Origin of the sequence: Lysinibacillus parviboronicapiens (assembly GCF_003049575.1) — a bacterium.
GTDB classification, from domain to species: Bacteria; Bacillota; Bacilli; order Bacillales_A; family Planococcaceae; genus Lysinibacillus; species Lysinibacillus parviboronicapiens.
The window spans coordinates 1-99,428 of the sequence record NZ_PYWI01000018.1 but is presented as its reverse complement, the minus strand read 5'-3'; the positions used below and the strand labels follow the sequence as shown (position 1 = coordinate 99,428).

At 35.2% G+C, this 99,428-nt stretch carries 102 protein-coding genes, 5 pseudogenes and 1 riboswitch; of the genes and pseudogenes, 25 read left to right on the top strand and 82 right to left on the bottom strand.

The genetic code is table 11. From position 1 onward, the window contains the following. Together C9J35_RS25170 and C9J35_RS15610 are read right to left on the bottom strand one after the other, a co-directional pair. On the bottom strand, window positions 1-336 hold a 336-nt coding region (locus tag C9J35_RS25170; protein WP_153062964.1), incomplete at its 3' end, for a hypothetical protein. Window positions 337-353: 17 nt separating this feature from the next. Beyond that, entirely contained in the window at window positions 354-1,568 is a 1,215-nt protein-coding gene (locus C9J35_RS15610; RefSeq protein WP_107925221.1) for an MFS transporter, read from the bottom strand. Between the two features lie 413 nt (window positions 1,569-1,981). Here C9J35_RS15610 and C9J35_RS15605 point away from each other — a divergent pair, with 413 nt between their 5' ends. Continuing rightward, window positions 1,982-2,332, top strand: coding sequence for a transposase (locus C9J35_RS15605; protein ID WP_167395988.1), 351 nt, complete (start codon window positions 1,982-1,984; stop codon window positions 2,330-2,332). Window positions 2,333-2,576: 244 nt separating this feature from the next. On the opposite strand, the gene C9J35_RS15600 is transcribed toward C9J35_RS15605, so the two are convergent. The 11 genes from C9J35_RS15600 to C9J35_RS25090 all read right to left on the bottom strand — a co-directional run bounded on the left by C9J35_RS15600 (window position 2,577) and on the right by C9J35_RS25090 (window position 10,252). After that, window positions 2,577-3,398: a multinuclear nonheme iron-dependent oxidase gene (locus C9J35_RS15600; protein WP_107925219.1), complete on the bottom strand. Its 822-nt coding sequence runs from the start codon at window positions 3,396-3,398 to the stop codon at window positions 2,577-2,579. A gap of 14 nt (window positions 3,399-3,412) precedes the next feature. After that, window positions 3,413-5,179, bottom strand: coding sequence for an asparagine synthase (glutamine-hydrolyzing) (asnB, locus tag C9J35_RS15595; RefSeq protein WP_107925218.1), 1,767 nt, complete (start codon window positions 5,177-5,179; stop codon window positions 3,413-3,415). After that, window positions 5,158-6,324 (bottom strand): arginase family protein, encoded by a 1,167-nt coding sequence (locus tag C9J35_RS15590; RefSeq protein ID WP_107925217.1) that lies wholly within the window; start codon window positions 6,322-6,324, stop codon window positions 5,158-5,160. The genes asnB and C9J35_RS15590 overlap by 22 nt, the downstream gene beginning before the upstream one ends. Before the next feature lie 63 nt (window positions 6,325-6,387). Next, entirely contained in the window at window positions 6,388-6,528 is a 141-nt protein-coding gene (locus tag C9J35_RS23710; protein WP_167395987.1) for a hypothetical protein, read from the bottom strand. 40 nt (window positions 6,529-6,568) lie between these two features. Then, complete coding sequence (locus C9J35_RS23705) at window positions 6,569-6,709, bottom strand: hypothetical protein (protein WP_167395987.1); 141 nt, start codon at window positions 6,707-6,709, stop codon at window positions 6,569-6,571. A 40-nt stretch (window positions 6,710-6,749) separates the two neighbouring features. Further along, window positions 6,750-6,890 carry a hypothetical protein gene (locus tag C9J35_RS23700; RefSeq protein ID WP_167395986.1) on the bottom strand — a complete coding sequence of 47 codons (141 nt, stop codon included), beginning with the start codon at window positions 6,888-6,890 and terminating at the stop codon, window positions 6,750-6,752. A 178-nt stretch (window positions 6,891-7,068) separates the two neighbouring features. Then, complete coding sequence (locus C9J35_RS15585) at window positions 7,069-7,857, bottom strand: hypothetical protein (RefSeq protein WP_107925216.1); 789 nt, start codon at window positions 7,855-7,857, stop codon at window positions 7,069-7,071. Then, window positions 7,811-8,611, bottom strand: a complete 801-nt coding sequence (locus tag C9J35_RS15580; RefSeq protein WP_054767725.1) for a hypothetical protein — start codon at window positions 8,609-8,611, stop codon at window positions 7,811-7,813. Before C9J35_RS15580 ends, C9J35_RS15585 begins: the two co-directional genes overlap by 47 nt. An 803-nt stretch (window positions 8,612-9,414) precedes the next feature. Then, window positions 9,415-9,561, bottom strand: a complete 147-nt coding sequence (locus C9J35_RS23695; RefSeq protein WP_167395985.1) for a hypothetical protein — start codon at window positions 9,559-9,561, stop codon at window positions 9,415-9,417. 96 nt (window positions 9,562-9,657) lie between these two features. Next, on the bottom strand, window positions 9,658-9,813 hold the full coding sequence (locus tag C9J35_RS23690) for a hypothetical protein (protein ID WP_167395984.1): 156 nt from the start codon (window positions 9,811-9,813) through the stop codon (window positions 9,658-9,660). A gap of 289 nt (window positions 9,814-10,102) precedes the next feature. Continuing rightward, window positions 10,103-10,252: a DNA topoisomerase III family protein gene (locus C9J35_RS25090; RefSeq protein ID WP_201262079.1), complete on the bottom strand. Its 150-nt coding sequence runs from the start codon at window positions 10,250-10,252 to the stop codon at window positions 10,103-10,105. Between the two features lie 550 nt (window positions 10,253-10,802). On the opposite strand from C9J35_RS25090, the gene C9J35_RS15565 reads away from it, so the two are divergent. Continuing rightward, a complete protein-coding gene (locus C9J35_RS15565) occupies window positions 10,803-12,407 on the top strand; it encodes an ABC-F family ATP-binding cassette domain-containing protein (protein WP_107925215.1) in 1,605 nt (534 codons plus the stop codon). A 197-nt stretch (window positions 12,408-12,604) separates the two neighbouring features. On the opposite strand, the gene C9J35_RS15560 is transcribed toward C9J35_RS15565, so the two are convergent. After that, a complete protein-coding gene (locus tag C9J35_RS15560) occupies window positions 12,605-13,078 on the bottom strand; it encodes a DinB family protein (protein ID WP_054767723.1) in 474 nt (157 codons plus the stop codon). A gap of 234 nt (window positions 13,079-13,312) precedes the next feature. Here C9J35_RS15560 and C9J35_RS15555 point away from each other — a divergent pair, with 234 nt between their 5' ends. From C9J35_RS15555 to C9J35_RS15540, 4 genes are all read left to right on the top strand, one after another. Beyond that, entirely contained in the window at window positions 13,313-14,308 is a 996-nt protein-coding gene (locus C9J35_RS15555; protein WP_107925214.1) for a S66 family peptidase, read from the top strand. Between the two features lie 61 nt (window positions 14,309-14,369). Then, window positions 14,370-15,026 carry a hypothetical protein gene (locus C9J35_RS15550; protein ID WP_107925213.1) on the top strand — a complete coding sequence of 219 codons (657 nt, stop codon included), beginning with the start codon at window positions 14,370-14,372 and terminating at the stop codon, window positions 15,024-15,026. Between the two features lie 59 nt (window positions 15,027-15,085). Further along, the gene (locus tag C9J35_RS15545; protein ID WP_054767721.1) at window positions 15,086-15,901 is read left to right on the top strand and encodes a S1C family serine protease; all 816 of its coding nucleotides are present in this window, start codon (window positions 15,086-15,088) and stop codon (window positions 15,899-15,901) included. A 129-nt stretch (window positions 15,902-16,030) separates the two neighbouring features. Continuing rightward, window positions 16,031-16,564, top strand: a complete 534-nt coding sequence (locus tag C9J35_RS15540) for a hypothetical protein (protein ID WP_107925212.1) — start codon at window positions 16,031-16,033, stop codon at window positions 16,562-16,564. Window positions 16,565-16,682: 118 nt separating this feature from the next. Here the strand turns inward: C9J35_RS15540 and C9J35_RS15535 are convergent, their stop codons facing one another. From C9J35_RS15535 to C9J35_RS15525, 3 genes are all read right to left on the bottom strand, one after another. Next, on the bottom strand, window positions 16,683-17,174 hold the full coding sequence (locus C9J35_RS15535) for a YkvA family protein (RefSeq protein ID WP_107925211.1): 492 nt from the start codon (window positions 17,172-17,174) through the stop codon (window positions 16,683-16,685). A 142-nt stretch (window positions 17,175-17,316) separates the two neighbouring features. Continuing rightward, window positions 17,317-17,517, bottom strand: a complete 201-nt coding sequence (locus C9J35_RS15530) for a cold-shock protein (RefSeq protein WP_004230088.1) — start codon at window positions 17,515-17,517, stop codon at window positions 17,317-17,319. A 200-nt stretch (window positions 17,518-17,717) separates the two neighbouring features. After that, complete coding sequence (locus C9J35_RS15525; RefSeq protein WP_235616330.1) at window positions 17,718-18,047, bottom strand: DUF1033 family protein; 330 nt, start codon at window positions 18,045-18,047, stop codon at window positions 17,718-17,720. Between the two features lie 107 nt (window positions 18,048-18,154). Between C9J35_RS15525 and C9J35_RS15520 the strand changes: the two genes are divergently transcribed. Then, the gene (locus C9J35_RS15520) at window positions 18,155-19,882 is read left to right on the top strand and encodes a globin-coupled sensor protein (protein WP_107925210.1); all 1,728 of its coding nucleotides are present in this window, start codon (window positions 18,155-18,157) and stop codon (window positions 19,880-19,882) included. A gap of 46 nt (window positions 19,883-19,928) precedes the next feature. Next, window positions 19,929-20,210, top strand: coding sequence for an acylphosphatase (locus C9J35_RS15515; protein WP_054767719.1), 282 nt, complete (start codon window positions 19,929-19,931; stop codon window positions 20,208-20,210). A 175-nt stretch (window positions 20,211-20,385) separates the two neighbouring features. On the opposite strand, the pseudogene C9J35_RS15510 reads toward C9J35_RS15515, so the two are convergent. The 5 genes and pseudogenes from C9J35_RS15510 to C9J35_RS15495 all read right to left on the bottom strand — a co-directional run bounded on the left by C9J35_RS15510 (window position 20,386) and on the right by C9J35_RS15495 (window position 23,261). Further along, window positions 20,386-20,794, bottom strand: a pseudogene (locus tag C9J35_RS15510) (VOC family protein). Window positions 20,795-20,910: 116 nt separating this feature from the next. Continuing rightward, window positions 20,911-21,300, bottom strand: a complete 390-nt coding sequence (locus C9J35_RS15505; protein ID WP_054767718.1) for a VOC family protein — start codon at window positions 21,298-21,300, stop codon at window positions 20,911-20,913. A gap of 191 nt (window positions 21,301-21,491) precedes the next feature. Continuing rightward, a complete protein-coding gene (locus tag C9J35_RS15500) occupies window positions 21,492-22,112 on the bottom strand; it encodes a flavin reductase family protein (protein WP_107925209.1) in 621 nt (206 codons plus the stop codon). Between the two features lie 237 nt (window positions 22,113-22,349). Next, window positions 22,350-22,505: a hypothetical protein gene (locus C9J35_RS23685; RefSeq protein WP_167395981.1), complete on the bottom strand. Its 156-nt coding sequence runs from the start codon at window positions 22,503-22,505 to the stop codon at window positions 22,350-22,352. Between the two features lie 339 nt (window positions 22,506-22,844). Continuing rightward, window positions 22,845-23,261 (bottom strand): VOC family protein, encoded by a 417-nt coding sequence (locus C9J35_RS15495; RefSeq protein ID WP_107925208.1) that lies wholly within the window; start codon window positions 23,259-23,261, stop codon window positions 22,845-22,847. Between the two features lie 302 nt (window positions 23,262-23,563). Between C9J35_RS15495 and C9J35_RS15490 the strand changes: the two genes are divergently transcribed. Further along, window positions 23,564-24,214 carry a 5-bromo-4-chloroindolyl phosphate hydrolysis family protein gene (locus C9J35_RS15490; protein WP_107925207.1) on the top strand — a complete coding sequence of 217 codons (651 nt, stop codon included), beginning with the start codon at window positions 23,564-23,566 and terminating at the stop codon, window positions 24,212-24,214. Continuing rightward, complete coding sequence (locus C9J35_RS15485; protein WP_107925206.1) at window positions 24,211-25,266, top strand: toxic anion resistance protein; 1,056 nt, start codon at window positions 24,211-24,213, stop codon at window positions 25,264-25,266. The genes C9J35_RS15490 and C9J35_RS15485 overlap by 4 nt, the downstream gene beginning before the upstream one ends. Before the next feature lie 72 nt (window positions 25,267-25,338). On the opposite strand, the gene C9J35_RS15480 is transcribed toward C9J35_RS15485, so the two are convergent. From C9J35_RS15480 to C9J35_RS15440, 9 genes are all read right to left on the bottom strand, one after another. Next, window positions 25,339-25,536: a DUF6501 family protein gene (locus tag C9J35_RS15480; RefSeq protein ID WP_054767717.1), complete on the bottom strand. Its 198-nt coding sequence runs from the start codon at window positions 25,534-25,536 to the stop codon at window positions 25,339-25,341. Between the two features lie 514 nt (window positions 25,537-26,050). Continuing rightward, window positions 26,051-26,782: an amino acid ABC transporter ATP-binding protein gene (locus C9J35_RS15475; protein ID WP_054767716.1), complete on the bottom strand. Its 732-nt coding sequence runs from the start codon at window positions 26,780-26,782 to the stop codon at window positions 26,051-26,053. A gap of 12 nt (window positions 26,783-26,794) precedes the next feature. Further along, a complete protein-coding gene (locus C9J35_RS15470) occupies window positions 26,795-27,520 on the bottom strand; it encodes an amino acid ABC transporter permease (RefSeq protein ID WP_107925205.1) in 726 nt (241 codons plus the stop codon). 203 nt (window positions 27,521-27,723) lie between these two features. After that, on the bottom strand, window positions 27,724-28,575 hold the full coding sequence (locus tag C9J35_RS15465; RefSeq protein ID WP_107925204.1) for a transporter substrate-binding domain-containing protein: 852 nt from the start codon (window positions 28,573-28,575) through the stop codon (window positions 27,724-27,726). Window positions 28,576-28,694: 119 nt separating this feature from the next. After that, window positions 28,695-28,880: riboswitch (Lysine riboswitch) on the bottom strand. Between the two features lie 229 nt (window positions 28,881-29,109). Further along, window positions 29,110-30,345 (bottom strand): 2-oxoglutarate dehydrogenase complex dihydrolipoyllysine-residue succinyltransferase, encoded by a 1,236-nt coding sequence (gene odhB, locus C9J35_RS15460; protein WP_107925203.1) that lies wholly within the window; start codon window positions 30,343-30,345, stop codon window positions 29,110-29,112. Window positions 30,346-30,441: 96 nt separating this feature from the next. Beyond that, window positions 30,442-33,264: a 2-oxoglutarate dehydrogenase E1 component gene (locus tag C9J35_RS15455; RefSeq protein ID WP_107925202.1), complete on the bottom strand. Its 2,823-nt coding sequence runs from the start codon at window positions 33,262-33,264 to the stop codon at window positions 30,442-30,444. 232 nt (window positions 33,265-33,496) lie between these two features. Then, window positions 33,497-34,882: a sensor histidine kinase gene (locus C9J35_RS15450; protein ID WP_107925201.1), complete on the bottom strand. Its 1,386-nt coding sequence runs from the start codon at window positions 34,880-34,882 to the stop codon at window positions 33,497-33,499. Then, a complete protein-coding gene (locus C9J35_RS15445) occupies window positions 34,879-35,553 on the bottom strand; it encodes a response regulator transcription factor (protein ID WP_107925200.1) in 675 nt (224 codons plus the stop codon). The genes C9J35_RS15450 and C9J35_RS15445 overlap by 4 nt, the downstream gene beginning before the upstream one ends. A 122-nt stretch (window positions 35,554-35,675) precedes the next feature. Beyond that, window positions 35,676-37,700 (bottom strand): diguanylate cyclase domain-containing protein, encoded by a 2,025-nt coding sequence (locus C9J35_RS15440; protein ID WP_107925199.1) that lies wholly within the window; start codon window positions 37,698-37,700, stop codon window positions 35,676-35,678. A gap of 537 nt (window positions 37,701-38,237) precedes the next feature. On the opposite strand from C9J35_RS15440, the gene C9J35_RS15435 reads away from it, so the two are divergent. Then, a complete protein-coding gene (locus C9J35_RS15435; RefSeq protein WP_054767715.1) occupies window positions 38,238-38,786 on the top strand; it encodes a GNAT family N-acetyltransferase in 549 nt (182 codons plus the stop codon). Window positions 38,787-38,856: 70 nt separating this feature from the next. Here C9J35_RS15435 and murG read toward each other — a convergent pair whose 3' ends face one another. Then, a complete protein-coding gene (gene murG, locus C9J35_RS15430; RefSeq protein ID WP_107925198.1) occupies window positions 38,857-39,933 on the bottom strand; it encodes an undecaprenyldiphospho-muramoylpentapeptide beta-N-acetylglucosaminyltransferase in 1,077 nt (358 codons plus the stop codon). 438 nt (window positions 39,934-40,371) lie between these two features. Between murG and C9J35_RS15425 the strand changes: the two genes are divergently transcribed. From C9J35_RS15425 to C9J35_RS24880, 3 genes are read left to right on the top strand one after another with little or no spacing between them, the layout of a single operon-like run. Then, window positions 40,372-40,791 (top strand): MATE family efflux transporter, encoded by a 420-nt coding sequence (locus tag C9J35_RS15425; protein ID WP_235616329.1) that lies wholly within the window; start codon window positions 40,372-40,374, stop codon window positions 40,789-40,791. A 20-nt stretch (window positions 40,792-40,811) separates the two neighbouring features. Next, window positions 40,812-41,714 (top strand): PH domain-containing protein, encoded by a 903-nt coding sequence (locus C9J35_RS24260; RefSeq protein WP_153062963.1) that lies wholly within the window; start codon window positions 40,812-40,814, stop codon window positions 41,712-41,714. Then, window positions 41,692-41,745: a hypothetical protein gene (locus C9J35_RS24880; protein WP_369122293.1), complete on the top strand. Its 54-nt coding sequence runs from the start codon at window positions 41,692-41,694 to the stop codon at window positions 41,743-41,745. Before C9J35_RS24260 ends, C9J35_RS24880 begins: the two co-directional genes overlap by 23 nt. A gap of 550 nt (window positions 41,746-42,295) precedes the next feature. Here C9J35_RS24880 and C9J35_RS15410 read toward each other — a convergent pair. After that, entirely contained in the window at window positions 42,296-43,156 is an 861-nt protein-coding gene (locus C9J35_RS15410; protein WP_107925195.1) for a malate synthase, read from the bottom strand. A gap of 1,010 nt (window positions 43,157-44,166) precedes the next feature. Further along, window positions 44,167-44,811, bottom strand: coding sequence for a hypothetical protein (locus C9J35_RS15400; protein WP_107925194.1), 645 nt, complete (start codon window positions 44,809-44,811; stop codon window positions 44,167-44,169). Window positions 44,812-45,045: 234 nt separating this feature from the next. Between C9J35_RS15400 and C9J35_RS15395 the strand changes: the two are divergent. After that, window positions 45,046-45,540, top strand: a pseudogene (locus C9J35_RS15395) (MATE family efflux transporter); the annotation flags it as partial. 31 nt (window positions 45,541-45,571) lie between these two features. Here the strand turns inward: C9J35_RS15395 and C9J35_RS15390 are convergent. The 13 genes and pseudogenes from C9J35_RS15390 to C9J35_RS15330 all read right to left on the bottom strand — a co-directional run bounded on the left by C9J35_RS15390 (window position 45,572) and on the right by C9J35_RS15330 (window position 57,794). Beyond that, window positions 45,572-46,651, bottom strand: coding sequence for a Ger(x)C family spore germination protein (locus C9J35_RS15390; protein WP_107925193.1), 1,080 nt, complete (start codon window positions 46,649-46,651; stop codon window positions 45,572-45,574). After that, window positions 46,630-47,670 (bottom strand): GerAB/ArcD/ProY family transporter, encoded by a 1,041-nt coding sequence (locus tag C9J35_RS15385; RefSeq protein ID WP_107925192.1) that lies wholly within the window; start codon window positions 47,668-47,670, stop codon window positions 46,630-46,632. The genes C9J35_RS15390 and C9J35_RS15385 overlap by 22 nt, the downstream gene beginning before the upstream one ends. Further along, a complete protein-coding gene (locus C9J35_RS15380; protein WP_107925191.1) occupies window positions 47,667-49,100 on the bottom strand; it encodes a spore germination protein in 1,434 nt (477 codons plus the stop codon). Before C9J35_RS15380 ends, C9J35_RS15385 begins: the two co-directional genes overlap by 4 nt. A gap of 204 nt (window positions 49,101-49,304) precedes the next feature. Continuing rightward, the gene (locus C9J35_RS15375) at window positions 49,305-49,982 is read right to left on the bottom strand and encodes a CAP domain-containing protein (RefSeq protein ID WP_107925190.1); all 678 of its coding nucleotides are present in this window, start codon (window positions 49,980-49,982) and stop codon (window positions 49,305-49,307) included. Window positions 49,983-50,186: 204 nt separating this feature from the next. Then, window positions 50,187-50,402 carry a hypothetical protein gene (locus tag C9J35_RS15370; RefSeq protein WP_054767709.1) on the bottom strand — a complete coding sequence of 72 codons (216 nt, stop codon included), beginning with the start codon at window positions 50,400-50,402 and terminating at the stop codon, window positions 50,187-50,189. Between the two features lie 86 nt (window positions 50,403-50,488). Continuing rightward, window positions 50,489-50,737, bottom strand: a complete 249-nt coding sequence (locus tag C9J35_RS15365; protein ID WP_107925189.1) for a hypothetical protein — start codon at window positions 50,735-50,737, stop codon at window positions 50,489-50,491. Between the two features lie 203 nt (window positions 50,738-50,940). Beyond that, window positions 50,941-51,846, bottom strand: a complete 906-nt coding sequence (locus C9J35_RS15360; RefSeq protein ID WP_107925188.1) for a CobW family GTP-binding protein — start codon at window positions 51,844-51,846, stop codon at window positions 50,941-50,943. 90 nt (window positions 51,847-51,936) lie between these two features. Further along, a complete protein-coding gene (locus C9J35_RS15355) occupies window positions 51,937-53,430 on the bottom strand; it encodes a lmo1851 family serine protease (protein ID WP_054767708.1) in 1,494 nt (497 codons plus the stop codon). A gap of 378 nt (window positions 53,431-53,808) precedes the next feature. Further along, a complete protein-coding gene (locus tag C9J35_RS15350; RefSeq protein ID WP_107925187.1) occupies window positions 53,809-54,549 on the bottom strand; it encodes a peptidoglycan recognition protein family protein in 741 nt (246 codons plus the stop codon). A 377-nt stretch (window positions 54,550-54,926) separates the two neighbouring features. Further along, on the bottom strand, window positions 54,927-55,304 hold the full coding sequence (locus C9J35_RS15345; protein WP_054767705.1) for a VOC family protein: 378 nt from the start codon (window positions 55,302-55,304) through the stop codon (window positions 54,927-54,929). 108 nt (window positions 55,305-55,412) lie between these two features. Then, the gene (locus C9J35_RS15340) at window positions 55,413-56,174 is read right to left on the bottom strand and encodes a GNAT family N-acetyltransferase (RefSeq protein ID WP_107925186.1); all 762 of its coding nucleotides are present in this window, start codon (window positions 56,172-56,174) and stop codon (window positions 55,413-55,415) included. Between the two features lie 219 nt (window positions 56,175-56,393). Beyond that, complete coding sequence (gene fabZ, locus C9J35_RS15335) at window positions 56,394-56,819, bottom strand: 3-hydroxyacyl-ACP dehydratase FabZ (RefSeq protein ID WP_107925185.1); 426 nt, start codon at window positions 56,817-56,819, stop codon at window positions 56,394-56,396. A 415-nt stretch (window positions 56,820-57,234) separates the two neighbouring features. After that, window positions 57,235-57,794 (bottom strand): annotated as a pseudogene (locus C9J35_RS15330) (isochorismatase family protein). A gap of 225 nt (window positions 57,795-58,019) precedes the next feature. On the opposite strand from C9J35_RS15330, the gene C9J35_RS15325 reads away from it, so the two are divergent. Continuing rightward, window positions 58,020-58,781, top strand: coding sequence for an N-acetyltransferase (locus C9J35_RS15325; RefSeq protein WP_107925184.1), 762 nt, complete (start codon window positions 58,020-58,022; stop codon window positions 58,779-58,781). Window positions 58,782-58,921: 140 nt separating this feature from the next. Here the strand turns inward: C9J35_RS15325 and C9J35_RS15320 are convergent, their stop codons facing one another. From C9J35_RS15320 to C9J35_RS15290, 7 genes are all read right to left on the bottom strand, one after another. Then, complete coding sequence (locus C9J35_RS15320) at window positions 58,922-59,683, bottom strand: glycosyltransferase (protein WP_107925183.1); 762 nt, start codon at window positions 59,681-59,683, stop codon at window positions 58,922-58,924. A 249-nt stretch (window positions 59,684-59,932) separates the two neighbouring features. Next, window positions 59,933-60,439: a DinB family protein gene (locus C9J35_RS15315; protein ID WP_107925182.1), complete on the bottom strand. Its 507-nt coding sequence runs from the start codon at window positions 60,437-60,439 to the stop codon at window positions 59,933-59,935. Window positions 60,440-60,652: 213 nt separating this feature from the next. Then, complete coding sequence (locus tag C9J35_RS15310; RefSeq protein WP_107925181.1) at window positions 60,653-60,943, bottom strand: hypothetical protein; 291 nt, start codon at window positions 60,941-60,943, stop codon at window positions 60,653-60,655. A 131-nt stretch (window positions 60,944-61,074) separates the two neighbouring features. Then, window positions 61,075-61,626 carry a GNAT family N-acetyltransferase gene (locus tag C9J35_RS15305; RefSeq protein WP_054767703.1) on the bottom strand — a complete coding sequence of 184 codons (552 nt, stop codon included), beginning with the start codon at window positions 61,624-61,626 and terminating at the stop codon, window positions 61,075-61,077. A gap of 425 nt (window positions 61,627-62,051) precedes the next feature. Then, window positions 62,052-62,897, bottom strand: coding sequence for an MBL fold metallo-hydrolase (locus tag C9J35_RS15300; protein ID WP_107925180.1), 846 nt, complete (start codon window positions 62,895-62,897; stop codon window positions 62,052-62,054). A gap of 212 nt (window positions 62,898-63,109) precedes the next feature. After that, complete coding sequence (locus C9J35_RS15295) at window positions 63,110-63,856, bottom strand: amidohydrolase family protein (RefSeq protein ID WP_107925179.1); 747 nt, start codon at window positions 63,854-63,856, stop codon at window positions 63,110-63,112. Window positions 63,857-64,099: 243 nt separating this feature from the next. Beyond that, a complete protein-coding gene (locus C9J35_RS15290) occupies window positions 64,100-64,414 on the bottom strand; it encodes a hypothetical protein (protein ID WP_054767702.1) in 315 nt (104 codons plus the stop codon). A gap of 340 nt (window positions 64,415-64,754) precedes the next feature. Between C9J35_RS15290 and C9J35_RS15285 the strand changes: the two genes are divergently transcribed. Then, window positions 64,755-65,417, top strand: coding sequence for a Yip1 family protein (locus C9J35_RS15285; protein ID WP_107925178.1), 663 nt, complete (start codon window positions 64,755-64,757; stop codon window positions 65,415-65,417). 291 nt (window positions 65,418-65,708) lie between these two features. On the opposite strand, the gene C9J35_RS15280 is transcribed toward C9J35_RS15285, so the two are convergent. The 7 genes from C9J35_RS15280 to C9J35_RS15245 all read right to left on the bottom strand — a co-directional run bounded on the left by C9J35_RS15280 (window position 65,709) and on the right by C9J35_RS15245 (window position 72,799). Continuing rightward, on the bottom strand, window positions 65,709-67,964 hold the full coding sequence (locus C9J35_RS15280) for a poly(ethylene terephthalate) hydrolase family protein (protein ID WP_107925177.1): 2,256 nt from the start codon (window positions 67,962-67,964) through the stop codon (window positions 65,709-65,711). A gap of 390 nt (window positions 67,965-68,354) precedes the next feature. After that, the gene (locus C9J35_RS15275; RefSeq protein ID WP_054767701.1) at window positions 68,355-68,795 is read right to left on the bottom strand and encodes a GNAT family N-acetyltransferase; all 441 of its coding nucleotides are present in this window, start codon (window positions 68,793-68,795) and stop codon (window positions 68,355-68,357) included. 423 nt (window positions 68,796-69,218) lie between these two features. Beyond that, the gene (locus C9J35_RS23415; RefSeq protein WP_153062962.1) at window positions 69,219-69,413 is read right to left on the bottom strand and encodes a spore coat protein; all 195 of its coding nucleotides are present in this window, start codon (window positions 69,411-69,413) and stop codon (window positions 69,219-69,221) included. A gap of 302 nt (window positions 69,414-69,715) precedes the next feature. Further along, window positions 69,716-69,958 (bottom strand): hypothetical protein, encoded by a 243-nt coding sequence (locus C9J35_RS15265; RefSeq protein WP_054767699.1) that lies wholly within the window; start codon window positions 69,956-69,958, stop codon window positions 69,716-69,718. A 430-nt stretch (window positions 69,959-70,388) separates the two neighbouring features. Continuing rightward, window positions 70,389-71,240 carry a CPBP family glutamic-type intramembrane protease gene (locus C9J35_RS15255; protein WP_107925175.1) on the bottom strand — a complete coding sequence of 284 codons (852 nt, stop codon included), beginning with the start codon at window positions 71,238-71,240 and terminating at the stop codon, window positions 70,389-70,391. Between the two features lie 654 nt (window positions 71,241-71,894). Then, the gene (locus tag C9J35_RS15250; protein ID WP_054767698.1) at window positions 71,895-72,314 is read right to left on the bottom strand and encodes a hypothetical protein; all 420 of its coding nucleotides are present in this window, start codon (window positions 72,312-72,314) and stop codon (window positions 71,895-71,897) included. 365 nt (window positions 72,315-72,679) lie between these two features. Beyond that, the gene (locus tag C9J35_RS15245; protein ID WP_107925174.1) at window positions 72,680-72,799 is read right to left on the bottom strand and encodes a YjcZ family sporulation protein; all 120 of its coding nucleotides are present in this window, start codon (window positions 72,797-72,799) and stop codon (window positions 72,680-72,682) included. Between the two features lie 455 nt (window positions 72,800-73,254). On the opposite strand from C9J35_RS15245, the gene C9J35_RS15240 reads away from it, so the two are divergent. After that, window positions 73,255-74,127: a DMT family transporter gene (locus C9J35_RS15240; protein WP_107925173.1), complete on the top strand. Its 873-nt coding sequence runs from the start codon at window positions 73,255-73,257 to the stop codon at window positions 74,125-74,127. A gap of 248 nt (window positions 74,128-74,375) precedes the next feature. On the opposite strand, the gene C9J35_RS15235 is transcribed toward C9J35_RS15240, so the two are convergent. Both C9J35_RS15235 and C9J35_RS15230 read right to left on the bottom strand, forming a co-directional pair. Continuing rightward, window positions 74,376-74,759, bottom strand: coding sequence for a VOC family protein (locus tag C9J35_RS15235; RefSeq protein WP_107925224.1), 384 nt, complete (start codon window positions 74,757-74,759; stop codon window positions 74,376-74,378). Window positions 74,760-74,855: 96 nt separating this feature from the next. Next, window positions 74,856-75,134: an ArsR/SmtB family transcription factor gene (locus C9J35_RS15230; protein WP_054767697.1), complete on the bottom strand. Its 279-nt coding sequence runs from the start codon at window positions 75,132-75,134 to the stop codon at window positions 74,856-74,858. Window positions 75,135-75,636: 502 nt separating this feature from the next. Here C9J35_RS15230 and C9J35_RS23680 point away from each other — a divergent pair. Beyond that, window positions 75,637-75,786 (top strand): hypothetical protein, encoded by a 150-nt coding sequence (locus C9J35_RS23680; protein WP_167395983.1) that lies wholly within the window; start codon window positions 75,637-75,639, stop codon window positions 75,784-75,786. Window positions 75,787-76,358: 572 nt separating this feature from the next. Here C9J35_RS23680 and C9J35_RS15225 read toward each other — a convergent pair. Then, window positions 76,359-76,896 (bottom strand): annotated as a pseudogene (locus C9J35_RS15225) (GNAT family N-acetyltransferase). A 193-nt stretch (window positions 76,897-77,089) separates the two neighbouring features. Between C9J35_RS15225 and C9J35_RS15220 the strand changes: the two are divergent. Continuing rightward, window positions 77,090-77,392: a hypothetical protein gene (locus C9J35_RS15220; protein WP_054767696.1), complete on the top strand. Its 303-nt coding sequence runs from the start codon at window positions 77,090-77,092 to the stop codon at window positions 77,390-77,392. A 286-nt stretch (window positions 77,393-77,678) separates the two neighbouring features. Here C9J35_RS15220 and C9J35_RS15215 read toward each other — a convergent pair whose 3' ends face one another. The 5 genes from C9J35_RS15215 to C9J35_RS15190 all read right to left on the bottom strand — a co-directional run bounded on the left by C9J35_RS15215 (window position 77,679) and on the right by C9J35_RS15190 (window position 81,478). Next, a complete protein-coding gene (locus tag C9J35_RS15215) occupies window positions 77,679-78,335 on the bottom strand; it encodes a GAP family protein (RefSeq protein WP_107925172.1) in 657 nt (218 codons plus the stop codon). Continuing rightward, a complete protein-coding gene (locus C9J35_RS15210; protein ID WP_107925171.1) occupies window positions 78,332-79,102 on the bottom strand; it encodes a MerR family transcriptional regulator in 771 nt (256 codons plus the stop codon). Before C9J35_RS15210 ends, C9J35_RS15215 begins: the two co-directional genes overlap by 4 nt. Before the next feature lie 63 nt (window positions 79,103-79,165). Further along, window positions 79,166-79,309, bottom strand: a complete 144-nt coding sequence (locus C9J35_RS23675) for a hypothetical protein (protein ID WP_054767695.1) — start codon at window positions 79,307-79,309, stop codon at window positions 79,166-79,168. A gap of 674 nt (window positions 79,310-79,983) precedes the next feature. After that, on the bottom strand, window positions 79,984-80,286 hold the full coding sequence (locus C9J35_RS15200) for a YfzA family protein (protein WP_107925170.1): 303 nt from the start codon (window positions 80,284-80,286) through the stop codon (window positions 79,984-79,986). 412 nt (window positions 80,287-80,698) lie between these two features. Then, window positions 80,699-81,478 (bottom strand): hypothetical protein, encoded by a 780-nt coding sequence (locus tag C9J35_RS15190; RefSeq protein ID WP_107925168.1) that lies wholly within the window; start codon window positions 81,476-81,478, stop codon window positions 80,699-80,701. Between the two features lie 643 nt (window positions 81,479-82,121). Here C9J35_RS15190 and C9J35_RS15185 point away from each other — a divergent pair. Next, window positions 82,122-82,334 carry a DUF3923 family protein gene (locus C9J35_RS15185; RefSeq protein ID WP_054767692.1) on the top strand — a complete coding sequence of 71 codons (213 nt, stop codon included), beginning with the start codon at window positions 82,122-82,124 and terminating at the stop codon, window positions 82,332-82,334. A 197-nt stretch (window positions 82,335-82,531) separates the two neighbouring features. On the opposite strand, the gene C9J35_RS15180 is transcribed toward C9J35_RS15185, so the two are convergent. Continuing rightward, window positions 82,532-83,038, bottom strand: a complete 507-nt coding sequence (locus C9J35_RS15180; RefSeq protein ID WP_107925167.1) for a GNAT family N-acetyltransferase — start codon at window positions 83,036-83,038, stop codon at window positions 82,532-82,534. Between the two features lie 502 nt (window positions 83,039-83,540). On the opposite strand from C9J35_RS15180, the gene C9J35_RS15175 reads away from it, so the two are divergent. After that, window positions 83,541-84,581 (top strand): beta-propeller fold lactonase family protein, encoded by a 1,041-nt coding sequence (locus C9J35_RS15175; RefSeq protein ID WP_107925166.1) that lies wholly within the window; start codon window positions 83,541-83,543, stop codon window positions 84,579-84,581. A 212-nt stretch (window positions 84,582-84,793) separates the two neighbouring features. Here C9J35_RS15175 and C9J35_RS15170 read toward each other — a convergent pair whose 3' ends face one another. Next, window positions 84,794-84,979 carry a hypothetical protein gene (locus tag C9J35_RS15170; RefSeq protein WP_107925165.1) on the bottom strand — a complete coding sequence of 62 codons (186 nt, stop codon included), beginning with the start codon at window positions 84,977-84,979 and terminating at the stop codon, window positions 84,794-84,796. A 1,271-nt stretch (window positions 84,980-86,250) separates the two neighbouring features. On the opposite strand from C9J35_RS15170, the gene C9J35_RS15160 reads away from it, so the two are divergent. Then, window positions 86,251-86,496, top strand: coding sequence for a hypothetical protein (locus tag C9J35_RS15160; protein WP_107925164.1), 246 nt, complete (start codon window positions 86,251-86,253; stop codon window positions 86,494-86,496). A gap of 147 nt (window positions 86,497-86,643) precedes the next feature. Here the strand turns inward: C9J35_RS15160 and C9J35_RS15155 are convergent, their stop codons facing one another. The 4 genes and pseudogenes from C9J35_RS15155 to C9J35_RS15140 all read right to left on the bottom strand — a co-directional run bounded on the left by C9J35_RS15155 (window position 86,644) and on the right by C9J35_RS15140 (window position 89,625). Further along, window positions 86,644-87,258, bottom strand: a complete 615-nt coding sequence (locus C9J35_RS15155) for a DUF998 domain-containing protein (protein WP_107925163.1) — start codon at window positions 87,256-87,258, stop codon at window positions 86,644-86,646. 476 nt (window positions 87,259-87,734) lie between these two features. Continuing rightward, window positions 87,735-88,396 (bottom strand): annotated as a pseudogene (locus tag C9J35_RS15150) (LD-carboxypeptidase); the annotation flags it as partial. Window positions 88,397-88,469: 73 nt separating this feature from the next. Then, on the bottom strand, window positions 88,470-88,805 hold the full coding sequence (locus tag C9J35_RS15145) for a hypothetical protein (protein ID WP_054770029.1): 336 nt from the start codon (window positions 88,803-88,805) through the stop codon (window positions 88,470-88,472). A gap of 259 nt (window positions 88,806-89,064) precedes the next feature. Further along, complete coding sequence (locus tag C9J35_RS15140) at window positions 89,065-89,625, bottom strand: putative glycolipid-binding domain-containing protein (RefSeq protein WP_107925162.1); 561 nt, start codon at window positions 89,623-89,625, stop codon at window positions 89,065-89,067. Between the two features lie 471 nt (window positions 89,626-90,096). On the opposite strand from C9J35_RS15140, the gene C9J35_RS15135 reads away from it, so the two are divergent. Then, on the top strand, window positions 90,097-91,248 hold the full coding sequence (locus C9J35_RS15135) for a GerAB/ArcD/ProY family transporter (protein WP_107925161.1): 1,152 nt from the start codon (window positions 90,097-90,099) through the stop codon (window positions 91,246-91,248). 206 nt (window positions 91,249-91,454) lie between these two features. Here the strand turns inward: C9J35_RS15135 and C9J35_RS15130 are convergent, their stop codons facing one another. From C9J35_RS15130 to C9J35_RS23670, 5 genes are all read right to left on the bottom strand, one after another. Then, window positions 91,455-92,288 carry a CPBP family intramembrane glutamic endopeptidase gene (locus C9J35_RS15130; RefSeq protein WP_107925160.1) on the bottom strand — a complete coding sequence of 278 codons (834 nt, stop codon included), beginning with the start codon at window positions 92,286-92,288 and terminating at the stop codon, window positions 91,455-91,457. A gap of 420 nt (window positions 92,289-92,708) precedes the next feature. Further along, complete coding sequence (locus C9J35_RS15125) at window positions 92,709-94,784, bottom strand: peptidase G2 autoproteolytic cleavage domain-containing protein (protein ID WP_201262077.1); 2,076 nt, start codon at window positions 94,782-94,784, stop codon at window positions 92,709-92,711. 1,060 nt (window positions 94,785-95,844) lie between these two features. Then, window positions 95,845-96,645, bottom strand: coding sequence for a CsxC family protein (locus tag C9J35_RS15120; RefSeq protein WP_201262076.1), 801 nt, complete (start codon window positions 96,643-96,645; stop codon window positions 95,845-95,847). A 447-nt stretch (window positions 96,646-97,092) separates the two neighbouring features. Beyond that, complete coding sequence (locus C9J35_RS15115; protein WP_107925159.1) at window positions 97,093-97,515, bottom strand: hypothetical protein; 423 nt, start codon at window positions 97,513-97,515, stop codon at window positions 97,093-97,095. Between the two features lie 9 nt (window positions 97,516-97,524). Beyond that, window positions 97,525-97,698 (bottom strand): hypothetical protein, encoded by a 174-nt coding sequence (locus C9J35_RS23670; RefSeq protein ID WP_167395982.1) that lies wholly within the window; start codon window positions 97,696-97,698, stop codon window positions 97,525-97,527. A 407-nt stretch (window positions 97,699-98,105) separates the two neighbouring features. Here C9J35_RS23670 and C9J35_RS15110 point away from each other — a divergent pair, with 407 nt between their 5' ends. After that, window positions 98,106-98,222, top strand: a complete 117-nt coding sequence (locus tag C9J35_RS15110; RefSeq protein WP_107925158.1) for a YjcZ family sporulation protein — start codon at window positions 98,106-98,108, stop codon at window positions 98,220-98,222. 238 nt (window positions 98,223-98,460) lie between these two features. Here C9J35_RS15110 and C9J35_RS24575 read toward each other — a convergent pair whose 3' ends face one another. Both C9J35_RS24575 and C9J35_RS23665 read right to left on the bottom strand, forming a co-directional pair. After that, window positions 98,461-98,595, bottom strand: a complete 135-nt coding sequence (locus C9J35_RS24575; RefSeq protein WP_268807932.1) for a hypothetical protein — start codon at window positions 98,593-98,595, stop codon at window positions 98,461-98,463. 318 nt (window positions 98,596-98,913) lie between these two features. Beyond that, on the bottom strand, window positions 98,914-99,063 hold the full coding sequence (locus tag C9J35_RS23665; protein WP_107925157.1) for a hypothetical protein: 150 nt from the start codon (window positions 99,061-99,063) through the stop codon (window positions 98,914-98,916). Window positions 99,064-99,428 lie beyond the last annotated feature (365 nt).

Here is a 99,428-nt window from a genome sequence, read left to right as displayed (position 1 = left end):
GTCGGCAGCGTCAGATGTGTATAAGAGACAGCTATTTAATTCTAAAATAAATTTATTGTAGTAATGAGGTAAGTTTATTAAGTATTGAGATTCTAAAATTTTTTTGTCTATTTTTAAATTCAATACTTTAATTATATTTATCACTTTATTATCAATTAAGGTCTCTTTTGTTGAACCTTTATTTCTCTGTTCCTCTAGATATATATAATTAAACTGCCTATTAATACTTTCTCTTAATTTAGAATACTCTAGTATGGTTTTCTCTAATTTGTCAGAGTTATTTATTTCAACATTTATTAAAGGTAAGTATTGATTTACAATTTCTTTTATATCCAAAGGTTCACACCCTTTCATTATATATATGAATTAGATTTGGAATTTTTGTTATATTGTTGAAAAACAGAATTTATGAGTAACAAAATAGTTAAAAGTAGAAAAGGAATAGGTGCCAATATTAAAATTAATCCGGGATCATAAAATTCTGTTAGTATTGGTAACACCAAGGTTATCAAAGAGAATAGAATACCATCTATTGCATCAGCTAACGAAATAATTTTCCCCCTTATGTGATTAGGAACTGATTGTAATTCAACATCCAATAAATTAGCAGGCAAATCTTTTGATATCCAAATCAGTAAATACAGAATGTAACCCCAAAAGAAAGGTGATAATGGAATTAATAGTGTTGATATACACATAATTATTATTGGAATAAAAAAACCAACTAAATGTTTCCCTTTATCAAAAAATAACTTATACCATTTGTATGAAAAATATGAACCAATCATCATTCCTACTGCGGATAAAATTCTATAAATTCCATAAAAATCTTCACCGCCATCTTTAGCTGTTCCTAAAGTTGGAATTAACAATGTGTCCGATAATGCTAAGCATCCCCATAATAATGTCGATCCCATCACTAACCCAAATATCTTTTTGCTTTGCCACATAAATTTTAATGCTTCGATTAGTGTACTACTTTCTTCTTCATTATCTTGGTCTATTAATCGTTTTTTATTGGGAATTCCAAACCAACAAACTAACGCAAATACAAGAAATGATACTGCATTTAATGAAAAAATTAAAGATATATTATTAAGAAAAATACCATATGCGGCTATAGTTGCACCTATCACTCTAGCAAATCCACCAAAAAATCCAAACCACCTATTTATATTAGGTAATTCTTTCTCTTCAACAATTAGTGGAATACTTGACAAAAATGCAGGTCTAAACAACATCTTAATAAAACTAGCAATCGTTGCTATTATAAGGATAATTGTATAATTCTCATGAGAGATTAAAAGCAATATACTCATAAAAGCTAAAGTTAGATTAACGCTAACTGTAATAGTTCTTCTTGATACTTTATCTGCAAAATAACCAGAAAAGGGACCTATTATCAATTCAGGGACAAACCGTAAAAATAAAAAAAGGCCAAAAAGAAAACCTGATTGGGTAATGGTAAAGACAAAAGTTGCTAAGGCAATACCTTCAGCCATATCGCCTAGCTTTGAAAAAGAATCTGATGCAATTAACAGTCTTACTTTATTTTTATCTTTTGTCACTAAATCTCTCCTATACTATAAATTTAATCTACTCATATTAACGAACTATCATTAAAATCTCCAAACTCTTTTAATAAATCAAATCCATTTCTTAAACCACTTGTTATTTGATTTAACCTTAATCTTACATCTTCAGATTTATTATATTTATTAATACTTTCTAATAAAATATACATTCTAGAATAAACATAACATCCATGGTACACACCAATAAGAAGACGAGAGTCGTTTCTCCAAGGAACATTATTAACATAAAAATTTGGATTATTAAGAGTTTTGTTGCTAAAATTGCATTTATTCTTATATGACTAGAAAAACTACTGTACATAGACAGATCTACTAAAATTAAATGCTTAAAAATTCTCTGGAGACATACCTCGGTTAAATCAGTAGAATTGAGTATAAGGGAGGACGTGTACGACCATGAGTTAAAAAAGTACGAAAAAGAATTCAAGCAAACTGTAGTCAACCTTTATCGCTCGGGTACACCGGTCAATCGACCAGCTAGCGAATACGGTGTATCAAAAATCACGATTTACAAATGGATTAAACTCCATTCTCCAATTGAGGGAACTGGGGAGTTAACTGCAGCTGAAAAAGCTGCTACCCAGAAGGAAAATCTTCGCTTAAAACAAGATGTAGATATACTAAAAAAGGGTATGACCATATTCGCGCAAAAAACGAAACAAGAGGGCAAAGAAATCTACCCCCACACATTTTTGGGGCGCAACATCCATGCATTTTCCGCTCTACATCCCGAGTAGGTGGTCAAAGGCTCTTTTCACTTTGACGGGCTACTTGGGATGTGGAACACTCCAAAAATGGACGTTACGCAAGACAAAAAATTAACTTAAGTGAGTCCGAAATCTTGACGCAGAGCCAATTCTAGATTTTCAGGTTTTTTTAAGGTTTGTACTCCCTTTACTAGTCCCTCTTTAATGCTTCCTTAATTCATTTTTTTGAATTAAGGAACCATCAAGTTGTGAGCACTTATTAAATTTACTTGGCTCAGGCTATCACTCCGGAACTTTTATATTTGGCAACTAACTCACTTAACTTTAAGACATTTTCTTTATACGACTTAAAATCATTATTACTATATTCCATTGTTATTCCTTTAATTGTAGGGAATGTATTTAGACATAACTCAAGAGCATTCCACTCATCAATCTTTGATCTGTCAGTGTCTGTGAAACCTTCTGCTCCTATATGAAGTTCTAATACTTTTACATCCTTTAATAGTTCAACAATTTCTTTAAAAGATACTCCTGTATTTTTAGCTGTTGTTAAACAATGTGGGATATCGAAGATTATTGGTACATCTGTGTTTAAAGATACATCCTTTAGGAGTTTATAATCACTTAAACCATCTTCATTATTTAACGACCAATAACGAGGTCCCATTTCCATTACAACAGGTATTTCAAATCTTTCAATAAAATTCAATACCCTTTCTCCTAATCTATCTGATAAACTGCTATCTATAACTGGAGGGAATATATAATTAAAATCAATACCACTACTAGTACCTAATATGCTTACATGGTCACCTAGCCAATGACAATTTAAATCCTTTGCTTGTTGAAAAATGTGATTCACTAACTTCTCATTTAAATGCTTTTCATCAGCAAGTGGTAGTAAACTACTATGAGCTACTTTAGGAATATTGAGTGGTACATTATCAAAATTAGAAGGAGGATGTACTTCTAAATAATTTAATGTTGGATCTAGCTCTTTAGCAAAATGAATAAAATCATCTTCTTCTACCCAGGCTACTCCTACACCTAAAAATGGAATTGCATTAACTTTTTCAATAATTTTTTTATTCATAATAGACCTTCCTTTTATACAATTTTAATTGAATTTTTTTCACACCAAAGAGATACTGAGAATATATACCAAAGTGTTTTAAATTTAGCATATAAAACAATACTTTCCTTTGTCTTGTCCATTAAACTTTGTTTACTTTCAAAACAATCAATTATTTCCTTCGTATTTATATATTCTTTAAGAGGACCATTAATTATCTGGTTAAATGCAACCTTTGATAATTCACCATACTTCATCCAAAGAAATACTGGATGAGGGAACCCACATTTTTTTCGATTATTAATTACAGATGGTAAATACTCTTTGCTTAGGTTCCTAATTAGCTCTTTGTTCTCATCAGGTAATTCACTAAAAGCTTTTTTAATTAAAGATTGGTCTAACAAAGGTACTCGACATTCAACACCCGAGTACATAGTACCAAGATCTACTCTTGGTAGAGCATCCGCCTCTAAGTGAAGCATACCAAAATGTCTTAAGCCATGACTAAGCTCTTTCTTCCCAGTGAATTCCTCTATTATCCTTTTTCTTTTTTTCTTAGCCTTATAAGAAATCTCATCTATACTACCCCATTTAAAATTCAAAAATTCACTAACAAATGGCATTCTCATCCATTCATCAAATTCTTCTACACTGGATGCATGCAACCACTCATAACTACCGAATACTTCGTCACTTCCAGTACCAGATAATGAAGTTATTATTCCTTTAGAGTGCATCTCTTTACCTAAACGATGATACGCTACTATGGTAGGATCCATAGACATTCCATCTTGCTTAGAAATAGCAGTCGGTAAAATTTCTAAAAATTCCTTTTCAGTTAATGTAATTTCATGCAAAGGTATTGAAAAATGATTACATACATATTTGCTGAAGGGTAACTCCGAAAATGAATATTCTTCGAAGCTTTCATACTGTAAAGTAAAAGCCTCTATTGTCGCACCTTCATTAATGCATTTAGCCATAACTGCACTTGAATCTACACCACCGGATAAAAGCATCCCCATTTTAGTACCTTTTTCAATATTATTAGTTATAGATTTAGCAAAAACCTCTTCTAAAGTTATACCAGAGTTAGGATCGTTATTATATTCCTCGCGTTGCTGGTATATAGTTTGTATTCTATTACTTTTCAAATCGTACTCTAATAATTCCCCAGGGCTAATTTTCTTTATATTTCCTATTAATGTTTCTGGTTCTAAAATTGTATTTCGATATAATAAGTATTCCATTAAAACTTCTGATTTCACATAAATGTCAACACTTAATTCCTTTAGTACATTTAATAAAGATGGGAATTCTGATGAAAAAACTAAATATCCATGCATTGATAAAGAAAAATAAAGTGGTTTTACTCCCGGATAATCTCTGTACAGATATATTTTATTTTCAAGTACATTAAAAGCAGCAATTGCAAACATTCCATTTAATTTTTTTAAAAAGTCTATTCCTTCTTCTTCTAAACCTACTGAAATAGTTTCAGTGTCCGACTGTGTATTCCAATCTTTAAATTTTAACTTTTGTCTTAAACATTCATGATTTGTTACTTCTCCATTAAATAACAAAATCCAATTATTAGAATTAGAAAAATAAGGTTGATTTGCAATAGCCCTAGGGTCTTTTACAGCTAGCCTCGTTGAATAAAAAATAAGGTGATTTTGAATTATATAATTCTGATAATCAGGTCCCCTATGTTTTAAGGATTCTTCAATAAGTTTAATAAACGAATCAGAATTAATACTTTCTTTCACATTATTTCCGATTATTCCAAAAATTCCACACATTTTTCTTCTCTGCTTTCTTCGTATTTTCCCAAACTTAAACCAAGGCTAATTAATAATAACCTTAATACTATTTGTCCAGTAATAAAACCTACATCTTTATCAGGGTTATATTCAGTAACATCACCACAATTAATATTAGTTATTTTGTTTAATTCGTATAATTCTTCCTCAAGTTTTTCTAGCGTATTTCCTTTCGGTACAGGAGTTGATACCCCTGGAGCTATGCTAAAATCGAGGTAATCTAAATCTATTGAGCAATATACTATTGTATTTTTAAATACTGAAGATGCTATTTCTTTTACAGAATTTATATACTGAATTTTTTTAGTACTAAAACTGGTGTTACTTAAAGAGAGTACGCCCCTTCTTCCAACCTGAAATATATTTTTCACCTCATCAAATTCTGAAATTCTTGCAATAAAGTTAGAGTTATCAATAAACACTTTATTATTCCCTGCATCAACATGTGCATCAAAATAAACTAATGTAATATTATTATTACCTTTATTTATTAGAGATTTTATTCCCCCATATGTAATTGAATGATCCCCCCCAATCATCCAAAATTTATCACTAACTTTTTTATTTTGAGCAATATTACTTGCTAATAACTCCAAGAAATTGTTATCTGTAAATTTGTCATCTATATAAAAGCTATTTAAATTAGTTCCATTCAGAAGTTTATATTTACTATTCCAAAGATCATTAACTAACCAACCCTCTATACCGGTTAGATTCGAGTTTAAGCTAGTTTCATACGCATCACTTATTCTTCGTATAACATCTGGTCCTTTTCTTGAACCAAGTGATATGTTATTTCCGCTATCATAACCAACTAGTATTATTGATCCATCTACTGAATTATTAGAGATATTTACTGTATCCCCAAACATTGTAATGGGATTCAAAATTTGTAAAGGCTTATCTAACTCCCTAAAAACCCCATTAATTTTCATAAGTTTTTTTATCTCATTAGAATCCAGTTTATCTAAAAGGAAATCAGGAAATTCTTTACCTAAGTATTCTCGCAATTGATACCAAGTATTTTTTCGAAACCAACACTTCAAATTATTCTGATTATTTTTCAATAAAACCAAATCATTTTCATGTTTTATTGCATGTAACCTAGAACTGATATGATACATATAGAGGTATCCTCCATGAATATATATATAACCCACTGGACAACAGTTGATTGGAACTATCTATTAATTGTCTACACGGTCTCTTAAAAGAGGACCTAAAATCGAATCTGGAATTTCGCTCTCTACATCACTTTCTGAAAAGAAATTTGGTGTAATCTCTTCTTCTAGTTCTTTTAGTTTTTCTTCAACTTTTTTATTATCCATAATTATTTCCCTCCTTCATTAGTAATGCTTTATAAACACTTTAATTATCTACACGGTCTCTTAAAAGAGGACCTAAAATTGAATCTGGAATTTCACTTTCTACATCACTTTCTGAAAAGAAATTTGGTGTAATCTCTTCTTCTAGTTCTTTTAGTTTTTCTTCAACTTTTTTATTATCCATATTATTTCCCTCCTTCATTAGTAATGCTTTATTAAACACTTTAATTATCTACACGGTCTCTTAAAAGAGGACCTAAAATTGAATCTGGAATTTCACTTTCTACATCACTTTCTGAAAAAAAACTTGGTGTAATCTCTTCTTCTAGTTCTTTTAGTTTTTCTTCAACTTTTTTATTATCCATATTATTTCTCTCCTTCATTAGTAATGCTTTATTAAACACTTTAATTATCTACACGGTCTCTTGAATGAAGACCTAAAATTGAATCTTTCTGAAAAGAAATTTGGTGTAATCTCTTTTTCTGGTTCTTTTAGTTTTTCTTCAACTTTTTTATTGTCCAGTGAGGCTATAACAAAGTAAATTATTTAATACCAAAAAATTTATTTAATAAATCTTTGTCAATTACATTTAAATCATTAGTTAATATCCCTATATTATTAGCTTGTTCAAAAAATTGTAACTCACTACTATCTATAGTAATATTTCTTTCATTCTCCAACACAGTTAACACTCTGTATGTAGATTCATTAATTCTGTAAACCTTGCCCTTCGACCCCACAACATAATATTCAATATTGCGTTTAATCTTGTTATTATTTTCAAGTATATTCAGCACACCATGTTCACTTTTTATTAGCGATACATTTCGAGCAAGATATACTGGTTTATTAATATCATAGACTTTTTTATTTGAAGGAATATAAGACGCTTTAAAAATAGAATACTCCAATTCACTTAACTCTTTGATATAAATAGGAATATCAATATTATTAACAATATAATTATAAAAAGAAGTCCCCTTTTCTGAACCCTTTCCGAATCCAGCTGGATGTTCTAAACTACAATTAACATCCCATAAATAGTCTGAAGATAAGTACTCTTGGAAAAATTTATTATAAATAAACTCTTCTGTAGGGTCCATTTCATTCAATTTTTCAATAGTTTTTTTAAATATAGGAGCAACCATTTTTAATATTTGCTTCCAACGCCCTCTTTTTTCAGCATTTAATGAATCTACATTAATATTTAATATTTCTTCATAGTTATTATGTTTTATCATATCTGTAAAAGGACTATTAGGATCATCAATATTCCATTTAGGATCAATACTTAAACGTACTAATATGTCTTGCTTTTTCAATTTCTCCATTTAAATCACCTCTAATTTTATTAAGCTTTCTTAAATCATTGATAATTTGGTTATCTGATGATAGACGATCTGTTTTCAAAATAGGAAGAGTGTTTCGAAAATACTTTTTATATGTTAACCAAACATCTTCCTTAATCTCGGTACATGCACAAGTCATGTAAATACCTGCCTCATCAAAACGATAAGATTCTAACCATGTAATATCTACAACTTCACTAATAGATTTTAAAGATAAACTATCTTGTTCTAGATTCAAATTTTTCAGATCACACATAACCTCAGCAAGGTCAATTGAAATCTTGCTTGATGTTAAACCCCTTAGATTTTTAAGAAGTTTAATGTAATTAGCGATTGGAAGCCAAGGAGTCCTAATAGGATGAAATGCAATTTCTATCTCATTCAAATTAGCAAATTCTTCTATGCATTTCACTTGATTATTATTTATTTCTGCTAATTCTATTCCTTTAGGATCAAAATAACACTCTCCTTGTCCCCAAATACCCAATTTAAAAATTATTAATCTTGGATTGAAATATTTAATAGTCCGCTTAACTTCATTTAACATATTTTCATGATTATTCCACGGTAGTGTGAATATAGGTTTAACAAAATCATTACTCTTTAATCTTACGGACTCTCTTTCCCTTCCCGTTAGAGGAATACTTACAACAATTGATTCGGAGGAATCTTCTATCAACTTAGCTTGTCTTACTATTTCATCTGAATCCTCTAAAAAGATAGCACAACCTTTCACATGCACCTCACCCTTTTTTGAATATAATGTAATAACTAGAAAATATTGTAACACAACTTTGATTTAATTTTCAAACTATTTTATTTTTAATATCTAAATACATATATGTAATTTACAAGTCACAATACCTAATATATCCATAATTTAAATAAATCTCAAACTATACACCATATCAATAGACTTAAATAAATCTGAAAAATGTGTGATATTATCTCTTTAAGTAAATAATGTTAAATAATCTACAATAATCTGTAGTTAACTTTTACTTAAAAAAACTATTCTTAACTAGAAAAATAATTCGTATACAAATGAGTCTAAAGTATTCCATTGCCAAACAATCTGGCTATTTAAAATAAACACAAGTCGAACAATAGGGGAAAAATTTAAAGAAATGGGATCAATTGAAGCGTATAATTGTCTACAAACTACAGGTTCTGAAGCCACTGGTGTAACATATTCATTTTAAGAGCGTAGAAGAAGAGCGGGTTTACTATAAAGCACAGGCTGAATACTTAAAAAAGCAGTATCCAAATCTGTAAATGGGGGAATGCCAACATATTCAGAACGATATCTAAGAATATCGACACCAGTTGGCTGCATAGTCTCTTTTAAAGCTGTCTACTTGACCAGGGTAACCCCTACAAGCAAGAAGATGCTCTGTAAAAGAGGGATTAAAGCACTTGTGCCATCGATAAACTTTGAAAAAATAGTTTCCATCTTCCTTTTCTGTATATATGCTTCCATTTGTGGAATTACTTCTTTAGCACGATTAGTGTTGAGACGATCTCGGATAATCGACTCCTTTATGTATGTAATATATTCTTTTTTTCTTCATCCGTACATGAGTCGAATGTATTCCATCTATCAAAGAACTGTTTATCTGCTTCTGTAATTGGTACATTCGTATGGAACTCATAGTCATCAATTGATTCCCCAGTTTCAGAAGCCACTAAAAACTTATGTAAAAATTATAAAGAGTGTGACAAATAGAGGAATGCGTTCTATTGAAATCAGAATTTTTATAAAATTTAGCTTCTACACTTTTTTTATTTCCCTTGTTTAAAAACTCGAACATCCGCGCCTTGTTCAATCCCTACTAAATCATTAATATCCCCATTAGAAAGCAGGTTTGAAATTTCCCGAACTGCTAATAATAAATAACCGGCTATACTTGCTGGTACATCCGTTATAGAATTTGTCATATAATCCCCCTCTTTCTTGAAGATTAATATATTAAAGATTTGCTTTAGTGAAGTTAATTTGGGTGTAAGAAAATTTTATGGAGAAGAATTTTTTATTTAGATTTCAGTAAATTAAAGAGCTTATCAATTAGTAAATAGACTATTTTGGTAAGCTTTTACTTATGTGCAAGTTATAAAAATAATTATGTGCATTATTAAAACGCAAGATAGAACTTAAATAAATAGCTTTTATAGCATTTAGGATTTATGTGCTTGCCGTTTTGTAGAGATACATCCTTATCACATCCATTTATTCCAATTTCCCATTATTAATCAATTTCTTCACAGCATTAAATTGGATTTTTTTGTCCTCAGATACTTTATATTCAAATCGATTAGGAATAATCGGTAAATTTTTAAAATCCCATCTTTTCCATTCTTCCTTATAATATGCTGGCATTTTTAAACCAACCAAATGACCAATACCCCATGTGATAATTTCACAGTCTGGAAAAGTGCTGCATGGCTTTAATTTCCCTTTTTGCTACTTCAAATGCTTCTGCATACGCTTTGGCTTGTGAGGGTTTTTCTGCTAATATACATAAGCTTCCCATTTTAATGACCACCTTTGTTTTCTGATTTATTCGTTACTGGTTGCTGCACATCTTTTTCTCTCCAAGGATAAAAATTTTGTAAGTTCTAAATCTCATTTTCAAACTCGATAGAGTTTGGCAGGAATTTTTCCATTAATTTCTTATATGAATGTGAAAGTAATTTCGGAAAGACTTGGGAATACGCCTGATATGATTTTTAAAGTGTATGGGCATGTTTTGAAAGAAATGGAAGTGGAAGCTGTTTCTTTATTCAGTAACAGTTTATAGGTAGCTGGAGCAGGAACTGAGGCCAAGCAATAGCTCTATTAACGATAAACGTTGATTTAATAATGTTTATAGACTATGGAACATATTTCATGATATACTAGAGCCATTGTGAAAAAAGGAGGAACTTGCATGATTCAAGTAAGTAATGTAGGTCTTCGCTATGGCGATCGTAAACTATTTGAAGACGTAAATATAAAATTCACACCTGGGAATTGCTACGGTTTAATCGGAGCAAACGGAGCTGGTAAATCAACATTCCTAAAAATTCTTTCTGGTGAAATTGAAGCCCAAGAAGGAAATGTATCAATGGGGAAGGACGAACGCTTATCAGTCCTTAAACAAAACCATTTCGAATACGATGAATTCAATGTATTAGATACAGTTGTAATGGGGAATAAACGTCTTTGGGAAGTAAAAGCAGAAAAAGACGCAATCTATGCAAAAGAAGACTTCTCTGATGAAGATGGCATGCGTGCTGCGGAATTAGAGGGTGAATTCGCTGACCTAAATGGTTGGGAAGCTGACTCAGAAGCAGCAACATTATTAAACGGCTTAGGGATTGGCGACGAGCTTCATTACATGCTAATGGCTGACCTCGAAGGTTCTGACAAGGTTAAAGTCTTATTAGCACAAGCTCTATTTGGTAAACCAGACGTTCTATTACTAGATGAGCCTACCAACCACCTTGACTTAAAAGCTATCCAATGGTTAGAAGAATTTTTAATTAACTTTGAAAATACGGTTATAGTCGTATCCCATGACCGTCACTTCTTAAACAAAGTATGTACACATATTGCGGACCTTGATTTCTCTAAAATCCAATTATACGTTGGGAACTATGACTTCTGGTATGAGTCTAGCCAATTAGCACAGAAAATGATGGCAGACCAAAACAAGAAGAAAGAAGAAAAAATTAAAGAGCTTCAAGCATTCGTTGCTCGTTTCTCTGCGAACGCTTCTAAATCAAGCCAAGCTACTTCTCGTAAGAAAATGTTGGATAAAATTGAACTTGATGACATTAAACCATCTAGCCGTAAATATCCATTCATCAACTTCCAAACTGGTCGTGAAATCGGTAATGATGTGTTAACGGTTGATGGCCTTTCAGCAAGTAATGAAGGCGAAGCACTTTTTAAAGATATTCGCTTCTCAATGAACAAAGAGGATAAAATCATTTTACTGGGTAACCCAATGGCGAAAACGGCTCTTCTTGATATTCTAATGGATGAAAGAAAAGCAGATGCTGGTACAGTTAAATGGGGCGTGACAACATCTCAAAGCTACTTTGAAAACGATCACGATAAATACTTCGAAGGTTCAGAGAAATCATTAGTGGAATGGTTACGTCAATATTCACCTGATGATGAAACTGAAAGCTTCCTACGCGGCTTCTTAGGTCGTATGTTATTCTCTGGTGAAGAAGTGAAAAAGTCCCCTTCTGTTTTATCAGGGGGCGAAAAAGTTCGTTGTATGCTGTCAAAAATGATGCTTGCCACTGCAAACGTTATTTTACTTGACGAGCCAACGAACCATCTTGACCTTGAGTCTATCCAAGCACTTAACGAAGGCTTAATCCGCTTCAAAGGCGCGATGATCTTTACATCTCATGACCATCAGTTCATCCAAACAATTGCCAACCGTGTCATCGAAATTCGTGAGGACGGCTCAATTTTAGATAAACTATTAACGTATGATGAGTTTCTTGAATGGAAAGATAGCCAAGGTTTAAGCTAAACTGTCGCTCAACACATCCAGTGAATTGTCTACATTGATAAATACTGCAAATTATCTTCTCCCCCAACTTTCCGGGGGAGTTTTTATTTATGAATTTTCCTGCATGCGAGGCGAATAATTTTTTTACATACAACACGTATTTTAACGGTACCCTGTTGTACAAAAATAGCAGATACTCTACGTATCTGCCATTTTGATTACTTTTGCATTTCTTTGGTCGGACCCATTACACCTGGTACTTGTAAACCTGCCTGACGTAGTAGTACCGTCATTTGACCACGATGATGTGTCTGATGATTTAATAGTGTACGCAATAATGCTCCTCGCGCAATTGGACCATCAAAACCTTTAACTTCCTCTAGCAAATCTTCATTTGATAGCTTTGCTACTTCTTCTTTCACACTATTTGCAGCTTTTTCATAGACAGCAACAATTTCAGCCGCCGTTGTAGGTACTGGATCTTCTTGACGAAGCATCGGCACTTGTAGACCAGCTAAGTAGCTAAAATAACCGATTGCACCCGCTAAATGCCACCCTAACCAACCGAGTGTACTATGACCTTCCACAATACTTTGCTCTAATTTTTCATCTGTTACTGCTTTTAGTACTTGAATAGTCCCTACTGATGCATTAGACCATTCAGTTAGAAAATCATCTACTTGACGATACATATAAACGCCCCCCTATTTTTGGCTTAACTCTATCATATTAAAATCCCCACTTTCTAGCAAGTTTCCTCCTTTTCGTTAGTTTACATAATATTATTACGCGAAATCTTACTTTCTACTACAGTAATGTATTTCAGTTAATTTTTACAGCTCTTTCATAAAGTTATCATAATCTCCCTTATATTTGTAAAGTCATGTATAATGGCATAAACTTATGTAATTAGAAAGAGGTATGTTATGTTTTCCCCATTAAACAAGGGCGATACAATTGGGATATACTCACCGTCAAAGCCCGCTTCGGTAATCGCACAAGCACGCTATGAACGAGGTAAGGCCCGTTTACATGCTCTTGGCTTCACTCTTAAAGAAGGTGTATTGACTGGAAAGAGTGATTTTTATCGCTCTGGTACACCAAAGGAACGTGCTGAAGAGCTGAATGCCTTGCTGCGAGACCCCAATATCAAAATGATTCTACCGACAATGGGCGGGACAAACGCCAATAGTATGCTGCCTTATGTAGATTACGAGGCATTTCAACAACATCCTAAAATACTTATCGGATTATCAGATGTTACAGCAATCCTACTTGCGCTTTATGCTAAGACAGGTATCCCTGTATTTTATGGCCCGTCTGTTGCTTCCACTTTCGGCGAATTTCCACCATTAGTTCATTATACAGAGCAATACTTTAAAGAACTTTTTGTAGATTCGCTCACGTTCCCCTATGTCATGCCAATGCCGCCTATTTGGACAGATGACCGCTTAAATTGGCTAGAAAAAACAACAGAAAAATTGCACCATCGGAATTCATGGATTACTGTCGAGCATGGTGTAGCTGAAGGACGATTAATTGGCGGGAATGTCAATACTATGTATGGTTTTATCGGAACACCTTACTTCCCTCAAATCGAAGAAGGTGATATTTTACTATTAGAAGACACATCAAAAACAATCGCAGTGGTGGAGAAAAATTTTGCTATGTTAAAAATGCATGGCATCTTTGACAAAGCTTCAGCCATTATTTTAGGTAAGCATGAACAATATGATGATTTAGGGACAGGCCGACAGCCATATGATGTGTTACTCGAACAGCTTGATGGAAACTTCATTCCTATTTTAGCTGAGGTAGACTGTTGTCATACGCATCCACTTCATTCTATGCCACTTGGCTTACGAGTACGTGTCGACACGACAAATAAACGCATTACCTTTATGGAAAACTGGTTTTCATAATATTCGTATAACAAAGAGACTTCGCGTATACTTAAAGAAAATGAGCACAGGGGGCTTGCTTATGAGACATCTCTTATTTGTACTCTCTGTCGCAATACTATTGGTTGGTTGTACGACAGATAAAGTTACGGAACAGCAAGAACAACATGTAAAACCAACAGTGATGGATGAGACAACTAATAGTGAAAAACCAGCTGAACAACAATCACATAATCTTGCTTCTTTTTTTCCACCAGACGGTTCTACTGCTTATTTTGAAGGACAAGGCAACGAATTTGCTAGCTTTTCGCTTCAAACAACCTATTTGGATGACACACATATCGCCCAAATAGAAGATAATGGCGCTGTAACGATATTAAAGGTCTATCGACTAACGGATTCTGCGATTGTGCTTGTCTATAAAAAAGCCGTTGATAGTCATCCATCACTTCCAACAGCTCAAGAAGCGGCTTCGTTTGCCATCATTGAGCCTATGTTACAGCTACCTTTCGAAGTTGGAAACAGCTTTGCTGGTTGGACCATCCAGTCGACTAATGCTTCTGTTAATACTGGAACAAACATCTATCAAGATGTTATTGTGCTGACACGTACAGCAGATACCATCACAACTAAAAAATATTTCGCAAAAGGTGTGGGACTCATCCGTATTGAAGATACGATGAAAACAGCTAACGAAGAGCCATTTGTCGTTACATCGACACTGCAAACAATTGAATAAGAGGCTTCACAGGCGTCCGGCTTGGACGTCTTTCATTTTGGGATAAGGAGGTACCTAATATGAATGATTTACATAAGTCTTCTCCAGAGGAAGAATTAACGGAAGAGGAGTTTATCGAACTTGTACTTGCCGAACAGCAAAAGGCCTTAGCTGAAGAACAAGAACAGCGCCTGCAAGGCACAAAGCCAAAGAAGCAAAGGCCGATTGTCAAATGGATTGTTTGGAGTATGGCATTTGTATTATTTTTTAATACGTTTGCACTTATTTTTCAAATTTACTCCATTCCAGCTATCGACTTTATCAAAGTATCTACAAAATTATCTGCACAAGAAGATATCCAACTATATAAAAAGGCTGTTGTTGAGATATCTACCGGCACAAGCAAAGGTACTGGTTTTGCCATTTCCTCCGATGGACTTATTGTCACAAACGCCCATGTTGTTGAGGATGCCCTTACATTGTCTGTGGTGTTTCCAGAAGAAGGTCTAATGGAGGCGCAATTATTGCAAAGCTTCCCAGATGTCGATTTAGCATTGTTACAAGTTAGTGCTGACAACATACCATTACTACCTCTCGCTGACAATCCTCATTTTGCAAAAGGTGAGCATGTGTATTTCATAGGGAATCCACTTGCCTTTACAGGAATCGCCAATGAAGGTACGTTACTTGAAACAACTTTACTAGAAGATTGGCAGGAACCCGTTATGATGATGCAAGCACCAGTTTACAAAGGCAATAGCGGTAGCCCTGTCCTTAATGCAGATGGTGAGGTAATAGGTGTTATTTTTGCAACAATGAAACAGGTTTCATTTGGTCGAGTAGGATTGTTTGTACCTGTTCAAGTGTTACAGCACTTATTAAATACTTATAACTAGTCTGTTAGAGTTTAACGTAAAAGTAAAATCAAGAGAACTTCATCAGTGAATAACTTACAAATTACGATTGGTGTTTTTCCTAATTACTGTTAAATTATTGTATAATAATCCATAAGGAGTGATTATTGTATGATAGCACAGATGAACAAACAGGAATTCGATTCCTTATGTGACATAGCACTGTTCAATGCCTGTTTTAAACCGTTAATTTTGGAATATAAAAATAGAATGACCAAGGACAATCATTCAATTGTTCAAGAACTTTTTTATAATGAGCTTAACACTGGACAAAAATCGTTGTTTGTATTCCATGTGTACTATGATCATGCAATAGAATCAACGGAAGAGTTCTATTGGTGGAGTGCCTATTATTTAGCACAGCCTAAAATTTGGTCAGCAATCAAACGTGCACTTACGTATTTTGGAGATGAGCATATGTATCAACTTCTAACAGATACGGAATTTATGTTTAATAAACATAACTACCCTAGTACTTTGGCGCAATTTACTGTAACACGTGAAAATCTTCGAAATAATGAGGAGCTTGCTGTAGCTATTAATTCTTTGTATGACAGTTTTAACAACAGGGCTCCACAAACTGTAAAGTATATAAGTGATTTCATCCGAAACAATCATACAATTTTTGTAAAATTCAAGGATTAATTTTAACCCCGTTCTTAAACCAGAGCGGGGTTATGCGTATTAAAAATTTACATATCCATTCACTGAATACTCCCAACTATCTTAATTGCTTTATCGTTAATTAGTTTACATAATAATATTATTTATTACTGTCTTTACTTTCATGTCGTATATATTGTGTAAACATTGATTTTACTGGTATCTTACTAACAATTTGATCACTTGTTTCAGCAATTTTTTGTAAAACATCAAGGAGCTTTGCATCTCCTGTCCAATGCTTTTCAATGACTTCTGCTCCCAATTTATTGATAACTGTATTGACTACAAAAGTTGCTAATACTAAATCATCCAAAAAACCCCCGAAACCAAGAATCCCCTCCGGTAAAAAATCCATTGGGAATATAAAGTAAGCAATAGTAGCACCAATCAATGAACGGCTTTTGCTATCAATAGCGGGGTCCATTAATGTTTTTATTAATAAATGAAAAACATCAGGCACAAACATGAGATAATCTGCAAATTTATTATTCCTTCCGGTTTTTGATGCTAGGAATGTTACCAATTTAGTCCGCAATTTATGGTAAAAATCTCGCTGTTTTTTCTCATTCGGTATATGTTGACATGTATCCATCTTATCTTCCTCCTTTTGCTCTCTTTACCTATTACCAAAAAAACGAAAAAGTAACCCTTTTATGTTGAAAGCATGCAAAAAAAGGCATCCTAAGTAAATAGGATGCCTTAATTTAACGAAAGTATTTTTTAATTACTGAGAATTAAAGTTTAGTTACGTTAGCAGCTTGTGGTCCGCGGTTGCCATCTACAACTTCGAATTCCACTTTTTGACCTTCGTCAAGAGTTTTGAAACCTTCGCCTTGGATAGCTGAGAAGTGTACGAATACGTCGTTTTCGCCTTCCACTTCGATGAATCCAAAACCTTTTTCTGAGTTAAACCATTTTACTGTACCTTGTTTCATTTAAGAAAACCTCCAAAAAAATAAAAGTGAACAATATGTAATTTCTTCAGGAAATGAAAAAATTCACATATTACAAAGAGTACCGAACTAACGCGATCACTTTTTGTAATATGTGAATCCATGTTTCCGGTGAAGCAATTAAATTGTTACCTTAAGTATAACCATCATTCATAATATTGTCAAATAAAGAAAAAAGTTTTTTATTTTATTGGCAATATTCCGTTTAATTCTGTAGTTGCAACTGCGATGATCCCATGGTAAACTTGTGCATCATCATCACAGGCTTCACAATAAAAGCTTTCTTCCTCTGACCAAAAAGCCCAGTACTTGCCTTCCTTACTCGCCTCATGCTCATATACTGGTCTAAAGCTATTTAATGTTTCCTGTAGAGCTTTCTCAAACTGCTCTTTCGTCTCAAACGTTTCGATTGTTTGAATAAAAACTTCCCAGCCCTCAAATTTCCACCAAGGCTCATAATCAGCTTTCATGTAAAGTATTGTATACATATTTGCCCCATTCCTTGTTGTCATAAGATATTCTCATTTTAGCAAACACACATGAAATGTCTATTAAAACACCCTGAAATATGCTATTATTACCTTATTATTCATTATTTCTTTTGGGAGGTATTTTTTTTATGTTTTCAAGTATTCGACCTAAGGCAGAGCTCGAAGAATTATTAAAGCGCGGTACAAATTTAAGCGCAACAGGCCGTTTCAATAAAACTCTAGCGTTTAATCATTTCAATTCACAGGATGAAGAGAATTTAAAAACGCTCTATACAAAACTAAAAGATATCACCCCTTCTATGAACGGTATTTTTAATAATTATTTGAGGGAAATCTCCCCTTCTTCTCAGCAAACGATCAGTGAAGAAAATATAAATCGATACTTAACTCAATTTTTCTTAGCAACTCGTGATGATGAATATGTGGATGAAACCGTAAAATTTTTCAATTTATTCAGAAAAAACCAATTTGAACCTGGTAAATTAATTGTCGTATTTAATCAATTTGCTTTCTATATTACTACGTATATTTTACATAACTTTGGCTTAAAGCCAAACAAAGCATTTGAATACATGAAATCTTTTCAATCGGCTGTCAATGTTGACCAAGAATTACTCTTTGAAGTTTTAACTGAGCGCATTATTGAAAATGTAGTGTCAGAAATTTCTTCATTAATGGATGTAAATGCTAAGATAATGTATATGAAGGATTTAGTCTTCAGTTTAGATAAACAAAATGAAGAAATTCAGTCATCTACGGCAGCTACACAAGAGATTGCAGCCTCCATCAATGAGGTTGCTCGTATGTCTTCGCGTATTTCTGAGAAAACAACGGACTCTGTGGATCATGCTGTTAAAGGGAAAAATGCTATTGAACATGCTTTAACTGAAATTTTTAAAACAGAAGAAACTTTTACTACCATTGTTGACTCCTTTACAGAATTACAAAAACGTGTCAATGATATTGAACATGTAGTAACCTTAATTAACCAAATTGCAGATCAAACAAACTTGTTGGCATTAAATGCATCTATTGAAGCTGCCCGTGCTGGTGAGCATGGTAAAGGCTTTGCTGTAGTGGCACAAGAAGTCCGCAAGCTTGCTGAAGGTACCGTCTCTGCACTTAGTGAAGTATCGACAAATGTACATCATCTTAAGAGTTACTCGAATGATGTATCGAAATCCATCACTGAAACGACCTCAATAATAAAAGAGGCAACCGTTGAGGCAAAAGAATCGTTACCATTATTAAATGCTATTGTGAGTGCAATTGAAGGGATTAATATTGATGTTACAAATACTGCAGCGATTTCCCAAGAGCAGGCTGCGGCAATTGACGAAGTATCTGCAAGAATGATTGAAATTTCTAGTCTACAGGATGATATTCGTGACTACAGTCATAATACATCTAGCGATATTCACTTATTGGGTAAAGAGATTAACCGCTTCCGCAACGATATTATTACAAATAACAATGTACAACTCTCTTCTATCGCCCTATTACAATTATCGAAAGCTGACCATATTTTATGGAAATGGCGGATTTACAATATGTTCCTCGGCTTAGAACATGTACTTCCACATGATGTTTCCTCACATAAAGATTGCCGCCTCGGCAAATGGTATACGGCAAAACGTACCATCGAACGTTTTGGTCACTTACAAGATTATCGTGATTTGGATACCTATCATGCCCGCGTGCATGAATCAGCAAAACTTGCAGCAGAAGCACATGAAGCGGGTAATATTCACAAAGCGGAAGGCCATTTAGAAGAGGTAAATCAGGCTTCAGAACGAGTGTTATACTTTATAAATAACTTAATTGCTTATTTAGAAAAAGAACGTGTAATGCAGTAAGTCTAGGGGAGGCTTCTCCCCTCTTCAAGAAGTAGGAGGTTTTAGCGTGAATAAACGAGCGCTGATTAAATTTTTCGGAGATGTGTACGGGACAGGCTACCGCTTCTTCATAAAACAGAAAGCAATTGAGCTTGGCTTGAAAGGTTATTGTAAGTTAAATGAACTGGAACAGATTGAGGTAGAAGTGGAAGGCTCTAAAAAAGCCATAGATGAATTCCTAATTTTTGTGCACAAGGGTGTTAGCCCTCAGGCAGATTCCAATTCATTTGCTTTAGAGTTATATGATGATTTAAAAGGGTATATCCGTATGGAGTCAGATATTGTATAGTCTGGCTCCTTTATTTTTGTAAGTCATTTTAGCAGGTTTATCAAGCTTTTCGGGTATTAATTCAATAGCCCTTAACCTTTGATTCAAGGTCTTCTTATCTGCTCTAATTATATCCTAATCCGATTTATTTAGATTTACTTGTCCATTTATCATAGGTCATTTGTCTAGCGCTAGTTTAAATTGAACTATCATTAAAAGATGGACTTAATTCACTCCACACAACAAATTTATTATCATCTATATCGTAGAAAACAAAATTCCTTCCAACGTGTCCTCTATTTTCTATTGCGCCAACCTTAATCCCTTTATGGATGATATCTCTATAAATGGCTTCTAAGGCACTTATTCCATTTACTTCGCATGTTATTGAAACGCTCTTCGCCATAATAATCAACGAAGTTAGAGCTTTGATTTTCTTTAGAATTGACAAGAAATATACTTTGATTGGCAAAATTAAGAATTGTTTTATCTTCATCTTGATAGCTTAAATCTGCCCCTAACTTGTTAACATACCATTTCGAAGATAATTCTACATGTATTACTGGTACATAAGTAGCTCCTATCCTTAATAATTTTTCGCCCATTTCTATTTCCCTCAATCAATTTTTTAATCATATAGGATGCATGTAACGCATTCATAAATGCAACAGCATTGTCGGACGTGTACTTTCGTTTAAAATCTTGTAATAAGCGTTTACCGTTAAGCTGTTTCCCTACAAATCATCAATAAATTACCGTCTGGATCTTTAAAAACGAAGTAAAAATCGTCCTCAATTTGTGTCACAAGTTCAACATTATTTTCTTTCATAAATTGGTAAGCTGCTTGAATATCATTTGTTAAAAATTGAATTGCTGGAACTTGATAAGTTGAAATATTCCCCTCTTCATTTCTCCACTTAGGCATTGTATCTAACAGTAAACCAGCCGTTCCATCCATTGGTGCTGTGTATAGATGTCCAAAAAATATTTCTCCACCTTGTAAACCAAGTATCTTACTGTACCAGTTGCTTGCTTTTTCAAGGTCACGTACTGGCACAAACACACCGCCGATTCGGTTTTTAATCGGTGTTTTATTTATGGGCGTATTCACAATAACTTTCCTCCTTTTAAAAATTGTTTACGATAAGAATTAAATTCGACATATTGTAATCTTTACCTTTTTTGTTTGCGTAAAATTGTTGGACTTGAACGAGCGTTTTCATTGATGAGTAGAAAGTTGAGGAAGAAAAAAGAACAGGCTCAAAGTTAATTGAGTACCTGCTCTTTTTTTAAATAATGTTTTTATGTTTCGGATCTAAAGGTTTTCCCTAACTGATTACCAAGTCCGAAATAATGGCGAAAATTATAAATAAGTGGGCTCCATTTATTGGGGTCAATATGATGCTCTCTAATCAGAATATCCTTATGAGCATGTACATGTATAACTTGTGTCTCAACAATGGCAAAATCAGTGGTATAATCAGGCATTCGAATGTGTTTTACCCTTGCCTCGATTTGAATGGGACATTCAATAATCCGTGTAGGTTTTACTGTTTTAGACGCAGCAGCTGTTAATCCACTACTATCATATTTTTCTTTTTCAAATGTAAAACCAAGCTCTTTTTTGTATTGTGGAACAGGATTTTTCCCTGTAAAGGGAGCTAGTTTTTCAACATTTTCCCATAAGGAAGGACATGCAACATTAATGACACATTCAGGATGTCGTGTTAAATTTTCAACCGCCTTCCCCCCAAGTCCAATTCCTAATATAATGCAATCTCCTAATGCCCATGATGATGAAAGTGGGCTAATATTTACGGTTTCATCCTCGTTCAGTGAATTTAATAAAATCACGGGCGTTCCATAGTAGAGAATTTTTGGCTTAATAATTTCTGTGGTAGGAACCTGAGTCATTTTTTCCATTGTTAATTTCTCTCCAATCCATATGTTCTTCAATATTTATAATAGAATATAAATATTTAGATTTTCATCGAAATATGGATTACATAAAACCTATCAATTAGCAATACGATGCGTGAAGCTTTCTGTCTTTCATAGCCTGTGTCATTGAATTTGCTGTTACAGTGTGGCCCCTAGATGTCACTTATATGTCCTCTGTAGTCAATAAAATCTTGCGCTTCCCTTTAATAGCCACTGCCATCATAACTTTTTAGTCACGCCTGGTGCTTGCCTTGTACTAAGACTACTACCGCCGTCATTTTCCCACCGATCAATGTCCCATGCATCATCATTCCATCCGCCAGGTAGTTCTCCTCCGCTAGGCAAGGTACTCGTTGTTGCGACTGAAATACTCATACTATCATCAATGACATTTTATACATCATCCTTTTCAATAAATATTTCATCTTTATATTATGTCATGTTATATGTTTTAGTTCATAGCCAAAAAGGAAGTTGGTTTCACTGATTTATGGGTTTGACTATTTTATATGTATTCGTGCTTTTTAGTCATTCCTTCGTTCCACTAACGGGTGGTCATGGTGGGGAGATATGTCACGAGGTACACGCTGTAGCGAGTAATTTTATGTATCATTTCCCCCTATTCTAATGGCTAAATGTAAATAAAAAGATGATGCCTGTTAAGACATCATCCCCTAGCATATAACATCTGAGCAAGCTAATTGTCAAAAGTATTTATCCCTGATTCATGGCGCTTTCATCCATATACGCAATTTCCCATAAATGGCCGTCTACATCCTCGAAACCCCATACATACATAAATCCATGATCTTGAGGATCACTTGAAGATTTCCCCCCAGATGACAATGCCTTATTAACCAACTCATTTACTTGATCCCGACTATCAGCTGATAAGCAAAAAATGGCTTGTGCCGAAGTAGTAGGATCCACCATTTCTTTCTTAGTAAACGCCTTGAAACGTTCTTCAAGCATTAACAACGCAAAGATGTTGTCATTAATAATCATACTGGCTGTGTCCTCCGTGGTGTATTGTAGGTTGAACTCAAAACCTAGCTCCTTGAAAAAGATAGTGGACTTGTTTAGATCTTTCACTGGTAAATTAATAAAAATATTTTGTGATTGAAATGCCATTTTTTTTCACCTCAAGTTAACATTAGCATAGTCAAAAAAGCAATGTCAAAATTATAGTTATCACCTTGAAGAACGTGCGATTCTATTCGCTAATAAGTTTGGCTCACCCCCAGGTAAAAGTCACGGTTGCTCGACTGGGTAGCATGGTTGTTTGGTGAAAGTTTCAATTTTATATTAAGTATAATCATTGAGAAACTTAGCAAATAGAAGTAAAATTTATGTAAGGGTTATTTCATTGAAACTTTATGTCGAATATTTCGTATAAGTAGATAGACATATTGAAAAGCAAGGAGGAAGAAACTATGCTCAGTGTCGGACAGTTTTTATCTAGACATACCGCTAGCTTAATTTTATCGTTATCAACTGTTTCTATCGCAGCAATTGCGGCAAATCCAGGATTCTTCCTTGGGGGTTTATTGTTCGCTGGAACTTACGCAACAAGTACGATGTTGCTGAAACATAACCAAAAAAAGAAAGTCATGCAAATAGCAGGTATTTCAAAGGAAGAATACAAACATATTGAATCACAAATCTCAACAGCAAATAAACATATTCAATCATTAAGTCAAAATTATTTACGTGTGCGTTCTGTTAGCGCCTTTAAACAATTACTCGAAATGACACGTATTTCAAAAAATATTGTCAAAATGGTAAAGACAGATCCTCGAAAGTTTTATAATGTTGAACAATTCTTTTACGCGCACCTTCCTTCAGCAGTAGAATTAACTGATAAGTATACAATGCTTTCCAAACAGCCTGTCAAGGATAAAGAAATCCAAATCACCTTATCAAAGACACGAGAAACATTAACGGATTTGAATGACACGATTCAAATTGACTTAAAGGATGCACTTTCAAATGATATCGATCATCTTCAAATGGAGATTGAATTCGCTAATCGTTCTACTAGTAGACGGAAAGAACAGCTAGAATGGCGGGGCGATGATAAGTGACAACAAATAGCGATCGTATTTTTCATTTAGATTCATTACAAGGTGCTTCACCACTTGTGCATACTTATTTACAAGCAACAACAGAGGAGGCGATGGCGACATTTGAAACGCTATCGCCTCTTGCGCAAAGTCGTGCATTGCTGACAGCTAGTCAAATTGACCTTACTAATTTCGAATCGGTCTTATCTTTAGGGCAAGGTTCACAGCGTTCCCTTTCTCAATTTGCCGATCGCATGCTTGCACAGGTAAAACAAAAAGACATCACAAAGATTGGCCAAATGCTTGATTCTTTAATGCAAACGTTAGACCGTGTCGATCCCACTGCCTTAGAACCTAAGAAACAGTCCTTCTTCAAAAAAGTGTTTAGTAAAACGGGGCCTACAGTCAAACAAACGTTGACTGAATTTGAACGTATTAGTATCCAAGTGGAGCGTATTGGCGTACAGTTGGAGCGCGCTCAGCTCCAACTCTTTGATGATGTTGAGATGCTCGAACAACTATATTCGTATAATAAAGGCTTTTTTGAAGAATTAGCAACTGCTATTGCAGCCGGTCAAATGAAGAAGCAGCAAGTTATTGAAATTGAATTGCCCGCAAAAGTGGCAAAAGCACAAACAAATAAACAGCCTCTTGTTATCCAGCAGCTCAATGATTTTGCCGAACAAATTGAACGTCTCGATCAACGAATTTATGATTTACAGGTTTCACAACAAGTAGCCCTACAAACAGCGCCACAAATTCGCATGATTCAGAAAGCAAATCAAACACTAGCAGAAAAAATTGAATTTTCAATTGTGACACTTATCCCACTTTGGAAAAATCAATTAGCCATGATGTTGTCGATGAATATGGATAATCATTACGCTCAACTAGAAGAACGACTAGCTCGGACAAATGAACGCTTTACTAACTCTACCTTTGAACAACAGGTAACAAAGTTTAAAGAAACACAACGCGAACTTCAATTAGCTATACAAGACGTCTTTGCTTTGCACACAGCGACAGAAAAAGAAAGGCAGCAGCTCCAGAGTGTAACTGATTTAAAAAGATAGTTGAGCAACATTATACATTTACTCATAGGAAAAGGGTGTCTCAAAATTAACTTTGAGACACCCTTTTTTAGCTCATGCAAAATAATCTTTATAATAGCCGCCAATATTCCCCGTATTGTCGATAATGAATAAAAATTCTTCTGTTTCATTTTTCACTTCATATTCTTTCCCTACTGTTAATACGTTGGAAACTAAGTATTTTGATGCATTAGTATGTTTGCAAGTGACTGTGCGTAGTGTTGGTGCATCTTTCCATTTTAAATGTAACATAATCTCTACCTCTCTTTACTAGCACTTGGCTATCGTCTAATTTTTTACCCTGTACTAACAAATGTTTAGAGGCTCACTTAAAGTCAGTTTAAGTAAAGCTTCTAACTGGGAAATCAAACACTTATCAGTACTCCATTGGTTCAACAACTAATCACTGGAGAGATGAAAAATATCTCCTTGATGATGTTTCACTTTATTTTATACGATTTTAGTACTTTTGTGGAGAAAAAAACCATAGAAGTTTATATTTTGTCCGCAAAGACTGTTTGCATGTCCATTTAAACCTGTTACAATTCTTATAAGAGGTGTTTGTACATGAGTTTTGGTGGTGTACCGCAATGGTTTTTTATCATTGCTATTGCATTTGTCATTTGCTTTGTTTTGTATTCAGAATGGAATTCTAGAAAATAAGTGAGCCTGTTTTATAGGCTCACTTATTTTTATGTTTTTCATTAGAACCGGGTGCTAAGTTGATACTGGCATTCCAGTAAAGCGTCCGAAATTAATTTTTTCTTTATTTCAAAGTGCGTTTTAAGAATTCTTTTGTTCGTTCGTGTTCAGGATTTACTAACACTTTGGATGGTGCGCCTTCTTCTACAATGACACCTTTATCCATGAATACGACACGATCTGCGACTTCCTTTGCAAACTCCATTTCATGTGTAACAATCAGCATCGTGTTTCCTGCATCGGCTAGTTGGCGCATGACTTTCAATACTTCCCCAACCATCTCAGGATCAAGGGCTGACGTTGGTTCATCAAAAAGCATGACTTCTGGATTCATCGACAATGCCCGTGCAATCGCGACACGTTGCTTTTGACCACCAGATAGCTGCCGAGGTTTCGCATTAACATATTGTGCCATACCAACGATTTCAAGATATTTTAAAGCCGTTTGCTCTGCTTCCTCTTTAGAACGTTTTAACACTTTTATTTGACCAACAGTACAATTTTTAAGAACATCATGATTATTAAACAAGTTAAACTGCTGGAATACCATTCCTAAATGCGTACGATATTCTTGAATATTATGTTTTTCATCTAAAATATTTTCGCCCTTGAAGATAATTTGACCGCCACTTGGTATTTCCAATAAATTAATACAACGAAGTAGTGTTGATTTGCCGGACCCTGAGGAACCGATTAAACACACAACCTCTCCCTTTTCTACCTGAAAATTCACATCTTTTAACACTTGGTTACGTCCAAATGATTTACTTAAATGTTCAATTTGAATGACTGCCATTTGTGCGTCCCCCTATAATGTTTCTTTCTGTTGTTTTTGATATGCATCTGGACCATCAAGTCTTTTTTCAACATAAAGTAAGATACGTGATGCTGTAAAAGTCATGATAAAGTATAGTACACATGCAACGAAGAATGATTCAAAATATCGGAAATTATTGCCTGCAACGGATTTAGTTTGGAAAAATAATTCTGTTACGCCAATAACGTTTAATACAGCTGTATCTTTAATATTCATAATTAATTGATTACCTGTTGCAGGCAAAATGTTACGTGCAACTTGTGGTAATACGACATGTATCATAATTTGGATATGATTCATACCAATTGCAGAAGCTGCCTCGTATTGTCCTCTATTAATAGAAACAATACCACCGCGCACGATTTCAGCCATGTATGCACCAGTATTTAAAGAAACTACTAAAATACCAGCTGTAATAAAGTGCATATCAATACCAAACGCAATATCTAATCCGTAATAGACCACCATTGCTTGTACAATCATTGGTGTACCACGGAAAAATTCAACGTAGCATGTCAATATAAAGTTAAAAAGCTTTAAAATCACATGCTTTATGCCCTTTTTACGCGTTGGAATGGTATGCATAATACCGATGAAAAATCCGATGAATGCACCAATAATTGTACTAATCGTTGAAATAAGTAACGTATAATAAGCGCCCCGTAAAAACATTTGCCAGTTGTTTTCTATAATAGAAATAATCCATTCAAAACTCATGATGCTCCTCCTAACAACTTCTTGTTGCTTGTTCATATCCATTATGCCTTGGTCTTTGCCTTGATCGTCTGTTAAATTTAATTTGCATAGCTTCTTTCAAATTATGAGACTTTTACCCAAGACATTACTACCATTCAATGAGAATTCACTGAATAAGGTTAAAATAGATTGCACGGGCTTGATATATGGCCCGTGCATCCATATTACTGTGCTGCTGGTTGTTGAAGAATTGCATCTTCCATAATTTTTTGTCGATCATCTTCCGAAATGCCTTTTAGAATTTCATTGATTTTATCAACATTAGCATCACCTTTACGTAAACCAACCGCAATAGATGTATTTGAGATATCTGTATCAAAACCTTCTTCAAATGACACAAATGTAAAGTTTTCATTTGCAGCTGCAGCTGAGATACCTTCTGGACGTTCAGCTACATAGCCATCGATTTTACCAGCCTCTAATGCAACACGCATTGCTGAGAAGTTTTCCATTGCTGTCTGCTTTTTCACATCTTTAATTTGATCGATTACTTCGTAGTTAGAAGTGTTTAATTGAGAGGTAACTTTTGTACCAGAAAAATCTTGTATGGATTTGGCATTTTCATATGGGCTACCTTTTTTAATGACCATAACAAAATCTGATGTATAGTAGTTCTCTGTGAAGTCAATTGTTTGTTTGCGTTCCTTTGTAGGAGACATACCCGCCACAATGGCATCAATTTTATTTGATTGTAAAGCTGGCACTAGACCGTCCCACTCAAGTTTAACAATTACTAATTCTTTCCCTAAACCTTCAGCCATTTTTTTCGCCATTTGTACATCATAACCGCCTGCATATTCCGCATTATCAGCGATTTTCACTGCGCCATTTGCATCACCTTGCTGTGTCCAGTTGAACGGAGGGTAGCCTGCTTCCATCCCAACACGGAACTCGCCACCTTCTTCTTCTTTCCCAGCATTGTCAGTCGCGTTATCTTTTTTGTCATCTGAACCACATGCAGCTAATACAATTGCAGTCATTGTGGCTAACATAAATAGCAACCATTTTCTTTTCATACAAAACTCCCCTTTTCTGTAAAAAAATAAAACAACTGTACAAAAAAACGACCTAAGTCCAGAACTTAGGTCGTACCTTTTATTAACAGTTGCCCAAATCCTCACTATAATTTCCATGTTTCCGAGATAGCACAACCTAGTAAACTGGAATTATATCTACTAGGACAGTCCTGCACTTATTCACTGCAGACCCAGCATAAAAGTACGAGCTCCTTTTATACTTCGGCGACATTTCCTTCTCCATTGCGTCTTCGCTTGCTTAAACTCAACAATGAACTAATAAATATCGCGCCTCTACCTCACAAAGGAACGTGAGGTTTGTTTATTTAATTGATATTTAGATACTACTATAAAAATAGGCTATTCGTCAAGGTAGTTTTATCACTTTTCAGACTAATGATTTAATTCTAAATACACAGTTTCTAGTATTTATCTATTATACAAAATTATAGGCATCAAAAAACCCATTTAATTACTCAATATGAATAAAAAACTCCCCCAAAGCACATAGCTTGGAGGAGTTGACTCTAATTATTAAGAATTTAATAATAAATCTTCTGGGTTTTCAAGTAATTCCTTAACAGTTTTAAGGAAGCCTACAGAATCTTTACCATCGATAATACGGTGGTCATAAGATAACGCAAGATACATCATTGGACGAATGGCAACTTCGCCATCAACTTCCACTGGGCGTTTTTTAATCGTGTGCATGCCAAGGATAGCTGCTTGTGTACCGTTCATAATTGGTGTAGACATTAATGAACCAAATACACCACCGTTAGTAATAGTGAATGAACCACCAGATAAATCACTTAAACCTAATTTTTTGTCGCGTGCTTTTTTCGCTAAGTCTGCAATCGAATCTTCGATTTCAGCAAAGTTTTTACGGTCAGCATCGCGTACAACTGGTACTACTAAACCTTCTTCAGTTGATACAGCTACACCAATATCATAGAAATTGTTTAAGTGGATTTCATCACCAACAATTTGTGCGTTGACATATGGGTATTTTTTAAGTGCTGCCACTACTGCTTTTGTGAAGAATGACATAAAGCCAAGTTTAGAGCCTGTAGATTCAAAGAATTGATCTTTTTTACGAGAACGTAATGCCATCACGTTAGTCATGTCTACTTCGTTAAATGTAGTTAGCATCGCTGTTGATTGCTTTACTTCCAGTAAACGTTTAGCAATTGTTTGACGACGACGGCTCATTTTTTCAACTGTCACGCGTGATTCAGCAACAGCTGCCACTGCTTTAGGTGCTGCAGGAGCTGCTTGTGGTGCTGCCACTGGTGCTGTACCATGAGCTGCAACATCTTGTACACGTACACGGCCTTGTGGATCTACTGGAGATACAGCAGCAAGGTCAATGCCTTTTTCACGCGCAAGTTTACGAGCTGCTGGAGATGCGATTACACGCTCACCAGAAGTTTCTTCTACAACTGGAGCTGCTGCTACAGGTGCAGGAGCTGCTTGTGGTGCTGCAGGTGTTGCTTCTGCAGGTGCTGAAGCTGCTGGAGCAGGTGCTGCACCTTCGCCAGCTTCTACAACTGCGATAACTTGACCTACAAGTACAGTATCGCCTTCTTCAGCTAAAATTTGTGTTAACACACCCGCTTCTTCTGAAATGATCTCAGCGTTTACTTTATCTGTTTCAAGTTCAACGATGAATTCACCTTTTTCAACGCGGTCGCCCACTTTTTTTACCCACTGTGCAATACTACCTTCTGTAATCGATTCTGCTAATTCAGGGACTTTAATTTCAGCCACTTTCATTTCCTCCTTTGATTAACGTGCATAATGCATGCACATAAAAGGGCTACTGCCTAAGGCTAATAGCCCAGTTTTCCAGTGATAATTACGCGATTATTTAACTTTTACCGATTCAGCAACTGCTTCATCAATGATTGCTGCCTGAGCTGCTTTATGAGAATCTGCATCGCCTTCTGAAGTCGAGCTCATTGCAGGACGTCCTACATAACGAAGCTTTTTACCTGCAGAAAGTTCGTATAACGTTTCTAATGCGTAATTCCAAGAACCTTGATTTTTAGGCTCTTCTTGTACCCAAGCAATCTCTTTTGCATTTGGATACTTAGCTATAATATCAGCTACTTGCGCAGTTGGGAATGGGTAAAGTTGTTCCACACGTACGATGTGTACGTGATCGAAGCCTTCTCCATCTTTTATGCGATCAGCTAAATCAATCATGACCTTACCAGTACCTAATACAATACGTTCAACTGCTTTAGTATTTGTACCTAAGCCAGGTTGCTCAATAACTTCTTGGAATGAGCCATTTGCTAGTTGTTCAGCATTTGCTGCTGCCAATGGGTGGCGCAGTAATGATTTTGGCGATACAACTACAAGCGGACGTACTCCTTCAGTTTCTAGCATCGCTGCTTGGCGACGTAATAAGTGATAGTAGTTACCTGCATTCGAACAGTTTGCTACAAACCAGTTATTTTCAGCTGACATTTGTAAGTAACGTTCCATACGACTTGAAGAGTGTTCAGGACCTTGGCCTTCATAACCGTGTGGTAACAGAATAACGAAACCTGATTTTTGACCCCATTTAGAGCGTGCCCCTGAAATGAAGTTGTCAAACATCACTTGCGCCATGTTCGCAAAGTCACCAAATTGTGCTTCCCAAACTGATAATACATTACCTTTTTCTAAATTGTAACCATATTCAAAGCCTACTACCCCTGCTTCAGTAAGCGGTGAGTTGTGTACTGTAAATGATGCACTTGCACCAGAAATATGATGAAGTGGTGTGAACACATTACCATTGTTTTTGTCATGTAACACTAAGTGGCGTTGTGAGAATGTACCACGTTGTGCGTCTTGACCAGTAAAACGAACTGGTGTGCCATCTTGGATAATTGTAGCATATGCTAAAGTTTCAGCATGACCCCAGTCGATTTTTGCAGATGCATAAGCATCACGACGTTTTTCTAAAATTTTGCCAAGTTTATTTTGTGGTTGGAAGTCTTGCTCAAACACTAAAAGCTCTTCGTTAATTTTTTCTAAACGTTCAGCACCTACGGCTGTTTCGATTTGTGGAAATTCCACTTTTAACTCTTCTGGCATTTCTAAATGCTTATGGTCATCTTTATCTGCCATTTCTTTTACATGATCATAAGCAGCTTGCATTTCAGCATAGATAGCTGTATCAAGTGCAGCTACGTCATCGTTCGAAACGACACCCTCAGCCACTAATTGAGCACCATATAAAGCACGTACAGTTTCGTGTTTAGATACAAGTTTATATACTTCTGGATTTGTTACTGTTGGATCATCCGTTTCGTTATGTCCATGACGACGGTAACCAATCAAGTCAACGATAATATCTTTACCAAATTTTTGACGGTAGCTAGCCGCAAAACGTCCCACTTGAACAACTGCTTCCGGACTGTCTGCGTTAACGTGTACAACAGGTACTTCATACCCTTTTGCTGGGTCTGAAGAATAGACAGATGAACGAGAGTCATGCAACTCCGTAGTGAACCCAATCATATTGTTTGCGATGATATGAATTGTTCCGCCAGTAGAGAAGCCCTCTGTTTTCGAATAGTTTAACACCTCTGTTACAATCCCTTGACCTGGGAATGCCGCATCACCATGAACAAGAATCCCTAATCCTTTTCCTGGGTTATGAACAGCTTGCCCTGGATTTGAAGTGTCATCTTGAGTTGCACGTGTAGAACCTAACACAACCGGATTGCCCACTTCTAAGTGAGATGGATTATAAGCAAGTTTAACATTCATACCTGACTCACGGTTATACGAAGCACCCATATGGTATTTCACGTCGCCAGTCCAACCTTTTGTAATTTCAAGACGACCATGTTCTGGTAAAAATAAGTCGTTTGAAACATGCGCAAAGTCAGAGAACATCATATCATATGGTTTATTTAAGATGTGTGTAAGTACATTTAAACGACCACGGTGCGCCATACCGATACGCACATTTTCAACGTTGCTTGTTTCTGCTGTTTTCAAAATCTCATCGAATAGGACAATTTGTGTATCAAGCCCTTCACCAGAGAAACGTTTTTGACCAACGAATGTTTTATGAATAAACTTTTCAAAGTTTTCAACACGTGTTAAACGATCTAATAAAGCTTTTTTCTCGTCAGAAACTAATGATTGTTTTAATGAACCAGATTCAATTTGTGCTTGAATCCAATCACGTTCTTCTGTAGCAATTACGTGACCATATTCAAATGCTACTTTATCTGTATAAACAGATTTTAAATAATCGATTGCATCCTTACCATTTTTCACGCCTGCTGGCACATCTTTGAAGAAGATAGCAGCAGGAATTTCAGCTAAATCTGCTGAACTTAAGTTGAACGCGCTTTCTTCAATTTGAGCTGTTTGTAGTGCTCGGTTTTTTAGAGGATAGATATCTGCTGCTAAATGACCGTGTGTACGAATTGTATCCGCTAATTTCACAGCTGCTAATATTTTTTTATAGTCGCCTGCAGGAGCGGCTGAACTACCTACTACAGCTACTTCACCATCTGCTACTACTGGTGCACCAAATTGTTGGAATAATGATACTAACTCCGGTTCTACTTCTTCAGGAGACTGTAAGAATAAGTCGTATTGCTCCATCACATATCCTAGGTTAGGACCAGAGAAAGCTGACCATGGAGAACTTACAGTTGTAACGTTGTTCGACATGAAAAATGACCTCCAAATTTTGCCTATCGGCAGTTCCATTAATTAAATTACAATTAATTATATAATATTTCTTCGCTCATTAAAAGGATGTTTGACACAACTTATCCATAATTTAAAGAACGTTTTTTCCATCTCAATCTTACTACTCTTCACAAAAAATACAACTCTTTTCAGTAAATTAAGCAATTTTTTTCTCAAAGAATAGAATTACGGAATAAAGCGCGTATTTTCCTTAATATTTCAGCGGTATTTTCACAAAGAAAACGGTTCCAACATTTTTCTCACTCTTGACTTCTATAGAGGCATTATATTTCTCAAGTAACATTTTTGAAATACTAAGACCTAAGCCAGTACCGCCAATTTGACGATTTCTTGCCTCATCAACACGATAAAAACGATCAAAGATATATGGAAGGTTTTCTTCATCTATTCCGATACCATTATCCGCTATTTGCAAATGCGCTTCTTGGTCATGTGCTGACACCGAAATTTTGATCTCAGGAACTTTTTCACAATAACGAATAGCATTCTCTAGTATATTACGAGCAATTTGACTAAGTGCATTTTCTGTAATAAATAAAGTACCTATTTCGTCATTGTTCGACAGCGTTATTCGAGCTTGCGGATGTAATAGCTCCATTTCTGAAATAACACCTTCTAATACCACAATGACATCAGCCTCGCTCATGTCGTCCTTTTCCTCTCGACGCGCAAGTTCTAATAGCTCTTCAATCATCTTACGCATACGTGCAATTTCCGTAAGTGAGGTATCGATGGATTCTTCTAAAATTGCTGGATCATCCTTGCCCCATCTTTTCAATAAGGAAAGATGACCTTCAATGGCTTGAATGGGCGTACGTAGCTCATGAGAAGCATCGGCGACAAATTGTTGTTGCTGCGTAAATGAGATTTGTAATTCATTCATCATCGCATTGTACATTTTCAATAAATCACCAATTTCGTCCTGTGATGTATAAGCCAGTTGTATAGGTTCGTTAAAACCCTTATCCATTACCGTTTTCATTGACGATCTTAATGCATGAAGTGGTTTCATTAAATAATTGGCGAGATAAAAACCGATTGAACCTGATAATAACAGCGCCCCAACACCCGCAATAAGCATAGCTGTTAGCAAATAATTCATTAATGATTCAAAGCCTGTTAGTGGATGAATGACTTGAATATAACCTTGGAAAAAGCCAAGTCGAACAGGTTCATTTGCTACAAAAACATCTTTTTTGTCAACCGTCATTTGTACGATTTCTCGCATTGCAGTAAGCGGTGCTGCTTGAGAAGTATCATTGATGCGTAAAATCTCAATACCATCTATATTAAACAGTCTCACGGACTGATCTCGATCCACAATCGAGTTTAATAGCCCTGTGTTTTGCTGAATTTGCTGAATTGTAATATTTGGCCCCTGTGATTCTAAAAAAGACACTATATCATCGCTTGTCCGCTTCACTTTACTTTCTTCATCATTTAGTAACCATGTATGGAGCGAGATATACACCACCATACAAATAATCGCATAGCTAAAAAAAATAACGGCACTAGAAGTGAACATCCATTTTCTTTGCAATGATAGATTAGCAAAATATGCTTTTAATTTATTCATTCACGCATCACATACCCTACTCCGCGGACCGTTTCGATAAAGGCATTCATATCACCTGGCAATTTTGTGCGTAAGTGCCGAATATATACATCCACCACATTGGTCTCGATATCTGTATCATATCCCCATACAGAAGTTAAAATCAGTTCACGTGTACATACTTTATTTTTATGCTCTACTAGTAGTTTAAGCAAATCATATTCAGTTTTTGTTAAATCTAGTTTTTTACCCTGCACATATACTTCATAAGCCGCAATATCAATTGCTATATCACGAAATTCCAATGTTACACCTTTTTTTTCTTCTGGTGTAACACGTCGCAAAATTGTCCGAATTCTTGCAAGTAATTCTTCAATCGCAAATGGCTTGACAATGTAATCATCCGCACCTGCGTCTAAGCCTGCTACTCGATCCATTACTGCATCACGCGCTGTTAGTAAAATAATCGGCACATTAGAGTGAGCGCGTACACGACGGCATATTTCAATTCCATTTATGCCAGGCAGCATAACATCTAATAATAACACATCAAAATCTTGTGACGAAGCAAGTGTCAATCCTTCACGCCCCTCAAAAGCAACAGTCACACTGTAACCTTCGTGCTGTAACTCTAGTTCTACAAAACGTGCAATATGTTTCTCATCTTCTACTAATAATATCTTTTTAGGCATGTCATCACCTTCTATTTCAAAATAACTGATACACAGTAAAATATTTGTATTACCACCGCTCTAGCATAACACCAATTAAAAAGTCTGTACCACAAGTAAATACTCGCTCGTACAGACTTTTTTTATGCTTCTGTTATATATAGCTTATTTTTCCCAAATTCTTTCGCTTTATATAATGCTTGGTCCGCTAAGTCAATCAGCGCATCCAATGTTTTTGCATGATCTGGATAATATGCAATTCCTATGGAGGCAGTGGGTGCAAAATGATGATCATCAATTGTCCACCCATTTTTCAATTCATTACGGATACGGTTAATAATATGCATCATCTGCGCATTCCTTGCCTCTGTATCTCTCGTTAGTCCCGTTAAAATGACAATAAATTCATCGCCACCAATGCGAATAACTAAATCATGACTACGGACCGAAGCGGTTAATACATTGCCAAAATTACGGATAAAGTCATCACCTGTATCATGTCCATATTGATCATTAACATCCTTAAAATCATCCCCATCAATGTACAGCATGGCTAAGCACACATTATTCGTATGCGCATCTGCTAATATTTTAGGGAATTCCTTCAATAGATAGCGACGATTGGGTAACTGCGTTAAACTATCATGATAAGCTAAATAAAGCAAGTCACTTTCTCGCTCTTTGCGATGTGAAATTTCACGTGAAACCATCATTATTTGTGACACCGTTTCACGTTCTGGATCATGCACTACAGTTACATTGCCCTCGGTCCAAACAGGCGTGCCATCCTTTGCTTTCAGTAAAAGTTCCAACTGTGTATCTGTTTGACCTGTAAAATTATTCAAAAACGTTTGCCAGGCCTTCTTACTTTCCTCATCGACAATGCTACTATAAAACTGACCTTGTAACTCCACAATTTCGAAGCCTAAGTATATCCTATAAGAAGGAGAAGCATAAATAATGATGCCATCTTCGTTTGTAATTACAATTAAATCATTTGTATTTTCAGTGATAAGACGAAATGTTCGTTCAATATTTTTTAATTCCGTTAACATTCTTTTCTTGTCCGTAATATCATAGTTAATGGATAAATATTGTTCGACCTTACCAAATTCATTTTTCAACGGTACAATGGCTGCCTCCACCCAGTAATCGGCATGATATTTGGTACGGTAGCATAACTCACCTCGCCAAATCTTCCCCATATCAAGTGTTTTGTTTATAGTCTGTAAAAAATTTTCTGTATGGTGACGCGGTTCAATTAAATTATAGGGTTGACCAATAAGTTCATCTGCGGTAAATCCTGATGCGTTTAAAAATAAATCGTTTACTTCCACGATGGTACCCTCAATATCTAAAATGGCAATAGATGTTGCGGAATTTAAAGCGGCCTTAAAAACTTCAAGTCCATGAGATTTGGCACGTAATTCCGCCTTTTGCTCAGTAAATTGAGTAAAATCTTGCATGATGATAAATATTGCAAATGAATTATCTCCCTGCATAACTGGAGAAAGCGAGACCAAATACATGCGTTCTTTTTTTTCCAGTGTATGAAGCTTAATAAGCTTCTCCCCGATATTTTCACCCAGAGCTGCTCTTTTTAAATAGTTTTGTATTTTTTCAATTTCATCTTTTGGGATAATTGGTAAATCAATAAAAAGTTGATGTTTCAATTTTTCGTTATCTAACCCGAAATCCTCCAAGAAGCTAGAATTTGCTTCATAGATAACACCACCAGCTGATAAAATGACTGTTGTAAAGAAAGCATGATCAAACATAGATCGCATAAATAGAAACTTATCTTCAATATTTCGGTCATATAAAATTTCTTTTGTAATAGCTAAAATATAATGATCATCCCCGAACATAATGGGTCTGACAGATGTCTCATATTTCCGCACTTCAGATTCAATATATGCATAATCCACATAATCGACTTGTTTATTTAGGGCGATTGCTTGATGATAATTTTCTTGAATAATGGCAAAATTACGACTAGAGGAGATTGCAGAAAGCATTTTTCCGATGGCTTCTTTTGATAACAGAGTTTGCGCCGCTTGATTTAAGTGAATATATTGATAATCATCTTGGACTCTTTTCATGAGAAAGACAAAATCTTTGCCGATGAATAGCTGATTAAATTGCGCTTCACTTAAAAAATAATCCATGCTGTCACCTCCCATAAAATAGTCGTTGTTGTTTATAGAGTCGTAATAAATTCATTAATTTATACAAAAAAATCAATGCTACAATTATAACATATTTACAGAAGATTAACTTTCTCCACCTAGAAAATTTCTATCTTTTTCTGGATGAAATTTGATGATATCCAATTTACGAATTTTATTATATAATACTAAAGAATTGTTATATTAATCAATTAATTGGATATTATTGATACAATGGACTTTATACCCATGAGTAATTATATAATTTTTATACTTTTCTGAATTTACTAACTATTAAACTTAAATTTCGTTTTAACGAGCAAAATTATTGCATTAAGCAGTAGCTTTGTTATATTATATTAAAAAAACTAGCCATTTTTCGGTATGGTCGCAAAATCAGTAAGACAGCGGGAGATTATGGATTTCATAGTTATAACGTCTAGTTCTTTGGGTTTTTAATTCCAGTACGAATTTTAGTTTTCTTCTTTATGCTTCAACGGAATTGTTTTAACTACCCTAGTAAAGGAGGCGTTTCGTATGCTTAAACATCGAGACCTACATGAATGTACAGAGCTTTATGAGCTATTATCACACCCTTCTGTATTCCCTTTTGTCCGTCAAAAAGCCGCATCTGCTGATGAATACTGGTTTATGACGAAACAACTGATTGAAGAAGAAGCGAGAGGACTCGCTATTTCGAGGACTATAACTGATGATTGGGGTCAACCAATCGGCACCATTAGCATTCATGATGTAGAGGACGGTGCTGGCTTTCTCGGAACGTGGATTGGACTCCCTTATCAAGGTAAAGGTTATAACCAAAAGGCTAAAATGCTGTTTTTAAATGAATTATTCTTTGATTATAATTTTCATACGGTCTTTCTCCGTATAAGAGTTGAAAATACAAAATCTCAGCGTGCAGCTACAAAACTCCCTTATGTTATCAGTGCTAACGAAAGTCATCCGACATTATTAGCACAAGTAAATGGTGGAGAAGCACAATTTACTTTATATAAAATTCCGCGTGATCTGTTCTACCTGACAACTGCCCATCAACTGCAAGAAGGCGAAGAACAAGCGATGTAATAAAAATACCCCATTTTTCCAACGAAAAGAAGCTATGTATTCTGTCTCTTGCCAGAACACATAGCTTTTTTTATTTTTTAAATTGCAAAATTAATTTTGCCATCTCATTTGGCGTTTTTGGTCTTTGCGTTTTCTCCATCGTTGCCGTCATTTCTGATTTACGGGCTGTTAACGTATGCACTGATTTTATAAACGTTTCCTTTGTTAGTTCATCTTCTTGTAATACCTCTGCATAGCCTTGTTTTTTAAATAACTTAGCATTTAAAATTTGGTCGCCACGACTTTTTTGTGCTGACAGCGGGATTAACAACATTGGTTTATGAAGTGCTAAAAATTCAAAAATCGAATTAGAGCCTGCACGCGATACGACGAAATCTGCCGCATGTAATAAATCAGGTAATTCCGTTGTCACATACTCAAATTGTTTATAGCCGGGTAGTGACTCTAGCGCTAAATCGTTATTTCCTTTACCACAAAGATGTATTACTTGGAAGGTTTGTAAAAGTTCAGGTAAGTTTTGACGGAGCGCATCATTTAAGACAACCGACCCTAGACTTCCGCCCATAACAAGGAGTACTGGTTTGGACGTTGTGAAACCGCAAAGCGATAGCCCCTGTGCCTTATTACCGGTAAAAAGCTCTTGACGAATAATCGAACCCGTACATGTAGCCTTTTCTTGGGGCAAATGCTGAAGCGTCTCTTCAAAAATAGTAAAAATGTGAGAAGCGAATGGTAAAGCGATTTTATTTGCCAACCCTGGCGTTACATCGGATTCATGGATAACAACCGGAACACCTGCAACTTTAGCTGCCATCACGACTGGTACCGAAACAAAGCCACCTTTTGAAAAAATGACCGTGGGTTTTACTTTTTTAATGATACGAAAAGCCTGCATGATTCCAGCAAGCACTTTAAAAGGGTCAGTGAAATTTTTCATTGAGAAATAACGACGCAATTTCCCACTCGATATCCCATAAAAAGGTATATCCGGAAATGCCTCGCCTATCAATTCTTTTTCAATCCCTTGCTCTGAACCAATATAGTGGACATCATAACCTAGTTCAAGTAAAGACGGTAGTATCGCTTGGTTGAGTGATACATGGCCAGCTGTCCCACCACCGGTTAAAATGATTGTTTGTTGTTTCACGTAAATTCTCCTATTCCTAAAAAGCCATTGTAGCTCTCGCTACTTTTCGTTTACAGTCTTTAATTTTACTATATGCGGACGAAAAGATATAGATGAAGCCTTTAAATTTTCCTCCATCACACTATCTATATGCTATACTAGTTCATTATGATTAAACGTACTTCAGCATATATACTGGAATTCCTCCGTCTGTTAGGTACAATGTTTATTTGTAGCATGCACAGTCATATAAGACTTACTACTTGGCCGTAGACAGCGAGCAGTTTTTTATTTTTATCCTTATCTGACTGCACCATGTCAAGGGAATAAAATAAAAGGAAGATACATCATGTACGAAACAACTACTTTAAAAGAAAAATATGCCTTAATGCTGAAAATGATTGTACCTATTTTAGTAACGCAAGTGGCCATTTACTTAATCTCATTTTTGATATTTTAATGTCGAGCCGCTATGGTACGTCTGATTTAGCTGGGGTTTCCATCGGATCATCTATTTGGATGCCTGTCTATACAGGACTTTCCGGCATCTTATTGGCAATTACACCCATTGTCTCTCAACTTGTCGGGGCAAAAAGAGAATTAGATGCGAAAAAAGCTGTACAACAAGGTTTGTATGTAGCCATCCGAATTGACATCATGATGTTTATTTCTTTAATGGCAGGCGTTAACTGGTTTCTTAGTATAATGCAATTAGAAGCTGTAGTACACAACATCACCAAATCATATATTTATGCTATGTGTGCGGGAATTTTACCACTTTTTTTATTTTTTGTACTTCGTTGCTTCATCGATGCGCTTGGTCAAACAAGGGTGACGATGATTATAAACAGACTTTGTTGCCGTTTCTGTGTACGCTAAACCCGCAAATCAAGGAATATTTGAAATCATCAGGTTGGATGACTTTAACTAACCTAAAAAAAGAAATTAATTTATTTGCTGAACAAGTTACTGATGATGAAATCATAGGAAATGCAGGTGTAGCAGTTCGTGGACGTATAGCACTTAAAGAATATTTAGTTGTCCTAACATCCGAAAGAATATTAACAGTGGATAAACAGAAAAAAATTACTTCTTATCGTTACGACGAAATTACAAAAGTAACTACAAATAAAAAGCTCGCATCTGTAGAGATTCAATTTCAATATAATGACGAAGATGTCCAATTCAACATTACATTGAACGATAACGGAAAAGTTTTCTCTCAAAACATCCAAGACAAATTAGGCATCCTTCCTGAACCTCAGGTTGATACGGAAGAAAGAAAAGTTGTTCGTGTCATGAAAGCAATCAAAATGAGCATTGAGATACTCAATGGTAAAGAGCAATTGAAAGAGAAAGGCAGCAGTTTTAAACTAGCACAAACAAAGCCTGGTACTGTGGAAATTGCAGTTGATCATCATGAGCATGAATCGTTTAATTTAATCAAGTGGGAACGCGTTGAAAACGTACAAAAGAGTGCTTCTAGTATTGCTGGTTGGGCAGTAATTGGTAGCGCGTTTGGTAATGCAGGAGCGATTGCTGGAGCAATGGGAGCTAATATCAGGAAGGATAAATCTGTAGCGACTCTTTTCCTAAAGCGTGAAAATGGAGACAAGGTACCTCTAGTTATTAAATGTGATAAGAAGGATCTTGAAAAGCTTTCATTATTAATTGTTTCTGAAGCTGAGGAAGATACACAAGGGAGTACAACTTCTTCATCAAGTACATCATCAATACCTACAGAAGTTAATGAAGTTAAAAGAGCTCATGGATGCTGGTATCTTAACTCAAGAAGAATTTGATGCGAAGAAAAAGCAATTACTAGGTATTTAAAACGACGAAAACCACTCGATTAAAGTGGTTTTCTTTTTTTTATAAAGCTGCTCACGGCATCTTTTGTTTCGATGGAGTATGCTTTATCCTCGTGTATTACCGGTTCATTTCTGTCTATCCATATTTCACTACGTGGACCTCGTTTCATATCCTCTTCAATTAGTCGTTTCACATACTTACTGAAATTCCGTGGCTTGTTAGTCAATGGATTAATCTATTCTGCATGATTTAATAGTGCAACATCTCAGTCATTATGGACCATCAATATTAAGCAACCTACATGTGTGGACTGTATGTGGCAACACATGAGGTGCAGCTGTGTTTAATTATATATACTCGGTTCCTATTTCAGTGAGATCGATCCTATTTTTCGTCTTCAACTGTTGCTCCTTGAACTAAGTACATAATAGTTTAAGTGTAAATTATCACAACATCTAAAATTAAAGGATGACTGTTCCCGTATTACCTTCTGGTTGATCTAGGTACTTTAATCTTTGGTAACGTCCTACCTCAAGTGGACATAAAACCAAACCCATTTTACTCGCTTTGGCTAACGTCTTAATCGCATTAATGCGCCATTAGGCTTTGGTAACTCTTGAGCTGTTATCTGATTCATTTTACAAAAATGTTTTAAAAATTGTTGTGCCAGCTCTCGTTCATTTGGGTCACTTTTCAACGAAACTATATCAAGTAAAATTTGAGCCATCCATAAATTATCAAAATAACGGTATTTACCTGTATTCCATGTCATTTTGTCGGGGGATTTTTCATTTACATAATATTCCCATAAAAGTAACTGATCCGATTCCTGTTCCGTAAGTTGGAGTCTGTATTTTGAATGAGCAGGAATATTTCCATCTTCACAAAGCTTACCGATAAAATCTTCATTCACCATAAAGACACCTAAGATACGTCTGTCTTTTTCATGCATCCCGGAATCTACCGCTGTTAACAGGACAGCGCTATTTGGGTGCAAGCGGGTTGGTTTGTTTGGCCTCCCCTTGTTATTACCACTTTTTATTGCGCCTGAAAAAACCTTCCACTCTGAAAAAGAACTATTCTGTTCTTCTGTGTCACACCAAAAAACCATTTGTGATTCGGGATGAAGTTTATGGTTTTTCATAAGTTTTTCGTGTTCCAAGCGAAGTATCAGTTTTTTTCGTTGTAGTTTTTTTTCCTCTTCCTTCTTCCATTCTTCCTCTTTTCGTTCAATTTCCTTTTTTTGTATAATTCCTTCAAGTGACTTAGCATCACTTTTATCATGTAGTTTTAGGTGCTTTCCAAATACATCAGGGAAAACAAACATTTTATTTTCCGATGCGAAATGTATTTCAATACTAGAATCATTATGTTTAACTATACTACCCATGCCAAAACGCTTGTGTGTAACTTTCTTATTGATTAAATTCATTATTCTAGTCCTCCTTAAGGAAAAAAACTCGGTTACTATTAGATAGTAAATTAATAATTTTATTCAACTAACTTCCTTTAAAGCTCACATAACTGTTTTGATTTTTTTTCGGCTTAAAAAAGGATATTAAAAAAACGTACCCAAATTCTATCTGCAAAAAAGGACAGCGGAATTCGAAATACGATTTTAAAAAAATAATTGTAAAACTATTATAACATTTTTTTAATAAATTTACAAATTTATTATTGACAACATATTTTGCTATGAGGTAAAATAATTATTTATTCTCTGAATTTCCTTGTAATAGCTATGAAATAAAAGCCTCTAAAAAGTCGCGAAACTTCTGGAAAACGCCTCTATAAATAACCACTTGATTACCGGCGATAAGCATAGACTTCATGATATAAAACCAATACAAGCAAATCCTTTCCTTTCCTAGAAAAGAAAGCGGATGGATTAATCCGTGTACTAATCCTATATGCTGAATATGGATATTTTCCAATTATGTTCCGTATAAAAAGACCCCAATTTTACAAAGGTTATTTGCAAGAAAATCAGGGTCGGGATTTGGTTACAACGAGCTTATCGCCTATCTCTAATATAGATAGCAGCTCATTTAATTGTGGTTGGCCTGTTTTTGTTCCAGTGAATTTCTCTCGGGATTCATTTTATCCCCTCTCTTAACTACATACTATTTTTAAATGATATACATTGAGATTATACTCACCGTCATGCTATCTACAAGGTTACTATGGTCACGTTAATCCATGCCAATGATTTGAGATGATAAAGTAAGTACAGTTAAAATACATTTTCTAAATTTAGGGTTTTTAGAGGGTTTTTAGAGGGTTTTTAGAGGGTTTTTAGAGGGTTTTTAGTATTTTTGTAGAAATTAAGGATTTTAGTAAAAACGGATATAAAGGTTATTCCTTCAACGGTGGACAATCTTATATTAAAGTAGTAGAAGAATATGTTATTGGAAATCATACTTTCTTCCGTGTAGATGGTTTTTAGTTTGTATTCGAAATAAATTCAATCTTTTTTAATTGGTACATCTTATCTTTATAGATATATTTAATATGAAAACTACCAATTTCTCCACCAACTGGAGCGATTTGAGCTCCAACAATAGCAGTCAATTCATTGTCTAAAACATCAAATTCAATTATATTCCCGACATATATTTCTGGAAATAATTGATTGTTTTGAATTCCAAATTCACCAATTTCGATAACAGTTTTTTCCTTCCTTATATTGATAGTAGCCTCTGACTTTGTTAATGAAGTTTTTACATTTTTTAGAACAATAGCTATTGGATTATCTACAAGGATTTCTTTATAAATTTCACCACCATTGACTCTATTATTATGGAGTACATGTACATTTTGTTCCAAAATACCTGTCCCATAATCAGTTGTTAAGACAATAATTAAGTCTTTATTTCCATCAGAGTTAATATCCTTATAGAAAATTTTAGGACTATAAGCTTCATTGGATACATTTGTCCAATCTGGAAAATGTTGAATATTTCCATTTGTTTTTAAGTTGAAATTTTTTAAATATCCATCTTTTTGGGTAGCAATATAAAATAACATTAGCTTTTGGTAAATTCCCAACAATTTCTTCTGACTCATTTTGGATAAAATTTGATTCATAATTTTCTTCAAGTGCTTTAGTTTCTAATGGAATTTGTGATATAGCAACAATTAATGCAACTTTTATTAATAGCCAATTCATAAAATTCACCTTTTCTGATTTTATACAGTATGTGGTTAATATCACTCTTACATTCATAGAAATATGAGATATAGTAAAAATGTGATTTTGATACAAGGTGGCTTTTGTAAATAAAATAGGATTTTAAGTAGCTACAACATTTAAACTAGAGGAGCTTGCTCTATATGGTACCTCTCAGTATTTCAATGGGCGTAACGATTTTAGTTGGATTTGAGATTGGCGCAGGGCGAATGCATAGCGCAAAAATTTATAGTTTTATTTGTGTGGGTACTGCGATTCTATTTAGCTTTATTTCTGCGTGTATCCTATTCATGTTACGTCAACCAGTTGCGAGTATGTACACAACAGATGCAAAAGTTTTAGAATATGCCGTACACTTTTTAGTATATGCAGCAATTTTCCAGCTCTTAGATGCTATTCAGGCACCCGTACAGGGAGCATTGCGTGGTTATAAGGATGTTACAATAACTTTTATTATGGCCATTATATCCTATTGGGTAATTGGTCTTCCTGTCGGATATGCACTTGCAACCTATACAGATTTTGGGCCATTCGGCTACTGGATAGGGCTTGTAGCAGGACTGTCTGCAGGCGCTATTACGTTATTAATTCGTTTACTACTCGTTCAACGAAAATTTACGACATAAAAAAGGAGGAGATGCGATGGCGTCTCCTTTTTTAACGTAAAACACCTGTACGAATTACCTTCACTTTGACTTTCGGTTCTAAAGAAAGTGTGACAAATTGCTCGTGCCAGTCTTCCTTAAACATTTTTGGATGATAGGAGCGAATATGTCGGCCAATGCCTAAAGTATCCGACTTTTGTTCCTGTAATATCTTTAGGACTTCTTCAAAATCAGCTTGTACTTTATTTTGTATCATGGTTTGGACATCATCCAAAATATAATCTTTATAAAGTTTATCATGGGAAAATTCATCGACTTCAATTTCAATCGTATAATCCATCTTTATTGTTTTTAATTGTTCGTTAACTGTCCATTTTCGTTTCACATGGATGACTTCAGAAGTTACAGGTATTTCATTGCCATCTAAATGCCACATATAGGTTAGCCGTGCCTGTTTACTGGCTTGTTTCATTAATAGCAACATAATCAATGACTGTTTTGGGTCTAATACTTTACCAGTAAATGTTTGCCCTGAAAAAAGTGCAACCCCCGCCGCTTCTGCTCTATTTTCTTCCTCATTCATCTTTATATATGGTAAAGCGATATCGATGGCATTATCAAACAACATCGAGCCTACTGTCTGCAAATCGAGTTTTGGATAGATTGTATTTTCCTCTGAGCTCTCAATAAATCGTTGATAATAGCCGCCTGCACTATCCGCTAGATTCTTTGTAATCTCCATATATGGTTTAACTTCACCTTCCGTAATAGCAATCTTGATGGTAATTGGATTTTGAGGATCACGAAAATAAATATCCAATATATCATAAAGTGGAGCTTTAACTGTATCATTTGAAACTAAGATTGCCGACAATTCTGATAAATCAAGCGTCTGTTCTATTTTCAAATTTGTTTTGTTACGTACATCCCGTGGTGATAGACCAGTGGATTCAATAATCATGATTTCATTTTGATTTGCTGTTGTTTTAGGGTATGCATAATAGCCCGTATAATCGCCAATAGTGCCATCTACGCCAACTAGTGTGACAACTGAAGAATTTTTATATAATCGTTCATCCCAGCAGCCAGCAAGGAGAACAACTACAAGTACTAGGATTCCTTTTCGATACACTTTTTCCCCCTCCATTTATTCCAAAAAATAATAACAGTCGGTAAAAAAAAGGTGAAGATTAAAAAAAGGTAATGCAAAGAATTTTTAATAACTTCGATTCGATTAATTTGAATAAAGAAAAGCGGAAAAATGGCTAGTAAGATATGATATATAAGGATGTTCAATTTAGGGCGCTTTCTTTCTTTCACAAAATGCACCACCCTAAATGATAAACCAAAAATCATGATTGTCACGATGGACCATGATAACCAAATATAAACGAAAAAAATATCCAGTCGTTTGACAAAAGTTACTTCTTGCGATTTTAAAATATAAATGATTGGCTCTGGCACTAATTTTACCTCGTCAATCGTGAAAAACAGTTGCGTAAAAAGAACCGATAACATATAAAAAACAAAAATAATCTGTTGGTAAAAAAATAATGGCTTCCCTTTTAAAATCAATTCTCGTTGTAAAAAAGGTCGATAGATAAGGTACATTTCTACGCCCAAAAACGCATAAATGCTATGATTAAGCCCTTTGATAATTTGTAGCGGATTATCAAATTCAAGTGGCAAAAGATTCGCCCATTTAAGATCTGGCACAGCTAGCATCAAGAACACTATAAAAAGAAAAATTATAGGCAAGAGCATAACACCTATATTAATAACAGTTTCAGGTCGACTTAAGTTTGCATATAAGGAGAGTAGAACAATCATCAAAACAACTACCCATTCAGGTGTTTGGGGTAAAACCCACGATGCTAGTACATATTCCATATACGCAATAAATACTACAGATATACTAAACCAATAAATTTTATAAACCCATTGAAAAAATGTATTTAAATAAAAATATGCATAATATCGTTCATAAAAAATGATTAATAAATAATGTATAACACCCGCAATGATAAATAATACCCAAGCTAAATTTCGACTTACGCTAATCAGCGGTGTTTGAAAAGAAATATAAACAATACCTGTCTCAATAATAAACAATAGTAAAAAGAATTGTGCTTTAGAAAGCGAAAAATTCAAGGTGTATCACCATTCTTTACTCGATCATCCTTTGGAGGATTAAACGATGTTACTTGAACAGTAGGTTTAATATAGGGACTACGTATAAATACTTTATACGCTTCTTTTGGCTGAAAAGGAATAATCGGTGCAAAATAAGGCTGCTTTAATGAACTCAAATTAATCAGGTGGATTAATAAAATAACGACACCAATAACAATGCCAAAAAAACCAAATAAAGAGGCTAACACCATAAATGGAAAACGAAGTAAGCGAATCGTTGTATTTAACTCCATAGAAGGAACAACATAGCTAGAAATTGCGGTTAAAGCAACAACAATGACCATTAAATTTGAAACTAGTCCCGCACTAACAATTGCATCTCCAATGACTAGTCCCCCAACAATTCCTATTGTTTGCCCGACAGATTGCGGTAGGCGAATACTTGACTCTCGAATTAATTCCATAATAATTTCTAAGATAAGTGCTTCTATTAAGGGCCGATACGGAATTTGATTGACGTCCCCTTTGACTTGATTGCTCAATTCTAATGGCAATATCTCAAAGTGAAAGCTAATTACAGCAATATAAAAAGCAGGCAAAAAAACTGCTGAAATAAAGGACAGTAAGCGGACCATTCGGTAAAAGGAACCTACTAATACACGCGCGTTATAATCATCTGGTGATTGGTAATAGGAGAAAAACGTCACAGGTGCTATTAAAGCTGTCGGCGTAGTATCGGTCATAACAACAACTTTACCTTCTACTAAATTGGCTACCACGCGATCTGGCCGCTCCGTATTTAGTACTTGAGGAAAAGGCGACAATACCGAATCTTCTAGCACATCGTTTAATTGGCCGATACTATAAAAATAGTCAATATTAATGGCATGAAGGCGTTTTTCTAACTCCTGTAAAGTCTCTGGTTTTATAACTCCATCCATATATAAATAATAAGCCCTTGTATTTGTCTCTTTCCCGAGACGGAAAGATTTCACCACGAGCGCAGGATTATTAATTCGTTTCCGTAACAAAGCTAAATTTGTATCAAGGTTTTCAATCAACCCTTCATGTGATCCTCGTAGAATATGTTCATTGTTTGGTTCGTCTGGATTTCGATTTACCTTATTCAATATAGTAAGAGACAGCATTTCACCTGTATCAGGCAAGACAATCAGTGTTTCTCCTTTACAAATACGTTCAACTGCTTGTGGCAGTGAGAAATGTTCAATCGTTGATACTAAGGTTTCACTCCAAAAAGGTTTGTCGGTATCTAAACGTGCATAAATAGTATCAAGAATTTTTTGCACTTCTTTCGCATCTACTAGCGAGGCATAAAAGCATAAAATCGCAGAAGATCTATTTCGCCAATCTATCTGTCTTATTGTAAAATCAGATGAATGATAAAAGGCTTTTTGCATACTTTTCATCATTAATTCCACTTTATCCATAAAACGCCTCCTATACGTGGAAGTATAGGCAAAAACGGCTTTTTTCAAACGTTATATGTAGTAACTCAAATATGATTTCAGATATCGAAAATTCATCTAGTATGTCAACATAAAAAGACGCCCAAATAAGCCACCAAGACTTATTGGACATCAAATTACTAGTGAATTTATGAAATTAAGTTACTTCTAAGCAGTTATTAATCATTATTTTTGAATAAATTGTTGCGTCCAATAGTTACCTGATTTCACATAACCTACACCAATATGAGTAAATTTAGCATTTAAAATATTAGCACGGTGACCTGGTGAATCCATCCAAGCTTGTACAACTTCTTGTGGTGTACGTTGACCTTTGGCGATGTTTTCACCTGCTCCTTTATAGGTAATACCTAATGCTTTCATGCGATCAAATGGTGAACCGAATGTTGGGCTTGTATGTGAAAAATAGTTTTTTGATTGCATATCTTGTGATTTCTCACGAGCTGCAGCCATTAATTTTGTATCCGTTTGTAGTGCGGATAAACCAGCTTTAGTACGTTCTGCATTCGTTAATTTTGCTACCTCTTGTTCAAATGCATTGACATCAGACGTTGTTGTTGTCGGTGTTGTAGTAGATGGTGCCGTTGTTGTGTTATCTTTCTGTGTTGTTTGTGTATTAGTTTGTGTATTATTAGTAGTTGTTTGTGTTGGTTTTGATGGTGTTGTAGCCTGTGCCGGTTTTTTCACCTGCCAATTGTTACTTGACCATTTATAGTAATAAGTTGTACAGTTTGTTGTTTGTTTGACTGTATTCCCCTCTGTAGTATTGGATGCAGCAGAAGCCAACTGAATTGGAGCTGCTAATAGAAATGTGACACAAATTGCAGTGAGTGTTTTTTTCATTTTGCAATCTCTCCTCTCTGCAACCTATCGTAAAGGATGAATCTATAAAAATTCTTACCAACATCTTCTAGCTTCGCCAACAAAAGAGTAGATTCCAGTTAAACAGGAGTTTTTTTAAAATATATTTTAGCAAGTTTCGCCAATCTATGAAATACTTACGTTTTAAAGAGGGTTGACATACCTCAAAAACTAGCGAATTATTTGCTAATATTTTTCATATTGAACGCCATAATATATACGTAGCTCTACAGAAAATCCGTTGTTAAGTGCCTCTATTTCTTCTAAATTTATACCAAAACTAAAAGATTGTGCTGGCCCTTGTGCAAATTGGCCAAGTTCGATAACCTGTTCATGGTCACCACGAAGTTCAAGTACCGGCATTTTTATATCATTTGATGCATTCCCTAAATTTTGCGTCAAGAAATAGCCTTTCAATCTAGGTAGTTTATTGTCGAGGGTAAAGGTGAAATAAATATCTTGAACCTCTTCTCGCAGCCTTACTTCTGTTAAAACGATGTTGGAGTTGCCGATACGTGTGACCCGTCATGCATACTCTGAGGCCTTTTAGAGCGAATCTTGACCCACTCAGGTTTTACAAAAAAATTCACAGTTCTATACTCTTCACCAATCGTTGTTCTATAACCATTTGCAGACAATATATCTTGTTCGATTGCTGCATCCCAGTAATAACGATAGCCTAATAGCCCCATCAATATAAGCATCAGGAATAATGATATGTAGCATGCTTTCTTCAATTACTCCCCCCCTCCTATCATGCAAAATTAGTCACTTCATTGCATTTGTTCACTTGAAGTGCCAAGTATGTCCTTTAGATTCGCCTAAAAAGAGGTGTCTCAGAAAAAACTAAGACGCCTCCTTAGGCAAAACATGTTATTAATCCCTTACAACAATAAAGGCGAAATAGGACCTGAAATTTAATTAATATTGACAACTTAATTTAATAATCTAGGCCAATTACATTTACAGCTCCGACATTTTCTCCAATAATCACAAGTTTTGCCGGCATTTTAACGTATTCTGGAAGCCATTGCACCATCCCATAGGCATATTGGAATAACACTGGATTTTTTATCCCTTCTACTGGTACGTAGCCTTTCATACGGTACACTGAATCAGGCAATTGACGTACCCACTCTTCAAATTGTTGCTGTGTAAAAGCACATTCCGTAAACTCTACTAAACGTGAGCCTAAATGGATAGATGAAATTGGTGCACTCACAATATCGCGTTTATCCACCTGTGATGTTGCCGTCAAACTTTCTAGTAACTGAAATGGCACACGCCCATGAGTTGTTTGTAAAATAAAAGCGTGCGGATTAAAGCCTTGTAACTCATATATTACCTGTGCTTGCTGTGTTTCGGTAAGTAAGTCTATTTTATTTGCAAGCAATAAATGAGCATGACGGATTTGTTCCATAAATAATGAACGGATTTGTGGTGTTAATGTCTCCCGATCGAGCCATAACTTCGAGTCAGCAACAGTGACAATGCCTTTCACATTCAACTGCTCTGCAAATAATGGTGAATAGACCGCATCTAATGCTTCTACGGGATGTGCCGCTCCAGTTGTTTCAATTATAAGCACATCAAACTCACTATCTAATAGAAGAGATTGAATTTGGGCCTCTGTTTTTTCAGCACCAGAACAACAAATACAGCCTTCTAGCATTTCTTTAAGCGGTACATCGTCCTCAACAGCTTGTGAGTCGAATGGTAACTTGCCAAGTTCATTCATAATGACAGCAGGTTTTAAGCCCTTTTCTTTTAATTGACGAATAACATCTGTCAGCATTGATGTTTTACCGCTACCTAAAAATCCACTAAATAAGTATACGTCTTTCACAATTGAGACCTCCTATAAAAAAAGCTGTCGCATAGGCCGTACGAGACGACTTCTGCGACAGCTACTGTGTTAGTTTGTTAATTCTTTCGTTTACTCTTTTGCAGCAGTAAGCAGTTCTTTTGCTTTTAACAGTTGTGGATCATCTGATTTCATTTTTGTACGTAATGCATCCATTAATGCATATGTTGTTTCACCAGTTAAGATACCTGTTTCTTCAAGCTTGCTTGCAGCTTGTAGTTTCTTGACCGCACGTTCTGTATATTGATCAAATACGCCATCAACTTTCCCTGGATCATAGCCGAGAACTTCTAACATTTCCTCTGCTACTTTCACAGAATCTGATTGTAAGCCCTCTTTCATTTCAAACGAAGCATCCAAAAATGGTAGTGATGCATACGATGGGTATGGTACTTTGACATCTGGTTCAATTCCTTTTTCATTAATCCAGTTGCCATTTGGTGTTAACCATTTGCCTGTTGTGAATTTTAAATTAGAGCCATCTTTTAATGGTGTAACATTTTGCACTGTACCTTTACCGAAAGATGTTTCTCCAACAATTTTTGCTCCAACTGATTCACTTAACGCTGCAGCTAAAATTTCAGAGGCCGATGCACTACCACTGTCAACAAGAACAGTCACTGGTAAATTGTATTTTTTGCCACCGATGGCATTTTTAATAGCTGGTTCCTCATCTTTTTCCTGCACTTGAACAATCGGTTTTCCTTCTGCAACAAATAAATTGGAAATTTCAAGCGCAGCATCTAAGTAGCCACCTGGGTTTTGTCGTAAGTCAAGCACAATACCTTTCATGCCTTTCCCTTCGTACTCAGCAAGTATTTTTTCTAATTCATCTGCAGTTTGTTCACTAAATGAAGTTATTTGAATATGAGCAATATCCCCATCAAGCATTTCACCGTAAACAGTTTCAACAGGAATATCATCACGCACAATCGTCATTTGGATTGGTTCTGCATTTTCACCGCGTTTTACAGTTATTTTCACGGGAGTTCCTTTTTCACCTCGGATTAGTGCTACAGCCTCAGAAGCGCTAAATCCTTGAATGCTTTTCCCATCGACCGTTAAAATGATATCTTTCGGTAATAGTCCAGCCTTTTCAGCAGGTGAATTTTTAATTGGTGACACAACCGTTATAAAGCCGTTACGTTCTTGAATTTCCGCTCCAATTCCTTGGAAACTTGATGAAAGGCCTGTATTGAATTTTTCAGCCTCATCTTTTACCATAAAATCAGAATACGGATCGTCTAACGCGTCGAACATGCCATTGATTGCACCATCGACCACTTTTTCATCATCGATATCTTTGTAATATTTGCTTTTTAGCATATCAAATGCTTCATATAGTTTTGTAAATTCCGCACGCTCTATCGGAACCTTTACTTCTACTACTTTCTTTTCACCGAAAGTTAACGCAAAAATCGTTAAGCCTGCGGTAATTAAGATTGTAAAGAACATCAGCATAATAAATTTAAACGGCTTCATCTGAATAAATTGTCCCGCTGGTTTTACTTCTACTTGCGGTGTCTGCTCCTGCTGTTCTAAACCATCTTTTTTCTGTTCATCCATCTTGATTGTCACCACTCTCATATACACTAACTTGTTGTCACACTATTACCATCTTAACAGGTTATAGGGTAGACGAAAAGAAAAAGACTGCCAAAATTTCATGACAGCCCCCCTTTCAAACTATCTTCGTAAATTCGGGTTCATAAAATAAATAACCTTTCACCACGCTGTCTAAAAAGTAAAGGACCTATTAATAGACTGTTCTTCCTTAAGAAATGTTGCAAAAGTTATCGTATTTTAATTCGCCAACGAAAGAAGTACCCCTTAAAAATCTACAGGGCCCCTCTCACCACTGTTAAGTTTAGAGTAAAATGATACTGCTTTACTATTGTACTCAATTCTTTAAAGCAGTCAAATAATATTTTCCAAGAGTGATCATTATGCAGAAACAATATACGTAACTTGCGCCAATTTCGTAGTTTTTATTTTAATTTCTGCATTCTGTGCAGCGTGCATTCCTGTAAACGTACCTGTTTTCACGCGGTATTTAGCACCATCCTGCTCAATATAAGCTACCCAACCAAAGCGTTTTTTCATTACATCCAAGACGCTTTCTGCAGCTTTCCGTGTACTGTATGTGCCAGTTAAAATGCGGTATTTTAACGTATCACCTGGGGGATTCTCTGGCGGTTGTGTACTGGCATTTGTAATCATTTTCAAAAAATTGGACCACGAAATTTTTCCAGCTCGAATATTTCTTGGGCAGTTTTTCCCACTAAAATAATTATGCTGGACAATGTTGTGGATTGAGATGTTCTCATCCTTTATTATTTTTGCAATAAGACTTGCTGCATTTTCCACAGCCTTATTGAAATTGCCATCGCTATTCACACAAATTTCAATTTGAATTCCTTGATTATTACCTATATATGTTCCAGCCCCCCAGCATTCCCAATAGTGCTCAAATGATTGTACCGCTTCCTTATCATCCACTTGCCAATGCCAGCTGGCATCTCGGCTGTTGCCATTTGCTTGTAGCCGGGCGTGGGCATCTGCATCAGCCCCTACACTGGTATTGTCAGTTTCATGTACAACAATATATTTTTTTGCATTGTTTTTACCGTTCGTTATTTTAGCTGCCTGAGTAGCTGATACTAATTTTTGTCGAATCGTTACCAAGTTTGCTCCTCCTCTCTAGTCTAAATACCATGCCCTATATAAGATTTGCTCATTATAAAACCGATTACAATAAACTGTAATCGGCCTTGTAACGAGCACTTCTATTTCACTTACCGCTAACAGTCTCGTCACTTGCCGTAAGTATTTCCAACTAACTTACATGTTGCTATTACTATACTATGCATCCCTAATAGCTGATGCTGTGTTTTTATAAGCATGACTCTTAAAGAAAAAGCAACGGACACTATCGACATCTAAAAAAAGGGCCGCATTTAAACCATTGCTTTTCCGATTGTTCAGTGACCTACATACGAAATTCTAGTAATACTACTGCTAGAACTCGTCTTTCTAGTATCTAGCCATAGCAAAACATATACTTATTGACAAACACCTAACGGATTTCCATCTGGATCATAAAAAGTAAAATATTTAGTGGTCCCATCCCCGTCGATAGCAGTCACCTTAACATTCTTCTCAACTAAATGCCTGTAAGTCTCTTCAATATTGTGCGAGCGGAAGTTATAATATTTATCTACCCCGAAGTTATTCTTTGGAAATTTCATTGGCTGATGTTCCTTGCTTCGTACAAGACAAACTACTGTTTGGGTTACATCTGCGATCTTCATAACCGCAGCCTCTGCTTCAATATAAAGGAGTGTAAAGCCAAGCTTCTCTTCATACCACGTTGCTGATACTTGTGGATCTTTAATTGGTATAAATACACCTTCCATTCCTGTCAATACAGGTAATTGCATACTATCCCTCCGTCTTAACTAACATGATTTATCATTCTTTTTACTATTAGTAAACATACGTCAATCTAGTTTTGGTAATCATTTATTTTCTCTTTTCTCGCAACGTAATTAAATTAGTGCTTTTATCTTTTTAATGACCGAATGAACGGTCAATCTGTGAAAGCTAATGAGTTGTCCCTTAAAAATAACCGAAAAGATACCGTATGGCGTCGGTGATACTGCCATTAGCTCCTGTCTATTTTTTATGTCAATGATGTCAATATCAATACCCAATTGATGTGCAGCTGCTACTATATTTTCTGTTGCGACATCCACATATGGGCATTGAAAAGAGCGAAGAATCGTTAAGTTAGAGAATTTTTTAGTCCTCTCCTGCCAATCATGAGGAAAATAAGGACTCTCTGTTCCCTTATCAAACTTATAAACAAGTAATTCAAAATCATATGGAGCCGTATCAATAACTTCGAACTGATTAGTTACAAAGATATCCTTACTGGGTGCCCAAGATGTTGTTGAGTTAGTAACAACTACGACACCTTTTTTAACTAGCTTTCTTGCATCTTCTAGACATTTATTAATTAATTGAGTCCCATACCCTTTACCAACTTCACTTACCCACAAACAATGGATGACAAAATATCCATCTGCATGTACGACCCTAGAAGAAAATTCGGCATCGGTATATTCAATAAATCCTACTTGTTTTTGATTTTCTAGCAATTGGACATATTTTAATCCTTCCTCGAATCTATCGTTTAGCCACCTATTTTTTTGAATATAGCCTGCTGATTTCTTTTTACTTCTTAAACAATAACTTCCTAAGCCCTCAAGCATTTCATTAGTCATCTCTACCATTTGAACATCACCCATGCAATATCACCTCCTCTTTCTTCTATACAAGTACTTAGTTATACCTTTTTTTGTATTTTAATATTTAAGCAGTTGTAAAACAAGATAGGAACTACTATCTACTATGATTTAGCTTGCAAAAAAATAAATGTGCATAAAGTCTAGGTTAAATTATATGTATACAAAAAGGATCAGTAGGCTAATTTAGCACTGCTGATCCTTCCTTAATATACATGGAGATTAATTTCCAAATGCAAATATCAGTTCTGTCTCACATACTAGTTCTCCATCTACAGTTGCAATCCCTTTGCCTTTTCCAATAGGACCTTTCAATCTTGTTATCTCCACTTCAAGGCGCAACTGGTCTCCTGGTATTACTTGTTTTTTAAAACGGCAATTATCAATACCTGCGAGTAAGCCTAACCTTCCTTGATTTCCTTCTTTTGTTGACATGATAATCGCACTTACTTGCGCCAATGCTTCTACAATCAACACACCTGGCATAATTGGATAATTAGGAAAATGACCTTGAAAAAATTCTTCATTCATCGTGACATTTTTAATACCAATAGCTCTCTTTCCTTCTTCTAATTCTAAAATTCTATCAACTAACAGAAACGGATAGCGATGCAAAATAACATCTTTCATATTTTCAGTATCTAACATGGTAAACTAAACCTCCTTTAACTTTCCATTGTATTTTATCACTTGATATCATTAGTTGGTACTAATTTTATATTTTCTTATTACGCCATTCCAAATGAGAAAATTTTATACAATAAAAAGCCACGCTCTAATACGTGACTCCATTATCATTTAATCCATCATCTTGGGCAAATGTTAACAAAAGAAGACGATTTCCAAGTTTTTCGCTCCGTTAAATTTCATGTTTTCCCCCCATACAACATAATAAATATACTTTTGGCCTGAAGTAATTTGTGCAAGTAAAAAGACATGTATCTGGTTTTCCCAGAAGCATGCCCAATAAGCTATTCCATATAATTGTTAGTGCCAAATTTTATCGTTTTTCTCACAATAAAAATAGGAAGATCTTATTCCATCAACGCCTACTTAATAGGGACTAACGATATTGATCATGGTTCGGTTCAAATACATGTTCCTGCGCATTTCTTACAACCGAAAAATTGTCTAAATTGTAATGGCCATGCAGCACTTCATTGTGGTGAGCGATTTTTTTTCGGCAGACAAAATCTTAGAATCTGTCGTCGAATGTCCATCCCCTATAAGTGTTACATCAAAACCGTAAACCGTAGCTGCTCTAACGGCTGTATCGATACAGTGTTCTGTCTTACAGCCCATGAGAACTAAATGAGTAACTTGTTTATCTTTTAAAATTTGTAGCAAATCTGTTTTGTAAAAAGCATTAGTGGCCTTTTTATCTATGAAAATTGCAGTATCCGTTGGAATATTGATATCATTGTGAACTTGAAAACCAGCGCCTTGTCCATTTGCTACATCCTTATCTCTCACAAAAATGACAGCTGCACGTGCTTCTAACGCTAGTTCGATCACGCTATTTATATTGTCGATTAATCTTTTTTTCTGAAACACTTCCGGTTCTTCTTGATGGCCATCCATCAGTTGTTGTTGTGCATCGATCACTAATAATGCTTGTTTCAATATATCTATCTCCTCTACGCTTTTATTTTTTATTATTATTTGAAAAATCACTTCTTTTTATTTAAATTTATTTTACCATGGAATGTAAAAAATTAGCTAATACAAGTAAAAAATACAAGTAACTACTTTTGAAGACATACTCTCTCTATAGCTCCTTAAGTTAGAAATTAGCAGGAGTTTTACTAGGAATTCTGTTACGATGTATGTGAAAGGTGTGATTAGAAAATGTCATACATACAAATCACAAAAAACAATATGGAATGTGAACATATTTGTTGTGCTCTAGGAGCCAAACAATATGAGGAGGCTGTTGCCGAGAAGAAACAATGGTTGATGAATCGAATGGATGAGGGGTTAGTGTTCTACCGTTTGAATGAGCGCGCAAAAGTATTTATAGAATATTTACCAGCTGAACTAGCATGGGTTCCTATCCAAGCACCTAATTATATGTATATCAATTGCTTATGGGTTTCTGGTAAGTATAAAAATAATGGCCATGCAAAACAATTATTAGATTATTGTAAAAATGATGCTCTATCTCGTGGCATGGATGGCATTGTACATATTACTGGGAAGAAAAAACTACCGTACTTAAGTGATTATCGTTTCTTTGAGCATCTAGGATTTAAGGTAGTAGAGCAAGCTGAACCATATTTTCAATTAATGTCCTTAAAGTGGAATGATAAAGCAGCTGAACCTTCATTTAAAAAGCACATGAAGATTCCTAATATGGCAGACGGTATTGTTATTTATTATACAGCCCAATGCCCCTTTGCCATTGGTATTTTAGACGAGCTAAAAAAAGTAACCGAAATTCATAAAGTCCCTTTCAAGACCCATAAGATTACAACAAAAGAACAAGCGCAAAATGCACCGACGCTGTGGACAACGTTTGGATTGTTTTATAACGGCAAATTTATTACACACGAAATAATGAGTCCCGCTAAATTTGATAAATTATTGTCAACACTACAATTAGCGCAATGAAGTTTCTGCAATGCTATTAATGAGATCAGGCTCAATTTAAGTGAATACCTGGTCTCATTAATAGAACTAGTGAATTTTATGACAAATGCCTGAAACGATTAGTTACTTATCGCTATTATTTATATTACGCCTATTTGATATTATCTACCTTGATTTTCATAATAAGCTTCATCTGCCGATTTTCGGTCATTCCCTTTCAGGTAGGCTAAAATCATTTTTGGTCGTTTAAGTAATGCCCAATCCCCATGTTTATCAAATCTTCTGCACGACGTGACCATCCCATTTTTGATGGTGCCATACTTTTTTCCGTTTTTCTTTCCCCATTCTTTTAATCGTTTAGCAAAATCAGCATCTTCAGCCATCAACATATTTTCATTAAAGCCTTGTATGGCCTGAAAGTCTTTTTTGTAGCACCAAAAGATACCTACAGATATAAACCCGTATTTGAAAAGCAAGGGCACTATCAATAGTATGGTAGAAACGATGATTCCTAGAGAAATTCTTTCAAAATCCCCATTCACACCACCTCCAATGTATTCGTTCGTAGCTAACTGCTTTTCTATGTTGGTTAGCAAATGTTTTTTCATTCGAGAATCAGCATCAATGGTGATGATTATATCGCCTCTGGCAATTTCAGCTCCTGCATTCCTTATTTTCGATAAATTTTTATCCTGATTAATTAAAGTAATACAATTATAAGATTGGGCAATTCCCTCCGTTTTGTCCGTACAACGATTTAGGACTACAATGACCTCGATTTGATTTTTAAATGATTCGGATGCCGCTAAAATAGAATCCAAGCACTCACCAATGTAGTGTTCTTCATTATGGGCAGGAATGATTACAGAAAATTTTATATCCTCATCAGCAATATCTTTGACAAATCGATCCTTTTCTATCATACATAATTGTCCCCTTTCTTAAATTATTTTGCCTATTTTATCCTATTATCCCTTATTAAGTATATCACCTTCACAATTTAATTTTCAGCTAAATAAATATGGAATTTTAGTGACCGTGTAATCATTCGTTTATGTAAAAAAGTATCCTATATCTTATAGGATACTTTAGACTGTAGACACCTCCGCAAAGGATACAAGCAACAATCGCTCGGGTGGGCCGCTGTTTCGCTCGGCTTCGAGCAGCTTCTCTCATTTCCGTGTAAGAAAGAATACATAGTCTGTCGGTACGCCTGCTTCACCCTGTTGACGAAGCATAGCTGTCACATTTCCTCGATGATAGGTTCCATGATTAACAATATGGTGTACAAGGTCAGCAAATATGAACTCCATACGTCCATAATGTGGATGTTCTGTAATAAGGATTTGTTCTAAATCCTTTTGCTCTGCAAAAAAGTGCTGAAATTGTTGTGAAAGCTCGTCATAACACATTTCAAGTTTATCTATCGAGACTGCTGTTAATTCAGACTTTCGACGTTCTACTTCTCTAATCGTGTCATGGAAGCTGCTCCCTTTCATCGTCTCCAACCACACAATGTCAGTTGCATAAAGGTGAATTAGCACTTCTGAAATCGATGAGAAAACGCTTTCTATATGCGCTGTGTAAACCTTATCAGGTAGTTGCTTTAAGTGTTGAAGCAATTGTTGGTTTGCCCAAACATGATAATCGTACATTTTTTCTGCTCGGTTTTTTACCATTAGTTTATTCCCCCTGTTGTTAATAGATGAAAAAATTTATACGTTCATCTATAGTATTCGGCGCAACAAGTTTTATATCCTTTTTATGGATTTTCTTTCATCAACTTCTTCGGAATTTTTAATCCTCCTTTATTTGTGTATAAAAAAAGACTTGTTAATATGAATTTTAATCATAAAAACAAGTCCTGTGTATATTCAATTAATGCCACCAAACTAAACAGCTTGTTCATTGACATGTAATTGTTTTTTCTTCTGATTTTTAATAATTAGTAAAATCAATGCTTGTATCGTCATTGTTAATACTAGCAAAATTAAATGTGTTGAATAATGAAACAACGCGGACAGAATATACAATATTGGTGCGGAAGACAAATAAGAAACATATTGATTTTTTGTTAAAATATAAAGAATAGTCGAGACACAAGAAGTGACGAATAAAAGTTCTATTATTAATGCAATTGAACCGCTATCAAAAAAATTCTGTATGCCATAAATGTAAGCCATATTCACCCTCCACTGATAATAATACTATTTGCAAAACAACCCACTATCCATGAGATTTAATGGTTTTATAGTAATATGTATATCATCAACAGAAGTAAATGGAAATTTTTATAAAACTATACTATTAATCTTTATTGATATTCACTTTTCAATTGAGAGAACACAGCAAGATCAACATATTGTCCTTTCTCAAATTCATGTTGTCTTAACACACCTTCTTTACAAAAATTTAATTTTTCTAATAATTTAATAGATGATATGTTTTCCGGTTCAACTTTCGCTTCGATTTTATTTATGTTCATCGTCTTAAAAGCAAAATGGATAATACAAGTTAATGTCTCTGTCATAACACCCTTTCCCCAATATTTTGGCGTTAAATCATAGCCAATCTCAATACGATTATGCGCTTTTTCAAAATTTAAAAACCCACATGTTCCAATTACTTTCTTTGAATCGGGCTCTTCGATTACCCATCTTAAACCTGTCTGTTCCTTGAAAATGTTATCATACCAATTCAATTCATTTGAAGCATCCTCTTCAGATTGAAATGGTGAAAAAGGCAAATATTTCACTACCTCTTCATTTGAATAAAGCTCAAAAAGGTCACTAGCATCCTTTGTTGTGGCTTTTCGTAAGATAAAACGTTGCGTAGACAATGTTGGAAACTCGGTAAATGTATTCAAATTCATCCCCCTCTATTGCATTAAATTAACTATAGATACCTGTTATAGTAACATATCTATAAGAAACTTATCTAAAATTCACAGCACTTACATGTATTTCTCAAGTTAAAAGGAATAATTGCATGAAAAAGGTTAATGCTGTATTTTATTTTTAAAACTTAAGTAGAGACCATCAACTAGACAGAACAGCTTTTATATCATAATAATAGTAGTGTAAAGCTAATTTAGCCTTACACCTCCTGAATTGTTACTTTGGGCCACAACTGTGGCCCTTTTTATATTTTTTACTTACTGATGCAAGTTTTAATGAACAGTTATTTCTGTTGGTAAATAATGATTGGCTAGTTCGATGTTTTGTATAAATTATCCAGAGTGATTATCAAGGTGTCCCACGTAAATTGCTAGGGATTTATTTTGTTAAAACGTTAATTCATATATTTACTATGGTTAGGGAGAGCAATCTGTTCGAAATTATTCGCCAATTTCTGTAAGTTAGTTGTGAGTTCTTCTCCAGTCATCGGTAATCCATGTCCAGTTATAGCTACTGTGGGTTTTAGTGCTTGTAATTTTTTTACTGAATCCCAAGCAGCCAACCAATCAGTCGTAAAATACCTTGGTGGCCCACTGATTTCCTTTTTCTGTATCAATACTTTATAAAGTGACTCCTGTTTGACAGTCACAAAAGCATCTCCAACAATTAAAGCCCGATCCTCGTCTCTAAACAAAGATATATGTCCAAGTGTATGCCCAGGAGTATGAATCCATCGGAAACCAGGCATATGCGGAACATGGCCATCCGGAGGAAGTGCTTTGACGTTGCTGCCTAAATTAATAGCTTCATTGGGGAAGAATGGTGAGATTTTCGCTATTAATCCACCATTTACAATAGAATCTGGCTCTGGATAGTTTTTTCTGCCTGTTAAATAAGGTAATTCTAAAGGATGTGCGTAAACAGGGACTTTCCAATATTCAATTAACTCAATAATTGCCCCACTATGATCAAAATGACCATGCGTTAATATTATCGCGCTAGGGCGACCACTAGCTCCAAATCGTTTTTCTACGACTGCGATTATTTCACGAGCACTTTTTGGCATCCCTGCATCAACTAACACAAATTCGCTAGTATTTGGGGTACCATACAGTACGATATTCACTATTTGAATAGTATGTTGGTACAAATCCGGGAGCACTTCAATGCCATCACCGCTACCGATTGAAGTAGCTGGAATATATTTAAAATCACGACCATAGTTCATATCCTTGTCCATTGAAAAACCTTCTTCCTCCTGAAATTTATGAAGTCAATGCTAGTTTTCCTTTTCGTAGCAAAAATAAAGCTAGAAAAAAATGGTTAGACACCATCTTTCTAGCGTTTATTTAATGGTGCAAATTTTAAAACGATTCTTGAGCCCATATTAATATACATCATTCTGAATTGGGTTTGACCAAGTAGATTGATGCGCACCTATTGTCCAGTAACTTAGGATTTCGAATACCAATCAAGCGCATTTTTATAAAGAACCTTTTGAGCTGCTTCTTCTCCCAAACAACTTTTTATTCGTTCTATATCAGAATATTGGAAGGGTCTTTTCGCTCTTGTCGACGGTAAATCTGTTCCAAACATTAAGGCATCAGGATTAATAGCATAGATTGCCCTAATAGCTTCATCAGCGTTAAAATCAATTCGTCCAAAGCCCGTCGCTTTTACCCTAACGCCTTTGTCCACTAAATTAAATAAGTTTGGAAGTCCAGCTTTTGATAAACCAAGATGATCAATTGAAACTGCCGGTAGTTTTTCTACTACTTTTATGATAGCGGGTAAATCGTTCCCATTAATGTAGAGCTCAGTGTGCCAATTAACTAATTCATGAACTCTTCTTGCAAAATAGTCCAGTCGTGATATATCCTCTGAACCTCCGCGATTTACATTAAAACGAAGAGCTTTTACACCCAGTTCATTCAGTTTGATAATGTCATCATCTTTCGTATCATAAGGTAACTGCGTTACACCGAAAAAATTTTCACCAAGATTTTGTAGTGCATCTATTAAATAGCATTGGTCAAACTGTTGAAAAGAACCAGAAACTATAGCCCCACCTACTACATTTAAATCAGAGACCGCATGTAAATAATCTTCACAAGTAAAAGCATCCGGCAAATAGCCCTGATTTTCATACAATGGAAACGTTGGATTAATAATATGTAAATGCGTGTCAAAAATTTTCATTAAGATTCCCCCATTCTTAAATAAAGATTATAGTCTGAGTCGTAAAAAGTAAATACAGATGTAGCTATGCAAAAATGTGTAAGTGAATCGCTTTTTGAGCAATCACTACCATTTTGATATAGACTCGTCTTTCCAATAGTATTTCATTGATGGCAAAAAGTACTTGCCGATGTTTTTTACTTATTTAGCCAAGTCCTGACTTCATAACTATGTTTACTTTTGGGGTTGTGCGTTATTTAAAATTCAATTTTGGTTGGGTGGGATTATTCCGGTAACAAGTAAAATAAAGAATGTTAATCCAATTAAAAAGAATATAACTGAAGCAGTAAATATCGGTCCTGATTTAAAGATAAAGCTTTCTCTTTTCTGAATAATGCCTGTTTGCGCACTAGCTTGAGAATTATAGAACTTAGTCATTGCGCCACCACTGCTTAAAAAGTAAAATATTCCCCCTGCAAAAGCTAAACCAGTGAAAAACATTACTTCGATAAATCTTACGGAGAAGAATGAGGCAACAACATACGTAATAATAACTTCTACTATAAGTGCCAAAATCATTCGAATAAATTTTTCTTACGCATATAAAACTCCCCTTACTTATTTTGCTTTTTCTCTTCATACGGTTGAATTAAAATTAAGCTCCAAATTTTATAAAATTAACCATCCATCATGCATGAATCAACTTTCTTCTACTTTATCTAATTTTTATAGAATCATCCGTAGTTACTAGTTAAATTAATCTTTAATTGCTAAAGAAATATCAGAGCCACTCAAAAACATGTTGTTTAGAACGGCCCTACCAAAAAAATCCATAAAAAGTTTCATTTCTATGAAACTTTGTGTGTGTGTAACCGTATATTCACTATAAGTATACTTATTATTTTTTGGAGGAGTTTAAATGAACAATTATCATGAACATGAACAGCAGACGCCTAGGTTAAATCCATTCGTATCTGTTTGGTTACATCCTAAGCAAACAGCTGCTTTTATGATGGAATACAAATCCCTAGGCTTTGCTTTTTTATTAGTGTCACTAGGTTATATCGGGGCAATGTTTTCTGGCTTAATAGATAGTGATATCTATCCAGGAATGGCCATCTGGCTCATCGCATTGCTCGGTATCGTGGTGTCACCTTTATTAGGCATTATTATTACAGCTATATATGCAGGAGTCTTATTACTTTTCGGTAAGTTATTCCAAGGAACTGCGACATATCAAGGAATGTTTAAATCTTTAAGCTTGACATTAATTCCTTCGATTGCACTATTACCATTTTATTTAATCTGGTTATTCACGTCACCCGAATCATTGTTGATTTCTGAATTTACAGGTACAATGCCAATTATTTTCTGGGTAACGATTTTAATAACAATTGTAACAGGTATTTGGTCGTTTGTTATTACAATAGCTGTAGTAGCTGAGGCACATCAAATTTCAAATTGGAAAGCATTCTTCACAGTATTTATTCCGAGTGTTATTATGTTTATTTTATTCTTAGTGCTTTTCGTTATTATTATTTTTGGTTTAATAGGTATTGGTTTGTTCTTTGATACACCTTAACGTTAAAATCTCCCATTCTACAAAATATAGAATGGGAGATTTTTAATTTTTTCGTTCTACAACCCCTGCACTTTGCTTGCCTTAAAAACAACATGCCAATCGGTTTTTTGCAGCATAAAAATTACTCTAAATACTATTGGACACATCCAACAATTGGAGGTGCAGTTTTTAGATGGCAAAATATCATGTACAACAAAAATTAAAGTCACAGTTGCCCCCAAGAATGTTTATATGCTTTTCCTTTGATAACTTGCTTTTAAAAATGCACTTGTACATCGTACATCGCAACCATCAACTATTCTCATTTCTAATACCAATATTGTTCATGAGTATCATTCCCTGTTTGGTTAAATTAAATTGGAAATGGATTTTATCTAGTTTCAATGGATCAAACTGTGGATTCACGTCTTTAAAATCATTTAATGAAAATCCATAATGTTGAAACACTGGTTCTGTTGTATTGCCTGCATTTGAAAACGGTTTTTTCAGTACTTTCCCTCTTATGGCAGGTGTCAATTTGGCAATATAACGAAGTGGCAAGCTGGCCTGGTTGCCATTGCGGTCTTCTACAGATACGGTAAAATCAATCAGCTCTTCTTGACTGAGTTCCTTTTCTTCCTTTCTATCATCTGCAAGTGAAAATACGATAGCAGTGTTCTGCCCTAGCTCCAGTCCTTTATCAGGAAGCGTCAATGTGTAAAATGCTGGGGAAGAGGGGTCTTTTGCATGCCACCCTAATCGAACAGCATTAAAATCTGCCTCGTCATATTTTAATTTTACTTTTTCTTCCTTCCATTCCTCCAAATTTTTACCGACCAGTTTGCCGCCTGGGACAGTGGTCGTGTTGACATCAATATCTTCATTAAATGTAGCGATAAAAGTTGTTTGCGAATCATTATAATTATTGATATACATGGTGTCAGGAAGCCACTCTTTAGCATATCCTAAATCTTTAAATATCACTTTGTATGGTTTTTTATCTTTCAAGGTACTATCCAAAAAAGCAGAGATTAATACTTTAGCGATAGTTTCTTGCTGATCACGAGGCATAATTTGTTTGAGATTAAAGAGTTGATTTGCTGTGCCAGCTCCATCTCCACGTCCCCAACTTTCATTAAATTGACCATGATTCGCTCCATAGATATAGACGGACGCATTCATATAATCTTCCTTATCTGTGTAAGATAACCGAGATTGCTGATTAGCACTATCGAAGGTGCTCACATCCATATCATGTGCTCCATGTAGTGCCAAATAATTAATGTTTTTTAACGGAAGCGGTTTCCCTGATGGCAAATATTGTCCATCTGTTCCAGCAATAGAAATGAGTGAGCGGATAGAAAAGTTATAGTCAAACTGAATGTTTCCATTATCAGGGGGATGTGCCATTTCGTTATAAGCGGCTGCAATCGCAATAGCTTCTCCACCTCTGGAATGCCCAATCAGCGCAATTTGTCGCATATCCACTTTTTGATAGAATGGATTGTTTGTATGACCGTTCCATTCTTTCCATGTCTGTAGATGTTCCAGCAGCAGTAAACCTCTCGCTGGATTTTCATTCTCTAGCGAACTGACTAAAAATAAATCATTATAGGGCGAAACGTTAAGAAAGTTTTCATCTACAGATACAACGATATAGCCTCTACTCGCAAGAAGGTTCCCTAAATAATCGTAACCTGAATCCGAGTAATCAGTCATTAAATGATTTCCATGAACTATCAATACTAGCGGAAAGTCTCCTTTCCCTTCTGGGTACCACACTTGACCGTTTAACGGCATTGCATCAGGTCCAAAACCGAGTGTTTTCGTGCGAACAGTAGACCATTTTTCTACAAAATGGCTCGCGTCCACTGTTTTCGTTGTCAAAGAATTTTGTGTGTTAAACTCTTGCCGATAAGTATCCGGACTGCCGTAAGTGAGCTTCTTAACTGGATAGCTGCCGGGTTCCCCTGGATTTGTAAGCACAGCATTGTCATAACGTGGCGAAGTTTTAAGGTGCTTTAAAACAACATTTGGGGTATTAGCTTCCCCAGGATGAATCAGCCAATAACTCCCTGCCCCAATGCCAATTGTCATCATCAATAGAATTATGAGAACGCTAATTTTTCTAGATTTTGCTGCATTTTTATAGCTGCCCTTTACCCATTTAGATAGTAGTGCACCCCACGAGGAAACGACCACCGCTATTAGTAGTATAAATGGGATGGCAACGTCCAAAGGAGCAATAAAGCAGAACAATAGAAAAACAAGTGAAGTGAGCAATACCCAGATATAACGACTAGGAATTTTTTTCAATCCATGCCATAGCATCGTAAGAAATCCACTTATGAATGTAACCGATAACATGAATAGGACTATTGCCATAACGAAATCAAAAAAACTACGCTGCTCTAATAAATACTTCCCTTGAATCAACATCAATAGAAATGCTACAGTACTTAAAGCGCTAGCTGCACCTTGCCAACCTGGTGACAATGGCTCTAGTCGGTTTCGTTTCCCATAAAGCTTTCGAACAAATGACGCGATGTTTTTCTTGAATGCCTTCAAATTCTTTGATCCCCCTACCTACAATCTATTATTAAAAATATTCTATTGTAGGTTACAGAATGACACTTTCTTTCCGCTTTCATCACTCTTGCAATTATCATACGAATAAATTGGCAGGTAGAACTCAAACCTTAAGTTCCCACTATTTGACAGATCAGTGTGGGTCCCGATACTTTTCGAATAACTTGTTTAGCCATAAAAAGATACTGAAGGTTATCTTGTTTAGATAATTAAAAAATTGGCGTCGATTAGCTTCGCCTCCTGACAATAATTTAAATTACTGAAGTGGAAACGCAAAAACTTATATAAATAAAAAAATGGGATGTCCTAAAAGCCATTTTCAGACTTTTAGGACATCCCCTCGAAATTATTTGTTACGTAAAAGTTACGTTAACGAAAACTATACTTTGCTAACATTTCTCCCCAGGGGGCCATTCCTGCTTCTTCAAAGCCCAAACTTGCATATAATTTTCTTCCTTGCTCGTTGTCCTGCTGATACCCAAGCCATATGACATCAGTGCGATCATCTCTGCTTTCGATATCTTGAATAATTAACTTCATTGCATCCTTGCCATGTCCATGTGCTTGAAATCGCTCATCAATCATCAACCTGTATATCCAATAGTTTCCGTCATCCATATCTACCCCGTACATCGCAAAACCGATAAGCTTTTCTCCACAATAGATTGCCTTTATCATCAAGTGGGGGAAAATTTTACTTTCAGCAATTGAATACACATTTGAGGCAACAAACCCTAGCTGCTCTTGCTTAGGCTTCAGTTTAATACAAGCTTCCCAATTATTTTGATCAATCGATCTTAAACTAATCAAATTTCAGATTCTCCTCTAGTAGTAGAGAAATCTAATGTCACGAACTCTCTACTAAATTAGTAAGCACCTACTGACAAAACATGTTGTTATATACATATCACATCACTCCTCGTAAAATGAATTGTCAACGTTAAACTGTACAATTATAAAGAGCACATGGTTTGCTCTCAATTTGTACTCTCGTTTAGTTCGACATACACAGACGAATCCCTCTATAATTCACAAAAATACCAATTTAAGTTTTAATATTAGTGAATTAACTTGCCAATGAAACAATGAAAACACACTGATTTTTCAAGTATTTAAAACCACCCAGCTCATCGCTGCTTTATATTATGATTTGAAAGACTTTTGACTGTGACAGAGTTTATGAAAAAAAACGAAAAATTAATCCAGTTTTTTTGAGTAGGTACCTTATTTATATTAGTAGCCGTATGGTCGATTGTATGGTGGGCGATAGAATGGTGGGTAGAACGGGAAAAATGGGTAGAATGGATAGAATGGGTAATACGGGTATTGATAACGCGGTCGTCTTCCTCTACGACGTCTTCCATAACTGTCATAATCATAATCGTAGTCACCATCGTATCTGTCATATTGACCATAATTATATTGCATAATTATTCCCCCTTTTGATTTCCATATAGGTTATGCGATGTAAAGATTGGCAATCTACGCATTTGCCTAAATTTAACATTGATAATCTTAAGTTGTTGACATTGAGCTTCCTCATTTTTAAGAAACTAATTGCAATCCATTTCCAGAACGAATCATTTCATCTAGTAACATTTGTACAAATTCTTTGAGCTCGTTTGTATGGACCGTCTATTCAAATGCCATTGCTCCATAATGCTCATAAACAAGATACATTACCAACAACTCAAAAAAAGTCATTTCCAAATGGAAACGACTGTATAAGCTTAATCGAACGATGAAGCACAAGATGTATCACTGTGATTTGTTGAAGTGTCCGAGCAAGATTGCATATCTGTATCTTGTAATGAAACAATTACACCTGTCGACATAAAATCTGTTGTAGTCGTCGTCGATTGGTTCGTACGACGACCAGATGAATTATCATGCTGATGCAATTTCTTATTCAAGTCAATAATCACTACTACTAAAACCATTAATGCCATCATAACAATAAATAATAACCCCATTCTTCCACGCTCCTTGCTGATGACTATGTAATTTTGATGAATATTGTCTCTACGATTGTGTGGACGAAAAGATATGATGAACAATCTTTTGATGATGCATTGGAAAGAATCCATCTTATTTTAGCGGATCATGACTATTTTAGTTTGGATCAACCATTATGGTATAAAGCACTTTAATGGCCCCATTTGAATTGTCACCTGCAACTCTCACGCACCTTTCTTAATTTTGCCAGGACTTTTTGACATAGCTTGTTCAGCACTTCAAGAACTTTAGGTGGTAACGTGAAAGACATAAGCTAAGCTGACCTTTACATAAAAAAAGTCGATTCCCGGTAAGATAAGGAATCGACTTTTTTTATGTTTTTAAGTAACAATCGAGTCCATTGTTGAACAATGATTCAATACATGTAGGAAAGTGAATTGGTTCTGATTATACACTTTTCACTATGAAACGCTTCGCACCGAGTGTAACAAGTGATACAAAAATGCCCCCAATAACAATCATACCGATAGAGATAAATACCCCGCCTAATCCGAGCACTGTATCGTGGTAGGTTATAATTCTTGGAGCGCCATTTCCATATGACCAGATGGCAAACCTGGCAATTTCTAAGTATGCAAGGTGAAAACCAATCGACGTCCAGAGACTCCCAGTCAATAGACGGAGCAACTGCAAACATATGCCAAAGCATAGAATGAGTATGATATAATGCATGGTAATAACGTTGCCAGGAGCAAGTCCAACGAGTGCTTGAATCTGGGAAACTGCTATAGGGACAGATAAAAATAGCATGGTTTGAAGTAATACTGCGAGCCAAGCGACAAATCGATGACGTAACACATCATATAGCAATCCTCGCAATGCTAATTCCTCTGGCAAAGCTTCATAGAAAAAAGCAATTATTATATTTATGAGTAGCGCAGCAAACCACTGATCGGGGGTATGCCATTTTTCAATGACTATCCACCCTTGCAAACTGGCGATAATGAAACCCAATGAAGCCAGTGCAATTGCCAAGAGAACCCCAGTAATAAAGTGATAAAGCCTTTTCCAGGAATATACTGGCGTTTTAGGTTTAATACCCGTCATTCGATAGACACGCTGATACAAATATAAAATAATAGGAACAACTAGCCCACTCATCACAAGACCCTGAACCAATAATTGAGCATTTCTTGATAAGCCGAACAATTGTGCAGCAACATCACCAGAAAGTGAACCTAAGAACAGACCCCCAGCTAATGTGATCCATCCGGCGAGTACAAAAAGTATCCATTTCATATTTTAATTTCCTCCCATGAGTATTTGAATTGATTTATTTACTTTGCTTTAAGCCTTGCTATAAACCTTTTATTCGTTGAAAACTAGGCAGTGCCCTAGGTTTATCATTCTTGTTATTTGATTTATAGAAAAAGTGCTAAAAAGATGTCTTTTACTGCTTGTGCGAAGATATAAATAATAAAAAACGGTGTAAGCATAATTCTTTATAATAATTTTTTTGACTTATGGTCGGTCGCATCCTCTCGTAATCTCAATTCGATTGATTTAATTTGCTCATAAATCGGCGTTTGGAACTGTTTGAAATGATACTTTGCATGTAATTACCTCCCTCTAAATATTGTATATAAAGAACATATACAATATATACATATTGTATATATTTTGCAAGTTAAATTATTGTTATTACCATAAATAAATCCCTTTATTTTCTCTATATAATTTATATTTAACTATGTATACTGTCCTTTACATCGTCTTCTGTTCCATTTATGGCACAGGATTCGTCCTGGATTTATGAACTTTTTTGCAGCAAGCTTTTTGACATCAAGGATTTACGATGTATTTTACCTTTAGAAAATAAAAATAGGACATGCTGCTATAGCATGTCCTTGGCAATATTATTTTATATTTTTTTTGTACGGCGCACTCAACGTTTTATTGATATAACTCTTTATAAACAATGACTTTTAACGCTGCAATTTCCTCTTCTGTCAATTTTCCTTGGAATTCTTGAAGAGCCTCCTCTTTTGTCATCGAGCCATTTTCTAATTGTACTCGAATATCATTAAGCGCTGAGATTCCCACTTTCTGAATGATTACCTTTGTGGCTTCTTCTTTTGTCGTAAACGGCAATGTACTACTATCTACTGTTTTCGCTTCTTCCATAAATGATTTTAATTGTGGATCACGTTCAATCGTGTTCTTTATTTCTTCCATTTGTCCGTTGTTCTCTAATTCTGTCGATATCGTCTCCACTATTTTATCAGATGCAAACTTAGTCCCATAATGGTACACACCATAACCAATGACACCGATGAAAACGAAAAATATAAGTAGAAATTTAATAAATTTCATAGTCTCACTCTCCTTCATGCTAGTTAATAATACTATATCGAGTGAGCATATGAGAAATAATTATCCTTTATGAGTCTTTTGCACAACGCAAATGGACAAGTGCCGAACATATCACCGACCTTTAAAGGAAAACATTCTTTATCGCTCTATTTTTTACCTATTTTTATAAACATCTGCTGGAAGAAGCGGATTAGTTGACAGGAATCAGGTAGATAATATGCTAGTCACGTTTGTTGTAAAAGTGACTAGCACATAAAATAACTATGCACAGGTTGCGTTCTAACATCCTTGAACAGTTAGTGATATAGGACACTAATCCGAACTTATGAGCTTGAATGAAGCCTTAGACAATTATACAATTAAAATTAACACATGAAACTTGCGCCAACGATAATTAGAAGAATGAAGAGGACAACGATTAAAACGAATGTTGAATCATTACCATAGCCGCTGTTACAGCCGTAACTATAGCCTTGATTTCCCATAAAAATTTCCCTCCTTTCAAGTGAAAGAAATAAAAAGAGTCATTTCCAAATTGGAAGTGACCAATTATAACCAGGGGTGTTTTTCTATTAGAGGTGAATAATACTTTTACATGAATAGGATATGCTATTACACTATGCGTTTCACCTTCGTTACTACTAGGTGTTTGACATTAGAATTAAAAAGTAGCAGTATCTGATTTTGAACTAGGCCCACACTTCTTTTTTCTTGTAGAGCTTAATTACCTCATATAGTTCAACAATCAAACTTCAGAGCTATCCCTATTCAAACTATTAAATATCATTTATACTAAATAAAATAACAGTAGAATGGAGTGATTTTCATGATGTTTTCTCCATTATTTGAACAAGACGTACCAGCAATTCTTCTCCCTTAACGGTAGAAGAGTTTTTCTCCGTTAAGGCCATAGATAGCTATGAAAAACGGAGGAGAAAACATGAGAAACAAAGTAATAGGCGCCTTATTTTTATCACTTGCTGCAAGTATTTGGGGCGCAATGTATGTTGTTGTAAAAGTAGTTGTTGATGTTGTGCCACCATTGGAACTTGTATGGATTCGTTATGTAATTGCAGTCATTGTACTTGCCATTATTGGTCTATGTATGAAGCAATCATGGAGAATAGCTAAAAAAGACTGGTTGCTTATTTTTCTTGTAGGTCTCATTGGAAACACAATATCGATTGTCACACAAGAAATTGGCACGATGCTATCAACTGCTCAAATGGGTGCCATTATTACAGCAACAACCCCTGCTTTTATGGTAGTATTTGCACGCTTTATTTTAAAAGAAAAAATAACGTTAAAAAAATGTATGTCTATCCTGTTAGCTACAGCCGGCGTTATCATTATTGTTGGGAATGGACAAATTGACGGAACACAACAACTAGGTGGTTTCTCCTTATTAATTGCAGCATTAACATGGGCATTGATGTCTGTATTCGTCAAAAAAGTCTCTAGTCATTATTCGCAAATTGTTTTTACTACTTATTCAGCCATGATTGCTGTAATATTGTTGACGCCATTTGTTCTAACTAAGTTAAATGATTTAGATTTGTCCAGCATTTTGCAGCCGACAATTTCTGGAGGATTACTTTATTTAGGAGTTATTTCAACAGCTTGTGGTTTTCTATTATGGAACAAAGGCCTACAATTAATGAATGCTTCCAGTGGTGGTTTGTTCTTTTTCTTCCAACCAATTGTTGGGACCTTTTTGGGCTGGCTATTGTTGGGAGAGACCATAGGGATTTCTTTTTGGTTAGGTACCATTTTAATTTTTAGTGGTGTTTTTATAGTTATTAAAGACGAGTAAATAAATTATCTTGTAAGTGCGTTTCTTTTTTATAGAGACGCACTTTTTTAGGTTTTGATGGGGTAAGTACATGGAAATTGCACTGCTACGCCACAGAAAAATCACAAATCTATTTTTCAAAAATGTAAAACCCTGACCTACCATTAGGACAGTGTTAATATAAAGTTGTTTAATTTTTGAATCCAAATTGATTGGTATTAGACTACCCAATAGTGTCGTTAAAACTAGGTTCTGCCGTCATAACGTGACTACTGCTCTATCATCTGAATCAGATTTCCGCATGTATCGTCGAAGACAGCTATTGTGACTTCGCCCATTTTTGTAGGCTCCATAGTAAACTTTACGCCTTTTTCTACTAATCGTTTGTACTCTTTGCGAATATCTGCAACCCCAAACATTGTTACTGGAATGCCATCAGCAATTAGTTTCTGTTGATACTCTTTGGCAGCAGGGTGGTCATTTGGTTCCAGTAACAGCTCGGTACCGTCTTGTTCATCAGGAGAAACAAGTGTTATCCATCTATATGCTCCACTGGGAACGTCATGCTTTTTTACAAAGCCCAACGTTTTTGTATAAAATTCTAATGCTTTGTCTTGATCTTGAACGAATATACTAGTAATAATAATTTTCATCATGTTTTTTCCTCCTTGATATTGCGATGTAGGGTTCTTTACTAACCTGGCTACAAAGAGAAAAACTCATACATTCACCATGAGTTCGTTCTTAAGTTAATCTACCCATCCTTTCAGCAAATTTTTAAGTGGTTCATTGTTAAACAAAAGTACTCGATATTTTCCCTTTCGTTTTGATATTACGAGCCCTGCATCTTCCAATGTATTAAGATGCTTAGCGATTGCCTGTCGCGAAATCGACAGGTTGTGTTTCATAACGAGACGTGCCGTAAGTTCATATAGCGTCAGCTCGTTGCGTTCGGAAAGTTCATCTAATATAAGCCGCCTAGTCGAGTCGCCAAGTGCTTTAAATATAGCGTCTTTATCCCAATTCATATGTTGATTATATGCAACCTAATAGTTGCTCGTAAGCATAAGCAACTATTAGGTTGCATGATGAAAAAACTACTTCGACCCTTACAATCACATAAAAGTAGTATAAATCTTGATAGGAACTTAAAATCTTAACACTATTCTTATACGACTAAACTGCTTTGTTAGGACAATAATTCCGCAACAAAAATAGCGATTACCTTTCTTCCTAGATCACATCATATTCAATGAACTCATGTTATTCAAAGGCTCTGTTTAGTTACACTGTTGATAATTCGTATTGCAAATACTTGGAAATAAAGAACTAAATAGATATACTTTGAAAAGGGGGAGAAAAAATACATACTTGGCAAACAGTTGTAGTATACTTATTTTTAAAATTAGGTAAATAGTGTTATTGCTTATTATTCTTCATTCAGAATAATACTTACAAAAGACATATCCAAGCATGAAAAAATACGAGTAAACCATGATTCTTTACAAGATTTGATAGGAGGGATAATAAATGTTGAGATTTATAGATGATTTAGCTGGTGCCATTTATGATGTATTTAAAATAATAATTAAATTGCTTTGTTATTTCTTTGCAGGCGTACTAATTGTAGGAATTCCCCTCTGGTTAATCGCCAAATTTTTCGAGTTGTTATATCATTAAGTTTTCTGCATATCTTCCACCTATTCCAATCTTACTGACACAATCTGCTTGGCCAAATAGCATTGCGGTCAACGTTTTTTTACTACGTCATTATAGTAATAAACAACCCCAAATTGATCCATAACAGCCTGTTAAATATATTTTTCTATTTCAGTTTACATTGCTCGAGAACCACTGTGTTCTGCCCTGTGATAGCGATAGATGACTGCATCGTTTCTCGACAACTTTCAAACAAGTATCGTATCAATCAGTTGTCTTCCCCTGTTTAGACTTCCAATTAATAATTGTTAATTTAGGTGTATCTGATATACATCTTCAAATTTGAAGAATAGATTAATAATAAATTATAAATAATATAAGAGAATGGGGCTGTATATATGAACAAGAAACAAAAGAAAGGAGATTTTGGTTGTACAGGTTTCTTCATTAAATTCATTATTATTCCAATTGCTTTTATACTTTACATGAGAAGAAAAAGAAAGTAAGAAAAATAGTAAGCTAATACGAATTGAACAATTGAGTAAATAAAGATATGACCAAGACGGCAATTATGCTATCTTGGCCTATGTCTTTTATGATGACTTTATCTTTATTAGTGAATAAATATAAGTGTCATTTGGAACATTATTTTGGTGCATATAATTTTTTAATATTCCTTCTTTTTCAAAGCCCGCTTTTATTAATAGCTTATTTGAAGCATCATTTTCAGTAAAAAACAATTGCGCCTATCCGCACTAATTCCATCTCTTGAAAGCCAAATGAGATGACTCTATTAACGGCTTCTAATGCATACCCTTTTCCCCAACTCTCTGGAAAAAGTGCATAGCTAATGTCAGCTCTTTTATGCTCAGTTGACCACTCTTGAAAACCAATAGTACCAATTATGCCTTCTTGTCCTTTTAATTCTATTCCCCATTTAATACCACGTTTTTCATCATAGTTCTGTGAAAAATCATCAATTATTTGCTTAACTTGGGCTAAACTTGTCAAAGGTTTCTGCCCATAATGACGTAATACATCAGGATTAGAAAAGCAATCTAAAATAGCTTGGGCGTCTTTAACTGTGAGTTCTCTTAACACTAAACGATCAGTATTTAAAATAGGAAACATTTCTTTCCCTCACTTCCAAATAGATTATAGCAATTTTTATATTCAATACTCTAATTTGTAAATCTTACAAATTTAACTGTCCTGCTAACTTAGTGCCCTTAGACACCGCAACAGTTTTTTTTAATATGAGTCGTATAAAAAAATTAATAAAGCAAACAATTACTAATAATTATGTCAATTATGAGGTGTATTTATGGAACACTTTCCAACGATTCATACAAATTTTTGGGATGCAGTAATTGCTATCCCTGTTATTATGCTCATAACTCAACTCCTAAAGAAGTTCTTTCATATTAAACCTATTTTTGTTCCTATGATAGCATTAATGATTGGGTTGATTATGTCCATTTTTATTAGTCATAGACATGATTTACTCGCTGGAATTTTTATGGGATGGTTTTATGGATATTCAGCTATTGGGAGCTTTGCATCTTTGAAAACTTCTCTCAATGCCTATAGACAAAAACAATTGAATAAAACGAAATCCCGTTCTTAAAATAGGTAGAATCTGTATCTTTCCACAAAGCAATGACATTGCGTCTTTTAGTTTAAGATTGATTTTTTTTTATTTCATCAAAATACAATTCCGGATTTGCGATATTGTTATCGATAAAGAACTTTGCTTGGTCTTAAACATATCAATAGAAGATTCTCGATCTATATTTAAATCTCCTAATTCATCAATGCTTCCTTGAACTTTTACACAATCTGTTTTTACATCAACAATAACTGTCATGTATGTTAGAGATGATCGCCTATTTTGATTGCTAATTTTTAAAAAATTATAAATAATCAAGGCTATTGAAGATTAATAGTAGGCCAACGATGCACATCACCCAAGAAAAAGCTGATCCGGTGCTGTTTGCAATTTTAACACGAAGCTTTTCTAGCGGTTTCTGCATCCAACTTCGGAACAGTAGATAGAGTACGTAAAGGATTAGTGGTGGCAGCACCATAATGAAATTATAAGCAAGCAGAACTGTCGCCCACTCTATCCAGTTCACATCGGAAGTTGTCAGAAGTCCAATCGCTACAAAATAGGGCAAAGCAGTTGTACCTTCGATTAAAAATGTAGTAAAGCCCATTAGGAACATTGCAACAAGACTCTTTGATCTTGGAGCAGACAGATTGGATTTTTTATTTTGTGGGACAAAAAAACTCGTGATAAATAAAATAGCTCCGATGATGAACACTGTCCAGCTTACAATACGGTTTTGAAACGCCCCACTGGCAAAATCGAGCAAATAACCGAGACCTAGCATAAGGAAAACTCCTGTCGCAAAATATAAACCTGCAATGGTTACAAGGTAAACAACTAAACGCGAGGCCAGTCTTTCTTTATCAGTGAGTAGCAAATACACAGTGACGCCAATCGTTGCCGGACTCAGCGTATCAAGCAGGGCCAGGCCACCTACCATAATCAAAAGCTCTGCACTCATTGTGTTTCCTCCTGTGGGTTTGCATTATTAGAAGTTTCTATATAAATATCATAGGCACGTTCGAGAAATTCAAGTATTTCCTGTTCTATAGGGTATAACCCCAGCTTTTCCGATTCTGTCGGAGACATTCGCATAGCCCATAACTTATCAATAAATTCATCTTCACCTTCAAATTCCTCTAAGCGCTTTTCCTCCATCCTCCTAATGATTTTTTGCACCCTAGGAGCATCTGGGCCGTCCTGCAAACAGCTTTTTAACTGGCCAATCAATGCTATCCATTCCAATGTATCTGGATGATCACTCCCCATATTCGGTACTTTCTCCCACAGACTCATTTCTCGTTCTTTGAACAGAGATTCGCGGTAGTCCTGTCTTTTTTTCTTATCTTGGTTGGATAAATGCATAATTCTCTGGATTGCAAGCCAATTCTGTTCTCCTTCTAGTGCTAAACCATGCAACAGCTCCTTTAAGGAGGACTCTATTTTCTTTAGATTCTCCCGCTCTTTTATCACATAGATTAACTGACTCTTTAAACTATCCGACCAGTTCCACTCACTGGCTGAAAGCATATTTTTGATTTCATCCAGTGTAAAACCAATTTTCTTTAGAAATTGAATCTGTTGGAGCGTTTTTATTTCACCCTCTGTATATAAACGATGGCCGCCCTCTGTTTTTGATACGGGTTTCAGCAATCCTATTTTATCGTAATAGCGAAGCGTTCTTACTGTAACTCCAGTAAGCTCACTAATTTTATGAATGTGTATCAATCATACATCCTCCTCTATCTCTTGCGAGGTATTCCAAGCTTTAAATTTTTAAATCTTCCTGTTCTAGCTTTCTTTCTTGAGCACATATTGAAATAAATACCCCGCACCAAGCCCAATAAGCACACCTGGTAATACATTATCAAGCAACAAGCCAATACCAGCTCCTACTATGACACAACCATAAATAATCATATCTCCCTGTTTCAATTCATCAACTCCTTATCAGATTTATCACCGTTTCACACGATCACGATTAACTATAAGTATACAAAATGACGTTACGTCAACTTCAAGCCATCTCACTGAATAATTTATTAATGACGTAAGGAAATCTTATATTCTTCTACTTCGACAATACCGAATGGAGGATTTTTTACAGCTACAAGCATAAAGAGTAAATTTGGATGTAGTCCAGTCACCTATCGTGAAAGATTGGCTGCATAAAAGAAAAACCAGAATGAAGAAAATCATTCTGGTTAAAGTCTAACTCTTGGGGTTCACAACAAAAGAGTGGCTTTTACATTTGTCACAAATTAATTAAAAAGACTACTTAAATTGGTTTGTAGCGCACATACTTACTATAAGCATCTTCGCTTCAATCGCACAAGAAATATCGACAGTTTTAATAAATGCTTTATTTGGTAGCTTTTCTTGAAGTTCAATTAAATTCGCTGTTCTTCTAGCGACCAGACAACGATATATCCCTCATTTGACAGAATTTTGGCTAATTCTTTTCCAATACCAGAACTAGCGCCAATGATGATGCTTTTTTCATTTCCTCAACACACTTTCTATTTGGAGTTTAGCAATACTAGTTCTACTCGTACGGTTACTTTAATGTACTGTTGGAAATAATTATTTAGCATCCCAATCTTTTTTCTTTATTTTTTTGAAAACACTGGAATAATGTGCAGTACTGCAGCAATCAGTATAGCAATGACATGAATTGTCATGAACATATTAAAAAAGGGAAAGGCATAAGGGGTAATCCATTCAGTAAAGAGTTTCGAGTCCAAAATCCATCTTCCTATTCTGGCAAATAATTTATCACTATCGTTTATGTTTGGCTCTAGAAAAGTGCCATCAACGGCGATAAAGATTAATTGAACGATTAAAAATATACCAAGGGTGATTATCCAACGTTTTACTAGATTAATATTATGAGTTTTTTCGGTGTCAGTCATTTGAATTCTCCTCTCATGCTTCATCATTTTGAGTAATATACTAAATTCAAACTCTATATAGCGTAAAAGTGAAGTGGTTGTTACCCTTTCAATAGTATAATAACACAAATTGTATATAGTGTATATATTCTTTAATTACATTATATACATAAAACACGTGCAACCACTTATAATTAAAAAATTATATATACCTGTAGATTTAAAATTAATTGCAAAAAAATACAACTCGCACCGAAATAGTGCGAGTTGGTGTCTTTTTCTATGTGGATACCCTTGAAAACTCTACTTTCCAATCCAGTGAATAATACTTCCATTTCCCCATGACTAGCTCCTTCTTCGGGACTAAATTGCTCTTGTATGTCCGCTGTTAGCTCAATACGCAAGCATATTTTCTCTTGTTAAGGTTGGATTTCTAGTTTACTGGCTTCAGTAGATTTGCTGGAATATAAGTGATATTTGCATCTCCTACCATCAAATAGCCATTTACCTCAATCCCTGGTGACTGTAAGACCGCTCCCTTCAACTCGCTTCCATAGCTAATTGCTCCCTTCATTGGACCACTTAATCGTTCTGTATCTTGCGTTAATATATAGGTACCTTTGTTTCTAGTAATCGTTTCAAAAATACGAATATCAGTGCTATCAAGAATACCAGTATCAATTACAGGCATTCCTTCAATATCTCCAGTACAATAATGGCGATTTAATTTGCCCTTCTCAATAGAAACTAATATTGCGGATGGACCAGTGCAAACCTCTTCTCGTTTTCCAACTATTAGATACTCACCATATTTGATGTAGGAGTATGGATATCCAGGATTTTCTACACCAAGATGATTAATCATGACATAGGCTGGATTGTTATAGAAAGATGCGCGAATATTGATCGGTACTTCTTTGAAAACTACCAAATCCGTTGCTTGCACGCGATATTGTCCCATCTGGTAGAATGTTTTACCATCGTATTTTTCAATATCATACGTTCTAAAGAAGTGATTTCGCTTGACCACTAAAGCACTATACGTACCATCTGGATTTTTCTTATATACCTTGATATCTTTTTTAAAGGTCATTTTTCCTGTTTGCCCTTTTACAACTTGTGCTCCATCATATATCACTGTCGCTTCTGATTTTGTTGGGTTTATAGCTGCTAATACGAATGTTGCAAGTAACACAATAAAAAATTTTCTCATTATTCTCCTCCTATTCAGCTTTATTTTTGAAATCATAATTTCTTTGATTTATATACTAGTAACCTACTATTCTACAAAGACAGCGTTTTTTCTTTCTATACCAATTCCATCTCTACCATGCCAACCATTTATCGAATTAGGTCTACTACTTATTGATTGGGGAAGCCTATCACGTTCTTTCAACCAATTGTAAAAAGCCACAGGACGTTCTTTTTTTTGTGCTGTTACTTCTATAATAAAATGAGTTTTACTATGCTTCGTACTACAGTCAACTAATTATTGTTACTTTTTGTAAAATATAAGTCAATCAGTCTTAAGGCTGAGAGGTAGCACCGCCTAAAGTTTGTTGCCAATAAAAAGAAAAAGCACTACAATAAAAACACTAAAGGAAATATAACCATCAATTGGGTTATTAAGGTTATCACCAACAGTCTGGGTTGATATTTGATTTTAGCGCTTAATTATTTTAAAATACTAGTTTCTCTTCGTTCCGGCTGCGTGCCACCTTCGTGACTCACATCCTGTTTCCCAAAATGGCACTTGGATACCCCTCGAAAGCGCCCAGCTGGAACAGAAATCAACCCCAAGTTATAGTGATGAACCACATACAATTATGAACAGAAAGAAGATGGATATGTTGAAAATGGGAATATGGTGGCTTATAAATATTGTGTGGCTATTAATTTTTGCTGTTGGAGCAATATTTATTGGGGTAAGAAAAGTTGATGGTGCAGGGGCAGTTCAAACCCCTGAAATCAGAATGGTATCATTCGTTATTTTGGGCATTATATTTATCATTGTTGTACTAATTCAACTGATTTTTCTTTATTTTGTTAGAAAAAGTACAACGCAATAACTCAACAAAATGGCCATCTCAACTTATTTAGCCTTTTGCTGTTCATTGTCATTTTTTAAGTCTTTCAGAAAAATGGCTTTTTTTTATATGAAATTTTCCCTTTCATTTCCCTAAAACGGTAATAACAAAGGAGGTTTTACTCAGCACTATTACTAGCTGCATGTTGTGAAGAAGAAGCTGTGTCTAATGAAGTTCCATCATAAAATATTTAACACCATCAAATCCTCGTCAAAATACTGCCCGTTACATTTTAGGGCATTCCGTTCTACGCCGTAGACCTCGAATCCCAAGGACTTATATAACCTCTTTGCTGAGCTATTTTCCGACACAACTGTTAAGTTAATTTGTTCCAAGCCATCACAATTTTTTGCCTTGCTTATTAGTTCCATCATTAGTGATTTTCCTAAACCTTGCCCTCGACCTTCTGGTGCTACATACATCCCGTAAACATTCCCTTTATGATTGGTTTTGAGACTGTTTTCCCGCATAAAAGTAACGATTCCAACTAACGAATCATCATAATTAAAAGCCCCCAGAACGAATTTATCCTTAGTTGGTTCTAATCGCTCAGCAACAGCTTCTAGTGAGAATTTCACTTCTCTCTCATATGTTGAACCAAATGCTTCTGGATTGATTTTTAATGCGCTCAATCGTACTTCTTGGTACAACTGGGCATCAGCCTCATTTAAAATACGAATTTTCATTATTAATCCGCTTACCCCTTTTATATTTTATTGAAATAGTCTCACTCTGCTTTGCAACTTTAGCATAATTGGAATCTTTCCTCTTGTTAAACGAAACTACTCCGTTAGGTTAATAATACTTCATATTGTATAAATTTAGATAACTTTTTCCAATGAATTACTGAACTTAAGCACCATCATAAAAGTTTCGATAAATTAATCCTTCTCAACAGATTCATGACAATCTTAAATATTTCAGGAAATGCTCCCCCTTTAGTGGAACAACAGAAAAAGACTTTACTCCTTCATGAAGTAAAACACTAGAGATTTAACAACCTAAAGATAAAGAGGAATTTAATACCGACAATCGATGACCCCTAAAAGTTAGACACGCTTATTTCAGGCAGCGATTTGGGCATTGTATCGGACTCATGCCTTTTAATAGTATTTGGTTTAGGTAAAACGTACAAGAAACATAATTCTGTTTGCATATAATCAAAATATGATAGAAAGGGAGTGCAATATGGGGAAAGAACATAAATCTTTTAAAAAGTTCAAGTTTAAATCAAACCCAAATTGTCATTGTTGTGGTTTTTGTTGTCCTTGTCGTTGTAACCAGCCATTTATACCTGAACCGCCAACTCCAGTTTGTCATTATTTAGTGTATGTTACAGACGCTGGCCAGTTAGCTACTCCTGATAATAGAGTATCAGTGATTGATACAGCGACAAATACTATCGTCGCTACCATTCCAGTAGGAACTGCTCCTCTAGAAGTAGCGATTACACCCAATGGAGCATTTGGTTATGTTCCAGCACTCTTCTCGGATGATGTAACGGTTTTTAATACTGCAACCAATGCTGTAGTCACTACCATTTCAGTAGGGATAGGACCTGATCCTCTTGGTGTAGCGATTTCACCAAACGGAACACTTGCTTATGTATCAAATCACGGTACTAACACCGTTTCTGTCATAGATACAGCTACAAATATGGTAAACGCTACTATTACAGTAGGACTCCAACCTCAGGGAATAGCTTTTACTCCAAATGGTGCGTTTGCTTATGTTGCAAACGAAAATTCAAATTCTGTATCAGTTATAAATACAGCTACAAATGCCGTGGTTGCTACAATCCCTGTGGGGGTTCGCCCAAGATCGATTGTTTTCACACCGAGCGGACAATTTGCTTACGTGACAAACGAAAATAGTAACACAGTATCTGTTATCAATACTGCAACCAATACTGTAGTTGATACAATCCCTGTGGGAACAGGACCTGTGGGAACAGCCATTACACCTGACGGAACACTTGTTTACATTGTCAATAAAGGTAATAATACTGTGTCTGTCATAAATACAGCCACAAATACCGTGATTGCTACAATCCCAGTAGGATTATCGCCTGACCAAGTAACCATCTTGCCAGATGGAACTTTTGCATATGTTACAAATCAAGCTGACAATACTGTTTCTGTCATAGATATAGCAACAAATATGGTAGTGGATACAATCCCAGGATTTAATGGTCCTACCGGTATAAAGACTGGGACAATTTGCCGGTAAAAGATAAACTTTTTAAACGTGTGATTTCATCATCCAGAGTCCTTGGGACTTGTGGATTCAAACAAATAAAAAGAAGCTATTTTGAAAAAAGAATAATCAAAATGGCTTCTCTTCTTCTTGAATGAACATTCCGTTTTATAAAAAGGTTGATTAAAGCTTACCTAGAATTCTTTGATAGAAATGTCGTGAATTTATTTCAAAACCACACCATCTTATTCATTTCCTTCGAGTTTAGATATAGCTTTATCTATTTCGGATATTTCATTTTCAAGCTTTTCTTTCTTCTTGTTCAATTTTGTAAGCTGATTATTACATTTATCCGTTTCACTATGAATGGTTTCTAAATCAAATAATTTTGTTTTTTTCGATTCTTGTAATAGATCTATTGCTAATTTCAAATTTACTCGCTCCCTTCTAATTCACAGGTAAATCACTTACTTTTTTAATCATCGCCACCTTATATAGCCTTTATTCTGAAGCTCCGAAGGTGTTGGTTCCGGCATTGTTCATCCCTCTGACATTCGTAGTTAAAATGCACAATAAAAAGCCATCTCGATTTGAGATAGCTTATAGCTACAATATCGGTTTGACTAAAAGATAACCATAGGCTAATCCCTTTACCCCATAATATAGAATTGGAGCGAGTATGAACCATGCTAATTTTTCATCCCATTCTTCAACCTTTTCTTTTCTTTTTCTCTATAACTTTTTCTATAAACAAAGCAATGATAATAATCATACCTGCCAGTAGTAATGAAGAAATCATTTTCCACATTAATGAAGTAAGCATCATCGCTTCTTGTCTGTAGTATCGTACTACGTTCGCTTCTCATTATGTGGATGCAACTACTTCCATTCATAGTATTTTAATTTCTTCCTAAATTACTCCAGCTCAATCCAATGTCTTTCGATTGTCTGTATTTCATTTGCGAAAACATAGGCATGTGCAGCATCTACCTTTACGTTCTTGATTGATGTGTCCGATTTGGATATTTTTATTTTCAACTATTCATTAAGAATACATAGAAAGGGAACATAAGAGTGTCAAAAATTCCGATTTCTTTAAAGTTGATGATTGGTATTGGTATTATTATCATCTTTACTTCACTGTACTTTTTAAAAGATCAGCAATCTTATCTATGGATAAGTTGGACAGGTAACATTTTGTTTTTAGTCGGAATTATATTAATCCCATTTGCTAAAGCATCTAATAAAAGTAATGTAAAAACTAGATAAGTTTATTAACGGCTGTCTATGGATAGTCTTTTTTAGCCTTATCCAATGTCTCCCTTACTGCACATTTTGGAGTGGCAACAGATTTGGACAACTTTTTTAAGGTGGTTAGATGGCTCTCTTAAAGCATAAGGGGCGCACAAGTTGCTTGACATGGAGCCTCTATGGGCATGATTCGTTGCGCCAAGTAGCCAGCTAAAATAGGGCTGGCTTAGCCAAACGAGGCTATCATGCCCATTGCTCCATATAAAGCTCTTCTTCGTTAAAGGACTTAGTTATTGCTCCTTATCCTTTATAAAAAATGTCCAATTAAGTGTAGCCTATCCATTTTTTATTGGATAATCTTCAGACAGTTGTTATTCGGCTAATTACACCATTGCCTTTTATTAGAGAATCGCCCATACTAGCCATAGCTTAAATAATGAGGTGATTAATTTTGAAAACAAAGAAAACTGCTTTATCAAATGGTTGGACTCTAGTAGCACACGAAACTTTTTCTGTATACGTTAGCATTGATAATCCAAATAAATTTTGTTTACACGATTGGGATGATGACCAAACATTGACCCTTACAACAGAGGAGGATTCATTCGAAGTTCTAAAAAATAGGTATGATTCAGCATTTAAAGTAAACCTATCTAACCGTACGTTTACCCTTCTTCTCGAACCCGATGAAGACTAAGGATACTGATTTTTGAGCATCAAATTTGATGCTCTTTTTGATGCAATTCCTTTCTCTAAATTCCCCACCCTTTGAGCGCCGGGCAATTGTTAATATGGCTTATAAATAATTCTTCATGGCATTATTGATAAGTACATTTCTAAGGATTTAATCATTTAAGAGAATAGTTAACACAGTTCCCCACAAGAAAATCACGCCATAAAAAAGTCTTTGTATTAAACCTGCTGGCAATGGAAAGAAAAACAAAAGAATGATAAGGATAAGAAATGCTATAACTACAAATAAATTAAAATAGGTCCATCGTTTACCTTTAGCTAATGATTTTGCATAAATCCACAGTCCAAATAAAACTGTAATCATGCCTATTTGTGCTACTATAGAATGCCAAAATAAATTTATATCAGCTGGTATAAAGCCGGATACAATATTCCCGAAAGCAAAAATAAGAATACATACAGTTGCCAATTTGTTTAACCAATTCTTCTTTAGGTACTGGGAAAGATACAACACACCAACTGATAATGTTATACCATTTACTATAAACAATACGTTCATCCAAAAATGATAAGGAGAACAAATTTCATGAGGAGCAATTGAATACGTGTATTTCCCACATGATGTCACACCAAGATCACTCATAGCTTGGTGCATAATATTATATGGGGCAATTGAAGTCATAATAAAAATCGGTTCAATCACAAAATATAAAATCGTAACAACCCAACTTACTATTCCAATTTTTTTAGATATATGTAACGAAATTTGGCCCCCTTTATATAATTATATACTTTATCGCATCAATAAATTACCAATTTACTAGTCGTAAATGAGGGACTGCACTTCCAAATAATTTATGTCTTAAAAGATATTTTTACACTCTCTTTAACAATTTGATTGCTCTATTCAACATAGTATTCTGATGTTAACAATATTTGAAGGTTATCAGTGATTCTATATTACAGTATCACTAGCTAATTGTTTTAATGGATTCCCCATAATTATCACTTTCCTTTTCTGTATTATTATAGTAGAAATATATGTAATTAATTAATAATTCAGTTATATAATACATGTACAAATTAACAAAAAGCCATACCCTTTTGGATATGACTTAGTATGTCTGTTATTCGTAGAGAATAGTTACATAAATTGCTTATTTAAAATATTGTAAAATTGCCACTTTACCGCTATACAATTCCACTTCTGCATATGCTCCTATTAATGTCATTAGTGGCGAAACCTTTAATATAATTTTCTTTAAAGTTTTGAACTTCACCGAATCTTGTACCGATTAAATGTCTAATAGTATCAATACATCCACCAAGTAAACGTCCCTGTATTTTAACACTATTATTTGAAATAGACTTCCATTTAGTTTTTTCTGTAAAATTAAAAACATAGGGAGTAGGTTTATCAAAATGCCATTCCTTTTGATATTGGTCTGATGAATGTTGTCGTATTGATTCACCTTTTTTTAGTGATAAAACCGCCTGCCACATTGCTGTCGTATCATCAGAATACTCTCCTCTTAAATCGTGCAGTAGCTATATCTGTTTTTAATGTGATAGCTAACAATAAAAGACTAATATCTGCGCAACCTAATACCCATTTGATTTGAATTTTTTCGAAGTCAATATATTCAAGCGTTTCAATAAGCAGTTCCCCACCCAAAGGTGGAATAATATGGATATCATCATGTTATTAAACTCTTCTGCACGCATTTTAGTTGGTGCAGATTTTGCCTTACTTGAGTCCAAGCAGTATCTCCACAAATGACCTTATAACCTTTCTTTTCCATACGAATGCATGCTGTTTTCAATATTTCATGTAGTTCAGTGGGTACACTAGATGAAGGTGCTGTAACTCCAATTATCCCTTTTTCTAAAAATGGATATTTAATATGCACCCCCTTATTTTTGTATCATTTTAACATATTTGACTTTCTTTATGGGAGTTGTGTAACAACAGTTAATCTACCTGACATATTGAAAAATTAACAAATACAATCCTATGAAAAGACCTAAAATACTCGCCTTCATTTTAGCTGGATGATTTCTTTCACTACGAAACAAGTAAAAGAAAACTACTATAAATCCTAAGGGTATCCAGAGTTTAAAGACACCTTCTTTTGTACCGCGAATAAAAATTGGAGTAATGGAAGTGCTAATTAGAAAGTAAAAGAAAATTGTAAAACGTCTTGTTTCTAATTGCTTGCTCCACCTTACTAAAAAGAAAATAATTATTATTGCGATAATCGTAATGTGTAAAGGAGGTAGAACAATAGCAACATCCCCAAACTTGAATTCCATTCTGTGCCCTCCTTTTTTTATCCTTATTCCTACTAACCTATACCGTTAGTTTTAATAATACCTCATTTTGGATAATATTAGGAGGTTAAATTTTATTAGTTTGTTTATTTGTCACTTGTCATACACTGTATATCACTACGCGGTAACTTAGGCGTAGCACCTACTTCAATCAATATATTTAAGGGATGACTTTTTGATTATTCTACCGCAATTTTCCATATCTGAATTTTAAAGCTGTTTCCATTCTCTCATGTTGAGATTATTTTATTCGGCTAAATACTTTTGGATAGTTTATAACTAAGCCCTGTTCATCTACACATATTATTGTTTCATAGTCGTAACAGCGATACTTAAAATATCTCAAATTCCCAGTAGTTCTTATATATTTATAGGATTGAGGAACTTTTTTTATCTCGAGCGAAGGAATTGATATATACACCATTTCAAAATGTTCCTCTTGATTCAGGAACCAATCAACTCTATTGATGGGAAGAGAATTCGAAAATGGCGTGGCAGATATATCAATATCGATTGCGCCCTTTAACTTATCGATTACTTTTCCATCCTTATCAAACCAGGTACCTTTCCCATCAGACATTAAATTTAAGCTAATGAGGTCATCCATTACTATTCTTAATTTTTTTGTAAACCAATTAGCATCTAAATCGATTTTGTATTCAACAATATGAGCATTGGATGTACGTCCATCTAAGTAGATAATTGTTCCTTTCGCTGAGTAGCTTTTTTCTTCTACAATCATGTTAAAATGCTCGCAACCAAACTGTTCTTCATTCTTCCATATAACCACCTTTTGATTCAAAATTTTCTCTCCCTTTCCATTTATCTTTACCACAAAAAAAGAACTAATGTTCTTGTTTTAGCAAAAATAATAAAAATTATAAACTTTACTCGAGATGCAATTTTTCAATCGCCAAATTCACATTAAAAGTTATTTAAGTCCTGCGGCTTTCATTCCTAAATGACAGCCTCCTACCCGCAAATAAACTAAAAACCTTGTGGCTGTTTCGATTTCATCATCGACTGCACAATAGGTATCCCATTGCGCATGTTATGCTCAGGCAAGTGCATTATTCAATCATTTAATGAAATGGTTTTGAATGAAGTTTAAATATTTTCAATATCTCATCTCCAATATGTTGTATGTTAGTTTGATTATTTCTTCACCAATATGTATATCCTTTTAAAAACTAAATAGAAAAACAACATGCTTCTAGATTTAACGAAGTAATGATTTCCATAAAAATTTTCGAGCGTAAAGAGGGTGACATATTTGGAAGGAGAAATTATTAGCGCACGCCAATTCACAATAATTGTTTTTCTCTTTTCAATAGGTACAACTATATTAATTATTCCTGCGACGATGGCGAATGCAGTTAAACAAGATGCTTGGATTTCGGCTATAATAGGGGTGATATTAAGTTTATTACTAGTAAAGCTTTTCATTTCTTTAGGAAATAGGACCCCCAATTTAACCTTTATTGAGGCCAATGAAAAAATACTTGGAAAATTTATTGGTAAATTAACCTCCGTTGGTTTTATCTCTCTTCCCTTACTTTCAGCCGGAGAATTATTTTTTTTCATTGGGACTTTTATGAAGACTGAAATCATGCCAGAGACGCCTAAAGTTGCATTTGCTATCTTGTTTAGTATCATTATTCTATTTGCTACTTATTTAGGGGTAGAGGTCTTTGCACGATGTGCCGAAATATTATTCCCTCTGTTTTTGTTCTTATTTGTTGTTTTTGTAATCTGTATTTCTCCACAAATAGACGTTAAAAATGTTCAACCGATACTTGATACACCAACAAAATCACTGCTAGTTGGTATATTATATTTTATGAGCACCTTTTCTTTTCCATTGGTTGTATTATTAATGATTTTCCCCTCCGCTATTAATGAACGTAAGTCAGCTCAAAAGGGATTTTATATAGGTTCAGTAGCAGGAGGTTTAGTATTAACTGTTATTATAGCTCTCTCTGTACTTGTACTTGGGGCAACAAATACATCACACCAATCTTATCCTAGCTATGCACTGGCACAAAATATTTCAATAGGGAATTTTCTACAACGAATTGAGGTAATAATGGCTTTTATGTGGATGTTCACAATTTTTGTTAGATCGTATGTATATTTTTACGCATCAGTAAAGGGTTTAGCGCAAATATTCAATATTAAAGATCATCGACCGCTAATACTACCACTTGGCATGATTTCAATTGCATTTTCTCAAATTATACATCCGAATATTGTTCACTCAATTAAATATAATGAGGAAACATGGCCACTATTTACATTAACCCTAACCATTTTATTGCCCTTATTATTACTTTTTGTTGCAAAATTACGTAAAATTCAGTGCGCTGAAAAAGTTAGAAACATACTAAGTGAACGTGTCGTTATAGAAGAAAAAAATAATAACTGATTGCAATGGTGATTTATTGTCTATATTAAACTTATAAGCCATGCTTTATTTACAATTACAAGCTCAAATTAGGTTATTTGGAATTGATTTGGTAACTGGTTTATTAAAAGTAATCATTCATTTAGTCACTTACCAGAGTGGCTTTTTGTTTGTTGTGTTGATTAGTGTACTAACGCTCCTGTTCGTTACGTATATCGCAGTACATACTAAACCATGTACTGCTCTACATTCATAATATTTGTATCTTCCTTTCCATATAGTACTTTCTTTGGGTTTATAATGATCAACAAGACAGCTCCTATTAAATAAAAAATTGCGTTATACATGATTAAATCGAGTAAATTTCCGTTTATTAAGCCAATAAAAAAATTAAAGAATTGGTGGATGATGATTGGAATGACTAAATTCTGATTTAAGTTATAAAATGCTGTCATGATGATCTTAGTAGACATCAGCGCAATCATAAAGAATAGTATATATTTAATTAAATCAAGACCCACAAGCCCTGTAGTAAACCATAGGGGTAGATGCCACATCCCCCACCAAAATCCAATGATTATCGAAGCTGTTAATGGTGAATGCTTCTTTTGAAGCTCAATTTGAGCGAAACCTCTCCACCCTATTTCTTCTCCAAATGGCCCTGCAAGAAGGTTCTTGATAAAGAAATAGAACAGCATTCCCCATGAAGTAATAGTAAAAATAGAGTCTACTTCACTATTTCTCGATACGATAGTCAAAATCATTAAAAATATGGATGCTTGAATCATGATTACAGTTAGAATCACAGAAAATTTAAGTTTATTCTTGAATTTATCTTTTACAAATTGTATAAAACTCTGACCAGGATAGATTTTTTTAAATAGTATTGCAAAAGCAAAAGTTGAGGACCAAGCTGATATACAGAGCATTACATCAAAAACCCATTCAGGAAATCCTAACATGCTTATGGCTCCCACAAGACAAAAAATTGGCATAAAAATGATATTGGTTAGTACAATAAAACTTGCTACTGGTTTTTTAAATTTCTTTTCACTATTCATATAATCCCCACTTAAAAAAGTATTTCGTAAATTTAATAACGCTCGCATTTACGTATACATTCAGCTTAAACCTAGGGGTTACTCATAGGTCAATACATGTCTGCTATTATCCAATTGGCGGGAAGGACATGGAAGAAAGTAATTTAGTCGGATGGTTTAGATTCTAGAAACGATTTATCCATCGCAAAACTTAATATTTCAACAAAATTTATTATTTGAACTAAGATATAAAAAGACGCCGACTCAAAAGATCATTGAAAAATGATTCTTTGAGCTCGGCTACCTCTTTGTCGATTGCAATAAGGATTATCAAAAGTAAATACATGACCTAGTAACAGCATCACTGATACCATCGGCAATTAACGGATACAAATTTGAAAATGAAGATTTAACAACAATTTAAAATTGCCTTTAAAGCTTCTATTTAAATAAAACCAAAATCTGATTTGGTCCTGTACGTTTCATCACGCGATAACCTTTTTTGGAAGCTGTTGCAACTCCTTCATCATTCGGCATACAATATTTACCAGGTTTGCATGTTCCGTCATCACGGATCAGCAGTTGTCCTAATAAACCAACAGCCACCCATTCCGATCTTTTTAACCTTGGAATGTATTCTTTTGTAGGATCCCATTTAGGATTTAATATAGAATGTGATGTGGTATGTTCGGGCGTGAGAACATTTCCTTGTTCATCTATTTTTGCTGGGATAACAACATCTTTGTATTTTACTCTGCCCCATTCATCCAAAACATATTTATTTTTCCACCTTAATTCCCCACTGTTACCCAATATAGCAGGAGTAGAGCTTGTAATCCCCAATACATAGTCATCTTTGCTATGCGCTTTTCGGATTTTGTCACTTTCTACATCAAAGGTAACAAAATATCCAACATCAATCGCATTTGAATCAACTGTTTCAAATAATTCGGCATAATCTGAAGCAGGCATACTCACCGTACCATCAATTTTTACGTTTCCATTACTTAAAATTTTAGCTGCAAGTCCTTTGTTTGTTGTACTCGTTCCGTTTGCTAAATACCAAGAGTATGCAAGCTCATTGGCATCCCCAAAACGTCCCATAATATGAGCACCTATTCGCCCATTTGTGCTTGTATTATTTCCCTCTGCATGGGAGAAGGATCCGTTTGCGGTTGTTTGAACTCCTTCTGCATGGGTAGCTCTTCCGCTTGCGATTGTCCGGTCTCCTTCGGCATGGGAAATGAATCCACTTGCAATAGTAGCAGACCCTTCTGCGTGGGAAATGAATCCACTTGCAATAGTAGTAGACCCTTCTGCGTGGGAATTGGATCCACCTGCGATAGTAGCGGACCCTTCTGCGTGAGAATTGGATCCACTTGCGATTGTAGCAGATCCTTCTGCGTGAGAATTGAATCCACTTGCGACAGTAGCAGACCCTTCTGCGTGGGCAGCCCGCCCACTGGTAGTTGTCCCTTGCCCTTCTGCGTGGGAAAAATCACCAGAAGCCGTAGAACGCATAACAATTTCCCCTGCTGCATTCCTTGTTGGTCCACCCTCCGCATGAGAAGCTCTTCCTTCCGCTCTTGTTTCCTCTCCTTCTGCATGGGCAGCAAATCCTTTCGTAAGATCTCCAACTACACCCGCAATAGATCGATTACCTTCTGCATGAGAAGCTTCTCCACTGGCAATGCTAAGAATTCCTTCTGAATGGGAAGCTCTTCCTGCTGCTCTTGTCTGTTCTCCTTCTGCATGAGAAGCCCTTCTTTCCGCCCTTGTCGAGTCTCCTTCTGCATGGGCAGCGATTGAACTAGCTATACTGCTCGCCCCTTCCGCATGGGAAAAATCGCCACTTGCGATGGAGAGAGCCCCTTCCACATGAGAAGCTATTCCACTGCCTCTGGTATCTTGCCCTTCTGCGTGGGAAAAGTCTGCACTCGCAATTGTTCGAACGCCTTCTGCATGGGAAGCTCTTCCTTCTGATTTTGTTAACTCTCCTTCTGCGTGGGAAATGAATCCACTAGCTTCTGTCTCAGACCCTGCCGCATGGGAAATATCTCCACTAGCGATGGATAAAAGCCCTTCGGCATGGGATTGACTTCCTTGTGCTTTTGTCTGTTCCCCTTCTGCGTGGGATATTCCACCGGAAGCTACTGTTTGAGACCCTTCCGCATGAGAAGCTTCTCCACTGGCGAATGTTCCTGACCCTTCCGCATGAGAAGCAAATCCAAATCCTACTGTATTCTGTCCTTCAGAATGAGAAGAACCACCTTGAGCAATCGTTTCTTGGCCTTCCGCATGAGAAGCACTACCACTAGCAGTGGTATTTGACCCTTCCGCATGGGATGCGAATCCAACAGCAGTGGTAGTAGTACCTTCCATTACGGAACATCCATTTGCTGGATCAACAATAATACAATTACTACAACAAGGTGTGGGTGCCATAATCTCTACTTCCTGAACTTGATTCTCTTCCTTTTGATTTTCATTGGCCTTTTTCTTGTTTTGATTCAACATAAAACCACCTTCCTATTTTATATATTTATCCATTTTATCTTTTTAGTATCAGCCTTTTCCAGATGATACGTAGGTCTTGTTTAGCGAAAACTCAGCAATGAAGTATACCGGTGATGCTTTCTAGACACGGCAATATGAAAACGTTCTTCGATATTGTGTTGAAGAATTGGCGTATCCAAATGGGATTTAAGACCACCCCCTTTGTTGGCTGATGTGCTTTCTGTCAGTCAGCGTTTGAGCATGCTCTGACTTCGATAGATAAGGAGTGTGATCAGGTGCTGATTTTCGTTCCAATAACTGATCTATACTATATTGGTTGAAATGATTCTCTAACGTAGAAACAAACCTGACAATGCACATTTAGAAGAGCTACTACTACAAGCTCTTGCTATCATTCCATACAAGACGTACAGCCATCACTTGTTTTCAGGAACAGGCTTCTTTCACTGTGCACCCATATTCCTATATCTAATCTATATATAAATATGCATTCCGAAATCTATTTACTGGGACAAAATCTTGTTTTCAAAAAAAACAACTTCTAACTAATAGAATGAATCGTTTCGTATGTACATTGAGAAATTGAGTTGTTTTAATAGGAGAACCGTCAAATAAAACATAAGCCCTTATTCAAAGAACGCTATAAACACGCAGCACCTACTATATAGGAATCTATTAAAGGAGATATCTTCTCTATGCCCAGCAAAAAATCTTAACGATTATCCCCGTCACACTATATTCCGAACTTAAAAATTCCTTTGTAGCCAACTGCATGTGGAAATAAAATTGCCGTATATCTGATAAAAATTAATGATATACGGCTAATGTGATGCGTACTGAAAAGGTGCGCCTATTTTTATATTTTTATAATTCGGGCTTATGAATAAAAGCTCAAACTCAAGTTTTATTACAAAAGGCAGTTGAAAGTTCGATTCAACCGAACTTTCAACTACCAACTCAAATTTTAGATTTTATCAGTGCCTCTTTAAAATTCTAGGGCTGTTTATTTTTGCATTGTGCAACCCTTTATTCTTTATTTTGCTCCTCTAAAAAATAGTGATTACCAATGAGTAGTAGGAGGTTCAATAGCAGAACTAACAGGAGGCGTAAGTCCTGAAAGCACAGGCGTTACTACACTACCCGCACCTAGGCGAATTTGTTGAACTTGCAGTACTTTTACAGTAAGTTCCAGTACAATTTTTTCACGCAATTTGCTAAAAGTACCTTCAGGTCTTGCCATAGTTGGTGAAAAATCAAGTTCAAAGAAGTTTGCAGCTACTAACTCGCCAAATGGCTGTTCATTGTATTTTACGAGGTTTTGGAAGAAAAACTTATCCAATCGAGCATCCAGTTGGGTATGTTCGTTAAGGAAGTTCACTTCGGCAAACTCGGAAATTCCTAGGATTGGCGTAGGGCCTCCAGGTTCTTGTGGGAAAGTAAGGTCTGCAAAACCAGAAAATGGAACATTGGCAATTCTATCTTGAAGTGCCCCATTACATGCAGCTGAAGCATATTCGATATTTTTACGAATATGGCCCGCTACGAATAATTTAGCTCTTGTTACCCTAAAAAAGTCAGTGCCCGCAATACGTGTAAATCTAACCGGTACCAGTTTCACTTGATTTAGGAATACATTTTTTTTCACTCTTTTGATTTCAGTTGCTGCAGGACTAAGCGTAATATCCGACTCCACAACGATTTGAAGTGTCGGTTCTGAAAGTACTACAGGTATTTTTACAATTGGCGTTGAAAGCGGTGTAGCGACTACTGGCGTATTCGCACTAGATAATGGTGTTTGTTCAGTTGATGTTACTGGACAAGGAAGAAAAGGTTGCATCTGATTATCTAATTGATCACTCAAAAAAATTCCCTCATTTCATTTTTAGTATTAGAGATGTTCTCTATATAGCTAGAATATGTAGCAACCAACTCTATGTATGGACGTTTTACTAGTGCTTTTACTGATTTTAAAAAAGAGATTTTTTGAGCTGAGAGATAGATTTTTAATTATCTTCTAGCCCCTTGTCTATCAATCATAACTGCCTCGAATTTATTGTACTTGTGTACCCTTTTAAAAGTACATTTGCTATAGCACAATTCCCAAAGCGATGATTCATTCAGATCAAGGTTTCCATTATACACACCCAGCATTTCAAAAATGCGTCAAAGAAATGGACATTAAAAAAATGACTCCGGCAGCATCGAAGTCATCTAATCGCTGTTTAATGTAGAGAATGGTCTTTTATTAAACTGTCTACTTTATAGGGTTCAGTTCATATTAATTGAGTACCGGACATTCGCTTTAATTCTAATCAAATTCTTTTTTTATCTGTAATGCAAATTCTTCAATAGATTTTCTATCTTGATAAATTGTAATACCAATACCGGAACGAGTAGCTCTATGAGAGTTAAATTCTCCTGCATCAATCCAAAATTGGAATTTATAAATCTGCTCATCAATTAGCTCGCTATTATTCGCTAAAATAGCAAATGAAAATGAAGGATCCGTTGAGTCCCATACTTTCGCTTCCAATAATTCATCCCAATTATTTAATATCAGCGTATGTAGCATTATAAGGTCACTCCGTAAAACCAAAAACTTAAAATCTAAATGATGTTCGCCACAATTAAATTTAATCCAAATATTACTAGAAATAGTATCGCTCTCTATATTAACTACTTCTAAACTTGTCTTTGATGCATCAAATGATCTATCATATAAGGTTGCCATAATTAAATCTTACCATCCCCAATTACTGTTAATAAATTTCATAGCGATTTCCCCACTATCAGGTTTGTATACCGTTGCAAACCCTTTTGTATTCCCTATAAAAACAACATTAATATTAACAAACCATACAATTGGAGCAACCCTTGGAGCCACAACTAATTGTTCTGATACTTGTGAATTCATAAAAGTAGTTCGTGCAGTGTTAATAAAATCCCCAAAATATTGTCATTCAACATCAGTAAATGATACATTTACTTCCTTAAATTCAGGATGCTCATTTATATTCCTCTTTATCTAGTTGAGAAACTAATAACTCAGTTTCCAAATATAAACTTATCTTTATCTGTGAATTCCATCACTGAAGCAGCTGGTAGAAATACAATGCTAATTTATAAAGTTATTCTTATAATTAAGGAGTATAAATATCTAATTCAATTGAATTTAAATGCAGCTTCACACGAACCACGTTCTTTCTCAAAATACGTAATATGATTATTTATTTTTTCAAAAGAAGTGATTGATTAGATGAATAGCATCTCTCCTTTCTATAACTTTACATATTCTAAATTATAGAAAGGAGGGAATTTAATATGGGAAATGAAGTTTATGGTACGGGCTATGGCAAGCATGATAATTTATCATTCGCTCTAATCGTTGTCCTATTCATTCTTTTAATTATTGTGGGCGCTAGTTTCATGCATAAATAACACCTTCATTATTGGTCACAATCAATAATCTCCATAACCCCTTCGCAAACTATCATAATAATAGTGTAAATATCAATCATCCTTACACATTCTTATTATGACCAAAGGGTCGTCCCCCACACTGGAGACCCTTTTATTTGTTTCTTTCCTCACATGCATACTCAGTCACACCTCATTTACTGCACAAAATCTTTCGAGTAACCTTGAAACTCCACTTCCACGAATTCAAAGTGCTTCATCACATGCGTGTATCCAGCAATGCAAATAGCACCCTTACCGTACCTCGAAGCTTCTCCCTATATTCCCATTCAATTTCTCGTTGCTTCTTTGTCGTAAATATATTCGCTTCCATTAGATCTTCCGTATGCTCCATATCATCATCGCCTGCACACCTTCACCATCATTACATTCATCTTTCAAAGGTAGCAACTAAGCAATCCCCTTTCGATGCTTCCAATTCTTTAATGTTGATACACAAACACAGTAGGTTTTCGCTATCTCATTATCCGTTTATCTTTTGTCACATATATTCCTTCTATTGAAATTTAGTAATTGTTAGTTTTGTGTGGCCTCCTCGATTGTTCGTTTTTGGTTTATTCCCAACAATGAAATCGCGTTAATTCCGTCACTAATTCTAAAATAGCCTTTTGCCATTGGTCTATTTTTGTAATTTCGAAGATTTATCTTCCTTTTATTTATCTGTTTGTTTTTGCTTCTTTTTCAAATACTCCGCACGTATTTTTTCAAGTTGCTGCTTTTTATCAAATTTAGCTGGCTTGTGTTTTTCATGATACTTTGTCACAGCTACCTGACCTTTGGTATCCAATTGATATTTCCCCACTTTGTTCACCTACTTTTCTTGTCTTTAAAGAAATCTATTCAACAAATATAATATACCTTATTTTACTGAAGTAAACCTTAATAGTGTACTGCTAACCTTGCATATATCAGTAAATCATTAAAAACTTAGTAAAATAATTCATCGCCAAATGGTATTCATTATACTTATCTATTAGTAACATTGCCTAAGCTAACTGCAGTCTAAATCTTTAATGCTATCAGCCCATTTGAGAATTCACTGTAAGCCCGAAATAAAAAAATAAGCGCACCTTTTCGGTACGCACGACGAATGGCCATCTATCTGAAATTATTTCAAATAGATGGCTATTTTGCACATGTCGCTTGAATATTTTTCGACCAAGGCAT

Coding starts and splice junctions, on each gene's coding strand:
- C9J35_RS15600 (WP_107925219.1), bottom strand. CDS start 3,398: ATGAATAAAAAAATTATTGAAAAAGTTAATGCAATTCCATTTTTAGGT.
- asnB (WP_107925218.1), bottom strand. CDS start 5,179: ATGTGTGGAATTTTTGGAATAATCGGAAATAATGTGAAAGAAAGTATT.
- C9J35_RS15590 (WP_107925217.1), bottom strand. CDS start 6,324: ATGTATCATATCAGTTCTAGGTTACATGCAATAAAACATGAAAATGAT.
- C9J35_RS23710 (WP_167395987.1), bottom strand. CDS start 6,528: ATGGATAATAAAAAAGTTGAAGAAAAACTAAAAGAACTAGAAGAAGAG.
- C9J35_RS23705 (WP_167395987.1), bottom strand. CDS start 6,709: ATGGATAATAAAAAAGTTGAAGAAAAACTAAAAGAACTAGAAGAAGAG.
- C9J35_RS23700 (WP_167395986.1), bottom strand. CDS start 6,890: ATGGATAATAAAAAAGTTGAAGAAAAACTAAAAGAACTAGAAGAAGAG.
- C9J35_RS15585 (WP_107925216.1), bottom strand. CDS start 7,857: ATGGAGAAATTGAAAAAGCAAGACATATTAGTACGTTTAAGTATTGAT.
- C9J35_RS23690 (WP_167395984.1), bottom strand. CDS start 9,813: ATGACAAATTCTATAACGGATGTACCAGCAAGTATAGCCGGTTATTTA.
- C9J35_RS25090 (WP_201262079.1), bottom strand. CDS start 10,252: ATGCCAGCATATTATAAGGAAGAATGGAAAAGATGGGATTTTAAAAAT.
- C9J35_RS15565 (WP_107925215.1), top strand. CDS start 10,803: ATGATTCAAGTAAGTAATGTAGGTCTTCGCTATGGCGATCGTAAACTA.
- C9J35_RS15560 (WP_054767723.1), bottom strand. CDS start 13,078: ATGTATCGTCAAGTAGATGATTTTCTAACTGAATGGTCTAATGCATCA.
- C9J35_RS15555 (WP_107925214.1), top strand. CDS start 13,313: ATGTTTTCCCCATTAAACAAGGGCGATACAATTGGGATATACTCACCG.
- C9J35_RS15550 (WP_107925213.1), top strand. CDS start 14,370: ATGAGACATCTCTTATTTGTACTCTCTGTCGCAATACTATTGGTTGGT.
- C9J35_RS15545 (WP_054767721.1), top strand. CDS start 15,086: ATGAATGATTTACATAAGTCTTCTCCAGAGGAAGAATTAACGGAAGAG.
- C9J35_RS15540 (WP_107925212.1), top strand. CDS start 16,031: ATGATAGCACAGATGAACAAACAGGAATTCGATTCCTTATGTGACATA.
- C9J35_RS15535 (WP_107925211.1), bottom strand. CDS start 17,174: ATGGATACATGTCAACATATACCGAATGAGAAAAAACAGCGAGATTTT.
- C9J35_RS15530 (WP_004230088.1), bottom strand. CDS start 17,517: ATGAAACAAGGTACAGTAAAATGGTTTAACTCAGAAAAAGGTTTTGGA.
- C9J35_RS15525 (WP_235616330.1), bottom strand. CDS start 18,047: ATGACAACAAGGAATGGGGCAAATATGTATACAATACTTTACATGAAA.
- C9J35_RS15520 (WP_107925210.1), top strand. CDS start 18,155: ATGTTTTCAAGTATTCGACCTAAGGCAGAGCTCGAAGAATTATTAAAG.
- C9J35_RS15500 (WP_107925209.1), bottom strand. CDS start 22,112: ATGGAAAAAATGACTCAGGTTCCTACCACAGAAATTATTAAGCCAAAA.
- C9J35_RS23685 (WP_167395981.1), bottom strand. CDS start 22,505: ATGAGTATTTCAGTCGCAACAACGAGTACCTTGCCTAGCGGAGGAGAA.
- C9J35_RS15495 (WP_107925208.1), bottom strand. CDS start 23,261: ATGGCATTTCAATCACAAAATATTTTTATTAATTTACCAGTGAAAGAT.
- C9J35_RS15490 (WP_107925207.1), top strand. CDS start 23,564: ATGCTCAGTGTCGGACAGTTTTTATCTAGACATACCGCTAGCTTAATT.
- C9J35_RS15480 (WP_054767717.1), bottom strand. CDS start 25,536: ATGTTACATTTAAAATGGAAAGATGCACCAACACTACGCACAGTCACT.
- C9J35_RS15475 (WP_054767716.1), bottom strand. CDS start 26,782: ATGGCAGTCATTCAAATTGAACATTTAAGTAAATCATTTGGACGTAAC.
- C9J35_RS15470 (WP_107925205.1), bottom strand. CDS start 27,520: ATGAGTTTTGAATGGATTATTTCTATTATAGAAAACAACTGGCAAATG.
- C9J35_RS15465 (WP_107925204.1), bottom strand. CDS start 28,575: ATGAAAAGAAAATGGTTGCTATTTATGTTAGCCACAATGACTGCAATT.
- C9J35_RS15455 (WP_107925202.1), bottom strand. CDS start 33,264: ATGTCGAACAACGTTACAACTGTAAGTTCTCCATGGTCAGCTTTCTCT.
- C9J35_RS15450 (WP_107925201.1), bottom strand. CDS start 34,882: ATGAATAAATTAAAAGCATATTTTGCTAATCTATCATTGCAAAGAAAA.
- C9J35_RS15445 (WP_107925200.1), bottom strand. CDS start 35,553: ATGCCTAAAAAGATATTATTAGTAGAAGATGAGAAACATATTGCACGT.
- C9J35_RS15440 (WP_107925199.1), bottom strand. CDS start 37,700: ATGGATTATTTTTTAAGTGAAGCGCAATTTAATCAGCTATTCATCGGC.
- C9J35_RS15435 (WP_054767715.1), top strand. CDS start 38,238: ATGCTTAAACATCGAGACCTACATGAATGTACAGAGCTTTATGAGCTA.
- C9J35_RS15425 (WP_235616329.1), top strand. CDS start 40,372: ATGTCGAGCCGCTATGGTACGTCTGATTTAGCTGGGGTTTCCATCGGA.
- C9J35_RS15410 (WP_107925195.1), bottom strand. CDS start 43,156: ATGAATTTAATCAATAAGAAAGTTACACACAAGCGTTTTGGCATGGGT.
- C9J35_RS15400 (WP_107925194.1), bottom strand. CDS start 44,811: ATGAATCAAATTTTATCCAAAATGAGTCAGAAGAAATTGTTGGGAATT.
- C9J35_RS15380 (WP_107925191.1), bottom strand. CDS start 49,100: ATGGATAAAGTGGAATTAATGATGAAAAGTATGCAAAAAGCCTTTTAT.
- C9J35_RS15375 (WP_107925190.1), bottom strand. CDS start 49,982: ATGAAAAAAACACTCACTGCAATTTGTGTCACATTTCTATTAGCAGCT.
- C9J35_RS15355 (WP_054767708.1), bottom strand. CDS start 53,430: ATGGATGAACAGAAAAAAGATGGTTTAGAACAGCAGGAGCAGACACCG.
- C9J35_RS15345 (WP_054767705.1), bottom strand. CDS start 55,304: ATGCAATTACCTGTATTGACAGGAATGGAAGGTGTATTTATACCAATT.
- C9J35_RS15340 (WP_107925186.1), bottom strand. CDS start 56,174: ATGGGTGATGTTCAAATGGTAGAGATGACTAATGAAATGCTTGAGGGC.
- fabZ (WP_107925185.1), bottom strand. CDS start 56,819: ATGTTAGATACTGAAAATATGAAAGATGTTATTTTGCATCGCTATCCG.
- C9J35_RS15325 (WP_107925184.1), top strand. CDS start 58,020: ATGTCATACATACAAATCACAAAAAACAATATGGAATGTGAACATATT.
- C9J35_RS15320 (WP_107925183.1), bottom strand. CDS start 59,683: ATGATAGAAAAGGATCGATTTGTCAAAGATATTGCTGATGAGGATATA.
- C9J35_RS15315 (WP_107925182.1), bottom strand. CDS start 60,439: ATGGTAAAAAACCGAGCAGAAAAAATGTACGATTATCATGTTTGGGCA.
- C9J35_RS15310 (WP_107925181.1), bottom strand. CDS start 60,943: ATGGCTTACATTTATGGCATACAGAATTTTTTTGATAGCGGTTCAATT.
- C9J35_RS15300 (WP_107925180.1), bottom strand. CDS start 62,897: ATGGACAAGGATATGAACTATGGTCGTGATTTTAAATATATTCCAGCT.
- C9J35_RS15295 (WP_107925179.1), bottom strand. CDS start 63,856: ATGAAAATTTTTGACACGCATTTACATATTATTAATCCAACGTTTCCA.
- C9J35_RS15290 (WP_054767702.1), bottom strand. CDS start 64,414: ATGATTTTGGCACTTATAGTAGAAGTTATTATTACGTATGTTGTTGCC.
- C9J35_RS15285 (WP_107925178.1), top strand. CDS start 64,755: ATGAACAATTATCATGAACATGAACAGCAGACGCCTAGGTTAAATCCA.
- C9J35_RS23415 (WP_153062962.1), bottom strand. CDS start 69,413: ATGCAATATAATTATGGTCAATATGACAGATACGATGGTGACTACGAT.
- C9J35_RS15265 (WP_054767699.1), bottom strand. CDS start 69,958: ATGGGGTTATTATTTATTGTTATGATGGCATTAATGGTTTTAGTAGTA.
- C9J35_RS15255 (WP_107925175.1), bottom strand. CDS start 71,240: ATGAAATGGATACTTTTTGTACTCGCCGGATGGATCACATTAGCTGGG.
- C9J35_RS15250 (WP_054767698.1), bottom strand. CDS start 72,314: ATGAAATTTATTAAATTTCTACTTATATTTTTCGTTTTCATCGGTGTC.
- C9J35_RS15245 (WP_107925174.1), bottom strand. CDS start 72,799: ATGGGAAATCAAGGCTATAGTTACGGCTGTAACAGCGGCTATGGTAAT.
- C9J35_RS15240 (WP_107925173.1), top strand. CDS start 73,255: ATGAGAAACAAAGTAATAGGCGCCTTATTTTTATCACTTGCTGCAAGT.
- C9J35_RS15235 (WP_107925224.1), bottom strand. CDS start 74,759: ATGAAAATTATTATTACTAGTATATTCGTTCAAGATCAAGACAAAGCA.
- C9J35_RS15230 (WP_054767697.1), bottom strand. CDS start 75,134: ATGAATTGGGATAAAGACGCTATATTTAAAGCACTTGGCGACTCGACT.
- C9J35_RS23680 (WP_167395983.1), top strand. CDS start 75,637: ATGTTGAGATTTATAGATGATTTAGCTGGTGCCATTTATGATGTATTT.
- C9J35_RS15220 (WP_054767696.1), top strand. CDS start 77,090: ATGGAACACTTTCCAACGATTCATACAAATTTTTGGGATGCAGTAATT.
- C9J35_RS15215 (WP_107925172.1), bottom strand. CDS start 78,335: ATGAGTGCAGAGCTTTTGATTATGGTAGGTGGCCTGGCCCTGCTTGAT.
- C9J35_RS15200 (WP_107925170.1), bottom strand. CDS start 80,286: ATGACTGACACCGAAAAAACTCATAATATTAATCTAGTAAAACGTTGG.
- C9J35_RS15190 (WP_107925168.1), bottom strand. CDS start 81,478: ATGAGAAAATTTTTTATTGTGTTACTTGCAACATTCGTATTAGCAGCT.
- C9J35_RS15185 (WP_054767692.1), top strand. CDS start 82,122: ATGGGAATATGGTGGCTTATAAATATTGTGTGGCTATTAATTTTTGCT.
- C9J35_RS15180 (WP_107925167.1), bottom strand. CDS start 83,038: ATGAAAATTCGTATTTTAAATGAGGCTGATGCCCAGTTGTACCAAGAA.
- C9J35_RS15175 (WP_107925166.1), top strand. CDS start 83,541: ATGGGGAAAGAACATAAATCTTTTAAAAAGTTCAAGTTTAAATCAAAC.
- C9J35_RS15145 (WP_054770029.1), bottom strand. CDS start 88,805: ATGGAATTCAAGTTTGGGGATGTTGCTATTGTTCTACCTCCTTTACAC.
- C9J35_RS15130 (WP_107925160.1), bottom strand. CDS start 92,288: ATGAATAGTGAAAAGAAATTTAAAAAACCAGTAGCAAGTTTTATTGTA.
- C9J35_RS15125 (WP_201262077.1), bottom strand. CDS start 94,784: ATGTTGAATCAAAACAAGAAAAAGGCCAATGAAAATCAAAAGGAAGAG.
- C9J35_RS15115 (WP_107925159.1), bottom strand. CDS start 97,515: ATGGCAACCTTATATGATAGATCATTTGATGCATCAAAGACAAGTTTA.
- C9J35_RS23670 (WP_167395982.1), bottom strand. CDS start 97,698: ATGAATTCACAAGTATCAGAACAATTAGTTGTGGCTCCAAGGGTTGCT.
- C9J35_RS15110 (WP_107925158.1), top strand. CDS start 98,106: ATGGGAAATGAAGTTTATGGTACGGGCTATGGCAAGCATGATAATTTA.
- C9J35_RS24575 (WP_268807932.1), bottom strand. CDS start 98,595: ATGGAGCATACGGAAGATCTAATGGAAGCGAATATATTTACGACAAAG.